Source organism: Actinomyces sp. 2119 (assembly GCF_003591215.1).
GTDB classification, from domain to species: domain Bacteria; phylum Actinomycetota; class Actinomycetes; order Actinomycetales; family Actinomycetaceae; genus Actinomyces; species Actinomyces lilanjuaniae.
Window position 1 is genome coordinate 115,343 of record NZ_QYRR01000002.1, and the last position, 115,343, is coordinate 230,685.

Genomic DNA, 115,343 nt, shown 5'->3' on the forward strand with positions numbered 1-115,343 from the left:
GACCGGGAGCCCAGGAGGCGACGGCGGTCGTCGTCGGGCAGGTGGTCACGCATCCAGCGACGGGTCTGGGCGGCTGCCCGGGTGGCTATGGCACCCGGGGTCCAGGGGACCGCCACCACCTCGTGGACCAGGTCCTCGTCAATGGCCCGGCCGATGTTACTCAGCTCGGTGCGCTCGGTAAGCAGCACCAGGCGCGCCGTCCTCAGGGAGGGGAAGCGCTCCACGGCAGCGGCGACGTCATCCAGGCTGCCGACCTCGTCGGTGGCGACGATGAGGGCCACGGTACCCAGGTCGTCGGCCTGGGCCAGCAGCGCCCCCAGGGAGCGCAGGCGCACGACGTCAGCGACCTTGGCGACTGCGCCCTCCACCTCGTGGGCGGCCTGGGCGCCCAAGGAGGCGGGGGAGACGACGGCGACCACCAGCCGCTGGGGGGAGGTAGTCACAGCAGCCCCATGAGCGACCAGAAGGTGGGCATGACCAGCACCAGGACGACGGTGCCCACGAGGCCCACGATGATGCCGGTCCTGGCCATGTCAGCGGTGGAGACCTCGCCGGTGGCGTAGGCGATGGCGTTGGGCGGGGTGGAGATCGGCAGGCTCATCCCCAGAGAGCAGGCCAGGGCCAGCACCACGGCGATGGTCACCGGGTCCAGGCCCCCGATACCGGTAGCCAGACCCATAGCCAGGGGGATGAGCAGGTTGGAGGCCGCGGAGTGGCTGATGACGTTGGACATGACCAGGCCCAGCAGGCCCATGACAATGAGCACCACCAGCGCCCCCATGGACTCCCAGCGGAACAGGCCAAGGATCCACGCGTCCAGGCCGGTGGAGCCCACACCGTCGCCCAGGGCGATGCCCCCGGCCACCAGCCACAGCACCGGCCAGGACAGGCGGCCCAGGTCCGAGCCGTCCATAACCTGGGTGACCAGGAGAGCCACTACCGCCAGGAAGCCGACCACGTTGGCGCTCAGCCCGTGGAGGTTCTCAGTCATCCACAAGATGATGGTCGCAGCAGCAATGGCGTAGAAGATGACAGCCTTGCGGTCGGTGTCCCAGGAGGCTGTCATGTCCAGGTCAATACCCAGGCCGCGGGGAATGAACAGGATGATGAGCAGCAGCCAGGCCGCCAGGAGGATGACGAGCATGAGGGGGACGGCCATGAGCATCCACTGCGCGAAGGAGATGTGGTAGCCCGCCTCCGCCAGGGCGCCCAGGGCGATAGCGTTGGGCGGGGTGCCCACCGGGGTGCCGATGCCCCCCACGTTGGCGGCCACGGGGATGGACAGGGCCACGCCGGCGCGGGGGCGCCCCTGCGGCAGGGCGCCGAGGATGGGGATGAGCACGGCGAACATGGTGGCCGTGGTGGCCGTGTTGGACATGAACATGCTCAGCAGGGCGGTGATGACCATCAGGCCCAGCACCGTGGTGCGAGCCGAGCCGGTGAAGGGGCGGATGAGGACGGCGGCGAGGTTGCGGTCCAGGTGGTACTTGGCGGCGCCGTCGGCGATGAGGAACCCGCCCAGGAACAGGATGATGACAGGGTTGGCCAGGGCCTCCAGAAAGCTGGAGTACTCCGGGGAGTCCTCTGGGACAGCCAGCAGGGCCTGGTCGGAGACCAGGAGGATCTCCAGGCCGATGACGAGCACCGCCGTGGCCACCAGGGGGATCGCCTCGGTCACCCACAGCACGATGGCCAGCAGGAAGACGGACAGCATGCGCTCACCCACCGGGTCCAGGTCCGGCACGTCCACCAGCAGCGGCGCCAGGAAGACGACGACGGCCAGGACCAGGCCGATGCGTTCCTTCTTGCCTAGGGGCGGGCGCCTGTCCTGGCGGGCTGGGCGTGCGGGCCGGGTGCGCACCTGCGGCATCTGGTCCTCCTCCTCGACTACCAGGTTGACTACCAAGTCGACTTCCAGGGCTAGCAGCGTTCCATGCTAGAGCACGGCTGCGAACCCAGGTAGGACCTCGGGTACAGGCTGCTCGGCCGGGCGACCCCCGGCCCCGCCAGCCACCGGCCCATACGCCCTTCGCGCGGACGCCCTGGGCACACGTGCTGTGGACCGGGGCCGCTGCCGGAGGAGCCTCCGTGCCACGGACTCTTCGCAGAGCCTTCGCACAAGTCCTAGGCTGGGAGCATGACCAGCGTGAGCGACCCGGCCGCCTCCTCAACCACGACCGCCACGACGTCCGCCTCCGAGCCCGCCGCGACCGGTGCCGCGCCCGTGTCCGCAGGCTCTGAGACCGCCTCCCGGACGACCCTCCGGATGAACGTGGAGTCCTTCAACCTGGACCACCGCGCCGTGTCCGCACCCTATGTGCGCGTCGCCGACCGCAAGGAGCTTCCCGGTGGGGACGTGCTGGTCAAGTACGACGTCCGCTTCTGCCAGCCCAACCGCGACCACCTGGAGATGGAGGCGGTTCACTCCGTGGAGCACCTGTGCGCCGAGCTTATGCGCAACCACACCGACCGGCTCATCGACTTCTCCCCCATGGGCTGCCAGACGGGCTTCTACGCCCTGACCTTGGGCCTGGAGCCGCGGGACTTCCTGACGGCGCTGGAGGCCACCTGCCGCGATATCCTGGAGGCCACCGAGGTGCCCGCCGCCAACGAGGTCCAGTGCGGCTGGGGCGCCCACCACTCGCTGCCCGCCGCCCAGGAGGCCGTACGCGCCTTCCTGGCCGCGCGCCAGGAGTGGGAGCAGGTCATGGCCTGATCGCACCGCCTGTGAGGCGCCACCACCGGGCGCAGCGCCTCGGCGTACATCTGCCGGGGCATCATGGCAGTGTTGAAGAACGTGTCCACCATGGCGGCGGCACGGGCGCGCCGCTGGCTGTCGCTGTATCGCCAGCCACCTGCCGGTCGGCCATGCTCATCATCCGTCACACAAAGCATTGTGTACACAGTGAGCACGACTGCTACTCTTGCTCCATGGATACATTGACCGACAAGGTCTCCACACGCGAGCTGCGCAGCCGCCTCTCCGAGGTACTGGGTCGGGCCATGTACGCGGGGGAGCGTATTGGCGTGACCCGCAACGGAAGGCTCGCGGCCGTCATGATCAGCCCGGCCGATCTTGAAATGCTTGAGGAACTGGAGATGGCTCAGGACGTTGCCGCCTACCGTGAGGCCAGGGCGAGCGACGACGGTACCCGGGTATCACTTGACGAACTGCGTGCCAGCCTGACCTCGTGAGCTACCGGGTCGAACTCACTGCGGCTGCGGCGCGTCAGGTAAGAAAGATTCGCCGTCCCGCGCGCGACCGGGTACTTAGCGCCATAGAGCAACTGGCTGACAATCCTCGGCCCGACGGCGCCAGAAAGCTGGTCGGAGAGCGCACGGCGTGGCGTATCCGGGCTGGTGACTACCGGCTCATCTACGACGTCGTCGACTCCGAGCTGCTCGTGTCCGTTGTTCGGACCGCCCACCGTCGCGAGGTCTACCAACGGTGAGCGTGCTCACGGGCACTCACAGGTACCTGCCAATGCGGCAGTGCCGCCACAGCACCCTGTAGCCGGGACCCCAGTGCCGCAGCACCTGTCATACTTCTCAGACAGAGCGAGACAACTATTCTGAGTACTTCTACCTCAGCAGGAACCGTGCGAAGTGGGCTGGCGCGAGTCGCGTCAGGATAGAGGGTGCTGACAGGAGCCTGTTTCATGCCAGCCTGTCTGGACACCTCGAGCACCACGGAACGTGAGCCGGAGTGCCACGGAGCGTGAGGCAGGCTCACGGCGCTCCACCTGTGCCAGACAGTCTTCACCTCGCCAGGATTCGCGCCAGGCAGGGTCACGCTACTCCCGCCCACCTGAAACGGCCCCAGCAGGTATATGCCCCGCGCTGCCGCAGCGTCCGAGTAGCCCCTGGACCACAGGTGCCAGCCAGAGCGCAGGACACCTTTGACCCGCCCGGCATGCCGCGCTGCCACGGCGTGGACGACGACGGCCGGCTCATCGGCCTGGGCAGTTGCAGGTTCACAGCACCCGGTTCGCTGGCAGGCGCAGCGACTGGTCCGCCGACGGGTACGGACACCGCACCACCGACCCCTTAGGCTTCTCCCATGACGTCAGCCGCGCCCCGTCCAGCTGCCGCGGTCATCTCGGTAGCGATGCCCGAGGAGTCCCAGCCCTTCCTGGACGCCCTGCCCAGGCTCGACGGCGCCGACCCTGTGCCGCTACTGGGCTCCGCCGAGGCCTGGAGCCTGGCACTGCCCTCGGACCCGGCCGCATCCCCTGCCGCCCCTGCCGCCTCCCGCGAGCTGGTCCTGGTGCGCTCGGGCATCGGCCTGGTCGCGGCGGCCTCCGCCCTGACCGCCGCCCTGACCCAGGTGCGCCCGCAGGTCGTCGTCTCCGCAGGCACGACCGGCGGGCTGGGGCCCCAGGTGGAAGTGGGCGACGTGTGTGTGTCCACCGCCCTGGCCTTTGCCGACGCCGACGCCACCGCCTTCGGCTACCTGCACGGCCAGACGCCCGGCCAGCCCGAGATCTTCCACGGGGCTCCCTCCCTGCTGGCCAGGCTGGGCCGGGTGGGTGAGCCCGCCCTACAGTCAGCCACACCCTCCTCCGGGCAGGCGCACATCCGTGTCGGTCAGATGCTGGCTGGCAACTCCTTTGTCACCGAGTCCAACGTGGCCAAGGTCCGCGAGATCTTCCCCTCCGCCATCAGCACAGACATGGAGTCCACCGCCCTGGCCCAGGTGGCCGCAAGCGCCAGCCTCCCCTTCTTGTCCGTGCGCGGGGTCTCCGACCTGTGCGGCCCCCAGGCGGGCCGGGACTTCCACATGGGGGCACAGGAGGCCGCAGCCCGCAGCGCCGCGGTCATCCTGGCCCTGCTGGGCTAGGCTGGGCCAAGGGCAGCGGAACTAGCCCTTGTAGTAACGGTAGTAACGGCGCCACCCGTCTCAGTAGTCCTCGCGACGGTAGCGCACGCCGGTCAGTGGCAGGTGCGGCGATGCGCTCATGGAGGAATGGAGGAGCTGCAGGCAAGGCTGGTGTTGGGCAGCCCCGCCCGGCACCTCTGTCTCACACCATGACACGCAGGGCGTGGTGAGTAGGGTCCCACGCCGTCAGGGACAGCAGTGCAGACAGCGCCAGCGAGACCCCGGTCAGCTCTAGGAGCTCCTCAGCCTGGGAGAAGGACCAGTACAGCAGTCCTGCAGTCCCCCCGTAGCCGTCCTTGAGCGCTCCGGCCAGGGTCTCCAGGACGACGGCCCCGGTAAGGAAGATCAGGCCCGCTACGACAAGGAGCCCTCGCGCCCCACCGGGTAGCGACAGAACGAGCCTTGCCAGCACCGCGACCACGACCACCGCGATGACCGCGCCCGGCAGCACCCACGTGTAGGAGACCTGGAAGGGCAGGTAAGGCTGCATGCGCTCCCCGACAGCACGAAGCCGCTCGTGCAGCTCGGCGTACTCGTCAAGCGAGGCCGCCAGGCCCACGGCAGCGAAGAAGCCCCAGGACAGGGAAAAACGCCGCGCGGCAAGGCTGTAGAACAGGGCGACCACCCCGATCACAGCCCACAGCAGAGAGGACAGCCATGTAGCGACACCCTGTTCGGCGTCAAGGGTCACCATCTCGTAGACCAGCCCCAGAAACTCCGACACGGCACCCTGGGTGTGATACCTCCCGTAGAAAGTAGTTGCCGAGGCCGCTGCGACGACAAGGTTGACCAGCATCAGGACCCGGAACACAGACCCGGCTCGCACCGCCCGGACGCCCCCGGACCCGGCAGCGGCGGCAGCCCTGCCCCCGGGTGCTGCGGCATGGTGCCCACGGCTGGCCGCTCTTGCGCGGGCCACCGGCGCACCGGCTCCGCCCTGGCCCTCTGTAGTCCTGTCATACGGTGCTGACACGACGCACCCCTTCCGCTGGTCCGTCACTACCCCGTGCCCACCCCGCGGAACAGGTCCCGGACGCACCCGGGTCTGTGGTGCATGGGGGTACGCCATCGAAGCACACCCAGACCTGCTGGGGCGTGATGCCAGGTACCGCCGGGCAAAGAGCTGGGAACACGGCGAGCAGCAGCAGTATAGGACCTCTGCGGCGCCTTCTCCTCCTGTCCCTTCTCTCGGCCCTTACTCTCTGCCCTTGACTTGTCTTCCGCAGCCGTGGTGCCACCGTGGGTACCACGACGCCCTCTTCCCCGAGGCCAGGTACAGGGATACCCTAGAGGAGCCGACCCTCCTGGGTCAGCCGAACCTGACGGACCACCAGACGGTCCGCTCCTGTTCCCGTTCCTGACACACCCGCCCGCACCCCACCACCCTCACCGTCGAGGAGTGACCCATGTCCCAGCAGGCCCCTGCACGACCCACCTACACGCCCGAGGAGGAGCGGCGCATCCTCCGCAACAAGGACGGCGTCCCCGTCGGGACGCTTCCGGACAACCGATGGACCCCCACCAGGATCGCCCTGTGGACCGTCATCACGGCCCTGGGCGTCCTGGGCTGGTGGATGCTGGCCGTGATCCGCGGGGAGAGCGTCAACACCATCTGGTTCGTCGTTACGGCAGTGTGCACCTACGCCATCGGGTACCGCTTCTACGCCCTCTACATCCAGCGCAGGATCATGCGCCCCGACGACACCAACGCCACCCCCGCCGAGCGCATCAACAACGGCCGGGACTTCGACCCCACCCACCGCGTCGTCCTCTACGGCCACCACTTTGCCGCCATCGCCGGGGCAGGGCCGCTGGTGGGACCGGTCCTGGCTGCCCAGATGGGCTACCTGCCAGGCACCCTGTGGATCATCGTCGGGGTGCTGGTCGCCGGGGCCGTCCAGGACATGCTGGTCCTGTTCTTCTCCATGCGCCGGGGCGGGAGGTCGCTCGGCCAGATGGCCACCGACGAGATCGGGCGCGTAGGTGGCGCCGTGGCTACCGTCGTCGTCTTCGTCATGCTCATGATCGTCCTGGCAGTCCTGGCTATGGTCTGCGTCAACGCCCTGGCGGAGTCCCCGTGGGGGGTGTTCTCCGTGGGATGCACCATCCCCATCGCCGTGGGGATGGGGCTGTGGCTGCGCTACGTGGCCCCCGGAAGGATCACCCAGGTGTCGGTAGCCGGGTTCGTCGTGCTCATCGCCGTCATCATCGGGGGGCGCTGGGTCGCCGAGTCCTCCCTGGGTGAGCACCTCCACCTGTCTCCCACCACGCTGGTGTGGGCGATGATCGTCTACGGCTTCCTGGCGGCCGTGCTGCCTGTGTGGGTGCTACTGACACCCAGGGACTACCTGTCCACCTTCATGAAGGTCGGAACCATCCTGGTCCTGGCTGTGGGTATCATCATCGTCCGTCCACGTGTCGAGGTCGCTGCGGTCTCCGAGTTTGCCTCCAACACGGAGGGACCCGTGTTCGCAGGCACACTCTTCCCCTTCCTGTTCATCACCATCGCCTGCGGGGCGCTGTCGGGTATGCACTCCATGGTCTCCTCCGGGACCAGCCCCAAGATGATCGAGAAGGAGAGCCAGACCCGCATGATCGGCTACGCGGGCATGCTCATGGAATCCTTCGTGGCGGTCATGGCCCTGGCCGCGGCGGTGTCGCTGAGCCCGGGCGTCTACTTCTCCATGAACACCTCTGAGGCGTCGCTGGACGCGCTGGCGGGGGAGGAGGTCGTCGCCACGGCCCAGTCCCGCGAAGAGGTAGCCAGCACCGCCGTGTCCAACCTTGACGTGACCGATGCCCGGGGGGACTCCCTCACGCCCACCTGGGACTCCTGGGACGAGGACGGCAACCCTGCCACCTACACCGGGACCGAGGCGCTGGAGCAGGTCGCCGCCGACATGGGGGAGCCCTCGGTGGTCTCACGCACCGGCGGGGCACCCACCCTGAGCGTGGGTATGGCCCACATCCTCCACCAGATCGGGGGAGGACGTACCATGATGGGCTTCTGGTACCACTTCGCCATTATGTTCGAAGCCCTGTTCATCCTCTCCGCTGTGGACGCGGTGACCCGCGTGGCCCGCTTCCAGCTCTCCGACGCCCTGGGTAACGTGTTCCCGCGCTTCAAGGATCCCTCCTGGCGGCTAGGGGCATGGGGGTCGACGGCGGTCGTCGTAGCCGCCTGGGGCTCACTGCTGCTCATGGGGGTGACCGACCCACGCGGCGGGATCCAGACCCTCTACCCGCTCTTCGGGATCGCCAACCAGCTGATCGCCGCCGTGGCCCTGCTGGTAGCCACTGTCATCGTGGTCCGCAAGGGCTACGTCAGGTGGGTGTGGATACCCCTGGTGCCGTTGGTCTTCGACACCGCGGTCACCTTCACCGCCTCCTGGCAGAAGATCTTCTCCACTGACCCCCGGGTCGGCTACTGGCAGCAGTGGCGTGACGCCCGAGAGCTTCTGCCCACCCTCACCGACCCGGAAGCGGTCGCCGAGCAGGAGGCCATCGTGCGCAACACCTTTATCCAGGGCACCCTGTCGGTCGTCTTCGTCCTCATGGTGGCCTTCACCATAGTCTGCGCCCTCGTTCGGGTAGTCAGGGTGCTGCGAACCGGTGACACCACGACGTCAGAGGACCCCTACCAGGAGTCGGCCTTCTACGCGCCTGACACCATGGTGGCCTCACCACTGGCCAGGAAAGTGGCCCAGGAGTACGAGCAGGTCGGGGACCCCGGGCTCGTCGCCAGACGTGCGGCCGACTCCGCCCAGCCCTCGGCCCCCAGTGGCAGCCGGTAAGGCGGGACTACTGTGCCGCGTCTGCATGAGGCCCTGTCCCGTGCCCGCCGCCTGTGGCGGGACATGACGGGAGAGTCCGCCTACGAGCGCTACCTTCAGCGACACTGTCACGAGCACCCGGACTGCGCACCGATGGGGGAGCACGAGTTCTGGCGTGCCCGTGCGCAGGCTGCGGAGGAGAAGGTCTCCACCGGCTGCTGCTAGATCTGGACGGCTCCAGACAGCCCTGGGCACCCCCGGCAGCCCAGGGCTGCTGCAGAAGTCCTCGCCACAGTGGCAGGGTGTGCCGCGACCGGCCGCAGCAGGCTCGGCGTCGGCCCCACGTACGCGCGAGTCAGCGGCCTGTGTGGCTGGGGCCCTCGGTGCCGCAGGCTCCCGGCGATCCTTTGGTGGTCTTTGTCATATCAGGGCGGTCCCGGCCATGGCGGCCCTCAGGGTGGTAGCCACCGAGGCCGCAATCAGTCAGGATGCAGTCAGTCAGGATCTCCAGGGACGTCATCTCCGGGTACGTCGCAGATGCTGTCACCATGACTGATCGGCCCCCTGGAGGCACTCGTGGCCTGGACCCCGAGACGCACAAAACCCAGGTCAGTACAACCTGGGCCTATACCGTGCGCGGGGGGGGACTCGAACCCCCATGATCGTAAGATCACACGGACCTGAACCGTGCGCGTCTACCAATTCCGCCACTCGCGCGAAGCGGGTACGAGAATAGCTGCCCCGGCCCGTCTTCGTCCAATCAGGACTTCGTGGACGAGCCGTGAGACCGCTCACGACAATTTGTTGTGACACCACTCCTGTCCCGTCTTCCCTGTCAGGGGGTCACTACGGTTACGATGGGCCAAGGCTGAGTCAGGGCACCGGCCTGCCGCAGGCCCAGGGAGACGGGGCAGTTCCGTCTCCCGGCCCCACGGGGCCGTCGCACACTACTCTGGGGAGGTAACGTCCATGGGTTTCCTGGACAAGTTCGAGAAAGGCGTCGAGAACGTCGCGAACCGCGCCATGTCACGCTTCTCGGACGACGTCGAGCCCATTGAGATCGCCTCGAAGCTGCGGGAGACCATGGACAAGCGGGCCGCGTCCTTCGCGCGCGACCGCTCTGTGGTACCCAACATCTTCCGCATCCACCTGGCACCCGCCAGCATCGAGCGCATCACCGCCTGGGGCCAGGACGAGATGGTCCGGCAGATGGAGGAGGTCGCTACCACGCACGCCGCAGAGCAAGGCTACTCTTTCGTCGGCCCGGTCGAGGTCACCTTCGTGGCCAACGACGCTCCCAACGCCCCCGCCGTGGAGATCGAGTCCTCCACACGCCGTGGCGCTGCGGCCCCGGCCGCAGCCGCAGCGGCCTCGCCGTCCCACCCCATCGTGGACATCAACGGTCAGCGCTACCTGCTCACCGGCCCCGTCACCATCATCGGCCGCGGCAGCGAGGCCGACATCATCGTCGACGACTCGGGGGTCTCCCGTCGGCACCTGGAGATCCGGCTGACACAGGGCAACACGATCGCCACGGACATGGGCTCGACCAACGGTACCTTCGTCGAGGGGCAGCGCGTGGACGCCGTCACCTTGGTGGACGGCAACACCCTGACCATCGGCCGCACCCAGATCATGTTCTGGGACGGCACCCAGTCAGCCGGGGCCAACGGGTGAACGAGCTCGTCTTCACCATCCTTCGGCTGGGCTACCTGGCCCTGCTGTGGGCGTTCCTGTTCCTCATCGTGCGCGCCCTGCGCCGGGACGTCACCGAGACACCGGGCACCTCCTCCTCGTCCCGGCGACGCTCCTCCCACACCTCAGAGCCCTCCCCCTCCCGCAGCAGACGACGCAGCCCCTCCCGACTCCTCATCACCGAGGGACCGCTCGCCGGTTCTACCGTCCCCCTGAGCCCCACCTCGATCATCATCGGCCGCTCACCCTCGTGCACGCTGGTCCTGGACGACTCCTACGCCTCCTCCCGGCACGCTCGCGTCTTTCCCAAGGAAGGTTCCTGGTGGCTTGAGGACCTCGGCTCGACCAACGGGACCACCATGAACGGGGCACCCGTGCACGGAGCCGTCGAACTGCCTGTGAACACCCCGGTCCGCATCGGGCAGACGACGTTGGAGCTGCGCTCATGACCATCTCCCTGCGCTTTGCCGCCAGGTCCGACGTCGGCCTCGTGCGCCAGTCCAACCAGGACGCCGGCTACGCCGGGCCGCACCTGTGCGTGCTGTGCGACGGCATGGGCGGCCCCGCCGGCGGCGACATCGCCTCAGCCGTGGCCGTCGAGCACCTGATGCCCCTGGACGCGGACTCCCACCAGGCCGGAGAGCTCCTCGGCCTCATGCGCGACGCCGTTCACGCCGCCCACGCGGAGCTCGTCTCCCTGTCCGCGCAGGACCCGGACCTGGCCGGGCTGGGGACCACGTGCATCGGCGTCATGCGCTCTGGCAACAAGCTGGCCATGATCCACGTGGGGGACTCGCGGGCCTACATGCTGCGTGACGGGACCCTGACACAGGTCACTACGGACCACACCTTCGTGGAGTACCTGGTGGAGACCGGGCGGCTGACACGCGACCAGGCCCGGCAGCACCCGCAGCGCTCGGTCCTGCTTCGCGTCCTGGGGGATGCCGAGGGCGACGTCCAGCTCGACGAGTCGATCCGCGAGGCGGTACCGGGTGACCGCTGGCTCCTGTGCTCCGACGGGCTGTCAGGCCCGGTCAGCGCGGAGACCATCGGGGAGGTGCTGGCCTCGGTCACTGACCCGGGCCAGGCCGCCGACCAGCTCATCGACCTGGCCCTGCGGGCGGGCGGGCCAGACAACGTGACCGCAGTGGTGTTCGACGTCGTCAGGAATGAGCCCGACCCGCAGAGCGACCCCCAGGTCGTCGGCAGCGCCGCCACCGAGCGCCTCGCTCAGGAGCGCGCCGCCGCCGCTGCCCGTTCCTCGAACCGGACAGGCGCTACCGCCAGCGATGTCAGGGAGCAGACCGGGCGCAACGACGAGCTGGACCACGCCGACTCCTCCCAGGAGCTCTCCCGCAGCGGCCCCTCAACACCGGCAGCCAAGGCTGCCGCGCTCATGGCCACGCTGGAGACCGACAACGGCACTACCGGTGGTGCTGCCGTGGATCACGAGGACGGGGATGCCGAAGAGGTCTGGGACGCGGTCGCAGCCGAGGCTGACGCCCAGCGTGCGGCACGACGTCACAGCCGCCGCAGGACCTTTGTCGGCTCCCTGGTCCTGCTGGCCGCTGTCCTGGGAGCAGGCTTCCTGTTCTACCGGTGGACCCAGGCCCACTACTACGTCTCCACCCTGGACGACCAGGTGGCTATCTACCGGGGGATCCCCCAGACTGTGGGTCCGCTAGAGCTCAGCCACGTGGTAGAGACCTACTCCGAGCCAGCCGTCGAAGACCTCGATGAGCGCATGCGGGACCTGCTGGACGACACGGTGTACCGCGACTCCCTGGCCTCAGCACGCCGCTATGTCGAGGTCACGGTGTCCAGCCACGCCAGGACCAGCCCTGAGACCGAGGCCACCAGCAGCGCCACGCCGACGGCACCAGGCTCCACGACCCCGTCAGCGACATCCCGGCCTCCCTCTCCCAGCAGCTCCCCGACCCCCACCCAGGAGAGCTGAGATGAGCGCCGCCCCTGCTCCCAGCACCCCTCCGGGCGTGGCCACGATCCACCCTGCCGGCTCCCCACGGCGGTCAGGCCGCTGGACGGAGGCAGCACTGCTTGGCATCGCCCTGGTCATCGGTCTGGGAGGCTTTGTCCTGACCGCCCTCAACCGCACCGGCGCCTCCCCGGCACAGACCCTCCAGCTCGGCGTCGCCCTGGCCGTTATCGCCCTGGTCGTCCACCTGTGGGTCCGTCGCACCGCCCCCTGGGCTGACCCTGTCATCCTGCCCACGGCAGTCGCCCTCAACGGCATCGGTCTGGCCATGATCCAGCGGCTGGACCAGGCCTACCTCAGCAACGACCAGCCGGAGTACTACGTCGGCAACAGGCAGCTGATCTGGACCGTCCTGGGCGTCCTCTGCTTCTGCGCAGTCCTGGTGGTCCGTGACCACCGGCACCTGCGGCGGTGGGACCGCTGGGCCATGTGGCTGGGACTCGTGTTTCTCGTGCTCCCCTTCCTGCCCCTCATCGGCCGGACGGTCAATGGCGCCCGCATCTGGATCATCATCGGTCCCATGTCCTTCCAGCCGGCAGAGCTGTCGAAGGTACTGCTGGCCGTCTTCTTCGCCTCCTTCCTCGTGGCTAACCGCGACAACCTGGCACTGGCAGGACGCCGTGTGCTGTGGATGAACCTGCCACGCGCCCGTCACCTGGGACCGCTGCTGGTGGTGTGGGGCGTGAGTATCGTCGTCCTGGTACTCCAGCGTGACCTGGGCTCCTCGGTGCTGCTGTTCGGCCTGTTCGTCGTGGTTCTCTACGTGGCTACAGACCGCCCCTCCTGGCTGCTCATCGGCGGGCTGCTGTTCCTGCCCGCCGCCTGGTTCGCCGCGACCCACCTCAGCCACGTCCAGCAGCGTATCAACGGCTGGCTCAACGCTATGGACCCCGAGGTGTACAACGGTATCGGCGGCTCCTGGCAGCTGGTGACCGCCCTGTTCGGCATGGCCTCAGGGGGGCTGGTGGGCTCAGGCTGGGGTGAGGGCTATCCCAGCCTGGTCACCTTCGCCAACTCTGACTTCATCATTGCCTCTCTGGGTGAGGAACTGGGCCTGACCGGGTCCCTGGCGATTATCCTGCTGTACCTCATCCTGGTCCAGCGGGGGCTGCACACCGCCATGGCCCTGCGGGACGGCTTTGGCAAGCTGCTGGCCACCGGACTGTCCTTCACTATCGGCCTGCAGGTCTTCGTGGTGGTTGGCGGAGTCACCCGGCTCATCCCGCTCACCGGTCTGACCACGCCCTTCCTGGCCTACGGTGGCTCCTCCCTCATCTCTAACTGGATCATCCTGGCGCTGCTGGTGAGGTTGTCCGACGCCGCCCGCCGCCCCTCCACCCAGGCACCTCAGATCATCGATACCGCCGAACTGCCGAGCTCGCTGCGCAGTCAGGTCCTGCACGCCCGCGACGACGGCACCATGGACGATGACGCCGTCCCGGACCCGCAGGCAACCCCCTTGGCCCCCGACGGGTACGGTGGCACCGTGGACGTCCCCGGATTCCTGGGCAGCGACGCGGAGACGACCACAATCACGACTGCGGGTGCGCACGAGGAACCTCAGTGGCCCGGCCCCTACCAGGGTCCACCCGCACACCAGGCGACGCTGCCACCGACCCCGGTTCGAGGGATCCAGCAGGCACCTCCTGGTAGCACAGGAGCAGAGGGGCAGGAGAGCACATGAACCGTCAGATCCGTCAGGTCACCATCCTGGTCCTGGTGATGTTCCTTGCCCTGTCCGCATCACTGACCAGCGTGCAGGGACTGGCGCGCCCCGCTCTGTGGGAGTCGGCCTCCCCCTACGGAACGCTTGTGACCGACTCGCGGAACTCACGCACGGTCTACGCGCAGTTCGGCACCGACAGAGGACCTATCTTCGTCGGTGACACCGCCGTGGCCGACACCGTGGAGTCGGACGACGCCTACACCTTCCAGCGCACCTACCCGGGGGGCGAGCTGTACGCGCCGATCACCGGGTACTTCGCCACCTCCTTCGCCTCTATGACCGCCATGGAGCGTGCCGGCAACTCAGTGCTCAACGGGGACGACCCCTCACTGTTCTCCTCTCGTGTCAGGTCACTCGTCACCGGGGGTGCCCAGCGCGGAGGCGCCCTGGAGCTGACGATCGACCCCCAGGCGCAGCAGGCGGCCTACGATGCCCTGGCGGGACGCCAGGGCGCTGTCGTCGCCCTGGACCCCTCAACGGGCGCGGTCCTGGCCATGGTCTCCACCCCCTCCTTCGACCCCAGCACGCTCGCCACCCACGACGGCAGCGCGGCCCAGGCCTCTCTCGAAGCCCTCAACGAGGACCCCGCCAAGCCCCTGACCAACCGTGCCATCGGTGGCGACCTGTACCCGCCGGGTTCTACCTTCAAGATCCTCACCACCGCTGCAGCCCTACGCCTGGGAACGGTCAGCACCGACTCCGAGGTCAGCGCCCCGGACACGATCACCCTGCCAGGGACCAGCCACTCACTGAGCAACTACGCGGGGGAGTCCTGCGGCAACGGCTCAGTCAGCTTTGCCTATGCCTTTATGGAGTCCTGCAACACTCCCTTCGCGCAGCTGGCCATCGACGTCGGAGAGGAGGAGCTGGCGGAGGAGGCCAGCGCCTGGGGCTTCGACAGCGACATGGCAATCCCCCTGACGGTCACGCCCTCGACCTACCCCGCAAACACCTCCGAGGCCCAGACGGCCATGGCTGGGATCGGCCAGGCGTCGGTACGGGCAACGCCGATGATGATGGCGATGGTCGCGGCTACCGTGGCCAACGGGGGTACCCAGATGTCCCCTTACCTGGTCTCGCGCACACTGGACGCCGACCTCAACGTCGTGGACACGGCCTCTCCGTCCGTGGCTCGTACCCCGATCGACGAGGACACAGCCGCCTCCCTGTCGCAGCTGATGCAGCAGACTGTTGCCGAGGGTACCGGCCGGACTGCGCAGGTAGCGGGCGTGACAGTGGCTGGCAAGACCGGCACCGCCGAGACCGGAGCGGACGAGGGCGGCCCGACGACGTGGTTCGTCGGCTTCGCCGGGACGGACATCGACAACCCCGACGTGGCAGTTGCCGTTGTGCTGGACGGCGGTGCCGACACCGACTCCACCGCTACGGGTGGCTCCCTGGCCGGCCCTATTGCCGCCACAGTGATTGACGCGGTGGTGGACCAGTGAGACCTCGTGTCGGCTTGGAGCTCCAGGGCCGCTACACCCTGGTGGAGCGTATCGCCCTGGGAGGTATGGGCGAGGTATGGCGGGCCACGGACCTGCGCTCGGGCCGGGCCGTTGCCGTCAAGATCCTGCGACCAGAGTTGGCTGGCGACGAGATCTTTCTGTCGCGTCTGCGTGCCGAGGCCACCAATTCCCGCGGCCTGCGCCACCCCAATCTTGCGGTAGTCCTGGACTCGGGGGAGAAAGAGGGCACAGGCTGGATCGTCATGGAGCTAGTCCAGGGCAGGGCGCTGTCCGACATCCTGACGGAGCGGGGCACCCTCCCCCCCTCGGAGATCCTGCCCGTCCTAGCCCAGGTTGCCCGCGCCCTCCAGGTCGTGCACGACTCTGGGGTCGTACACCGTGACGTCAAGCCCTCCAACATCCTCATCAACCGTGAGGGCCTGGCCAAGCTGACGGACTTCGGCATCTCCACCGGCTTGAACCAGCGGCCGATGACCGCCTCCGGCATGGTCATGGGCACAGCCCAGTACCTTGCCCCCGAGCAGGCCATGGGCAACATGGCCACTCCTGCCGGTGACCTCTACGGCCTGGGGATTATCGCCTATGAGGCACTGGCTGGACGGCGCCCATTCACTGGCGCCACCCAGGTAGACATCGCCTTCTCCCACGTCAACGACGACGTTCCTCCGCTTCCGGACACCCTGCCTCCCCAGGTCAGCGACGTCGTCCTAAGCCTGTTGGCAAAGAAGCCGAAGGACCGTCCTGCCTCGGCCCGGGAGGTAGCCCGCACCCTGGACCGTATCGTGGTCAACCTGCCACCTGAGCCCTGGACCTCCAGCGGGGCACTGGGCTGGGAAGCGACAGGCCGCCGCCAGGAGCCCGGACACGAGGCTCCTCAGCCCGAGGGCTCTACCAGGGACTCTGCGTTCTCGACCCATCCGACCCGGCCGAGACAGACAGCCCAGCCTGCGCACCCGCAGACCCCCGGTGCAGCCGCGACACCCAAGGCCGTCAGCCAGCCCGGAGGCGCCCGGAGCCAGCAGAACTCCGAGGACGCCCCGGAAGGCACTCCCAGGCACGCCTCCGGCCGCCGCTTTATGGGTATGCGCCTGCCGTCCCTGCGGTTCTTCGTCCTCGTTCTGGCTGTGAGCGCAGTCCTGGCAGGTCTAGGTACGCTTGACCCAGCTCCTGAGGCCTCGACGACAGCGACCTCGGGTGCCGGTTTCCCTGTCAAGGAGGTACTGTGACCAGTCAGTTCCCCCAGGTCCTCGCGGGCCGCTATGAGATCCGCGATCTCATTGGACGTGGAGGCATGGCCGAGGTGCACCTTGGCTACGACACCCGGCTGTCACGTTGGGTGGCCATCAAGCTGCTGCGCTCAGACATTGCTGGCGACCCCACCTTCCAGGAGCGATTCCGCCGTGAGGCACAATCCGCTGCCGCACTCAACCACCCCGCGGTCGTCGCCGTCTACGACTCCGGCGAGGAGGAGCTGCCACAGCACTCCGGCGCCGTCAGGCTGGTCCCCTATATCGTCATGGAGTATGTCGAGGGCCACTCTGTACGCGAGCTCCTTAGCGAGGGTGAGGCGGTCCCTATCACTGAGGCCGTAGAGATCGTCACCGGTGTCCTTGACGCCCTGGAGTATTCTCACCGCACAGGTATCGTCCACCGCGACATCAAGCCTGGCAATATCATGCTGACCTCGACCGGGTCGGTCAAGGTCATGGACTTCGGTATCGCCCGTGCCATTGAGGACTCGGCCTCCACCGTCACCCAGACCCACACGGTAGTCGGTACAGCCCAGTACCTGTCACCAGAGCAGGCCCGGGGAGAGAGCGTCGATGCCCGCTCCGACCTGTACTCCACCGGCTGCCTCCTCTACGAGCTGCTGACTGGTCAGCCGCCCTTCCAGGGCGACTCCGCTGTGGCCATCGCCTACCAGCATGTGCGTGAGATCCCCCGCCGCCCCTCCGCACTGGCGGCGGACGTGCCCGAGTCCTTGGACCGGGTCATTCTCAAGTCCCTGGCCAAGAGCCGCGAGGACCGCTACCAGGATGCCGCCCACATGCGTGCTGACCTGCAGGCGGCTGCCCAGGGACTGGCGGTGGCCGCACCCGCGGCAGACTCCTGGGCAGCCGCTGGAGCGGCGTCTGCGACTGCCCCCGCTGCCGCCCAGGCGGTCGGCTCCCAGGCTCCGGCACCGGCGGACTCCTCCGACAAGGCGCAGTCCGCGCCGTCACAGCGCAGAGGGCGCCTGTGGCTACGTGCGCTGCTGGTGGTCCTGCTCCTGGCTGCCGCAGTGGTCGCGGGACTGTACGCCTCCGGCCGTATCGGAGGTAGCCCTGCTCCTGAGCCCTCGGCCTCCCCGACCGAGGTCGCCGTCCCCGACATCGCTGAGATGACTGAGGACGAGGCACGCGAAGCCGTAGAGGCAGTTGGGCTGGTTTTCAGCCGAGGTGAGGACGTCTCGCACAACACGATCGACGAGGGTCTTGCCGTCTCATCCGACCCTGAGGCCGGTACCTCTGCCGTGACAGGCACCACCATTACCGTCTACTTCTCGGGGGGCTCAGCCATGGTTGACGTGCCCGACGTCTCCGGCAAGACCCAGGACGAGGCCCGCACCACCCTTGAGGAGGCCGGGCTGCAGGTCGGTAACGCCACGACGGAGGACTCGGGAACTGTCGCCAAGGACAGGGTTATCCGCACCGACCCTGTCGCTGGCAACCCAGTACAGCGCGGTTCGACCGTGTCTCTGGTCCTGTCCACCGGGGAGACCCAGGTCCCGGACCTGACCGGTATGACCCAGGCGGAGGCCCGTGAGGCACTGACATCTGTCGGCCTGAGTGTCGGTAACGTCAGCCAGGACTCTTCCAGCAGTGTCGCTGAGGGCACGGTGATCTCGTCTGACCCAGCAGCCGGCACCCAGGTCTCCCAGGGCACCGAGGTCAATATCGTGGTCTCCAGCGGTGCGGGCACCCCGACACCGACGGCCACGTCCCCAGCCACGTCAGCCTCTACAGCCGAGGCGGTTGTCGTGCCTGACGTGGCCGGTATGAGCCAGCAGGAAGCGGTGGCTACCCTGGAGGGTGCCGGGCTGAGCGTCGACGGCGAGGCTGATCTCGCCTCCTCTGACTCGGTTCCAGCAGGAGACGTCATCTCTGTCAGCCCGTCACCAGGCTCCGAGGTGGAACGTGGTACGCGAGTCAGGCTAACCGTCTCCGACGGTCCTCAGAACAACGGTGAGGAGGCTGCTGCCGACGACGAGGAGGACTCCCAGGATCAGGAGTAGACGTACGTCGCAGTGGGCGACGACATCTCTTCCTCTCTTCTATTTCTATACCGGTGCTTTGCTCCACCTACCGTTGAGGGGCTAGCACCGCCCTAGCCCACGTCGGCGTTTCCGGACAAGTTCCACGTCTCGTTCGCCCACGGGAAGACGACCTCCATAAGCAGGTAGACCACTGCCGCTGTCAGGAGGAGCGCCTGAAGTGCCCGCAGCCACCAGGGTCCGGGCAGATGTCTCCAGATCCAGCCGTACATCAGTTCACCTCCGGGTCGTTGAGAACTGATGCGGGACGCCCCTCAGAGCGATCCATCCAGTAGGAGAGCTCCGCGTGGACAATCCAGCGGCGGTCGTTGCCCCACTCCCCGGTCGTCTCCCCGTGACAGGTCGTCATCGTCAGCATGGCGGTGGTGGGCGTCGCTGTCGGTTCCCCGGGAACAGGAGCGAGGACTTCAACCTGGTCAGGCATGACAATCTCATGACTGGTGACCGTGTAGACATACCAGGTATCGGCAGTCGAGATAATCACCTCGTCACCCTCCTCCAGGAGGTCAATACGCCTGAAGGAGTTGCCGTAGGTACGACGGTGGGCGGCCACAGCAAAGTTCCCGACCTCACCAACCTGCTGGGTCTCCGGGTAGTGACCAGCAGCTGCCTGGTCCAGGACATCAGATCCCGTGCCCTCGATCACGGGCATGTTGTTGTTCGTGACACCGTACCACTTGGGCACGACAAGCATCCCGATCGTCTGTCCGTTCCCGACCGGGCGGACCGCAGGAGGGTCCTCATAGTGGCGGGTGCCCTCCACCTCAGGAGAGTCCACCTGGGTCTGCTCAAAGCTCGTCGTAGCAGCAGCGGCGCTTGCCGAGGCATCTATCCCCGTCCACCACAGCTGCCAGACCAGGAACAGGGCAACAACGAGTCCCGAGGTGATAAGAAGTTCTCCGACACCGGTGAGGATCGCGTTGACAAAACGTCTACCACGCTTGCGGTCACGAGCCTGCACCGGGGGGCGCACAGAATGGGTTCTGGACATCAGACCTCTTTCGGTGTGGGAGGCCCAGTCTGGTGGCAGACCAGGATAAGCGCAAGGTCTCCCGTGGTGGACGTATCACAGTACAGACGTCCAGGACGTCTCGCGCCATGCTCTAGGCTAGGGCGGAATACGTACTTGTGGCGGTCCCCAAACCGCCAACCGCCAGTGAGGAGACCCACGTGGCCCTGTGGAAGAAGTCTGGGAAGAACACCGAGCCGCGCCTGTCCGATACCGACCTGAGGCACGCACTACGGTCAGGTAACCCGGCAAAGCGCGCCAGGGCGCTGGAGGAGCAGTCCCGGGCGGCAGCCAACCGGGTCTCCCGTACTCCTACCAAGGTGAGAGACACCTCCTCCCCCCGCTGGTACGCCCCGACGATGGTGTCTCTCCTGGTTATCGGCCTGCTCTGGGTCGTGATCACCTACCTCTTCCAGGGACAGTACCCGATCCCGTACTTCCAGGAGAACCACGCCTCCGACTGGCTCCTCAACGGCAACCTCTACATCGGCTTTCTCATCATGATGGTGGGCTTCCTGGGGCTTCTTCGCTGGAGGTAACGCGGTACCCGCCCGTGAACAGGGGTACACAGCACTGGGAGCGTTTGTCCCCAGGTGAGTACACACATGTGGATAACTACAGCGATGTGATTCCACAGATGTGTCCACACCTGGGGACAACCACATCGGTGTCATTCAGTTATTGACTGGCCTCCATGGACACCAGCAGGGCATGACAGTCACCCAGGTCCTTGGACCAGCAGGCTGCGGACAAGCACCAGGGCCACCAGGACCACAGCAGCACCGACTGTCGCCACAACGCCGTACAGGCTGCGTCTGTCTCTGGGCGCCCACGCAAAAACCGCCGCCAGCAGGCCGCCGGTGAGCAGCCCCCCCAAGTGGCCTTGCCACGATATGTTGGCACCAAGGAGGGAGATCACGGCATTGAGGACCAGTAGCCCCACAATCTGAGAGGTGTCACGTCCGAGGCGTCGCTGTACCACAAACGTCGTGGCAAACAGGCCAAAGACCGCGCCTGAGGCGCCGACCGTCAAGGTGACCCAGTCCTGGGAGGCCGGGGAGGCCAGCAGGTAGATCATCACAGACCCGCCCAGGGCGCTCAGAAGGTAGACAGCGAGGAACCGCCAGCGTCCCAGCAGCGGTTCCAGGACAGAGCCCAGGACCCACAGCGCCCACATGTTGAATGCCAGGTGAAGCGGTGGCCCGTGGAGAAAAGCGGTACTCAGGAACCGCCACGGCTCCTCCAGGGCAGCAGCGGGGACGAATCCGAGCAGCCGGTCCAGGGGGATGGAGGCGGTCTGAAGGAGAAACTGGGCTATATACACCACGACGCAGGCCAGGATCAGCATGTTGGTTACAGCAGTTCCTGACGTCGGTCTGCCACCCAGGACAGTGCGCACACGCCGCCGACCTGCTTGCGAGGTACGTACGCAGTCCACACAGTGGACACCGACAGCGCTAGGAACCTGGCACTCAGGACACACCGGGCGACCACAACGCTGGCAACGCACGTAGGCAGCAGTCTGTGGGTGTCGAGGACAGACAGGAGGAGTGGAGACAGGCTGCTGACTCATCTATTTTTCCTGTGAAACCGTAGCGCGTCTCTCACTGCGTGCCAGTGCGGTCGAGGCTGGCCGTCGGGGCTGGCAAGGACGGAACCGGACAGGGACCAACCGCTTGCTGGGAGGGGCGCTCTCAGGCTGACAACCTGCACTGACGGGGCGGGGCTCACGGCATGATGGATACGGAGGTGATGACGACGTCCTCCACGGGGCGGTCTCGCTGGTCAGTGGCGACGCCGGCAATAGCGTCGACAACCTGCCTGGAGGCAGCGTCCGTCACCACACCAAAGATCGTGTGCTTTCCCTGGAGCCACTCAGTGGGTGCCGTGGTAATGAAGAACTGTGAGCCGTTGGTCCCTCTCCCCAGCCGCCTGCCGGCGTTGGCCATAGCCAGCACGTAGGGAGCAGCGAAGGTGAGGGAGGGGTCGATCTCGTCGTCGAACACGTACCCCGGACCACCGGTACCGGTCCCCAGGGGGTCGCCCCCCTGGATCATAAAGCCAGGGATCACCCGGTGGAAGATGACGTTGTCGTACAGCGGCGCGTTGGACTCTTCCCCTGTGCGCGGGTCAGTCCATGCCTTCTCACCTGTCGCCAGCCCCACGAAGTTGGAGACGGTCTTGGGGGCTTGCTCAGGATAGAGCTCGAGGCGGATGTCACCGTGGTTCGTGTGAAGAGTCGCTTCCATAGCAGCCATGGTTGCACGGCTTGGCCCTTGGGGCAGTAGCCGCCACCTTGACCGTTACGCTGTTCACCCCAGGCAAAACCCCGGTTCCTCCGTTGGGCACGATCACCGCGGCAGTGCGACCATAGTTTCTGTTCTACCTTCCGTCCCGAGCGAGGGAGCGACATCATGCTGTGCTGCAAGAAGACGTGCTGCAAGACCCACGCAAAAATTGACAGTGGTCAACTCCGCCAGGGGGCCGCCTCTCTTGCTGAGACGGTTGCTGACCGGGCTGCCCGCACTGCCGTATGGCTGGCGCCACGTGTCAGTAAAGCGCGTGCGGATGTTGCTCGTGCCGCTAAGGACACCCAGGTCCGACTGGAACCTGTGGTTGAGGAAGCCCGGCTACGCGTCGTGGAAGACTACGTGCCCCGCGCGCAACGTGCCGCTGTCGCCGCCCAGGCTGCTGCCCAGGCGGACGGCAACTTGACGGAACGCGCTCAGCGCGCGGCCGTCGCCGCAAAGTCCGCCGCATTGGAGGTTCCTGTGAAGAAGCAGAAGAAGCATCGCGTCCTCAAGACACTGGGTTGGCTGGCTCTCGCCGGTGCGACAGCCAGCGCTGCCTACGTCATGTGGCGTCGTAGCCAGCCGGTAGAGGACCCCTGGGCAGAAGAGTACTGGGCAGACTCCACTGATGCCCAGGACACTGGATACGGCATTACTCCCGCTGCGGCCACCCCTGACACTGCTCAGCAGGGCGACAGCACGGAACCGCCGACCGTCCCGCCAGCTCCTCCTGCCCCTGAGGCCTGAGCAGGATAGATCCTGCACGCGGCGGCTGTCCTAGCATCGTCTTCTCCCAGTCCGCAGCAGTTATGTATTGCTCTGGCTAGGCAGTCTTGAATCACGTAGACGGCGGTGGTGTACCTGCGGGTACGCCACCGCCGTTGCCGTGCGACCACAGCCTGCCTGTACCCGCACCCTGCTCCTGTGTACCCTGTCACCATGACCGGACTGCCAGCAGACCTCATCCCCCTGACTCACGGCATAAGTCCCGCTGGACCATCAACACCCCCGATGATCCCCCAACTGGGTCTCGGAACCTACAAAGTAGTTGATGACGACGCTGAGCACGTGGTCCTGGCGGCGCTCGAGCTAGGCTACCGACATATCGACACGGCTCAGATGTACGGCAACGAGGCAGGGGTGGGCCGCGCTCTCGCGGCCAGCAGGCTACAGCGCGAGGAGTTGTTTGTCACCTCCAAACTCGACAATCCCAACCACCGGCGGGACGATGCGCTGCGCAGCCTTGACGCCACTCTCGACGCCCTGGGGTTGGACTTCCTGGACCTGTTCCTGGTGCACTGGCCCCTGGCCATGTCTGCGGGAATTGACCTGGTGGATACCTGGCGCACCATGATCAAGATTCTTGACTCGGGTCGAGTCCGGGCGATCGGGGTATCGAACTACACTGCTGAGCACCTGCACCGTATCACTGAGGCCACCGGGGTGGTACCAGCCGTCAACCAGGTCGAGCTCCATCCGTGGCTGACTCAGGAGTCGCTGCGTAGCATCCATGAGCGGCTTGGTATCGTTACGCAGTCCTGGTCGCCGCTGGGCCGGGGACAGGTTCTTCAGGACCCAGTGGTCGTACAGATAGCCCAGGACCTGAAGGTAAGTCCGGCGCAGGTAGTCATCCGCTGGCATCTACAAAAAGGCTTCGTAGTCATCCCCAAATCGGTGCATTCTGATCGCATCAGGACCAACGGTGACGTCTTCGGCTTTACCTTGACCCAGGAGCAGGTGGCGGCGATCGATGCCTTGGACCGCGGCCAGCGTACGGGATCTCATCCCGACCGGGTCCAGGTATAAGTCGCACCGCCCGTCCAAGTTATGCCCGGTGCCTGTGGACACGGTAACCAGAACCAATAGTATTGTCCTGCACCAGTTCGGCAAAGGCGTCCGCCTGGGCAACATCGGTAGAAAAAACGTAGCCGGTCACGGTATCCACCCCGTGATCGAAGAGCACAGGATGCAAGGGGGTGGAAGGACCCACAAGTACCGTGTAGGCCTGCCGAGACAGGGCGATCAGGCGTGGCGTCGTCTTATTGACAAAGCTCGAGGAGGAGATGAACACATAATCACACTCAGGCAGGATGTACTCACAGGCACTGTCCGGATAGTCCCCAGGCTGCAGCACGCGTTCCAGGCAGCTGTACTCCGCGGCCCCAGCCAGTGCGGCCTGCGCGAAGGGGAAATGACCTACGACCGCCACCTTCTTCCCGGCGATATCGGCAGCAAAGGGGTCAAAGACCTGCCTCCAGGTAGTCCCTTCACCGGTAGGGACAAAGCCGTTGCCTTCAGCGGTGCCCGGTGCGGAGTACCAGGAGTTCACAGCAGCCAACCCAACGCTAGCTTCCGCCAGATTCCAGGAACGCACCAGTGCGGCAACGTCACGCAACGACTTACCAATCAGTGCGGAGTCCTCAACCAGAGCCGGTCGACTCCGTACATCCATGGTCCAGGCTGACCCCACCGATTCGGCTGAGTTAAGCACACGGGTCCACCGCGGTCCCTGACCGGTGCGTGTCACACGGATGTCAGCGGGAAGGCAGTCGATGAGAGCGTCGTAGATCTCCCACGGATTAGTCATGCTATGTCTCCGTTCCCCGTTCAGCTCACCGGCCCGAGTACCCAGGTCCGCTGCCTGGGCCAGGAGACCTGGATGCCACAGTAAGCCGACTTGGTTGACAAGGTGAAGCGCTCCTCACTCTACGCGGGCCGAGAACGAAAATCCAGGCACATCCTCTCCCTGGGAGCCGCACCCGGATACTACTCCTGACACCTGTTGAGGAGACCTTGACTGCGACCTCCAGCAACCTGGTGGTTGTAACGCCTAAGTAAGACTCCAATACACGCGCCCGGTAAAATAGCCTCCGTCAGAGTCTGACAGATCCCAAACTAAATAAGAAGCGCCCAGACAGCCACCTGCACTCCAACCATGCTGGCTTGCCAACGCCTTCTCCTTGGCCGCGGTCCAAGCGCCTCTAGGGTAATCCCCGCCTAGAACTACCAGAGGGGGAGTCAGTTTCCATCGCTAGGTGGAGCCAACGGGACTCGAACCCGTAACCCCCTGCTTGCAAAGCAGGTGCGCTACCAATTGCGCCATGGCCCCGGTACTGGACCTCAGTCCAGCGGGTCAGCTACCTCCACCCAGGTGGTCCGTTGCCGACAATCCGACTCTAACCTCAGCCACAAGACGTAGGTCCCAGTAGCCAAGGCGGTGAGAAGCATAATCGGGACAAAACCGCGACTACACATTTGGATCCCCTACCAACTTCGCTGAAGTGGGCCTAGCTGGACTCGAACCAGCGACCTCATCCTTATCAGGGATGCGCTCTAACCGACTGAGCTATAGGCCCGTGCCACTGGAACGAGGTTATCTCACTCGGCCCAGAACGGCCAAGTCAGTTACTCGTCAGCGAGCGTGAGATGAATCCCACCGACCAAGGTTGCAGTGATGTTGTACAGGAAAGCGCCCACCGTTGCTAAAGCAGTGATGAGAATCATATTGACAACTGCAACGATCGTTGCCATCGCAAGGGCACGTGGCAGCTGTAGATAGGTCATGAGGGCGGTGAAGGCGTTAGAGTCCTCGCCTGCGACTGTCCTGGCCAGGTCCTCAATCGTGGAGAAGACCTGCATTGCGTCGAGCATCAGCCAGGTAAAAGCAGTAGCCACAATGACCATGACCCCCGCCGCAAAGCTTAGCAGGAAGGAGGCCTTCATCACCGACCACGGGTCGATTCGGGTGAGTGCAAGCCGCACCCGCCGTGGACCGACGATCTTCTTCTTAGACTTTTTCTCTTCCGTGTTCGACCCGGAGGTCGTCGCCTCCACAACGGACACAGCGTCTCCCACAGGCTGGGGCGGCCCGCCACCAGGCGGAATGGATATCGGCTGGCTCATGCCTCTACCTCGCTCTCCTCATCAGGCAACGCTACCGCCTCACCCGTGGTGCTCGCATCCGTGACAGTCTGGGTATCCTGACTTGCTACCACACCAAGAAGCGCTGTGTCAGGCTGCTTCACCTGGTCTTCGGCTGCGTCTTCCCGTGGCTCCTTCCCAGACACCTCCGGGCTGTCAAGGTCCCGTTCAGCGTTACGAGCCACCGCGATGATGCGGTCACCCTCATCAGGCTTGGCAAAAGTCACACCTTGTGTCGTCCTTCCGGTGACTGAGACCTCGCAGACGGCAGAGCGCACAACCTTCCCGGACGCCATGATGCACATGACCTCGTCACTGGGCGCGGTCGTCAGCGCCCCCACCAGCTCGCCACGCTCCTCCACTAGGTTGGCTACCTTGACCCCGAGGCCGCCCCGCCCCTTGACTGGGTAGTCAGCCACGTTGGTGCGCTTAGCGTACCCTGCCTCAGTCACCACGAACAGATCCGCGTCCCTCCAGGAGGGGTCAATGACATCCATGGCGAGCAGCGAGTCACCCGGCCGGAAGCGCATACCGGTCACGCCACTCGTTGCACGTCCGGTCGGCCGTAGCGTGGCATCGTCCGCCTGAAAGCGAAGCGACTGACCGTGGTGGGAGACCAGCAGCAGGTCCTGGCCCTCGGAGACCAGGCGCGCAGAGACCAGCTCGTCGGCTCTTCCCTCCTCGTCCTGTCGCAGGTTGATGGCGATAACCCCTCCAGAGCGGTTAGAATTGTACTCTTGCAGCCTGGTCTTCTTCACCAGACCCCGGCGCGTAGCGAGCACAAGATAGTCCGCCTGTTCGTAGTCCGTGAGCTCCATGACCTGGGCGATCTCCTCCCCGGGCTGGAAGGCGAGGAGGTTTGCCACGTGCTGGCCCCTGGAGTCACGGCCTCCCTCAGGGAGCTCATAGCCCTTGGCCCGATAGACTCGCCCCAGGTTGGTGAAAAAAAGCAACCAGCGGTGAGTCGTGGTGACGAAGAAGTGGCTGACCACGTCGTCCTCCCGAAGGACCGCACCCCTGACGCCCTTACCTCCCCGGTGCTGAGACCGGTAGGCGTCAGTACGGGTCCGCTTGGCGTAACCGGAACGAGTAATCGTCACAACCACGTCCTCCTCGGGGATGAGGTCCTCCAGACTCATCTCGCCATCGAAAGGCACGATCGTCGTACGCCGCTCGTCTCCATACTTGTCCACGATCTCAGCCAACTCGGAGGAGACGATACCGCGCTGACGGTCAGGACTGGCAATAATGTCACGCAGATCAGCTACCCGGGTGGTAAGGTCGTCAGACTCCTGCTGGATCTTCAGGCGTTCCAGAGCAGCCAGACGACGCAACTGGAGGGAGAGAATAGCTTCAGCCTGGGCCTCGTCAACTCCCAGCAGCTCCATGAGCCCGCTCCTGGCCTCCTCGGTGGTGGGCGATCTACGGATAAGAGCGATCACCGCGTCCAGGGCGTCAATGGCAGCCAGAAGACCGCGCAGGATATGCAGCCTCTCCTCCGCCCTGCGCAGTCGGAAGCGTGACCGCCGCACAATGACGTCAATCTGGTGGGAGACCCAGTGACGCACAAACCCGTCCAGGCTCAGAGTGCGCGGCACACCATCAACCAGGGCCAGCATATTTGCGGCGAAGTTGTCCTGCAGCTGAGTCCGCTTATAGAGGTTGTTGAGTACCACCTTGGCGACAGCATCGCGCTTGAGGACGATCACCAGCCTCTGGCCGGTACGTCCCGAGGTCTCATCACGAATGTCGGCAATTCCTTGAACCTGGCCCTCACGCACCAGCTGGGCGATCTTGTCGGCCAGGTTGTCAGGATTGACTTGATAGGGCAACTCTGTGACCACAAGGCACTGGCGTCCCTGGATCTCCTCAACCTCCACCACTGCACGCTGGGTGATCGAGCCGCGACCGGTACGGTAGGCGTCCTCAATGCCGCGACGTCCCAGGATCGTGGCACCAGTGGGAAAGTCAGGGCCAGGAATCCGGGCGATGAGGGCCTCAAGAAGCTCTTCGCGGGACGCTTCAGGATGAGAGAGGAACCACTGGACACCACTGGCGACCTCACGCAGGTTGTGCGGAGGGATACGGGTGGCCATACCCACCGCGATCCCCTCCGATCCGTTAACCAACAGATTGGGGAACCGTGAAGGAAGAATCGCCGGCTCCTGATTACGCCCGTCGTAGTTGTCCTGGAAGTCGACGCTCTCCTCATCAATGTCTCGGACCATCTCCATGGCCAGAGGAGCCATCTTGCACTCGGTATAGCGAGGCGCGGCCGGTCCCAAGTTCCCAGGAGTACCGAAGTTACCCTGGCCGGCTACCAGAGGATAGCGTAGAGACCACCACTGCACCAGACGAGCCAAGGCGTCATAGATGGCACCGTCACCGTGGGGGTGATAGTTTCCCATCACTTCACCCACCACGCGGGAGGACTTGGAGAAGGATGAGGTGGGCCGATACCCGCCGTCGTACATAGCGTAGAGGACACGCCTGTGCACGGGCTTGAGTCCGTCACGCACGTCCGGCAGCGCCCGTCCGACAATGACGCTCATGGCGTAGTCAAGGTAGGAGCGCTGCATCTCCATCTGCAGGTCGACCGGCTGGATACGGTCCCGATCCGTCTCCTCGGTACCGTCGATGCTGGTGGTGTTCTCGTCGCTCACGGGTTTCCTTCGGTCTTGTGTTTCGGTATCCACCTGATCCATCTGGCACTTGGACAACCAGGGGCACGAGACGGCCCCGGCCCAGGACCAGCCAGCAGGCCATGAGCACCAGGGTGCTCAGATGTCAAGGAAGCGCACATCTGTTGCGTTGCGCTGGATGAATGAGCGGCGCTGTTCGACGTCGTCGCCCATGAGAATGGCAAAGGTTTCGTCGGCGTCAGCCGCCTCATCAAGGGTGACCTGCTTGAGAACCCGGTGCTGCGGATCCATCGTGGTTTCCCACAGTTCATGGTCGTTCATCTCGCCTAGACCCTTGTACCGCTGGATACCACCTTCCTTGGGCAGGCGCCGTCCGGCTGCCTGCCCAGTTTCGAGGAGCTGGTCACGCTCGGCATCCGAATAGGCGAACTCGTGGTCAGTACCGACCCACTTGATCCGGTACAGGGGGGGCATAGCAATATAAGCATGCCCATGCTCGATAAGAGGTCTCATATACCGGAACAGAAGCGTGAGAAGAAGGGTGGCAATATGCTGCCCGTCAACATCGGCGTCAGCCATGATGACAATCTTGCCGTAGCGCAGCCGGGAGATGTCGAAGTCCTCTCCGATACCTGTGCCAAAAGCCGTGATGAGGCTGCGGATTGTTTCCGAGGACAGCGCCCTGTCCAGCCTGGCCTTCTCCACGTTGAGGATCTTTCCCCGAATCGGCATGATCGCCTGATGCTCCGGATCACGTCCACCCACGGCAGATCCCCCAGCAGAGTCGCCCTCGACAATGAAGATCTCGCACTCCTCAGCCACACGGGAGGAGCAATCACGCAGCTTTCCCGGCATAGAGGCAGATTCCAGGACACCCTTACGTCGGGTAGCCTCTCGCGCCTTACGGGCGGCCAGTCGCGCGGTAGCGGCCTGAATAGCCTTGGTGACTACGGCCTTCGCCTCACCCGGGTGGGAGTCGAGCCAATCGCCGAGCTGGGAATAGACCGTCTGCTGGACGAAACTGCGGGCTTCAGTATTACCGAGCTTGGTCTTGGTCTGTCCCTCGAACTGTGGCTCTGAGAGCTTGACCGAGATCACTGCAGTCAGTCCTTCACGGACGTCATCGCCAGTGAGGTTGTCCTCCTTGTCCTTGAGCAGCCCCCTATCACGGGCGTACTTGTTAACCAGTGTCGTCAGCGCCGTACGGAAGCCTTCTTCATGGGTACCGCCCTCCGTTGTGTTGATAGTATTAGCATAGGTGTGCACGGACTCCGAGTACGCGCTTGTCCACTGCATGGCGATCTCCAGGCTGATAGACCGCCCGTCCTCCGTAACTTGCTCAGCCTCAAAGGCGATGATCTCAGGGTGAATCAGGTCCGTCTTCTTGGAGGTGTTGAGAAAGGCCACGTAGTCGCGCAGGCCGTGCTCGTAGCAGTAACTGACGCTGCGGTGCCCTACGACCGGGTCGTCAGCGGGCCCGGCCTCATCCCCAGTTATCTCGTCCCCCGAGTCCTGTACACCGGCGCGCTCGTCCGTCAGAGTAATACGCAGGCCCCTATTGAGGAAGGCCATCTGCTGAAACCGTCGGCGCAGGGTTTCATAGTCAAAACTGACCGTCTCAAAGACAGCAGGATCAGGGTAGAAGGTCTGAGTCGTCCCCGTGTCCTGTGTAGGTGCCTCCCGCACGAGGTCAGTCACCGGCTTGCCGCCCTCCGCAAAGGACATGCGCCACTTGTACCCCTGTCGACATACCTCCGTCTCGACACGAGTGGACAAAGCATTGACCACGGAGATTCCCACTCCGTGAAGACCGCCAGACACCGCGTAACCGCTGCCACCGAACTTTCCTCCAGCATGGAGAATTGTCATGACAACCTCCACAGTCGGTCGCTGCTCAGTGGGATGGTTGTCGACAGGGATACCCCGCCCGTTGTCCGTCACGCGTACACCGCCGTCGGCCAGGAGAGTAACCTCAATGTGGTCACAGTAGCCAGCGAGGGCCTCGTCCACCGAGTTATCTACTACCTCGTAGACTAGGTGATGCAGACCACGTTCACCGGTAGACCCGATGTACATGCCGGGACGCTTGCGAACTGCCTCCAGTCCCTCAAGGACGGTGATGTCCGAGGCCCCGTAGTCCCTACCCCCTGAAGCCGTCGGATCAAGGTCTCCCGAGAGCGCTGCCTCGGAAGTTGTCATGATGTCCTGGTCAGACACGTGTCAGTTGCTCCTCGTTCTGTGCGCAAAAGGGACCTGGGTGGTCCGAATGTCTCCGTCCCGCTCCCTCCTTGGGCCGATCCTGGTCTGGACACCGCGCTACAAGAGGTGCTTGTCATCTGGACGGTCATGGGCGCACCGTGGGCGCTCAGAGGCATTCTAGCCCAGGAGGGCACATGTCCCGGCGAGCACGAGCCCCTCACAGACGTGCCTGTGGTCACCTCAGTTACAAGAAAGTTACCCGTAGGTGTCGCGAGGACCACGCGCTCCGTGCAGCCCCACTCCGCGATGTCGCCAACTCGGTGCCGCGGGCCCGAGAATCCTTAGCGTCACAGGAGGACGGGGGCGGGTCTGCCCTGGATGGCTCCTTACATCCATCGTGCCCGCGGGCGCCGACTTCATCGTCTCGGCGACACGCGCCTCGATAGTAGGCTGAAGCAGCCGCAACTGCTGGGCCCAGCTAGAGGATGAGGCGCGCACGGTAACCTGATCGGCGTTAAAGGATTCTACGGTACAGTGCTGGGCAACCTGCTCCCCCACGATACCGGACCATTGAGACACGGTCCAAGCCACAGCAAGCCTGTCTACCCAGCCATGGCCCGTGACAATACGATGCAACTCCTCACGGCCCGTGCGAGGGTCGTAGGGAGTGGGACCAGGCCTGTCCCGTCCGCGCGCCAGTCCAGGTCCACGCTCATCCGGGTCCTCATCCAGTTGCAGGGCACGATCACGTTCACGTCGAAGGTCCCATGGCGCCACCTTCTTCTCATGGTCTGTAATCCACCCAGGAGCCTGCGTCTCTCCCGACTCCCAGGCACGGCGCCGCTGACGTACCAGGGCACGTTGGGCAAGGACGTCAACCGGCTCCTGACTGTCGCGACTAGGCTGCTGGGGAGAACCAGGTCCCTGCTCAGTCATTGGTCACCTTCCCTCCCAGGACATGAAAGCGTGCTCCGTTCAACTCTGCAGGAACGTCAGCGTCCACCGCCGCTGTCAGCAACACTTGCTGGGCATTCGCGACCATCTTAGCCAGGGCACGACGCCGCTGCTGGTCCAGTGAGGCGAATACATCATCAAGGATGAGGACGGGCTCGGAATCACCACCATAGGTGTCGGCGCTGTGCCGCAGCATCTCGTAAGAAGCCAGACGCAGGGCCAAGGCGAGGGACCACTGCTCCCCGTGAGAAGCAAACCCTCTGGCTGGCAGCCCCCCTAGGAACAGACTAAGGTCGTCACGGTGCGCGCCAACAAGGTTTGCTCCCCTGTCAATCTCCCGCTCGTGAAGCTGAGCCATCGCCGTCCTCAGCCGCACCGCGACCGCGGCCGGGTCCCGAAGCGCCTCCTCCGTCTCGTGCCAGGTCTCCTTGCGCTGTGGGTCAGGATCTCCGGTCCCTTCATGGGCGTCCAGGCTAGATCGATAGGCAGCATGGACGGAAGACCGTCCTACGGAGACAGTCTCATAGGAGGACTCCACCCAGGGACGCAACCGGCGTAGCACCTCAATCCTGGCCGCGATAAGACGGGAGGCGACATCAGCAAGCTGGGCGTCCCAGACCTCCAAGGTGGAGATCACCGATCTGGTGCCGGTCGCACTCGACCGTGCGGCACGCGCCGACTTCAGAAGGCTAGCTCGCTGAGCGAGGATCTTGGAGTGCTCGGCGAGCACACTTGCCAGCCCCGGTCGCAGTGCAACTGCCAAGTCGTCCAGGAGGCGGCGACGCAGCCCGGGTTCTTCACGCACCACGGCAAGATCCTCCGGAGCAAAGACGACGGCGCGCAGGATTCCCAGCAGGTCACGAGGACGGCAGTTTCCACGATTAATCCTAGCCCTGTTGGCTTTCCCCGCAATGATCTCGATCTCCAGGACAGTGGGACGATCTGTATGCACCACCTTTGCTCTCAAGACGGCTCCCTGAGGCTGGGAAGAACCAGGAGGGGCACGGCGTACCAGAGCCGTGTCCGCACCAACTCGGTGCGACGAGAGCGTCGCCATATAGGCAACAGCCTCTACCAGGTTGGTCTTTCCCTGGCCGTTGGGGCCTACGAAAGCGGTGGGCCCGGGGGACAGGGAGAGAACCAAGTCCTTGTAGGAACGGAAGTTGTCCAAGGAAAGGTCAGAGAGGTACACGTTGTTGCTGAGGTAGTCAGGCACCGAACCGAATCGGCATGATGAGATAGCGGAAGCCGGGATCCTCGTCACCACCGATAGAGTCCACGCCGGTAAGTACCGCGGGTTTGGAAGAGTGCGTGAAGTCAAGTCTGACATAAGGATGCTCCAGCGCACCTAAGCCGTCTAGCAGAAAAGCGGGGTTGAAGGCAGTCGTAATATCGTCGCCCTCAAGGTGGGACACAAGTTGCTCGGAGGCTTGCGCGTCGTCACTCTGGCCTGCATCAAGGGAGAGAGTACCCTGGGTGAAAGTCATGTGGACAGGTGTGGAGCGCTCAGCGACCAAGCTTACGCGCCGAACCGCAGCCATGAGTTCCTCGGTTCCAACGGTAGCATGGATGGTTGTTGTCTCCGGGAACAGCCGACGCACCGGCGGGTAGTCGCCATCGGTAAGCAAGGAGGTAGTTCGTCGACCGCCAGCCTCGAACCCGATGCGTCCGGACGAGGTGCTGTTGTCCGAGAGGGCAAGGGTGATCTCACCCGAGGAGGTCAGGGACTTGGCGACGTCAGACAAGGTTCGGGCCTTGAGCAACGCTGTCGTGGCGATCTCCACGTGCGACGGGTTCCATGTCATCTCACGTACCGCAAGCCTGTAACGATCAGTGGCCATCAGGACCAGCGACTCGCCCTTAACTTCTATCTGTACGCTGGTGAGCAGAGGAAGAGTGTCGTCGCGTGACGCGGCAGCAGAGACCTGGGCCACCGCCCGAGCCAGGTCATGAGCGTCTACTGTCCCCGCCACGGCGGGCATGGTGGGCAAGACAGGGTAGTCGTCTGCCGCCATGGCAGCCAAGGAGAAGCGGGACGACCCACAGGTGACAGTGACTTTAGTTCCTTCGACTTCAAGTTCTACAGGCTTGTTGGGCAGAGACTTGGCGATGTCGGCAAGCAGCCTTCCCGACACCAGGACAACGCCCTCCTCTTCTACCTCGGCAGCGACCTCACTACGTGCTGACACCTCATAGTCAAAGGACGCCAGAACCAAGGTCGCTCCTATGGCTTCCAGGCGTACCCCCGCCAGGACCGGTACCGGAGGCCGGGTCGGGACGGAACGAGCGGTCCAGGTCACAGCCTCAGCGAGGACGTCACGATCAACCCTGAGTTTCACGGTAGGTGCCTTCCTGTCGATGTTCCTGGTCCCTGGCTCCAGCAGGTCCCTGGCTGTGGAGCGGAGCGGGATCGTTGGCACGGCTGGTCCGTGACCGATCCGTACGGAGGAGTCTAGACGTCACCTCAACACTAGTCTGACAGCCTCGCCCCCGACCATACCTAGTACAGCAGCCTCGGCATGAGTCGGCCGTGAGGGTTCCCAGGCAGGTCCAGGGCGCTGAGGGAGCCTCGATGGCTGCGCTGTGCCGTTCATGTAAGAAGTTCCTGTTCTGTAGGTGTAGTAGCACATGTGAATCCTGGGGAGAACTGGCTCTTAGGCGGGAACCGCGCGGTGACCTCTGTGGAACCACAAAGGAGTGGTTCTGGTGATCGGACAGTAGGAGCGGTGGAGACAGGGAACTTACAGCAATGTGTTTCCACATGTAGCCTCTGGGTCTCCACACTGTGTCAGGTTGTCATCCACCTACTCTCCACAGAAGTATCCACACGGGTCGTACTGGCGGTGGTCGCACCATCTGGGTCACCATGGTGGCCCGGCATACGGAGTTTGTAGGGGACTACGGCCGCGCGGAGGAGGTCCCAGAACTCCAGTGTCAGGTTCCCAGGCGGGGTTGGTCAGTGTTGTGGGGACTGTGCAGCCTGCTTGATACGGCTGGTCAACTCTGTGACCTGGTTGAAAGTGGAGCGACGCTCAGCCATCAGTGTGCGGATCTTCTTGTCGGCACTCATGACTGTGGTGTGGTCGCGTCCTCCGAATTCGCGACCGATCTTGGGCAGTGACAGGTCTGTGAGTTCACGGCATAGATACATAGCAATGTGGCGCGCGGATACGATTGTGCGAGACCGGTTGGCGGAGCAAAGGTCCTCGATCGTGATACCGAAGTAGTCGGAGGTCTGCGCCATGATGAGTGAGGCGGTTATTTCCTGGCCCTCGGGGTCGGAGATAAGATCCTTGAGAACCATCTCTGCCAACGTGTGGTCTACCGGCTGTTTATTGAGGGAAGCGAAAGCGGTGACTCTGATAAGCGCTCCCTCGAGTTCACGGATGTTGGTCGTGACACGCGAAGCGATGTACTCCAGAACGTCCAGCGGCAGGTCGAGGCCTTCAGCAGATCCCTTGCGTGACAGTATCGCGATACGAGTCTCCAGGTCGGGGGGCTGGACGTCGGCTAGAAGACCCCATTCGAAGCGTGACCGCAGGCGCTCGTCGAGGCCTCCTAGTGCCTTGGGAGGCTGATCAGAGGTAAGAACTACTTGCTTTCCGGAAGAGTGCAGGGAGTTGAAGGTGTGGAAAAACTCTTCTAAAGTGGATTCTTTTCCTTGGAGGAACTGGATGTCATCGACGAGGAGGATATCTACCTCGCGGTAGCGCCGCTTGAAGCCTTCCATGCGACCGTCATCTTGATTGCCGTCGCGTACACAAGCGATGAAGTCGGAGACGAAGACTTCGGAGTTGACATACTTGACACGGATACCGGGATTAAGCGTTCGCGAGTAGTGCCCAATTGCATGGAGGAGATGTGTTTTTCCGAGACCTGATCCGCCATATATAAATAAAGGATTGTAAGCTCGGGCAGGTGCTTCGGCCACAGCGAGAGCAGTGGCGTGGGCGAACCGGTTGGAGGAACCCGTCACGTAGGTGTCAAAGGTGTAGCGTGGGTTGAGTTGGGAGATGTCGTCTGCGGCAGTGGGGGTCAGTAGGGAGGAGGGTGACTGGTTAACGGCGGAGAGGGACGCAGTGGAGCGGTAAGTGCTCTCGGCGGCTGACGAAGTGACAGACGAGGAGGCTGTCTCCTGAGGTTGAGTAGTAGTCCGACGGTCCGTACCGAGAGGGGACCCGCTCCCGATGGAGGTAGGTGCCGTGCCAGTTGTTACAGCGTATCCCCGGGCAGCCGGGGCCTCAGAGTAGATGTCAGTACCGTTGGCCGGGTGCTCGGTGCGGTTAGCGGCGTACGTAGGCATCTCGACGTGACCTGGAGTGGTGTCATGACTTAGGTGAGCTGTGGCGAGGTTCATCGGTTCTTGGGACCTGGGGGAGTTAGGTCTGCCAAGGCGAGTCCCTTCCGAAGATGTGTCGACAGTCACTTCAATAGGCACAGGATGGCCCCACACCTGAGCGACTGCAGCAGCGATCGGTGCCCGTGACTGCTCCACAACGTCCTTAGCGAAGGCGGACCCGACGACAAGGACTAGGGTTCCATCTACGTCGATGACGTGGGTCATACGGATCATGGACATCTTGCCTTGCCCCAGCTCCCCTGAGGTGGAGAGGACCTCCAGGGCGGAAAGCCACTGGGTGTTGGCTGTATCGGGCACGATAGACTCCTGACAGGCATGACTTCATGGTGTACCAGCCATACTGGCTGACGGAGGACATGATGCATGTTTATCCACAGACTTGTCCACATCTGGGGAGACAGGCGAGTTCTCGATCACATTAAGGTGTGTGGGCAGTGCGTGCTCATGCCGACAAGGATCTCTCCGTGGCGACGCAGCCTGTGGTTCGGGAGTGATGGCGTCCGTCAAGCATGGTATCCACAGTTCACACAGGGACTAGACGAAGTAGTGTCCACAAAGCACCTTGGGACAGTTGCGGTGGGGGTCGTGCTCTTGGTAACAGGGAAAAGTGATTAATTCTCGGAAACTTATCGGTGTCACCATTCAACGTGGAGCCAGGCGCATGATCTGGCTTCTGATGTCACACCACCCAAAGGGGCTAAGTGCCCCGGGTACCTGCGGGCTATGTGGGTGGCTCGCATGAGTGGATCCTCGGCCCTAGCAGGGAGTCACTGCGGTACCTAAAAGTTGTGGCTAGAGAAACATATAAATACTGTCTGCGTGACAGATGTTCCCTCGTTGCCTTGACGGCACGCGTTTGACCTTGGTTCGTATGATCCGTACTGTAGTGTCGCTACATGTGCGGTCTCCCGTCCCAACCCATGGGCCAACCGCACGTCGCAGCGTCGTAGCACACCGCGATGCTGCGGGAACATACCTCAACCAGGAGTCTAGCCGTGACCAAGCGGACCTATCAGCCCAGCAACCGTAGGCGTTCTAGAGTGCACGGTTTCCGCAAGCGTATGCGGACCCGAGCAGGTCGTGCGGTTCTTGCATCTCGTCGCCGTAAGGGACGTGCACGTCTCACTGTCTGAGGTGCTTGACGCAAGGAATCGTCTGGTCCGGGGCGATGACTTCTCCTCTGTGATACGAGGCGGCGTGCGCAGCGGTAGCCGGAATATGGTGCTTTACTTATACTTGGCTTCCAGTGGGGAAGACTCACCTACGCGTATCGGCTTGACAGTGTCCAAAAAGCAGATTCCTCTGGCGACACATCGTAACCGTGTCAAGCGTCGGCTCCGCGGTCTTCTATCCAGTCGCGTCGAGTTGATGCAGCCCGGATCAAGATTGATTGTTCGTGTTCTATCTAGTGCGGACGGTATCCCAAGTGCTGACCTCGGTAAAGAATTTGATGCGCTTCTTCGGAAGTGTCATCACTTGTATGAAAAGAGGCCGCGACAATGACTAGCTCAGTTCTGGTCGCAGTAGTTGCAATGAGTTATCGGGTGCGTCAGGTCGCTCGTGTTGTGGTGCTGTCCCTTCTGGCCTTTTATCAGAGATATATCTCTCCTGCATTTCCGGCTAGATGCCGTTATTATCCAAGCTGCTCTTCATATGCATTTGGAGCTGTTGAGGCTCATGGTATAATTAAAGGACTGGTACTTACAGTATGGCGATTACTGCGCTGCAACCCAATGACATTGGGTGGTGTCGACCATGTTCCTGACAAGGGTCGATGGCGCTATACTCTCCCCCGCGATGTTCCACGTTTTCCTTAAACAGTAACGCGCATTAACTTATCCATCTGGCTCGGAGAAGTTGCTGTGTCCAAATTTTATGGGAATCGCACAATCGCTGACATGCGGGCGGAGACGCAGGTGATCTGCCTAATGGTTTGGTAGTTTCTTGACGGCTAGGAGCATATCATGGACAGCATACTATGGCCCCTTAGTGTTGTAGTCGCGTGGGTCATGGTTCATATTCATGACCTTCTGGTCTTCCTAGGATTTCAGGACGGTCCAGGGATTGCTTGGGTCTTGTCGATCATCGGTCTTACCGTTGTCGTCCGCGTCCTAATTATGCCGTTAATGTTCAGGCAGATAAGATCGTCTCGTGGAATGCAGTTGATGCAACCCGAGATGCAAGCGCTTCGGGAAAAATATAAGGGTAAGAAAGACCCTGTGTCGCAGCAGCGCCAGCAGGAGGAGATGATGGCGCTGTACCGTAAGCATGGTACTAACCCACTTTCTTCCTGTCTGCCGCTTCTCGTGCAGATGCCGGTATTTATAGCATTGTTTCGGGTGCTTGCTTCACTACAGCGTGTCGCAGAAGGCTCATATAATGGTCGAAGTTCCATAGGTCCGTTGACCGCCGATATTGCGTCAGACATTCAAGCCTCCAACGTGTTCGGCGCACATCTCTCAGCTTCTTTCGTAAACACACCGGATGTGCAGGTAAGAGTTGTTACCGTCATCATGATTATTATTATGTCGGTGACGCAGTGGTACACTATGGCGCAGTTGAGCATGAAGAACATGCCAGAGTCCGCCAAGAATTCGGACAACCCCATGATCCGGTCTCAGAGGATAATGATCATGGTGATGCCGCTCATCTTTGCGGTTAGCGGGGTTCAGTTCCAGATCGGCGTCTTAGTATACTGGGTGACATCCAATATCTGGACACTGGGACAACAATTTTTTACGATTCGTAATATGCCTGCTCCGGGGTCGGAGGCGGAAAAGAAGTATCGCGCGCGCGTCAATGCTAAACGGGCTCGTAAAGGGCTCCCTTCACTGGAAGAAGAGGAGCGTGCTGAGGCCGCTGCCAAAGCCGGGGCCAATGCTCATTCGGGTGGACAGCGTCGCCAGCCGGTGCGTAAGGACAGGAAAAGGAGACCTGGCCGGGCTGCGCTAGCTCATGAGGCTCGTAGGGATGCTGTTCCAACAGGGGAGGAAGAGACTGACTCTTGGAGCCGGGATGACGACCATCGCGATAGCACAATCGCAACGACGTCATCCAGTTCTGGCGAACTAACTGATGAACAAATTGCTCGACGCCGCTATGAGAAACGTGCTCGTGCCCGTAGGCGGACAGCAGCGAAGCGCAAGAAGAGGCACCATCGATGAAAGTGATTTTGGCGTTGAGCCTGTACTTGACATGGTTTATGCTTCGAATTACTGTTTTAAAGTATCCACTACCTTAAAGAGAACGGATAGCAATGAGTGACAATGCGATGCCGATTGATATGGTATCCCATTTGGAGGAGGAAGGCGAGATAGGCGCGGACTATCTTGAAGAGTTTTTGGATATTGCTGATATTGGGGGTGATATTGACATTGATGTCGCTCACGGCCGGGCGTCGATTGCTGTTGTCGCCTCTGATGAAGGTGACGAGCGTGACTTGGCGGCTCTTGTGGGCGATAACGGCGAGATTCTGGAAGCGGTCCAAGATCTGACTCGTCTTGCCGTGCAGACACGTACTGGTAGTCGTTCGCGACTCATGCTTGATATCAATGAATATCGTGTCTCTCGTCGGCATGAGTTAGCCAAGGTTGCAGAAGAGGCTATTACAAAGGTTCTTCTCTCAGGCGAACCGGTTGCCTTGGCTCCAATGAATCCTTTTGAAAGGAAAATTTGTCATGACGTTGTAGCTTCCGCTGGATTAGTTTCGGGATCTGAAGGTGCTGAACCATATCGGCATGTTGTGGTTAGTCCTGCGAAAGATAATGCTGTGGATTATATTGCTAAGACAATATAGCGATCATAAGCAGGGAGGACGTGAGCAATTGACGGAGTGGCAATTTTTATGTGGACAGGTAAGACGGTAGAGGGATACTTGTAGCGAGGATGTTACATGACGGGGTATGACTCTCTGTCAATAAGAGATAGGTTTAGGTTTGGATTGTTGCCGAGTGGGCGGTAATGACTTCGTCCGTGGTTAGTAATGGTAACGCGCATTGCGGATAGGGCAGTTTGTTGTTTTAAAATATATGTATTTTGGAGGGGTATCAAATAGTCTTATAGATGTCAGTACAGCAGTTACTTTAAATGGGACCGGAATGGTTCAGGCAGCGGGTTTACGATGAATGCTGAAGTTGTTGATAATGAGATCGAATTTCCCCATGAAGAAGTGAGGGAATTTTTTGGCGATGCTTTTTCAGCGGCGGAGCATTTCGCTAATATGCTTAGTAGGCAAGGTCAGTTGAAAGGAATCATAGGACCTAATGAGCTTCCACGATTGTGGAGCCGACACCTTGTTAACTCCGCGGCGGTTGCACCTTTTCTTCCCAACAGCGGTCAGGTTGTCGATATTGGTTCAGGAGCAGGTTTCCCCGGCGTGGTGATTGCGTTACTTAGACCTGATCTCGACGTTGTCCTTGTTGATGCCATGGAACGTAGAGCACAGTGGCTTCGTGACGTGGTGGATGAACTGGGCTTGAGGCGAGTGACGGTGCTGCGTGAGCGTGCTGAACATATTCGTGAGCGGTACGATGTCGTTACTGCTCGGGCGGTTGCTAGTCTATCGAAATTGATTCAGTTGGCGGCTCCTCTTGTGCGGGACGATGGGTGTCTCATCGCTCTCAAAGGGGACAGGGTGGAGACAGAGATAAAAAAGGCAAGATCTGATATAGATAGGTTTAAGTTATCTATACCTGTCATTCATGAGGTGTCGCTGCCGGGTGATCGGTTTGCACGGGTTGTTGAACTTAGGCGTGTAGAGTATCCCATAAACACCCGTTGAAGTTCGGCGCGGTGGTCAGCTAGCTGCCGTACTCCTCGCGTAGACTGCCTAGTACCTGGTTAGCAGCAGCGACCGGGTTTGTCGTCCGAGGAGGACCAGGTTGTCGGGATCATCTATCTTCGATCAGCTCCAGGCAGATCGCGTCGCACTGGATGAGATGACCTTGGGGGGTTATCCTCGTCCTGAGAAGACGCGCATTGTGGCTGTCGCCAATCAGAAGGGTGGCGTGGGCAAAACCTCTACTGCAGTAAATCTAGCTGCAGCATTGGCGCAAGGCGGGCTGCATGTATTGCTCATTGATGCAGATTCACAGGGCAACGCTTCTACGGCTTTGGGGGTTGAACATGATGAGGATGTCCAGTCGATTTACGATGTACTGGTTGACGGAGTCCCGATAAAGGATGTTGTCGCGACAACTAGATTCAGCGACACTTTATTGTGTGTGCCGGCAACAATAGATGTTGCTGCTGTTGAGATTGAGTTAATTGAGACCTCGGAGAGAGAGTCTCGGCTAAGGACGGCGTTGACTGACTACCTGGAGTTTCGTGAGCAGGAAGATCAGCAGCATCTAGACTATGTCATTGTGGACTGTCCACCTAGCCTCGGTATAATGACTATCAATGCGTTTGTTGCAGCTCATGAAGTTCTTATTCCTATGCAAGCAGAGTATTATGCATTGGAAGGTCTGGCTCTTCTTACCAGATCTATCGATAGGATTGCTCAGGTGCATAACCCGGGACTTGGAGTGTCGATGATTGTGCTGACTATGTTTGACGGACGTACCACATTGTCACGTGAAGTTGAGTCCGAGGTTCGCACTTACTTTCCGGATGCAACCCTAGAGACTAAAATACCGCGTTCCATCAGGGTTGCCGAAGCGCCCTCGTTTGGTGCTCCTGTGGTGTTCTGGGATCCTCGGTCGACTGGAGCAATTGCTTATATGAAGATGGCACGCGAGGTTGCTTTTAGAGGATCCTCCGACAAGGAAGGTGGCGATTCCTGATGGCTCAAAAGAGGAGAGGTCTTGGACGTGGGCTCCAGGCGCTTATTCCCGATGCTCAAAAAGAAACGGTTAGTTCTAGTCGCCCGTCCGACGTATTTTTCCCAGATAGCAGGGAAGACAGTTTTGATTTGGTGGAAGGTTCTGCTGCTGGGAACACACATGCAATTACTACTGAGGCAGCGGACTCTGCTCGTAATGAATCTGCACAGTCCAAACGGGACGGTTCGATAGTATCGAAAGATGATACAGACGCAGGGCGGCCAGTGAAGCAGACTAAGCCATCTGAAAAAGAATCATCAGAGGAACGGCGGATTCCCCAATCGGATCGTGACATTCATGGAGGTTCAGGTGCTGATGTGCCTGAGAGTGGCGTGTCTGACGATTTTCCGTATGTTTCACGTGAAACGTCTTCAGTTAGCCGTCGCCATGATGTGGCGGCCCCGACTGGAGACCGCCGGGTGTCCGGGAAGCGTAGCAGCCGCAAGAGCGATCGCGAGGTGTCAAATGATACCTCCGCTCGCGATGGTCGAGGTCGTTCTGGGCGCCAGACAACTTTTGCCGGGAAAGCCCATCCTAGTCGGGCAGCTGCAGATGAGGGAGAGGAGCTTGTTCCAGTTCCTGGAGCGACGTTTGCTGAGATCCCAGTAGAACTTATTGATCCTAATCCACGGCAACCGCGTCAGGTCTTCGACGAAGAAGATATCTCCGAACTCGCTGCTTCTATTACAGAAGTGGGGCTATTGCAGCCTATTGTGGTGCGTCGCTCTGCCTCTCAGGGAGAACTGGAGGAGGAACGCTTTGAACTTATCTTAGGTGAACGTCGACTTCGCGCGGCAAAAGAAGCGTCACTGGATAACATTCCTGCGGTGGTTCGGGACACTGACGACGTTGATATGCTGCGCAACGCGTTGTTGGAAAATCTTCATCGCGTGCAGTTGAATCCCCTGGAAGAGGCTGCTGCTTACCAGCAGTTACTTGAGGATTTTGGTTGCACTCAGGCTGAACTGTCTGATAGGATATCGATATCGCGTTCACAGATTTCCAATACGCTGCGGCTTATGAAGCTTCCTCCACTGGTGCAGCGGAGGCTTGCCGCTGGCGTACTCTCGGCCGGACATGCTCGCGCTCTTCTGGGGCTTTCGCATGTTGATGCAATGGAGCGCATGGCGCAACGAGTTGTTGCAGAAGGCCTATCTGTTCGTGCCACTGAAGAGATGGTGGCTCTTCATGAAGAATCGGACTCTTCTCGACAGCAATCCAAGAGTCTCCGCACCCGTAGTACTCCTTTACCAGCACTGTCAACTCGCTTATCCGATGCATTTGATACTAGGGTTAAAGTGACGAAGGGCGCAAAAAAAGGCCGTATTACCATTGAGTTTGCTGGTGACGAAGACTTGGCCCGGATCGTGAGTGCATTGGCGCCGGGTACCTCACTTGACGAGGAGTAGTCGTTCGTCTCTGAGGCATGCGGGTATCGGCCTGTGCACATAGCTTCTCTATAGAGGTATCGTTGTGCGCTTCCGTGGATCTACTATATTGATGTGCTTCCTTTATTGGTTCGTTTTCGTGTATGTGCATGTGCTCCTTTGTGCGACTGTTTTACTGAGCGGCATATATTTATCATATTTTCTCTTGCCTTAATAGGTTATCGACGCTATGTGAGTAGTGTCTTGCAGTACTTTTTTGTCTGCATGACAAAGTTGTTCCGCGAATACAGTATGTGCTGCTGCTGTGGAGCGGTAGTGCGTGCTTGTGTCAATGAGACGGTGGACTCTATTATCCTTGAAGTATTACTTGGATTTGACTCTCGTATATTTTGTCGATTTTAGACGCGGCATGTTGTTGTCGATTGTTCATTAATGGATGTCTTGTTTGTATGTCGTTACTTAACGAGGCGATATAACTAGGCATGGACGCAAGGTGCCTTGCCTTTCAGAGGGCAGTATGAAGTGCGGTTCATGTCAAATGGCTTTCCATCGACTTATTCGAGCTTTTCAAGTTATTGTTCGGTTATGGTACTTCATGCTGCTCTGGCTGTTTTGACTTGCTATACTTAGTACTGTGTATCGGAAGTTGTGATTGCTAATAGTCGCTCTTGTTGCGTATGTAGGCTGCTTCGTTTGTCGTTCGGACGGACGTGTAATGTATGCAAACTAGACTGTTGATTTTTCGATAGCTGGGATAAGTTTGTCTTGATATTGTTTCTCGTCGCTTACTGCATGCGGTGCAGTAAACACATGCAGTTTTACATGTAACTGTTTCACGTGAAACATGGCGTGATGACTCAGTGTTGGGAACAAGTTGATCGCAGTATTAGTCTGCTGATACTTCGCATCAATGAAAATTGCGCATAGGTTTTAACACTGCAGACATATACACGGTGCCTGTACCAACTATAGTTGCTTGATATACATAGCAGTTTCTACATATAGGTGAGTGTGTTGTGTGTTAGATGCGTATAACTGTTTTGATGGCATGTAATTCCATACTCGATATGTCGATCGCGAACTATTAACTCGTTGCCTAGCAACTGGCGCTGGCGAAAGTGTCCGCAGAGATGTACGTGAAACGTGATCGTTAGACAACAGACAGGCTCATTTGCCCCCATTGGAGTACCGTGTTGTGAACTGATTCGCGATAATACCGGAGTGTTTTACATATTTCTGTACTTGGGATGTGCAGTAGGATCGTTAATTGCGTTTTTCGATGAATAGTACTTTACAGTACGAAGATATACTCACGATACTTTAGTTATTCGAAAGTATTGTTTACACATTAATACTCCAAAATGGTTATTAATTGCCTGATCACCACATTCTTCCTAGGTCGGATAGAGCCCGGGTGCAGACATGTGTCGATCTGTATAGACCTAACATTGACACTTCACGTGCAAGTGATTCGTCGCACCTACAGTATGGGAGCAGACGTCGGTGCATTAATCAGTCCCGTATACAAAGGTCCTAGCGTGGACACGGAAACATTCGCGCTGAGTATTCACGAGCAGGTGCTTCTGGTTGCAAGGAAGTGTTTCACGTGAAACATGCTTACTTGTCGCATGTAGCATGTGAAAATCATGTCGACTCATTAGAGATTTCTGTTACAAACTGGTTCCGCTAGCATACATACCGTGTGTTGTACAGACGCAAATGGGTTGTATCATTCATTATTACATGCACTGAGCCAAAGTAGTGTCTTGCGTGAATAAAATATAGTTCAAGGGCTGCGGCAGTTTAGGTGACGCTTGAACTAGGTAGACTACAGTTATTATTAAACCCCATGGGTGAGCGTATTTGTGGATAGGCACTATGATCAGGGCGCGCTATGGGTGATTATTCGCTACTGGACAGATAGTTGTACACTGGCTCGAGGTTAAGGCGATGTCTTAGGAATGTATATACCAAATGAAGCCCGGCACAGTCGCACACATATATATATGCTCAACGGGTCATGGGGAGTATAACTAGAGTACGATAATAGTAGTAATGTTGGGTGCTAAGGCTGCTCAGTACCAGAGGTGTGTGTAGATCACTAACAACACATAAAGGTATTTGTAGTGACATCTGGTGGCCATTATAGGTTACTGTGTTGACGGTAATTAACCGAACTCCTCAGTTAACATAACCGACGAGATATAGGGTGGTGTGCAGAATATAGGCAATAGTCCAATACGCCGTATTTACTGGTAGTTGCTGTGTGGACTATGGATACCAAGCGCCATACTGTATGGTACTTTAAAAAGTCGAGTTATGAAATATCCTGCTACAGGATGATGGTGGCGCTAAGCGAAAACTCTCACCACATAGGAGCGGGTCGATGAAAGCTATGTGCGCAGTAAATGACCCACTAGTGGACAATGTCTTTAACATGGCGTATGTGTGGTAAGACGGGGTGTCAATACCATTGTATGTACAAAATGATCTATATATAATATACGAATCGCTTTGTGGCCTAAAGGGTGGTGGGTTTGATCGTTATGTGCTGACACCTCAATGCAAAGGTCCACTGGGGGCAGAACGAATGGGTGGCGCAGTGAATGCGGACTCCGTTGCAGGAAGGCTACTTACAGGTAGTGCCAGCACAAACCGCTAATCCACTTCAATGAGTGAATAATGTTAATGCATTCTGCGGGTTATCATGCATGCGTGATTGCCTGTGGGAATCTACCTTCCACACATAGAATAGTTGAAGCTACCATATGTGAGTTATATAGCGACTTAGCGAGGTCTTGGTGTGCCTGCGCTAACTTCTCTGTCACCAAGTGTGTTGAAGTGTTGAAAGGTAATATTCGCCTAGTATTTGTTATGAATTTTAAACCAGGAAGTTGACATCCAGGCGAAACTATACCGATGTTACTATCAATGCAGCAGGTACTGGAACAGAAACGGGCATCCGCTAGAAACGGATATTGCTGTTATTGACAACCGTGGATATACGCGTCTGCAGTAGCAGAGCCGCACGTAAGACTATCAGAAAGAACTCTCCTGAGACGTCAGAGCCTATTGCTGGCGCTGTATATAGACATGACTACCCTCGTCACCTGCGGCGTAACTGGTAGAACGATAGTGAAGTATTAGGGCTGGACCAAAGGATTTCTCACCAAGGCATCATAGAGGTCCCCAAGTTCCTCATCTGCTTTGATGGCCATGGGTAGAAGTGAGTTTTCTGTCATTCCAGGGACTACATTGACGTCAATAAACCAGGGTGTGCCGTGGGCGTCAAGAATTAAGTCGGTCCGCGACAGATTACCAAGGCCTAGCGTGCGGTGAACCGCCAGAGCTGTCTCTTTGACCTTGTCTGCATCGTCACCGCTAAGTCTGGCTGGCACAAAGTATTCAGACCGACCAGGATTGTATCTCGCATCGAAGTCGTATTGACCTTGAGAAACTACTTCGACCGGGGGTAGTGCACGTGGTCCCGCTCCGGTATCGACAACAGACACCGCAATCTCTGTTCCTTCAACATACTTCTCAATAAGCGCACGGTCGTCATAGGAGAAGCAAGCAACCATTGCCGCCCGAAGTTCATCTGCGTTAAAGGCGACGGATACGCCAAGACCTGAACCGCCTTGATTTGGCTTGACGACAAGTGGAAACCCTAGGTGCCCAGCAACAACACCGAGAACGTCTTGAGCGCCTAACTGGCTAAAGTATGCGCGTGGCAGCGTGAGGGAATCCGGGGTAAGTACGCCGCCGGTTCGTACGGTAGCCTTAGCAGTCGGCTTGAAGGACGAACGCTGGCACCCATCCGAATGTGTGCCAACATAAGGAAGCCCCAGTGCGATAAGAGTGTTCTGAAGTCCACCGTCCTCACCGTGGCTTCCATGAACTAAGGGCCATACTACATCAGGGCCGAAAGCGCGTAGAGAACTAATCATACGGGCGTCGACGTCGAGGACGAGCACGGAATGCCCATCCTGCTTGAGAACCTGGGCTACACGGTTGCCTGAGCGTAGCGAAATATCCCGTTCGTGACTGAGGCCTCCTGCGAGTATAGCGATACGTAGCGGTTCTGACTGAGGAGTCTTGGTCATGATTCTCCTTAAACCTGATCTGGGCCTGGGGCAGTTATACCTAGTGAGTCACGGTACGAAGCAGGGCCAAACAATCTGTAGTTCTCCAGATCGCGACTAATAACTTGGGACAGTCTCCGGACTCCCTCCCTAATATCAACCGGCTCTGGGTAGCAGAAGGAAAGCCGAAGGTGGTCTTGGCCGGCTTTTCCTCCTGCGTAGAAGGCTGTGCCAGAGACATAGGCAACGAGATTTGTCACTGCACGGGGAAGCATTTCTCTAGCGTCAATACCTTCAGGGAGTCCAACCCACACATAGAAGCCGCCGTCCGGGACGTTCCAGCGGCACACCGGTAAGTACTCCTCTAAGGCTCCCACCATGGTATCTCGCCGTTCCCTGTACATGGTACGGAACTCCCCGATCTGCTTCTTCCAATCGAACTGCTCCAGGTACATCGAGATAGAGTACTGGCCAACAGAGGACGGACAAAGAATGGCGGCCTCGGAAGCGAGCTTCATCTTTTCCTTTACCGCTGGAGGAGCGACAGCCCAGCCCACACGGTACCCAGGCGCAAAGATCTTCGAGAAGGACCCAAGATAGATTACGTCATCCGGGGCGAGCGTCTTGAGTGCTGTGTAAGTCTGACCTTCAAAGCCAAGCAGTCCGTAGGGGTTGTCTTCAACGATAAGAATATGGTGTCGACGGCATATATCAATGACAAGCGGGCGACGTTCTTCGCTGAGAGTGACGCCAGCAGGGTTATGAAAGTTGGGCAAACAGTAAAAAAATTTAATAGTTCGACCCTCTCGTTTGGTCCTGAGGATCGCCTCCTCCAAGGCTTCGGGGATGACGCCGTGGGCATCAATGGCCACATGCTGTACATCAGCCTGGTAGGTGGAGAAGATCGATAGAGAACCAACATATGTTGGCGCCTCGGCAAGGATTACGTCGCCCGGGTCAATAAACAGTTCGGTAACTATATCGACGGCTTGCTGCGAGCCCGTGGTGATGATGACGTCGTCGGCTCCTGCGTCGATACCCTCGAGAGCCATAACTTCGGTGACGTGCTCACGAAGCCGCGGCAACCCCTGCCCGTTTCCGTACTGCAGTGCCTTACCTCCGTCCTTGCGGATCATTTCGGCAGTTGCGTCGGCGATGCGGTCAAGAGGTAGATCTTTGAGATTGGGCATTCCGCCCGCTAACGAGACCACCTCAGGACGCGAGGCGACTGCAAACAGGGAACGTGTCTCAGACGCCCTCAGGCCGTGGGCACGTGTGGCATAACTGTCTAGCCATGGGTCAAGTCGGTTTCCCTTGACCTGGCTCATCTCTTCCACGAGGAACTCCTTCCATGACGACCTCTGGTGCTACGGTCAGTGCCAAGTCTGACAAGGATAGATGGCAGGAAGGTTTCTTGGCCAGACTCAGGTCACTCCGGCTAGTCGGCTGGCAGCCAGCTGGTCACCGGCTGATCTGTGAAGAACGATCGTCGCAGCTGAGTTGTGGGGTTCGAGACCGCTCTCAGTACGAGGCCATATGTTACCGCTCCAATTCTGCCAGATAAAAGTAGCCCTCGCCTCTCTACCCCAACACACTTGCAGAGCCAGGATCCTTCTACCAGAGTGGCTACTGGAAGGTCGATGAGTTGGCTGTGACCGCGTTCGTAGCGATAATGGTTCTCAGTTCTTGCTCGTCGGCAGTAATTGTTGTCTTTCGCTGAGGAAGCGCCAGGAGTTTGCTGACGGTATTTGGGATCGGTTGGGGGAACCCAAGGGCCTCCCCAACGGTGCCGAGAAACTTTTCCGGTCTTGCAGTCTCCAATACCAGTGTCGGGAAACTGGGCTCCATAAGGTTCAGGGCCGTGGTGATACCGTCGGCGGTATGCGGGTCGACGGTGACACCGTGGCTACTCATAAAGCGAATTGTCTCTAGGCGTTTGGCGTGGGAGGAGGACATGGCAATGAAACCGAACTCTTCGCGTATGCGCTCTACCTGGTCCGACAGATCCAGTGAGCCGCAGTCCTCCAGTTCCCTCCAGGCGCGCGAGAACCGCTCCGGTCCCAGAAGAGACCAAAGGAACCGCTCCAGGTTAGAAGCCTTGGAGATATCCATGGAAGGACTAGACGTGGCGAGGGTAGCCTCTGCGCTTCGCGGCGTGTAGATTCCAGTAGAAAAAAATTCTTCCAGAACGTTGTTCTCGTTGGTTGCCACGATGAGTCTACGGATCGGCAGTCCCATGCTGCGCACTATATGACCTGCATAGACGTTGCCGAAATTGCCCGAGGGAACACATACGTCGACCTGGAAGTCAGAACGTCGCCGCTCTTCCACCCGGTCTGTGACACGCAACCACGCCCACACGTAGTAGACCGCCTGGGCCACGATTCGTCCGATGTTGATGGAGTTGACGGCTCCCAGCGAGTAACGTTCCTTGAAGGCGATGTCGTTGCTGAGGGTCTTGACCAGGTCCTGGCAGTCGTCGAACACGCCCTCAACGGCGATGTTGTGAATATTTGGATCGTGCAGAGAGTACATCTGCGCCCGCTGGACGGGACTCATCCGGCCTGCCGGTGAAAGCATGAAGACGTTCACTGCGTCCTGCCCCCGGAAGGCGTGCTCAGCAGCCGATCCAGTGTCTCCGGATGTTGCTCCTAGAATATTAAGCACCTGTCCCTGCTTGTCCAGGACATAGGGCACCGCTTGGCCCAGGAACTGCATCGCCAGGTCCTTAAAGGCCATGGTGGGGCCCTCAGACAAGCCCACGAGGTGCAGCCCTGCAACAACTGCGCTGTGATCGCGCACCGGTACCACAGGTGCTGGGAACCGCTGCGGCCCGTAGGCGACGGCAGTCATAGTCTGAAGATCGGCCTCAGGGACGTCGGTGGCGAACAGACCGATCACCTTGGAAGCCAGGGCTGCGTAGTCCAGGCATCTCCATGCCTCAAGGCAGTCTGCGCTGAGTGATGGTAGTGCAAGGGGGACTACCAGTCCCCCGTCTGGCGCCAAGCCGGACAACAGGACCTCGGTAAAACGGGCTGGACGCATCCCGCCTCGGGTAGAGATATAGTGCATGTACTGTCTTCTATCATGCCCGGGTGGTTGTGATGACTGTCATTCTAGGGGACCATCGGTGGTTTTCGGTGTGTACGTGTCCGCGACTGGGCACGTGCCGTTGGGTCAGGAACAGGCAGTCACATGAGGCGCGGTGTGCCGACCCAGCACCGGCTGGGCTGGCACACCCCCTACTTCGGACTCCAGATCTTCAATCCAGGACCTTCTCCACCTCGGCCTTGAACGAGGCCTTGGGGCGTGAGCCGGCGAACTGATGGAATGTCTCACCGTCACGGACGACCGCAAAGGTCGGAATAGACCGTATCCCAAAGGACCGCGCGGTGGCTGGGCTGTCGTCGACGTTGATCTTGACGAACTTCACCCGCTCTCCCAGCTCGGTCGCTACTTCGTCGACAATCGGTGCCATCTGGCGGCAAGGGCCGCACCAGTCGGCCCAGAAGTCGATGACAACGGGCTTGTCGGAGCCGAGAACCTCCTCGTTAAAGGTGGCATCGGTGACGTCAAGAGCAGCAGACATGGTGTTCTCCTAGGATGAGTCGTAGCCTGGTACGTCGGTATCGCTAGTAGGGGTGGTGTGTCTTTCCGACGCGACGCGCAGATATAGGTTGCGTTGGCGTCCGAGTTGCGCACTTATACGCAGTGGAGTTGATGACGGGTATCGTGCCTCCTTGTCTACCGTAGAGCGGGCCTGCTTCGAGCCACTACGCCCAGTCGCAGCTCCACCTCACAGCGTGGCCAAGTAGTGCTCTGCGTCTAGGGCCGCGCGGCAGCCCGACCCGGCTGCCGTGACAGCCTGCTGGTAGACCGGGTCAGCGACGTCGCCACAGGCGAAGACGCCTGGTAAGCGAGTGCGCTGCGACGGGGCCTCGACTTGGATGTATCCTGCCTCGTCCAGGTCCAGCACGTCTTTTACCAACTCACTACGGGGAATCTGACCAATTGCCACGAACAACCCGGTTGCGTCGAGCTGACGCCGCTTCCCGGTCACCGTGTCCTCAAGCGTCACGCTGGTCAGGGAGTCCTGACCGTGCAACTCAGCCACAGTGGAGTTCCAGGCGAAGGTGATCTTGGGGTCGTCGTGGGCACGCTGTGCCATAACTGCGGAGGCCCTCAGCTCGTCACGGCGGTGCACAACGGTCACTGACCTGGCGAACCGAGTCAGGAACGTGGCTTCCTCCATCGCGGAGTCACCCCCGCCGACCACGACGATATCCTGGTCCTTGAAGAAGAACCCGTCGCATGTCGCACAGTAGGACACCCCGTGGCCGGAAAGGCGGTCCTCAGCCTCTAGCCCCAGGTGCCTGTACTCTGAGCCGGTAGAGATTATCACTGTACGGGCTTCGTAGGTGCCCTCATCCGTGACGACACGCTTGGTCAGGCCTTCCAGCTCCAAGGCGGTGACGTCCTCGTAGCGGATCTCTGCTCCGAAGCGTTCTGCCTGCTCTTGCATCTGGGTCATCAGGGTGGGACCCATCACACCTTGGACAAATCCAGGGTAGTTCTCCACCTCCGTTGTGTTCATCAGTGCTCCCCCGGCTGTCACCGATCCTGCCAGCACGACGGGTGCCAACTGAGCGCGAGCAGCATAGATAGCGGCGGTGTAGCCCGCAGGGCCGGAGCCGACGATGATGACGTCGTGAATCATGATCCTCCTGGTGTGGGAGTAGCACACGGTGCACGCTGGCTGACAAGGACCAGTGTCACTAGAGCAAACTGAGGATGAAAAGCGATTGTTCCCAAGCAAGGACCTATCGGAGGGTGATCTCGGTGATAGTGGCCTTATTGGAGCCGTCAGCGGCTCTGGGAAGTTCCGTGATCCATACGACAACTGATGCCGTCTCCGTGGACTCGAAGTCGAATGAGGTGACTTGCGAGGTGAAGGGACCTTCAGCCAGCAGCTCGCCCCCTGTAGGGTCCTCGGGACTCGTGGCACGAACCTGGATCGATCCGCCCTCCCCGGTTCCGTGGATGTCGATACCAGAGACCTCGGCAGACTCCTCCAGAGTCACGACAACTCCCACCCCGCCCTTGCCATCCATACCGGGGTCGTTGTAGTACCGGGAGAACCACTCCTGGGAGGTGTCCCCGTCCACCAGGAGGTCAGCCAGCTCTGGGTGCTCGTTCCCGTCGCCGAAGGGGTCCAGGCTCTGTGCGCCGCTGACGGTGATAGGCGCGCTGTCCTCACTGTCCTCCTCGTCCCCGGACTGCTCACCCGCCTCATCGCCGTCGTCCTGGGCCGACTGCGCCGATGTCGCGGAGGGAACCGTGTCGGCGGCTGGTCCGTCGGGGTCGGTAAAGCGGATTCCCGCCAGCTGTTGCAGAATCAGCACGGCAATGACAACGCCGACAAGAGCTACGACAACCAGGGTGAGGATGATGCTGGTCGTGGTACGGTTGACAGACTGGGCTAGTTCCTCGTCAACCTCATCCTCTTCCTCGTCCTCAAGGTCGTCGAAGTTGACCTCAAAGCTGCCTGTGAAGGGCTCAGAGGGGACAGGAGCGGCGCCTGGAGCTGTCTCCGAGGCGTTGGTCAGCACGCTCGGCATCGGGTTGACCGGGCCGGTGACCTGGACGTAGCCGATTCCTGCCCGAGGAGTCGCCTCCTCCTCGGCACGCAGGTCGCCAGCGACCACGGTGTCCTCGTCCATCGCGTCGTAAGCGGGACCTTGCTGAGCAAAGGAGTCCGTTACGGCAGTCTGCGAGGCGTGAGCGGCAGTCGCTGAGGCGGTAGCCGAAGCACCGCTATCCGTGCTGCTAGAGCGACGCAGACGATCTAGTACTCCGCGGGCAGCACTAGCAACCCCGGTACCTGCTGTACGTGATGTGGAGCCTGGTCCGTTCTGCTGGGTGCTGGTTCTCATCACGGCCGGGTAGTCCCGAGCGGGGTCGACCACGTAGCCGCTGACAGGCTCCCAGCTTCCCAGCGCCCGCGCGACCTCGGCGGCTGAGATGGGAGGCTGCCCGTTCCATGTACGCACGCACAGGTCGTCCAGGACCGGGTCGATACCAGCTACCAGCGTGGACGGGACGACGGGCGCGCCACCCAGACGAGGTGCGGAGGGGATCCCGGGACGTTTCCCGGGCCAACGGCCGGTCAGCCCGTAGTAGAGGATCTCCACGAGGGCACGGGCGTCAGCACGGTCGGCGGCAAGAGGGTCGTTCTTGGCGACCTTGCTCTCCAGGTCCAGAGCGGCGGCCTCGATCCCCAGCCCGCTGATCTTGACCTCTCCCCCGGGGAGCACCCGAATGGACTCAGGGGACAGGTTGAGGTGGTGCAGACCTTTACGGGCCCCGGCGTCAAGCGCCTGGGCTGTCTCACCAATGATGGCTCTGACCTGCGCCGAGGTGATGCCGCGGGCCACCAGGGAACTGAGGGTGCGGCCCGCCAGGGGCTCAGTGATGATGATGGAGGGCTCGGAGCGCTCAACATCGTATACCCGCTGAAGGCGCTCGTCGTCCACCAGTACGGCGCGGCTTGCCGCGTCCATGACACTGTCGCGGTGGACCGAGGCGTCCGTGAGCACGAGGATGGTCACCTCGCGGTCGAGGATGGTGTCAACACCGCGGTGTCGAACGATTCGGGGCAGCGTGGTGGACAGGGTCCCCAGGAGTCCGTAGCGGCCACTGCCAATCGGCGTCGCCTCAGACATGCGTCTCCTTCCTCGGGGTGACTGTCCGTCAGATACTGATGGACCCATCGTAGCGGTCCGTGGGCTCTGTGCCTGCTCGGTGGTGTGACCTGACGGGAGCACGACGGTGGACGGCTCTATGCTGACAGGCAGGTTGGCGGACAGGGGGGAGCTGTCCGGAGGTGGCGCGGGAGCGGCGCCCCGGGGGGTGACCGCAGCGCCAGCAGGGTGGGCTGGTGGTGGAGGGGAGGTAAGGGGCGTCGCGCGTGTGACGGCCTCGGGCGGAGGCATAGTCGTAGCTGCCGGAGAGGTACGAGGGACCGGCGGGACCGATGGGGGTACTGTCGGCGGTACAGCAGGTACCACCGGGCGTCGTACAGGTGACCGCCCAGCGCGGTCGGCCGAGGAAGGGGCGTGAGGAAGAACGCTGGGAGGGTAGGAAGCCTGCGGCTGTCCGTGCGCCGACGCCCCCTGAGGGGCGGTGGTAGGCACAGGCGGGGGTGGTGGTGCCGGGGCAGGCTGTGGTGTGGTGGGGGGTGCAGTAGAAGCAGCCGGAGGTGGAGGTGCCGGGGCCGCCCGTGGTGGAGGCGGCGCTGAAGGAATGGTCCTGTTTGTGGGGGCGCCACTAGCAGGAGCCGTCGTCGGTGTCATCCACTCTGCCAGGCGCAGCACCGATCGACCTGCCGGACCCGGCAGGCGCTGGCCAATTTTGACCAGGACCCGTGACAGCGGGCGGAAGGCAACGACAATCTCCTCGACGTTGACTATCCGTCCCATGACGAGGTAGGTGAAGGACATGACCGAGGCCACGACGACGACCTGGGTCGAGGCGGCCAGGAGACGGCTCAGGGACGAGGCTCCGTCTACCTCTCCCATCAGCGCTACCAGGACCATGCCGATGAGTACCGCAGGTGCTGCGGCCAGGCACAGGCGCAGGTGGGTGGTGGCGACCCTGCGCCCGTCCAGGCTCGGCAGGTGGCGCCGCATCAGCGGGACGACGACGACGCATGCGGCAACCTGGCTGAGGGTGTTGGCAAAGGCCGCCCAGGCCATCCAGTGGTTGGCCGGTGCCAGGAGGTAGGCCAGGGCGCACAGGACCACGGGGAGCAGGCCCACCACAGCGTCGGCGATAAGAAGCCGTTTAGTGTCCTCGTAGGCCAGCATGACTCGCTGGGTGGTGAACCAGATCCCCTGCGGGACGATCCCCAGGGCCAGGAGGACAAGGACCGGTGCGGTAGCCTGGGCCACCCTCAGAGAGATCGACGGGGTGAAGACCTGGAGTGCAGGCACTGCCAGGACGCAGATGCCTGCGGTAGCCAGCACCGTGAACACCCCGGCAGAGCGCAGGCCCAGTGACAGGTCGTCGCGCACGCCCTCCCGGTCGCCTGAGGAGGCCTTCTCGCTCATACGGGTGAACAAGGCGGTAATGATGGAGGTCACCACCAGGGACTGGGGAAGGATGTAGACCAGGTAGGCGTTGGACCACATCGTCGTTGACGGCACCACAACGTCGGCGTACTCAGGGAGCTCAGAGGCCGTGACCGCGGCTGAGCCCAGGTTGGTGGTGGCCCAGGTGCTCAGGGAGATGATGGCGACGCCGAGCAGCGCCCACAGGGCGACCCTGGAGCTCTGCCCTAGTCCCAGGCCTCGTATGCCAAAGACGATGCGTGGTTGGAAGCCGGAACGCACTAGGGGTATGTAGAGGATCAGGGCCTGGGCGGCGATGCCCAGGGTGGTGGTTGCTCCGATCAAGGTGATGCGGCCCGCGTCCCACACCTCCGGCCCCTGCCCGTCGGTATAGGCCCCGTAGACCCGGATGTAGGCAATGATGGAGATGATGGAGATGATGTTGTTGAGCACCGGCGACCACATATAGGGGCCGAAGCTGGACCGGGCGTTGAGGACCTGGCCCCACAGGGCGTAGAGGCCGTAGAAGAAGATCTGCGGCATGAACCAGAAGGCGAAGGCATAGGAGACCGGCTGCCACCGGCCCGAGGCGAGGGAGGAGGCGTTGACGTAGAACACCAGGGGAGCCGCAGCGGTGATCACCACCGTGACAACGAGCATGAGGGTGGCCGCGGCGGTCAGGAGCCGGTTGACCAGCTCCTCGCCGTTGCGCTTGCGCAGTGCCCGGACGATCTGAGGTACCAGGATGGCGTTGAGGACGCCACCGATCATCATGTTGTACAGGTTTGTCGGCAGGTTGTTGGCGGTGTTGAAGGCGTCTGCCGCCCCTGAGCCGGTAGCCCCCAGAGCGATGACGATGAGGGCGTTGCGCACCAGCCCCAGTACACGGGAGACCAACGTTCCCGAGGCCATGATCGCTGAGGAACGGGCCAGTGAGGCCTGGGACCGGTGCGGGTTCGGGGAAAGGAAGGAGCGTCTGGGCCGGGCGTGCCGGGGCGGGGTCATGCCTTCTCCTGGGCTGGTGCCGGTATGGTCGGCGTGACGGTGCGGCGTCCTCTACGTACCGTACGCGTCACGCCGGAGACCAGGACAAGGGCCAGGACGCCACCGACCACCCAGGTGCCGACAGACTCCCACGCCGCTCGCACCTGCATGTGCACGGTGGTCGGGGTTCCCACAGCCGTACCGTCATCCGCAAGGACCTCGATCGTCAGGTCAACGTCACCGGAGCCTACTGCCGTGACCGGGACTGTCGTCGTGACCTGGCTGCGTGCAGGGACCGTGACAGTGACACTGTCAGGCATCTGGAGACGCTGGCTGTCTGAGACCAGACGTACCTGGAGAGTCGCCTCCTGGCTCAGGGTCGAGACGATCCTCACTGGCAGGTCAGCCTCCGAGCTGATGATGTTGATGGTGGAGGAGGGAGCAGCGCTCAGCGCGTCGACAACCGAGTCCCCTGCGGCAACGGCAGAGTCCAGGTACGCGCGGCGGGCCTGGGGGTCGGAGCGCCAGGACGCTGAGGAGACGATGCTCGCCAGGTCACTGGCTCGCCCCAGAGCTGCCCGGGGGTCGGAGAGCACCGAGGCGATCGAGTCCAGGCGGCCTCCCGACCGGTAGGCCTCCGACAGGATCCCAGAGGTGATCTCGTCGCTGTCACTGACTTGCTCCGGCGGGTCCGTGCGGGCCACGTCCCCGCTGTCCCTGCTACCTGATCCTGACGGGTCCGGGCTCGCGGAGCTCCTGGCACTCCCCGTTTCCCCAGTCCCTCCCTTTTCGACCGTCCGCGACCTCAGGGTCTCCAGGTCCTGGGCAGTGACCCAGGACGTGTCCCGCAGGGCTGCCAGCCGCTGCGCGAGCACCTCCGGTTCTACCGCTGCGGCCGAGGCCCGGTCCAAGGTGATGACCAGGTCGCGACCCACAGATGGTGCCTGGCGGGTGAAGATCGCGGTCCGTGCACGCAGCAGCTGGCGCGTGTCCAGGTCGCTGAGCTCTTGGTCGTCGAGAGGCTCGGGCAGCTGCCCAGCCAGGGTGAGCGAGGCGGGCTCGTCGGGTACCAGTATCGTGCGACTTCCGATCGTCGTCGTTCCGGAGGGCGTGTAGGTGAGATCCTGGGTCACGGGGACGGAGCCAACGGGAGCGACGATCGTCGTCACGGAGTCAGGCAAGGCCTCCAGGGTCTGGGCGTCCAGCTGGGACGAGACGGGCCAGGCCAGCGTGGGGTCCGCCCCGGCACCAGCCACGGCTGAGGACTGGGACCTCTGGACGGAGGTGGTCAGGAGGTTGGTCTCCCCCAGGTGGGACAGGGCTGCCGTATCGGCGTCGTCCCAAGGCAGGGTCGCGACGTCGCCGTTAGCGATGGCACGGGTCAGGGCCGCAGTCAGCGATGCCGGGGCAGTTGGGGCCGAGGAGGAGCCTGAGGGGGTGGCAGACGGATCTGCAGTGGGTGCTGCAGACGGGGAGGCGGCTGCGGGAGAGGGTCCGGAGGGCTGCCCCGTGTGGGGGGTGCTGGGTGCGGTGGCCGTGCCTGTGGTGTCGGGTGGGGTCGAGCTGGCCAGGTCCCCCTGGAAGGACCCGGCGTCAACACCGAGAGCCTCCAGGAGTGCCGGGTCCACTGCCAGGACCACGCCGTCACCCGCCAGCTCCAGCAGGGCCTGGACCCGCTGCTGGACCTCAGTCACGGTCACCTCTGCGGCCGAGGAGTCGTCGGCCGCAGAGGCCGGGAGGGTCAGGACCATCAGTTCCTCGGCAGAGGCTGTGACAGGGATGACGGTGGTGACACGGGCCGCGTCCACACTCGAGGAGCTGTCCCACACGATGATGCTGCGGTCCTCAGCGACAGTGGCCCCGCCGTCGGTAAGGGCGACTTGGACGCCACGAGGACCCCACTGGTCGCGAGCGGACAGCGGCAGGTTCTCAGAGCTGACCGTCACGGAGAAGGAGGAGGTCTGCCCGGGCTGGAGCTGTGGCAGCCGTGTGGTAGACGGTGACGACAGAGAAGTGTCTCGCTCGTTGGCCAGCCACAGGGACAGCGTCTCGAAGGTGACCTCCGTGCCCTCCTGGATCTGGACCACCAGGGAGCTGCCTGACAGCGTCTCGTCGGTACCGTTGGCGATGGTGCCGGTGACCAGGAGGTCCTCTCCGTCGTGGATCACCTCCGGCGCCAGGGCGTCGATGCTCAGTGTCACCTGGCCGGACACCAGCTCGACCTCGCTGGGCAGCGCAACGGAGGCAGCAGAGACAGGTGCCGGGGAGGTCGGGGCCGCTGCCGACAGGGCACTGGCCGGGGCCAGCACCAGGGTCAGCAGACTCAGCGCTGTCAGCGCGGTCACCAGCGCTGCCGGCAGGCGCGGTTCCACCTTCTGGGGGCGGCGGCCGCGCCGGTGAGGTGCCTTCCGGCCCCTCATGCGTCACCCACAAGGATCTTCCGGGCGGCCGCCACGATACGACGCTCGTTGGGGTAAGCCAGGCGGCGGGCCACGTCGTCCAGGGCCACCCACTCGACGTCCTCCGCCTCGTGGTCGGGGTCGTTGGCGGTGGTGAGGAACCCGTCGACAGCTTCCAGGAGGAAGTGGTGTACCACCTTGTGGACGCGGTGCGCGTCGCCAGCGAACCAGTAGTCGATCGTCGCCAGGTGGCGCAGCACCTGGCCGGTGATACCGGTCTCCTCGGCGATCTCTCGCACGGCGGCCTCCTCCGGTGTCTCTGTTCCTTCCAGGTGCCCCTTGGGCAGGCACCACTCCAGCCGCCCACCACGGTTACGGCGCGCGATGACCGCGGTGAAGGCCTGACCAGCCTGGACGTCAACAACCAGGCCGCCGGCGCTTGTCTCGTCGACGACGGGGAGGCTGCGCGCACCCGCCCGGCGAGCCGCCGAGGCGGCGCGGGGCGTGCGGGTGCGACGGGAGGACATAGGGATACTCTAGGTCCAACAGCGGTGTCAATGGATGTGGACGAGACCTCCGCGTGGGTCGATGAGGACTGTCACGGCCAGAGCCGACCGGGTGCTGACAGGGACGCCGCTGCCGACGGCTCCCGACGTGGCAGGCTTGGCCTGATGACTGCGCAGACCCGTCCCCCCTCCCACGCCCCGCTCTCCGAGGAGCCAGATGCCTGCGGCCTGACCCCGACAGCACGCTGCGCGCTCTTTGCCCTACCGGTGCCCCTGGCTGCTCTGGCCCACACCTTTGCCCGGGCAGGCCACGAGATCGCCCTGGTGGGCGGGCCGGTACGTGACGCCTTCATGGGAACCACTCCCCACGACCTGGACCTGACCACCTCGGCCCGCCCGGAGCAGACGGAGGTACTGCTGCGTGCCTGGGGGGACGCCTGCTGGGACGTCGGACGCGACTTTGGCACGATCGGTGCCCGCAAGGGAGAAGTGGTCGTGGAGGTGACGACCTACCGCACCGAGGACTACGAGGTTGGCTCGCGCAAGCCGACCGTCTCCTACGGCGACACCCTGGAGGGGGACCTCACCCGCCGGGACTTCACCGTCAACGCCATGGCCCTGCGCCTGCCCGACCTGGAGCTTGTCGACCCCCACCACGGGCTGGCGGACCTGAGGGCAGGGGTCCTGCGCACCCCGGTCTCCCCTGTCCAGTCCTTTGACGACGATCCCCTGCGCATCATGCGGGCCGCGCGCTTTGCCGCCCAGCTGGGTCTGGATGTTGAGCCCGACGTGGTAAGCGCTATGTCCCAGATGGCGTCGCGGCTGAGCATCGTCTCTGCCGAGCGCGTGCGTGCCGAGCTGGAGAGGCTGCTGACCAGCCCCTGGCCCCGGCGCGGCCTGGAGCTTCTGGTGCACACCGGGGTGGCCGACGTCGTCCTGCCGGAGGTGTCGGCCCTGCGCGAGACCGTGGACGAGCACCGCCGCCACAAGGACGTCTACGAGCACACCCTGACGGTCCTGGACCAGGCCATCGACCTGGAGACCGGCCCGCAGGGGCCTGTGCCCGGACCCGACCTGGTGCTGCGCCTGGCCGCGCTCCTCCACGACATCGGCAAACCCGCCACCCGCCGCTTTCTGCCGGGCGGGACGGTGACCTTCCACGGGCACGACCACGTGGGGGCGCGCCTGGCCGCCAAGCGCCTGCGCGCCCTGCGCTTTGACAAGCAGACTGTCAAAGACGTGGCGCGACTGGTCGAGCTGCACCTGCGCTTCCACGGCTACGCCGACGCCGGGTGGTCGGACTCGGCGGTGCGCCGCTACGTCACCGACGCCGGTCCCCTGCTGGAGCGCCTCCACCGGCTCACGCGTGCCGACGTCACCACCCGCAACCGGCGCAAGGCCGCCATGCTGGACCACGCCTACGACGACCTGGAGGCACGTATCGACCAGCTGCGCAAGGCCGAGGAGCTGGCCGCGATCCGTCCCGACCTGGACGGCAGCCAGATTATGGCCGAGCTGGGGGTCGCCCCCGGACCGGTTGTGGGCCAGGCCTACCGCTTCCTGCTGGACCTACGCATGGAGAAAGGTCCCCTGGGTGAGGAGCTGGCTCGTCAGGCGCTGCGCTCCTGGTGGGCTGCCCGGCAGGACCAGGAGTAAGGGGCGGGGCTGGACGGGATGCGCGGGCGCGGCCTGCGCTAGGAGGCGTGCAGGCGCACGGCGCCCCGGCGGCGCAGACGGGAGCTCAGCCCGACGGCCAGCAGGCAGACCCCCATCCAGAGGATGTTGAGGACCAGGCTGAGCACGTAGGGTCCTGTCGAGTCGGTGGTGAACGGTGTTCCCAGGCAGACGCCTAGAGGCCCGTAGTACACCGGGTACCCCGTGTAGGAGGTGGACGCGCCTACCGCCCACCCGGTGCCCTCCAGCCCGGCCGTGCTCCACACCGCGGCGGCCTGCAGGCCGACCAGCACGACGAGTCCGCCGGCGTAGACCAGGAGCCGCAGGTAGAACCCCCTGAGGCCTGCGGCGGCGAGCCCCAGGAGCCATGCCAGGGACACCAGGGCTGCGCACGAGGCGAGCTTGGCGCAGACTGCGTAGGCTACCGCCCCTGCTCTGCCCTGCTCCGGCCACGTCGTGGCGTAGGCCAGCAGGGTGATGAGACCGGTGGCGCAGAAGCCGGTAGCGAGCGGGAGCGTCTTGACCAGGAGCTTTCTCAGGGGCGAGTGGGTGGAGAGCTGGAGGAGGATGTCTCCTTTGAGCACCAGAAAGATGAAGACGTGCGCCCCCACGTAAAAAGTGGTGGCTGCCGACACGAGGATGACGGCAAAGACCCAGACCACCTCGGTCACAGATCTGTAGGACTCCAGGAGTTCCCTGAGGAGGAGGGTGGCGGCGAGCACGACGGCGCACACCGAGAAGAAGCCCAGGTGCTTGCGCGCCTCGGTACGGATGTCACGCACGCTGCATCGCCTCCTTGATCCGTGCCTCCAGGCTCTGCCCGGACGATGCCTGCGAGGCCTGCGTGCGCAGCAGCATCCTGCCGTCGTGGAGCACGACGCACTCGTCGAAAAGAGGCTCCAGGCCAGCGATGAGGTGTGTGCTGACGATGATGAGGGCGTCGGCGGGCCTGTGCTGCCCTATGAGCTCCAGCATCCGGTCGCGTGTCACGGGGTCCACTGCTGCCAGGGGCTCGTCAAGGAGGTAGACCGACGACCTCCTGGCCAGCGTCATGCCGAGGTTGAGCTGCTCCTCCATGCCCTTCGACAGGTCGCCCACCTTCTTGGAGGTGTCCAGTGAGAGGCTGTTGATGATGGACCGGGCGCGGTCGCGGTCAAAGTCCTCGAAGTAGTCCCCCAGGACGTCGGGGACCGAGCCGACCCTCAAGAAGGTGTAGAGGAACGGGGAGTCTGGCAGGAGGGTCGGCAGTGCCGCGCCCGGGGTTTTCACCGAGCCCGACCGGAGGGGCAGCAGCCCGGCCAGGGCTTTGAGCAGGGTCGTCTTCCCGGCCCCGTTGTGACCAAAGAGACCCACGACACCAGGGGTGTCGAAGCGGATGGTCAGTGGGGCGAGGCGGAACCTTCTCCCTCGGGAGACGACGAGATCCTCCAGCTCGAGCAGTGCAGTCATAGGCTTAACCGTGGTGTTCGACAAGGGGTTAACTACAGGTGCAGGTGACGGCGTTGTCCAGGTCAGTCTCGGGATAGAAGAGACGGAAGAACCTTCGGGATGAAGGCTACAGCAGACCTGTCCTGGCGTGAGGGTGCGGACGCAGACGTGCCCGGGTCTGTGCCAGGATGGGACGGGGAGCAAGCGCTGGTGAGGAGGCGACCGTGACAGAGCTGAGGGTCGGCGTGGTGGGGGTCGGCGCGCGCAGTCCTCTGGCTGTCCTGGCCGAGTCCTCCCCTGTGCCTGCCCGACTGGTGGCAGCAGCAGATCCCGCGAACGACCGGCACCAGCGTGCCCGGCGGTTCCTGCCCGCAGGGGTCGAGGTGGTCTCCGACTACCGTGAGCTGGCCGAGGCGGGGCGCTCCGGGCTGGACGCCGTGGTCGTGACCACTCCGGACGACACCCATGAGGAGGTGGCCTGCGCCTTCCTGCGCGCCGGTGTGCCCGTCTACCTGGAGAAGCCGCTGGCGGTCAGCCTCAAGGGGGCGGACCGGGTGCTGGAGGTGGCGCGGCGCAGCGGGACCAGGCTGTACGTGGGCCACAACATGCGGCACATGGCCGTGGTCAGGCTGCTCAAGGACGTGGTGGACCGCGGCGAGATCGGTGAGCCCAAGGCGGTGTGGTGCCGACACTTTGTGGGCAACGGAGGTGACTACTACTTCCGGGACTGGCACGCTGAGCGGGCCAGGACCACCGGGCTGCTCCTGCAGAAGGCCGCCCACGACATCGACGTCATCCACTGGATCGCCGGGTCCACGACCCGCAGGGTGGTGGGGATGGGTGACCTCATGGTCTACGGCGCCGGGGAACGGCGCCCCCACGGGGCCAGCCCCGGCACCGTCATGGGCGACTGGTTCAGCCACGACCACTGGCCGCCCGATGCGCTGACCGGGCTCAACCCGGTGATCGACGTCGAGGACCTGTCTATGGTCCTCATGACCCTGCGCAACGGGGTCATGGCCAGCTACCAGCAGTGCCACTTCACCCCCGACTACTGGCGCAGCTACACGGTGATCGGGACGCGGGGCCGGGCGGAGAACTTCGGCGACGGCGCGGGGGGCGTGGTCCGGGTGTGGACACGACGCTCGGGCTACAGCGAGCACGGCAGCGCCGAGTACCCCATCACGGAGGAGGGGACCGGGCACGACAGCGCCGACCAGCGCACCATGGATGAGTTCCTGCGCTTCGTGCGTGACGGCGGGTCCACGCAGACCTCCCCCGTGGGCGCTCGCGACGCCGTGGCCACGGGCGCCCTGGCCACCGAGTCCCTGCGCTCGGGGTCGGTGCCCCGCGACGTCCCCCGGGTGGAGGAGCGCGTGGCCGCCTACTTCGAGGGCGGCCAGAGGCGGGGCTGATTCGGGGACGTTCAGGGCGGGGACTGGACCCAGACAGTAGCGGTGCGTGTCACGGTGCTGCGGGGTGTCGCTGCGTGCGGGTCGGTTCTCACCATCCGAGGCTCCCGACGACGATCAGGCTGTCCACAGGATGCCCCGGGAGCCTGTCGCCTGGCCGTGGGACCCGGTAGGTTGGCGGTGTAGGCGGACAGCAGAGGGTCCATAAGGACTAGAGGACTACGAAGACACCAGCAGGCAGGAGAGGACCCGTGATCCACCAGATTGACCTAGGCGGCCGGAGCATCGCCCTGGCCACCGACGGCGACGTCACCCGCAGGGACGGGAAGGTCTACGTGTGCGCGGCACACCTGAGTCTTCTCCACGACATGCGTGGCGGTGAGGTCTACCGCACCGGCCAGACGTCGTGGTCCCCCTCGGGGTGGCAACGGCTGGCGGATCCGCCCCTGCGAGTAGCCAACCCGGTTCGCCGCCGCACCGCTGACGACGACCTCTGGGACGACCCCACCCGTCACCACTCCTCCTGGGTGGCCGTGGTCGAGGACGCCGGACCCGTCGGAGAGAAGCCTGCCGGGGAGGTGGTACCGGACCGGCCCAGTGCCGTTCTCGTGGGCTGCCTGGAGGGCGAGACCCCCCGGGTACGCGTGGACGAGGCCGCCCTGGAGGCCTTCACCGAGACCGGGCGGCCCGGACGCTGGGTCATCCTGGTCGGATCCGCCACCCAGGTCATGACCGCCTACGCCCGGCAGCTAGGGGCGTACCAGGGGCGCCGTGAGATCAGGCCGCAGAGCGTGTGGTGCTCCTGGTACTCCTACTACGAGGGGGTCTCCGAGGAGGCCGTCGCGGCGGAGATCCCTGAAGTGGCCCGGTGCGGGTTCTCCACCCTGCAGATCGACGACGGCTGGCAGGCTGGGGTCGGGGACTGGCACGCGGGGCCACGCTTCCCCTCTGGCATGAAGGCGGTCGCCGACGCCGTCTGGGAGGCGGATATGACCCCCGGCCTGTGGGTGGCTCCCTTCATCGCCCTGCCCGGGTCCCGGGCAGTGCGGGAGCATCCTGAGGCCTTTGTTCGCGCTGCCGACGGCTCGCTGGCTGTGGCCGGGTCCAACTGGGGCTCCCACTACCACGCCCTGGACATGACCCACCCGCGTGCCCAGGACCTGGTATACGAGGTCACCGACCGGGTGGTCCACGAGTGGGGGTTCTCCTACCTCAAGCTCGACTTCCTCAATGCCGCGGCGGTCCCCGGGGTCCGGGCACAAGACACCGACCGTGAGCAGGCCTACCGTGAGGGCCTGCGCTTAGTTCGTCAGGCGGCGGGGGAGGACGTGTTCCTGCTCGGCTCGGGTGCCCTGCTCATGCCCTCCGTCGGTGTCCTCGACGCGGTGAGGGTTGGACCGGACGTGGCCCCCATGTGGGACAACTACGCTACCGACGACCCCAGTGACGCCACGGCCCGCAACGCGCTGCGAGCCAGTGCGAGTCGGCTATGGCTGGGAGAGGTCATCGGGGTTGACCCGGACGTGGCCTTCTTCCGGCACCGTCGCAACCTCCTGGACGACACCCAGATGCTCTGGCTGCGCGAGCTGGCTGCCGCCTGCCGCTTCCGGTGCGTCTCAGACCGGACGGCCTGGCTGGAGGAGGCGGAGAAGAAGGCGCTGCGGACGTGGGTCACCCGGGAGGAGGAGGTCGAGCTCCTGGGCCGCTACCGCTTCCGCGTGGGTGGCCGGGAGGTTGACCTCACCGAGGCCGTCGAGGGCTCGGCATCCCCCTACCCGCTGTGACAGGGCCGGTCTCCTGGGATCCCAGGGCTGACAGGGGGCAGGTGACGGTGCCGTCGTCCATGGTCAGGAGGCGCCCGGCCCGATGACCACCAGCCTGAGGGGCGGCTCCCCCCGGGTGCTGGTGTCAACCTGATCGACCCCCTGACCAGGCAGGACGCCCCCGCTGTCGCCTGCAGACCGCCCAGCCTGACCCCGACCGCGGCCCACCGGCCGTCCGGGAGCGTGAGATGGACGGCATGCCGTGACTTGCCGGGACATGCTGGGACACAGAGTCAGAACGACCTGGCCCGCCCCTCGGGAGAACCCCCTACCCCCTCGGGGAGCCTGAGCCCGTTGGCCCCAGGCGGCCCAGGGTTAGGTAACCCTCCAGGTCCTGGTCCTGGCCCGCGTTAGCCAGCCGCAGCGGCGCACCGCCCTCCAGCGGGTTGACGACCCGCAGCAGCACCGTTGCCTGCTCCTCGGGCACGTCCAGCGTGCCGGAGAAGGTGACCGCCGTGCCGGGCAGAACCTGGCGTAGGTCGCCGTTTAGAGCTGTGCGTTCCACCACGGTGCCTCCGGAGTCCAGGACGACGACCTCCACCTGCCAGCTGTAGTAGAAGGGAGCCACTCCGTCGTTGACGATCTCCACCTCCACCTCGCTGCCGCGCGCACGCCACCGCGTCGCCGCCAGCTCGTAGCCGGTGGACGCGCTCGACTCGGCGGCGAGCCTGCGCTCCTGCTCCCCCATGTCCCCGGTGAAGACCCAGTCGTCGAGCAGCCAGGTAGCGTGAGTGGCCTGGATGGAGGCGGTCAGGTCGATGTCGCGCCCGGCCGCCACGTCCTGGGCGGAGCCGCAGTCGTCAGGGTCGGTCAGCACACAGTCCTGGATGCCCGGGTACACCTCCCCGCCGATCGGACTGGTCTGCCAGGCCTGCGTGGCCCCGGCCGTGCGCATGAGCGCCATGAAGTGCCAGTCTGTCGTATCCAGGGTGGCGTAGCCAAAGGAGTCGTCGTGGTAGCCCACGTCGTGGGAGGCTGACCACGACGTGGGGTAGCGCATCTGGGTCGGGGTGGTGTCAAAGGCCTCGTCCCAGGCCTCCACCAGTGCCTTCTGGTTGGCCTCGCTGGCCATCCAGTCCTCGCCCCGGGGATTGTCCGAGGAGACAGTGCCGTCCATGGGCCAGGTGTGCCCCTCCCCCCAGAAGCCCACCAGGCCCTGGGTGACGAAGCCTAGGCGGGGGTCACCGTCGTAGCGTTCCCCGAAGGCGGAGACGAAGCCGGTGAGCATCGTCATCGTGTCCGGGTCGTTGTAGTCCGGGCTCACCGAGGCGGCTGAGCCCTGTACCCCGTTGTGGTAGAAGCTGTAGGAGCGGGTGGTGACCAGGCCGTCCTCCACCAGGTAGGGGGGGACGCCGCTGGGACGACCGGGAAAGTCCATGTAGAAGCGCAGGACCGTGTGGTGCCCGCGAGCAGCGATCGCCTCCAGGTGGGACTCCAGGACTGTCCAGTCGTAGGCGTCAGGTCCTGTGACCACGTCGCTGAGGGGCAGGTAGAGCCACTCCATCGTGTGGGGCAGGGCGGAGTCGGAGAGGTCGGGGTCGGCCTGCGGGTCCTCAGGAGCATAGGGGAGCATGCCCTTGAGCGGGTTGGCTACGGGAGCGACGGTCCGGGGCAGCTCCTCCCACGCCCCCAGAGGCAGACAGGCACGTAGGCCCGCAGCCAGGAGGACAGCCACGATCACGATGCCCACGATGCTGACGACGGCTCGTCGCCTTCCCCTACGGCCGCCCCACCCGGCCGCGACCCGGTCCCAGACGGCCCCGACACGGCGCGAGCCGGGGCTACCCGGCGCGTCGCCGGGGTCCTCGGCAGGTACCTGCGCAGGTACGCCGTCGATCGGGAGGTGGGTCATTCTCGCCGCCTTGCTGGGAGGTGCTGGGTCGGTGCCCCAGGCTGCAGGGTCCAGGGCCGGTCCGGGGGACGGTAGGCCGATACGCGAGACCGACCGCGGTCCTAGTGGGCTGCCGCTGTCCCCGTGCTCGCAGGCTACCTGCCCGGAGCGGGCAGGACCGGTAGCAGGTCCCGGTAGGCACAAGCCGTTGCACCCCGGGCGCGACTGCCCCTGGGGTGGTCAGTGGCCTCGACCGTCTGCCACGAGCCCCTGTGCCCCGGGTAGGGCTGACGGCTCCCGGGCCGCCCGGTGGAGCACTACCTCACACTGGAGGCTTCCTGCACCACGCCACGGGTGCACGAGATTGCCGCCCCTGGCCCAAGTGGACACAATGTGCCCGTGCGCGTCTACAACTTCTCCGCCGGTCCCGCCCAGCTGCCTCTGCCCGTGCTGGAGCGTGCCGCCTCCGAGCTGACCGACTGGTCCGGGTCGGGGATGTCCGTCCTGGAGGTCTCCCACCGTGGCAAGGACTTCGTGGCATGCGCTGCTGACGCCGAGGCCACCCTGCGCCGTGTCATGGGCGTGCCCGAGGACTACCGGGTCCTCTTCCTCCAGGGTGGGGCCACAGCCCAGTTCGCGGGTATCCCCCTTAACCTCACCGCACCCGGTGACACGGTTGCCTACCTCAACACCGGCCAGTGGTCAGCCAAGGCTGTCGAGCAGGCCCGCGCCTACGACCTGGACGTCGTCGTCGTCGCGGACGAGGCCGCCTCCTCCTACACCACCACCCCGGAGGAGGGCTCCTTCTCCGTCCCCCAGGACGCCCGCTACCTGCACTACACCCCCAACGAGACCATTGGCGGCGTCGAGTTCGGCTACGTCCCTGACGCGGGCGACGTCGCCCTGGTGGCCGACGCCTCCTCCACCATCCTGTCCCGTCCCCTGGACGTCAGCCGCTACGGGCTCATCTACGCCGGGGCGCAGAAGAACATGGGCCCCTCCGGGCTGTGCGTGGTCATCGTTCGTGAGGACCTCCTGGGGCGCGCTCGCACCACGACCCCCGTTGTCCTGGACTACACCAGGATGTCCGCCGCCGACTCCATGCTCAACACCCCGCCCACCTTTGCCGTCTACCTCCTGGGGCTCATCGCTCACTGGCTGGAGGATAACGGTGGCCTGGAAGCCATGGGCGAGCGCAACCGTGCCAAGGCCGAGCTGCTCTACGGTGCCGTCGACGCCTCAGACTTCTATACCAACCCTGTCCAGGAGCGCTCCCGGTCCTGGATGAACGTTCCCTTCACTCTGGCTGACCCGGCTCTGGACGCCGACTTCCTCCTCGGCGCCCAGGCTGCGGGCCTGACCAATCTCAAGGGCCACCGCTCCGTGGGAGGGATGCGGGCCTCCATCTACAATGCCATGCCCATTGAGGGCGTCCAGGCGCTGGTGGACTACATGACCGACTTCGAGGCGACCAGGGCTTGAGCCCAGGGCCAGGGCCAGACCTGGGGTCAGGCCTGCCAGACACAGGGAAGAGACTGCACAGATGACTGACAAGACCTACCGTATCCAGACACTCAACGGCATCTCCGGGGCTGGCCTGTCGCGCTTCCCCGACGAGCTCTACGAGGTCGGTGGTGGTGTGGAGGAGCCCCACGCCCTGCTGGTGCGCTCGGCCTCCCTTCACGACACCCCCATCGGAGACTCCGTCATGGCGGTGGCCCGCGCCGGGGCCGGAACCAACAATATTCCGGTGGCGGCGCTGACCGAGCGGGGCGTGCCGGTGTTCAACACTCCCGGAGCCAACGCCAATGCCGTCAAGGAGCTGGTGCTGGCAGGGCTGTTCATCGCCTCGCGTCACCTCATCCCCGCCGCCCGCTTCGCCCACGAGCTGTCGGGCGACGACGCGCAGATCGCCAAGGCGGTCGAGGCGGGAAAGAAGCAGTTCGTGGGCTTTGAGCTGCCCGGACGCACCCTGGGTATCATCGGCCTGGGGGCGATCGGGGTCCAGGTCGCCAACGCGGCACTAGGGCTGGGGCTGAGTGTCGTCGGTTTCGACCCGGGGATCTCGGTGGAGCACGCCTGGCACCTGAGCGCGGAGGTGGAGCGGGCTGACTCGATCGAGGAGGTGTTCCGGCGCGCCGACATCCTCACGGTGCACGTCCCCCTCATTCCCGCCACCCGGGGCCTGGTGAGCACCCAGCGTCTGGCTCTCATGAAGGACACTGCCGTGCTGCTCAACTTCGCCCGGGCGGAGATCGTCGACACCGACGCTGTCGTCACTGCCCTGGACGAGGACCAGCTGGGCGGATACGTGTGTGACTTCCCCTCCACGGCCGTCCACAAGCATCCCAAGTGCATCTCCCTGCCGCACCTGGGCGCCTCCACCAAGGAGGCGGAGCGCAACTGCGCCATCATGGCGGCGGAGTCCCTACGCGGCTTCCTGGAGGACGGTCAGGTCCACAACGCCGTCAACTTCCCTGAGGCTGTCATGGCCCGCGCGGAGGGTACCCACCGCCTGGTCATCGTCAACCGAAACGTCCCTAACATGGTGGGGCAGGTCTCCACGATCGTGGCTCAGCACGGGCAGAACATCGCCAACCTGCTCAACAAGTCCCGCGACGACCTGGCGGTGACCCTGGTTGATATCGAGGGTGAGCGCCTCCCCGAGGTCCTTGCCGAGGTGCGCGCGATCGACGGGGTGCTGTCGGCACGCTGCATCTGAGCGTGGTACCGCGATACCACGTGCTATGCAGGGCACACGCCCGGGTATTGGCCAGGCCTTAGCCGGGCAGCCGCGACCTCAGTCCTGCGGGCTGCGCCCCTGGGTCGTGTCCTGGCGCCTCAGGCTCCTGCCTGCGGCCAGCAGCCGACGCTGGAGCCTGTACACCTCGCCGTCGGCGGTGCCGTCAGGACGGGGGCCGCGTGGGTCGCCGTAGGCGCGCCCCAGGCCGCGCTCGTCCCAGGCGGTCCACCCCGGGTCCCCGGTGGTGATGAACCGTACCCAGTCGCCGTGCACAGCGTCAGCCAGTGACTGCGGCGGTCTGCCCTGCAGGGTGTGGTCGCAGTAGGGGTGGGCCAGGCAGTCGAAGGCGAAGGGCACCTCGAAGCAGTGGGTGGACCAGCCGGTGGCGGGCGACTCCCAGGCGAAGCGGCTGATCCACGTACCTGCGTTGCTGTCATGGGTGCTGCGGTGACAGCGGCGGGCCTCGGCCCAGGCCACCAGCGGCAGGTGGAACATGGCGTCAGACAAGACGTTGCCGAGAAGCAGGTGCTGCCTGTCCGTGTGCTCGGGGTGCCCGGCCACGTAGTCGCGCGCCAGCCCGGCGTCCAGCCCCGCTTCGGTCAGCACCTCTGCGGCACTGCGCCCCTCCATCTCATCAGCCAGCTCCGACGTCGCGGTGAGGAACTCGTGCGTCGTGCTGATGGCCAGGAGCGGGACCGCGGCACTGTGGCCCCGGGCGATCGCCTCGTGCACGCCCAGAGACAGGACGTCACCGTCCACAGTGGGGCCGTAGGTGATGGTGGTGTCCTCGCCGGGCACCAGGGCGGCTCGGACCCTGTGGGCCAGCGGCGGCGCGTGCGTCGCGGCCAGCTCGGTGCGATGGGCCTCAAAGTCCATGGTGGTGGCGAAGAGCTGGTCGTAGTCCAGGGTGTGCCACCCCTCCAGGGTGGGGGTGACCCCGGCAAGCTCAGCCATCTGCCGGGCCGTGTCCCGAGCCCAGTCGGCAGGGATGTCAGTGACAGCCGCCGACTCGATGATGCCGCGGCAGAACAGGCCCTCAGCCCGGGGTGCTGTCATCAGGGTGAGCACGTTGCCCCCGCCAGCACTCTGCCCTCCGACGGTGACGTTGGTGGGGTCGCCACCAAAGGCGGCGATGTTGTCGCGTACCCACTCCAGGGCAAGGACCTGGTCGAGTACACCGCGGTTGAGCGGGGCGTCGGACCCGTCCACCCAGCCGTAGCCGTCAAAGCCGAGCCGGTAGGACGGGACGACAGTCACCACGCCGTCGCGGTTGAAGGCGGCGCCGTCGTACCAGGGGCTGGCCTGGCACCCGGAGGACCAGCCGCCGCCGTGGATCCACACGTAGACCGGCAGCCCGGCTTTCGCCTGCCCGGGCACCGGGGTGAAGACGTTGAGGTTGAGCATGTCCTCGCCGGGGACGGAGGGCTCTGGAATGGCGGGGTCCTCAAAGACCGAGCCCCGTTGCGGCGTCGGCCCGGGAAGGAGGGCCGCGCGCTCCTCCTGCCAGCGGGCGCGCGGGACGGGCGCCATGAAGCGAAACCGACCTACCGGTGCCTCGGCGTAGGGGATGTTGTAGAACGCGGCGGAGCGTCCGTAGCCAGTCAGCTGTCTGGTGAGGTCGGGGGCGCGGCAGACAGGTGTGGTAGCAGGAGCGTCAGCCAGGGTGCCGGGCGGGACGATGGTACGCCACCGGCCGCGCACCGGACCGCACGGCGCCCGGACCAGGGGTCCGCTCCCCGCAACAGGGACGGCGATCGGGGTGGAGGATACGTGCTCGGCGGAGAGCGTGGTGTCAGTCGTGGTTCTATCGCTCATACCTTTATTGTCCCGTCATCTGCTCCGCCGCGCAGAGGGTGTGCCGTGGCCTGCTGGACCTGAGTCCCTGAGCCGGGAACCATAGCGCCCATGCAGCTGACGACCGACCTCAAGGGCCTTGCCTCCGTCCGGGCGTTCCGGACCCTGCTGGTAGTCCGGCTGCTGTCCCAGACCGGGGACGGGATGGTCCAGGTGGGGCTGGCCACCCTCTTCTTCTTCCAGGCCCACAGCATGGCCACAGCCAGCGGGGTCGCCACCGCCTTGGTGGTCATGCTCCTGCCCTTCAGCGTCGTGGGTCCCTTGACTGGTCCCCTCATCGACCGGTGGCGGCGGCGCCAGACCCTCCTGTACGGCAACCTGGCCCGGGCAGGCCTGATCGCTGCTACCGCTGTCGTCCTGCGGGTTCTTGGTAGGGGGCCGCTCCTCTACGTGCTCGTACTTGTGGCCCTGGGTACGAGCAGGTTCCTGCTCAGCGTGCTCAGTGCCGGGCTGCCTCAGGTCGTGGCTCGCGAGCGTCTCCTGGTGGCCAACTCCGTCGTACCCACCCTGGGTGGGGCGGCCACCGCGCTGGGTGCCGTCATCGGGGTGCTGCTGCGGCTCCTACTCCCCGAGGGCAGTCCGCAGGAGACGGCCAGCCTGGTGACGGCGGTCCTTCTCTACTGCGGCGCTGCCCTGGTGGTGACCCGGTTGCGGCCTGACCAGCTGGGGCCTGACGGCCGGGAGGGCAACGGGGGTACCGGTCTGGGCGCCGGGCTCGTGGCTGCTGCGGCTGACCTGGTCGACGCTGTGGTCTACCTGGTGCGTCGCGGCACCCCGGGTCTGGCGCTGACCACGATGGCGCTGCACCGGTTTGTCTACGGCATGGAGGTCGTCACCGTCATCCTGGTGGCGCGCAACCTGCTAGCTGCCCCCCAGGACGCCGACCGGGGCCTGGCGTTGTTCGGTGTCCTCATGGGGGCGATGGTGGCGGGTCACGGGGTGGCCGTGGTCCTGACTCCTCTTGCCCATGAACGGGTCTCGCCGTCAGCATGGGTGGTGGCCTGCCTGGTGGGGGGCAGTGCGGGCCAGCTGGTACTTGTAGCGACCTACGACCAGTACTGGATGACCGGAGGTCTCCTCGTGTTCGGTACAGGTGTGCAGGGAGCCAAGATTGCTGTGGACACGATAGTCCAGAGCGACACGGCCGACTTCTACCGGGGTCGTGCCTTCAGCATCTACGACGTCCTGTTCAACACTGCTGAGTGCGTGGCGGCAGGAGCTGCGGTCCTGGTGCTTCCTGGTACCGGCTGGTCGGTACCGGTGCAGGCAGCGCTGGTCGTGCTCGTGTGGGTGGTTGCGGCTGCCTACTGGTGGTTGGTGCGTGCCCTGGGCGGGGTGCCCAGGGCGGTGGCGGCAGAGGCCGAGACCGGGTCGCGGCAGCAGCGGGCGGAGCCGCTGGGCGGCTCCGCAGCGCGCTGAAGAGCGTACTGCTCAGGGTGGAGGGTAGGCTGCGAGCGATAGTACTGGATGTCGGTCAGGCCCCTTCGTGCGCGGTCGTCCAGCTACGCTGCCACATCCTGGGAGCCTGTGCGTGAGGAGTCTGCGTGGCCAATGACATGGTGGCAGGGGCCGTTGAGAAGGTTCTCGACGCGGTCGCCAACGGAATCTTCGTGGAGGACGAGCCGCTTCCCGCCGAGGCCGAGCTGGCCCGGTTCCTTCGGGTCTCGCGGCCAACAATGCGTGAGGCGGTGAGGAACCTCTCTATGGGCGGGGTCCTCAATGTGGTGCACGGGAGGGGCACGTTTCTCCTGCCGCGGTTCCGGTGGCGCGAGCTGCGCTACCTCATGTACGTGGCCGCGCACGAGGGGCGTGTGCTGGAGGTGGAGCTCGACGTCCTGGGGGTTCAGGAGATGCTGGAGGTCGGTGCCGTCCGGCTGGCTGCTGCTCACCGCGCGGACAGTCATCTGGCGGAGATGTCGCGGTGCGTGGAGGAGTACGAGGTGGCCGCGAGAACCGACGACGTCCAGGCGGTGGTCGGGCTGGACAACGCCTTTCACGACGCCGTTCTCAGCGCTGCCGGCAACCAGTTCGTCCCCGCTGCGGTGCACCCCTACCGTGACGCCCTGCTCGGTGCCAGGTTCAGAGCCGCAGAGGCTCAGGGCGTGCGGACGCGTGTGGCTGAGCAGCACCGTGCTATCCAGGAGGCGGTCGCTGTCGGCGACGCCGCCCGGGCCGCTGAGCTGATGCGTGAGCACATGGCGCAGACGCGGGCCGACATCCTGGCAGCACGTGACCGCCAGGGCGGGGAGCTGTCTGACGGCCTCTGAGGACCTATGGGCAGCCAGGGAGGGGCCGCGCCGATCCCAGGTCAGGTTGTGAGGAGCCCTAGGACCTGAGCGGTGAGAGGCATCTGACAATGCTCAGTGCTCTGAGGTGGTTTATGCTCGCTTGGATTGTCGAGACGTACAAGGCTGTGCGGGAGCACGGCTCTCACGCGCTCCCGCCCATGCCAGAGAGCAGGAGCCATGTCAGCAACAACCGCATCTATCAGTCCTTCCGCCGTCGAGGCGGTGGGGATCCCGCAGCCCCGGGAGGCCAGCCAGACGGAGGGCGCCGCAGTCAGCACGGCTGACGTGGAGGCCGTGGTAACCACGGTGACTGTGGTGCTGGCGCTGCTGGCGGTGCTGGGGATGTTCATCATCTTTGCTGCGGCCGCAGGATCCCTGCCTACGGTGCTTGCCTGCGCCTTTGTGTCTGTCGTGATCTGTGTGGCGACTGCCTTTCGACTACTTCACCGCTCCGGAATGTGATAGTCGCCATATTTGCGCATCTGTGAATAGGCGCGCCGCAGGGGGAGGGTCTTGCGGAAGAGAGCGAGGAGGACGGCTGCGTCGGTGGCCGTCCTCCTTGACGTTTCTGGCCACCGCCAGGACCGACGCTGGAGAGACGGCCAGGAGAACCCTCTCAGGGGCGGCTGCCAGGTAAGGGGGCGCCTACGGTTCTTGACAGGTCGGGCCGGAGGTGGGGGCAGTGGTCGGTCCCTGAGGTCGTGGTTGGGGCCGGAGCGGGTCAGGGCCGGGGTTGCCAAGGTTCGCGGTCGGTGGTGTAATGGATGTACAAGACCTCAGAGCACTGAGTTCTTAGGTATCCAGTGCGGGTGAGTTGCTCGCCGTGGATCCGCAGTGTGGGTGTGCTACGGCGTCATCCCGCTGCAAGCCCCGGGCTGTCCAGGACCCCAGCAGCCCGGAACCTGAGAGCCCAGGTGCCGATACGCAAACCGTCGAACCTCCTGAGAGCGCGGAACAATGAAGATCCTCGCCGTCAACGTCAACACCACCTCCTCCATGACCGACAGCATCTGCCAGGCTGCCGCCGCAGTGGCCCGCAGCGGCACGAACGTCGTGGGCCTGACCCCCGCCGTTGGCGCGGACTCCGTAGAGGGGGGCTTTGAGTCCTATCTTGCTGCCGCTGCCGTCATGGACGCGGTGGTCACCTACCAGGGCGGTGCTGACGCTGTGATCCTGGTCGGCTTCGGTGACCACGGCAAGGAGGGCCTCATGGAGCTCTTAGAGGTGCCGGTTGTTGACATCACTGAGGCGGCCGTGCACACAGCGATGCTGCTGGGCCGCCGCTTCTCGGTGGTCACCACCCTGGACCGCACCGTCCCCCACATTGAGGACCGCCTCCTGTGCTTCGGCCTGCTGAGCCACTGCACCTCCGTACGGGCGACCGGTCTTGGCGTGCTGGAGCTCGAGGACACCACCCGGGCGCGGGAGGCAATTGCCCACCAGGCCCGCCTGGCTGTGGAGCAGGACCTCGCCGAGGTCGTCGTCCTGGGCTGTGGCGGTATGGCGGGACTGGATGCCGTGCTCGCCGAGGAGCTGGGAGTCCCGGTGGTCGAGGGGGTGGCTGCTGCGGTCAAGACCGCGGAGCTCCTGGTGGACCTGGGGCTGCGTACCTCCAAGGTCCGCACCTATGCCGAGCCTCGTCCCAAGCGGCTCAGTGGCTGGCCCCTGTCCGCTGAGGTCGTGGAGGTCACCTGACCGCGCGCACCCGGTCGGGCAACGGCGCCTGAAGCGGGTGGAGTGGAGCTCACAAGACTGAAAGGACGCTGCGGTGGAACACGACACACTAGTCGGGCACCCGACCGAGTCGACCGCGTCGGTCGATCCCCGCCTGATCAATGACGACCTGGCGCCGGCCAGGAGCCGGGACTGGGGATTCTTCTCCCTCTTCGCCATGTGGATGTCAGACATTCACTCCATCGGTGGCTACACCTTTGCCGCTGGTCTCTTCGCCCTGGGCATCGGTGCCGTCTCCGTGTTCGCCTCGCTGACCGTAGGCATCATCGTGGTCTTCCTCCTCATGAACCTCGTGGGATTTGCTGGGCAGAGGACGGGCCTGTGCTATCCCGTCCTGGCGCGGATCACCTTCGGCACGCTGGGCTCCAACCTGCCCGCACTGCTGCGAGGATTCGTGGCGATCTGCTGGTACGGCATCCAGACCTGGCTAGCCTCTAGGGCCGTCATCGTGCTGGTCGGGGGCATATGGCCCGGTATCACCGAGGTCGGGCAGGCCAGGTTCCTGGGTGAGAGCCTCCTGGGCTGGGCCGCCTTCCTTTTCATGTGGGCACTCCAGCTGCTGCTGCTGCGCAACGGCATGGATACCATCCGCCGGTTCCAGGACTGGGCCGGTCCTGCGGTGTGGGTCGTCATGCTCGTCCTGACCGTCTACATCCTTATGCGTGCGGACTGGCACATCTCGCTCAACCTTGCCACGTCCCCAGCCCGCTGGGGAACTGCTCACGCCGTGGGAGCCGCTGTGGCCCTGACGGTGTCCTACTTCTCCACCCTCCTGCTGAACTTCTGCGACTTCTCCCGGTTCTCTCCGACACGCCGGGCCGTGTGGATGGCGAACCTGTGGGGCCTGCCCGTCAACTTCATCGCCTTCTCCGTGGTCTCTGTACTGGTCACCGCGGGCTCCCTGAGGATCTACGGGGACTACATCTTTGACCCCATCGAGCTCGTCGCGCGGATCGAGCACCCGGTAGCCATCATCCTGGGTGCGGTGACCTTCACGGTGGCGACGCTAGGGATCAACGTGGTGGCGAACTTCGTCTCCCCTGCCTACGACCTGGCCAATGCCTGGCCAGAGAGGATCACCTTTGTCCGGGGAGGTGTCATCTCGGCCTGCATCGCCCTGGTGATCACCCCGTGGAACCTTTACAGCAACCCGGTCATCATCAACGTGTTCCTGGCTGCCCTGGGTGCCGTCCTGGGGCCGCTGTTCGGCATCATCATCGCCGACTACTACATCCTGCGCCGGGAGAAGGTTCAGGTCTCCGAGCTGTTCCGCGCTGACGGCCTCCACTCCTTCACCCGGGGGTGGAACCTCAGGGCGGTGTGGGCCTTCGTCGTCGCCAGCGCTCCCTCGGTAGCCGTGGCGGTGGTACCGACCGACCCCTGCAGGTTCCTCAGCCCCTTCTCCTGGTTCATCGGCGCCGCGCTGGGGCTGAGTGTGCACCTTCTCCTGTCCCGACACGACCCCTATGTGCTGCGTGCGGTCCGCCAGGCGGAGTCCGTGGACCTGGAGGCAGATCGGGACTCTGTCTCCCGCTGACGCGCAGGACAGGTGCCGCCCGAACCTGCTGACGCCCGTCACCAGCCGCGAGGCACCGGCGGCCCCGGACAGTACCGGGCGGCACTGGTGGGTATCCGGGATCACAGAACACACCAGACCACACCCACAGGCCACACAGACAAGACAGACCAGACACGGAGACCCGCCATGGAGACCACCGCCCCTGCCACCCTGCCAGGCACGTCCGCCACGCCGTCGCACCACGACCTGGTCGTCCGCTCCCGCCAGGTCGTCCTGCCGGGGGGCACCCGCCCGGCCGCCGTTGTCGTCGACGGGGAGAGCATCACCGCAGTGACGGGTATCGACGCCCCTGTCAGTGCTGACGCGGAGGTGAGCATACCTGGCACCTGTGTCCTCATGCCCGGCCTGGTGGATACCCACGTCCACGTCAACGAGCCGGGCCGCACCAGCTGGGAGGGCTACGAGAGCGCCACCCGGGCGGCTCTGGCCGCGGGTGTGACGACGATCATCGACATGCCGCTCAACTCCTCTCCTCCTACCACGACAGTGGAGGCGCTGGAGGCCAAAGAGGCGGCCGCCCGCGGCAGGCTCTCAGTGGACGTCGGCCTGTGGGCAGGGGCGGTCCCGGGCGGCACCGCCCAGCTGGCGCCCCTGTGGCAACGCGGGGTCTTTGGCTTCAAGTGCTTCACCTCCTTCTCCGGTATCACCGAGTACGGCCACCTGAGCTACACGGAGCTGGACCGGGTGGCCGCCGAGGTGGCCGAGCTGGGAGCGGTCCTACTCGTCCACGCCGAGGACCCTCAGGTGCTGGCGGCTGCACCCCAGAACGTGGGGCGGGAGTACGCCGACTACCTGGCCTCGCGACCGTCCCAGGCGGAGGTTCAGGCTATCGACCGGGTCCTCCAGGCAGCCCGTGCCACGGGGGCGCGGGTGCATATCCTCCACCTGTCCTCCGCCCGGGCGCTGCCTGCGATCCGCCGGGCCAAGGATGACGGCGTCCCGGTCACCGCGGAGACCTGCCCCCACTACCTGACCTTTGCGGCGCACACGGTGCCTGACGGTGCCACTGAGTACAAGTGCGCCCCGCCGCTGCGGGAGGAGACCAACCGGCAGGCGCTGTGGGAGGGGCTGCTCGACGGCACTATCGACCACGTCGCCTCAGACCACTCTCCCTGCACCGAGGACCTCAAGAACCGGCAGACCGGAGATTTTGCCACGGCGTGGGGCGGTGTCTCCTCCGTGCAGGTGGGGCCCGCGGCCGTGCTGACGGCTGGTGAGGAGCACGGCGTGGGCCCGCAGGACCTTGCCCGCTGGATGGCTACTGCTCCCTGCCAGGCCTTCAGCATCCCGGGCAAGGGTGCCATCGCTGCAGGCTGCGACGCCGACCTGGTGGTGATGGACCCCCGGGAGACCTTCGTCGTCGATGCCCAGCGGCTGGAGCACAGGAACAAGCTCACCCCTTACCACGGGCGGAGGCTGCGCGGGGTGGTGCACCGCACCTTCCTTCGTGGCCGCCTGGTGGACCGCGAGTCCATGGGCGGTCGCGTGATCAGGCGCTGCTGAGCCCTACCGCGCCGATGGCCGAGCGATGTGGGCGGCAGGTAGTTCCAACTCGTGACAGCCCACGGACACAGCCACTACCTCGACAGGAACCCGATAGGGACCAGACAAGGGCCAGACAAGGACCCGACAAGGGCCAGACAAGGAGGACACAATGCCCCAGTACATGCGCTCGATCGAGGAGCTCGTCAGCGCCGTCGACCATGTTGGCAAGAGCTTTGTCTCCATCAACGACATGGCTGACGACCAGCTCTACAACCTCTTCGAGCTGGGACGGGTCCTGGAGCTGTTCAACCGCTCCAGGATCGACCTGCTGCCGGACAAGGTGCTCGCCCTGCTGTTCTTCCAGCCCTCGACCCGGACCCGGATGAGCTTTCAGACCGCCATGCAGCGCCTGGGCGGCCACACGATCGTCGAGGCGAACCCCGGTGTCACCTCCTCGGTGGCCAAGGAGGAGTCCATTGAGGACACCATGCGCTGTATATCCCAGTACGCCAACCTGGTGGTTCTGCGCCACCACGACGAGGACGAGGCCAGGAGAGGGGCGCAGGCCGCGACCTGTCCCGTGATCAACGGTGGCTGGGGCCACTGGGAGCACCCCACTCAGGCGCTCCTGGACCTCTACACCATGTGGCGCCGCTTCGGGCGGGTCGAGGGCCTTCGCGTCGCGGTGGTCTCCCCTGACATGGTGGAGGCCCGCACCGGGCACTCCATGGCCTACGGCCTGGCACGCCTGGGGGCGGAGGTGACGATCTGCTCGGACTCCGACCGCCGCGCCCCTGAGGAGGTCACCAGCCTCATCCGCTCCACCCTCCACGGTGGACTGCGCGAGGAGACTGACTTTGACCAGGACCGCTTCAACGACTTCGTCCGCACCCAGGACCTCATCTACCTGCCCGGGTGCTCCGCTCCGGCGGGAGCCAAGGCGGAGGAGTTCAAGACGCTGATGGACCGCTACCTCGTGCGCTACGAGACATTGGCTGAGGAGGCGGAGAAGGGTCACCAGATCTACGTCACCCACACTCTCCCCCGTCGGGCGGGGGAGATGGACCTGCGTATCGACGACAGCCCCCACCAGCTCTACTTCCGGGCCATCCTCCAGTCCGTGTCGATTCGGATGGCCCTGTTGACCGCGATCCTGGGGCTGTGAGCGTGGGCCTGCTCGGTGAGGGACCGGATGCGTGGCCGCGAACGCGGGAGCCTCCTGCCAGCGTGACCTGTCGTTACGGGGCCGGGGGCTGCCGTGAGCGCCAGGAGCAGCAGGACCAACCACCGAGAAGGCCGGTCAGGAGCAGTGGCCGGGAGCACCACCAACTACGAGAAAGGCAGTCATCATGACAGGGCTTGAGATCACCGTCGGCGGCTTCAGCCTGCGTGCACGTTACGAGGAGGAGGCTGCTCCCCGGACCGTGGCGGCGCTGCGGGACAGGCTTCTGCCGCTGGAGTCCCAGATCATCCACGTGCGCTGGTCCGGGCAGGCAGGGTGGATTCCCTTCGGGGACCTGGACCTGGGGCTGGAGGCCGAGAACGGGACCTGCTATCCGCACCCGGGCGAGATCGTCATCTACCCCGGTGGCGTCTCCGAGACCGAGCTGCTCATCGCCTACGGCTACGTCAGCTTCGCCTCCAAGGCAGGACAGCTGGCTGGGAACCACTTCGCCACCGTCGTCGAGGGTGGGCAGCACCTGCCGGCCCTGGGTGAGAGGCTCCTCTGGGAGGGAGCCCAGGACATCTCGTTACGGGAGGTGTGAGCAGGACCGGCAACGAGGCCTTGGGCCCGTCGCGGGGCTCGGAGGACAGGACCTGGTGCACGCAGCGTCGGACCAAAAGGAGAGAAGTATGCTCAACGACCAGGAGCTGGAGGAGATGCTCCGGGTGGCACGCCAGTGCCGACGTGACATCGTCCTTATGACGCACAAGGCCGGCAGCGGGCACCCGGGAGGGTCGCTGTCAGCCATCGACGTGCTGGTGGTGCTCTACCTGCGGCACATGCGGATCCGCCCCGAGGAGCCGTTGTGGCGCGAGCGGGACATGTTCTTCCTGTCCAAGGGGCACTGCACACCCGCCTACTACGCGGTCATGGCCGCCAGGGGCCTCATTGCCCACGAGGAGCTCATGACCTTCCGGGCCATGCCTACCAGGCTCCAGGGCCACCCCTCCAACACCCACCTGCCCTGGGTCGACTCCTCCTCGGGGTCCCTGGGCCAGGGGCTCTCGGTGGCCAACGGTGCCGCCCTGGCCGCCCGTCACGACGGCGTCACGGCGCGCTACTACGTCATGCTCGGCGACGGGGAGATTCAGGAGGGGCAGGTCTGGGAGGCCGCCATGACGGCGGCGGCGCACCACCTGGACACCGTGTGCGCCGTCCTGGACGCCAACGGGATCCAGCTGGACGGGGCCGTCGAGGGGGTCAAGTCCGTCGGCGACGTCTGCGCGAAGTGGAGGGCCTTCGGCTGGAACGTCATTGAGGTGGACGGCCACGACCTGCGTGCGGTGGACACCGCGCTGGAGACGGCCGCCCAGGCACGGGGGGTGCCCACCATCATCATTGCCCGCACAGTCAAGGGGAAGGGAGTCTCCTTCATGGAGAACACCTCGGCCTTTCACGGGAAGGCACCCAGTGACGAGGAGCTGCGCCAGGCTCTGGAGGAGCTGGAGGAACCGGTATGACACCCGCAGGAACGCAGATGGAGCCCCAGGACAGTGCCCAGGGTCCCCCGGGCGGGCAGCAGGAGGAGCCGCAGGAGCGTGCGCCCCGCAGAGAGCCCCGAGACGGGTACGCGCAGGGTCTGCTGGATGTCGGTAGTCGCCACGAGGAGGTGTTCGTCCTGGACGGCGACTGCTCCAAGGCCAGCTACACCAGCAGGTTCCAGGAGGCCTTTCCCGACCGCTTCCTCAACATCGGAATCGCCGAGTGCGACATCGTGGGAACCGCTGCCGGGCTCTCGCTGCTGGGCAAGGTGCCCTTCGCCAACGCCTACGCCAACTTCCTCACCGGCCGCGGCTTCGACCAGATCCGCGTGAGCGTGGCCTACTCCGGGCGCAACGTCAAGATCGTGGGGCACAACGCGGGCACTAGTGCGGCGCAGGAGGGCGCGACCCACCTGCCCCTGGAGGATGTCAGCCTCATGCGCTCCCTGCCGGAGATGACGGTGGTCTGTCCGTGCGACGCGGTCGAGACGCGCAAGGCCGTGGCTGCAGCCTACGAGCTGGACGGGCCTGTCTACCTGCGGGTCGCCAAGCTGGCGGTGGACGTGGTCACCCGGGAGGACACCCCCTTTGACATCGGCAGGGCTCTGCGCCTGCGCGAGGGCTGCGACGTCACCCTGGTCTCGACAGGCTGCATGCTCAGCGAGGTGCTGGGAGCCGCCCGTCGGCTCCACGCCCAGGGGGTCGAGGCCGAGGTCCTCCACGTCCACACCGTCAAGCCTCTGGACGCCCAGACCCTGCTCGACTCTGTGGAGCGGACCGGGTGCGTGGTCACAGCGGAGGAGCACTCCGTGATCGGTGGCCTGGGCTCTGCCGTTGCCGAGCTGGTGGTGGAGAACCGTCCAGTCCCCATGGAGAGGGTCGGTACCCGTGACGTCTTCGGCCTGTCCGGGACCATGGACGAGCTCTTTGACTACTTCGGCCTGCGGGCTCGGGACATTGCCCAGGCGGCGCTCAGGGCGGTGGGGCGTCGCAGCGGCTAGGACCTGGCACGCCCGGTCGAGACCAGGCGTCCCAGGTCCCGGGCACGACGGGGTGCCGCCACAGCCTGCTTCCTGCGCGCAGCGCGGTCAGGCAGCAGGCCAGACAGGAAGACAGAAGAGAAAACAGGGAAAGAGACACGGAAAAGAGGTGCATGATCGTGAAGGAGTCGCTGCACGACTACATGAAGGTCGGGATCGTCCACTTCATGGCCTACCCCTTTGCCGCGGGCGGGGACCAGCCCGTAGCCGCCTCCGTCGCCGAGGTCGTCGAGGACGACTTCTTTGAGGAGATCGAGATCACCCGCATCAATGACCAGAAGGAGCGCGACGCCGTCACGGGTCTGCTGCGCACCTCCGGCGTGGACGTCGGGTTCGGTGCCCAGCCCTGGCTCCTCAAGGGCGGGTACGACCTCAACTCCTTTGACGAGGACCGGCGCGCCCAGGCCGTGGCGGCCATGAAGGCAGCCGTGGACCAGGCCTACGAGGTGGGGGCGCGCAAGATCGGGTTCCTCTCCGGACCCAGGCCGGCGCAGCGCCGCGACGAGGCCCTGGCGCTACTGGTCGACTCCGTCGTCCAGGTCGGCCGCTACGCCAGGTCCCAGGGAGACGGGGGGCTGGTACTGTCCCTGGAGACCTTTGACGACTCCACGGACAAGTGCGCCCTGGTGGGCGCCAACCGGCTGGCCTGCGAGGTCGCCTACGAGGTGCGCAAGGCTGTCCCGGACTTCGGCCTCATGGTGGACCTCTCCCACCTGCCGATGCAGGGGGAGACACCGCGCCAGGCCCTGTCCGCCACTCGGGACTTCATCAACCACGCCCACATCGGCACCTGCGTCATCCGCGACCTGGACGACCCCGCCTACGGGGACCTGCACCCCTACTTCGGCCACCCCAAGGGTGAGAGTGGTGTCCCCGAGGTGCGGGAGTTCCTGCGCTGCCTGCTGGACATCGGCTACCTGCGTGAGGACGCCCCTGAGCGCGCTGTCGTCGCCTTCGAGGTCCAGCCCCTGGGCGCGCAGCGCTCGCGCGCCGTGGTCGCTGACGCCAAGCGGGTGCTGCGCGAGGCCTGGCGCACGCTGTGAGCAGTGCCGTGAACAGAAAGGAGCGCAAGACATGACACGAATGCGAGCAGTGGACGCCATCGCCCTCATCCTGGCCAAGGAGGGGGCCACCCAGGCCTTCGGGGTTCCAGGCGCTGCCATCAACCCGCTGTACTCGGCCATGAGGGCGCACGGGGGCATCCGCCACGTCCTGGCCCGCCACGTGGAGGCCGCCTCCCACATGGCCGAGGGGTTCTCCCGTGTGGGGGGAGGTCGTATCGGGGTGTGCATCGGCACCTCCGGTCCCGGGGGGACCGACATGGTCACCGGGATGTACTCCGCGTCGGCGGACTCCGTGCCCATCCTGTGCCTGACCGGCCAGGCTGCCGTCCCCATGCTGCACAAGGAGGAGTTCCAGGCTGTCGACATTGCTGCGGTTGCCGCGCCGGTCACCAAGATGGCGGTCACCGTCCTGGAGGCCGCCCAGGTTCCCGGGACCATGGCCAAGGCTTTCCAGCTCATGCGCTCTGGCCGTCCGGGTCCCGTCCTTGTCGACCTGCCCCTTGACGTTCAGGTCACCGTGATCGAGTTCGACATCGACGCCTACCAGCCGCTTCCGGTGGAGCGTCCCGCCATGTCCGCCTACCAGGCAGAGCGGATCCTCGACATGCTCGACGCCTCCAGGCACCCGCTGCTTATCTGTGGCGGAGGGGTGATCAGCGCCGAGGCCGCCGACGACATGGTTGCCCTGGCGGAGTACCTGGGTGTTCCGGTGGTCTCCACCCTCATGGGGTGGGGAGCCGTCCCTGACGACCACCGGCTGGCCCAGGGCCTGGTAGGTATCCAGACCTCCCAGCGCTACGCCAACGCGACCTTCCTGGAGTCCGACCTGGTGATCGGGATCGGCAACCGCTGGGCGAGCCGTCACACGGGAGACCTGGACACCTACCGGGGACAGCGCCGGTTCGTCCACGTGGACATCGAGCCCACGCAGGTCGGGCGGGTCTTCCCACCCGACTTCTGGTCCGTCAGCGACGCGGGCGCCGCCCTGCGCACCCTGCTCCAGGCGGCTTGTCAGCGCTACTCTGCCCCGCTGGAGCGCTACGGCTCCTGGGTGCAGGAGTGCCAGGAGCGCAAGCGCACCCTGCTGCGCAGGACCCACTTTGACGAGGTGCCCATGAAGCCCCAGCGGGTCTATGAGGAGATGTGCCGGGCCTTCGGGCCCGAGACCCGCTACGTCACCACGATCGGCCTGTCCCAGATTGCCGCGGCCCAGATGCTGCACGTCTACCGCCCCCGGCACTGGGTCAACGCCAGCCAGGCGTCACCACTGGGGTGGACGCTTCCGGCGGCGATCGGCGCCAGCGTGGCGGACCCGAGTACCCCGGTGGTGGCGCTGTCCGGGGACTACGACTTCCAGTTCCTCATTGAGGAGCTGGCGGTGGCCGCCCAGCTCCAGATCCCCTACGTGCACGTGGTAGTCAACAATGCCTACCTGGGCCTGATCCGGCAGGCGCAACGCGCTTTTGACATGGACTACCAGGTCCAGCTGTCCTTCGTCAATATCAACGCCCCCCAGACCCGGGGCTACGGGGTGGACCACGTGGGCGTGGTGGAGGCGCTGGGGTGCCGGGCCGTGCGGGCGCACACGCCCGAGGAGCTGGCACAGGCGCTGTCCAGCGCGCGCCAGACCGCGCTGCGTGACCAGGTGCCGGTGGTGGTTGAGGCGGTCCTGGAGCGTGTCACCAACGTCTCGATGGGGACCTCCCTGGACGCCGTCAACGAGTTCGAGCCGCTGGCGCACGACCCTGCTGCTGACGCCCCCCTGGCCGTGGCCCTGGGCCCGGAGCCGGGCGCGGTGTCCCAGACCTGAGGAGAGGGTCAGCCATGGAAGCTGTGGAGGTTGACCGCGACGAGCTGCGTCGTGGTGACACGGACGGGCGGCTGTTCAACGACGACCTCGCCCCGGCGACGGCGCAGGAGCGCACCTGGGGCGGCTACGCCCTGTTCTCCCTGTGGATGAACGACGCGCACAACGCCTCGAACTACACCTTCGCCGCCGCCCTGTTCATCGGGACGGGGACGCTGACGGGGATGACGCCGCTGGGCATCGTCATCGGCGTGCTCCTCGCCACGCTGATCATCTTCGTGGCGTGCTGCGTCTCCGGGCTCATGGGTTACGAGACGGGAGCCCCCTACCCGGTGATATCCCGGGTGACCTGGGGCGTGTGGGGTGCCAACTTCCCGGCCGTGATCCGCGGGATCGTGGCGATCGCCTGGTACGGGATCCAGACCTACCTGGCCTCGGTCTCCCTGGAGCTGTTGATGATACGGGTGCTGCCCCTCGTGGGGGAGCTGGACGCCCCCGTCCTGGGGCTGCGTGTCTCAGGGTGGGTGGCCTTCCTTGTCCTGTCCGCTGTCCAGCTGGTCATCGTGTGGCGCGGCATGGACGCCGTGCGTCACTTCCAGGGACTGGCCGGGCCGGTCATCTGGGTGATCATGATCGGCCTGGGTGCCTGGATGCTGTGGCAGGCGGGGTGGGAGTTCGACTGGACGGCCAACGCCGAGAGCCGCACGCCCGGAATCGGCTACCAGGTGTACCAGGTCATGGTAGCCGTGGGGCTGACGGTGGGAACCCTGGCCACCCTGATGCTGAACTTCTCTGACTTCGCCCGCTACGCGCCCAGCGCCCGCTCCATGGTGCTGGGCAACGTGCTGGGGCTGCCTCTGAACTGGACCGCCTTCGCCATGACCTCGGTGCTGTGCTCGGCCGCGGCCATCAAGGTCTACGGCGAGGCGTTCCACGACCCGGGCGACCTGCTGTCGCGTATCGACAACGACCTGGTGTTCTACGTGGTGAGCCTGGGGTTTATCGTGGCCACCATCGGTGTCAACATTGTCGCCAACTTTGTCTCGGCGGCCTTCGACCTGTCCAACGTGAGCCCGCGGAGGCTGTCGTTCCGCGTGGGCGGGATCGTCGCGGTCCTCGCCTCGATCGCTGTCACCCCGTGGAACCTGTACGGAAGCCCTGTGGCCATCACCTACTTCCTGGGGTCGCTGGGGGCGCTGCTGGGGCCGTTCTTCGGGATCCTGGTCATCGACTACTTCTACTACAAGCGCTCCCGGGTGGACCTGCGTGACCTGTACTCCCCGGCTAGGAACGGGCGCTACTACTACCAGCGCGGGGTCAACTTGAACGCGCTGGCGGCCTTCGTCCCCGCAGCGGTGGCTGCGTTGTGCATCGCGCTGCTGCCACTGCGCCTGTGCCAGGTACTGGCCCCGTTCTCCTGGTTCATTGCCGCGCCCCTGGGCGCCCTGTGCTACTGGGTGGTCATGACGGTGCGCGGCCAGGCCCCAGGTCCCGACGTCGGCACTGACTCTGGTCCTGGTGCCGAGACCGGTCCCGCCCCGGCCTCACAGCCTGTGGGCTGAGCGCCCAGCCGTCAGCCACGGTACTCCTGGTGGTACTGGCTGACGGCCGGGTCGGCGCCGCCGCGCGCGGCCTGCTCAGAGCTCGTTGACCCAGGCGGCGCGGTCGGTGAACAGGGTCAGGACCGGGTCGTAGATGACCACGTACTGGCCGCCTGCGGAGATATCGACGTCGAAGCACACGTCGCCGCTGACGCTCCCCTGCGGGACCAGGGTGCTGGAGGTCAGGTGGGTGTCCGTTCCGCTGAAGCCCGGGTCGGTGATGGCGCCCTCGGGGTTCAAGAGCGTGAAGTCGAAGGCGTTGACGTCCACCGGGTCCGTGGAGCCGTTGACGACGGTAACCGTGGTGCAGGCCGTCGGCCCGAGGGTGGCGTCCCCGGCGGTCACCGGTGTGGTGGTGATGCTCACGTCCTTGCTTGTCAGGGTGTCGCCCGTGCGACCGACGATGTCGTCGTCGGCCATGCCGGGGAAGGTGAGACCGGACGGCGGCTGGCTGTCCTCGGGCTGGCTGCCCTCGGCAGGAGCCTGCGCGGTGTCGGCGCTGTCCCCAGAGCCTGCGGCGGCCTGGTCCGTCTCGGCTGCGTCGGCTGCTGCGCTGGGTGCCGTGGTCGCGCCTGCGGAGGAGCCCTCACCCCCACCGAGGGCGGAGGCCAGGGCGGACACGAGGACGAGGGCGCCCAGGCCGGTGAGAACCTTGTGCCTGGCGAACCACGAGCGCTTGGGTCCAGAGGGCACAGGAGCGTCGGGCACGGGGACGGGAGGCACCTGTCCCCCAGGTCCGGGGTAGGGAGCGGAGGGCTGGGGCGGTGTGGGCTGAGGCGGTGTGCCAGGTGTGGTGGTCATGGTCGGGTCCTTCCTGTCAGGATCTGTGCCAGGTCTGCGTCATGTCTGCTCCAGCAGAGGTGCGCCCGGGACCGGTAAGGGCCTTGCTGTCTGGCGGCAGGCTGCCCGGGGCGGTGGCGTCCAGCGCTGGTTGATGACAGGGTCAAGGCTGCGCCGCAGGGGCGTGCGGCCACATCGACCGATCGGTCTGAGCAGCTGTCTGTTCGGACAGGGCTTCTGGATGCCCACGCCTGCCGCCGCAGTCAGCCTTGTGGGCAGCCCCGTGCGGGTCGTCCTGCCGACAGGTCCGTGGCCAGGTGGCTGCCTCATCGGTGGAGGTCGGCGGCCGGTGCAGGCTCTACAGTGTCCGCATGACCTCACCCGGCTTCATCCCCGGGCACGGCGCCTACCCCCTCCAGGGGAGTGCACCTGCCTACCCGGCCCGGGCGGGTGTGCCTGCCTCCCCGGTCCCGGCAGCCCCGCCTGCCTACCCGATCCCCGATGCTTCTGCGACGGCCCCGCCCTGTGCGGCTGCCCCTGGTACGGGTGCGCTGGCAGGGTCCCCCTACCCCGCCTACCACCTCCCTGCCCCGGCCCCCCGGCCTCGGCTCGCAGCCGTCGTGGGCAGGGTGGCGCGGGAGACCGGGCTGCTCCTCCTGTGCTTGTTCGCCAGCCTGATAAGCCTGGGATCCATCATGTCCCACGAGGAGGTGCTCACTGGCCGCCCGATGCGGGCACTGCCCGGCCTGGGGCTCATAGGCCTCGCCCTGGTGCTCCTGGCGGCCTTGTTCGCGCGTCACAGGTGGCCCGTCGCCGTCACCGTGGTCTCCTCTGTCGCTGGCCTGCTCACCGGGTTGGATACGACGGTAGGGCTGGTCGCCATGACCACCGTCGTACGGCGGGCCGCCTCCGTGCGCGACCCGGCTCCCTGGGTGGTCGGCCTCGTGCTGGGTGCCGGGACCTGGCGGGCCATCGGCCGCGACACGGTGCAGGCAGTCACCGGCAACTCCGTGGTGGGGATCTTGGCCTTTGACCAGAGCAACGGTGTGGGAACCCTCCACGGGAGCACCGCCCCCGCCCTGACCCTGCTCGTCATGGCCCTGCCCGTGGTCACCGGGCTGTTGCTGCGCGCCCGCGACGGCGAGCGGAGTGCCCGCCAGCGCGCCCGGGCCGCCGCTGCCGCCTCCGCCCAGGCCGCGCGCACCGCCCAGGAGCAGGCCAGGGTCTCTACCCACCTGGCTGAGCGCGTGGACCTGCAGGAGGAGCGGGAGCGCGTGGCCCGGGAGGTGCACGACGGGCTGGGGCACCGCCTGTCCCTGCTCGCCCTGCACGCCGCAGTCCTTGAGGCCGCAGCCCAGCCCAGTGAGCCGCAGGAGGAGGCCGACGGCCAGGTGGGGGCGGGTGGCTCGCAGGAGGCGGACGTCCTGGCCCGGGCCGTGGGTCCGGACCAGGACGTGCCCACGGACCACGCGCGGGAGGCGGCCCGACTGGTCCGTGAGGAGGCGGAGACCGCTATGCGGGACCTGCGCTCGCTCCTGACGGTGCTGCGTGAGCCTGTGGGCGCTGCCGAGCCTGCGCCGCGCCTGGCGGACCTGGCTGGCATGGTGGACGACGTCCTGGCTGCCCGGCAGCCTGTCACCTCCTCGATCTTCCTTGACCGCGCTGACCAGGCCGACGACGTCTTGTCCCGGGCCGTCTACCGGATCGTGCAGGAGTGCCTGACCAACGCCCGCAGGCACGCCCCGGGGCGCACCGTGAGGCTGCGGGTGGAGGGAGGGCCGACCACTGGCATTGACATCACCTGCTCCAACCCGGTGGACGTCGGGGCGCAGGCAGTCGGTGAGGCTGCAGGGGAGGCTGAGGCTGTGGGCGGGGCACGGGGAACGGGTGCGGGCGCAGGCAGCGGGACGGGGCTGCGCGGGATGGCCAAGCGTGCCGAGATCTGCGGGGGCACTTTCCAGGCCGGTCCGGACGGCCAGGGCAGCTTTGTGGTGCGCAGCCACCTGCCGTGGCGGCCCGCCCCGACGTGAGAATGGGTGCGGGCTGCCTTGCTGGTACGTAGACTGGGCAGGTGCACACAACGGAGCCCGGTGCGACCACCTCGGGGCCTGTCCGGATCATCGTCGTTGACGACGACCCGCTGACCCGATCGGCCATCCTGCCTCTCCTGCGCCCCCGGGAGGAGTTTGAGGTCGTGGCGCAGGCCGACGACGGTCAGGAGGCGGTCCATGCCGTCGCCCACCACCGCGCAGACGTGGTGCTCATGGACCTGGGGATGCCGGTCATGGACGGTATCGAGGCCACCCGGCGCATCTGTGCGGCCGCGGGCCACCCCCACGTGGTTGCCCTGACCACGTGGGACGTGGACGACGCGGTGGTGCGTGCCATCGAGGCCGGGGCCGAGGGCTACCTGCTCAAGGTCTCTGCCCCCAAGGAGCTGGTGCCCGGCCTGCGACGGGTCGTGGCTGGAGACAGCCCCCTGTCGCCCGGGGCCATGCGCACGCTCCTGGCACACGTGCGCTCCCGGGGGCAGGCGGTGGCCTCAGGCGGGGTAGGCAGGGCCGCTGCCGGGCCTGGGAGCCTGGCGGAGGCCGGGAGCCCCTGCGCCGGGCTGCCTGGTACCGGGCAGGCGGGTGCCGGGGTGCCCCGCACTCGGCTGTCGTGGTCTGGGGGGACCGTGCCGTCCGGTGAGGGCGGGGCCAGGCTGACTGACCGGGAGCGTGAGGTGGTCCAGGCGGCTGCGGAGGGCCTGACCACCGAGCAGATCGCGGCCCGGCTCTACGTCTCCGCCTCCACGGTCAAGACCCACCTGCGCAGCGCCCAGGAGCGGATGGGCGCCAGCAACCGTGTCCAGCTCGCCGTCCTGGCGGAGCGGGCCGGGCTGCTGGGGCAGGTCCTCGGGTAGCCGCCGGGGCTGGCAGGCCGCCTGCCGAGGTAGGGGCGGGTGAGCGGGTCTCCCGGCCCGGCTGCCGGGAGCCGTCCGCGCCTCAGCCCTGTGAGGCCACTGTCCAGCGGATACCGCGGTGGGCGTCGGACTCGGCCTCGTCAACCAGCGCCACGGCCATGTCCTCTGCGGAGACCCGGGGACCGGCGGGGCTGTCCGTGGCCTGGGTGTAGGTCCCGGTGCGCTGCCCGGGCTCGATCGTCGGGGCCGGGGCCACGACAGACCAGGCAAAGGCAGAGCCCGCGCCCCGGTAGAGCTCCAGGACCTGGGCGTAGGCGTTGGCCTCGGGGTAGACCTCCGCCGGGAAGTCGGGCGTGTCCTTGATGAGCTGGCCGGAGCCGGGCTCAGTCTCCAGCGCTCCTGCGCCGCCGACCACGACCAGTCGTCCGAGCGGCTCGGCGGTCAGGGACTCCACCAGCGCCCGGTGCTCGTCGATCGTGGGCTGGACCGGTCCGCCGGTGCGGTCAGGTGAGGTCGTGATGATGACGACGTCGTTGTCGGCCAGCAGACGGCGCACGGCCTCAACGTCGGAGAGCCGGGTGACGATGTCTGTCGTGGCGTCGGCGGCAGGCCTGCCCGAGCGGGTGGCGCTGGTGACCTCGTGTCCGCGAGAGGCCGCCTCGGTGACGGTGCGCGACCCGACCATCCCGGTTCCGCCGATGACTGCGATCTTCATGGTTCCTCCTAAAGGTGTGGCGGCTGTCCTGTCCCGCCTCTGCTGGCGGCAGGTGCTGTGATGGTATGTTCTAGATACTAGATACCTCAAGGAAACTACGAGAAGCTCCGAGGCTTTTATGACTGATACAACGTCTTACGTCACTGAGGACCGTCGTGCTGGTCCACTTATCGACTATGACGTCATGTCTCCGCGCTGTCCCTCGCGCACGGTCTTGCGCCACGTCGTGAACCGCTGGTCTCCCCTGGTGATCATGGCCCTGCACGACGGCCCCCTGCGCTTCTCCGACCTGCGCTGTCGCGTTGGTGGGGTGACCCCCAAGGTCCTGACCCAGACGCTGCGCTCCATGGAGCGTGACGGTCTGCTGGAGCGCACCGAGACCAGTGGCGTGCCGCCGCGCGTGGACTACGGGCTGACCCCTCTGGGTGCCACGCTGCGCGGGCCGATGACGACACTGCGGACTTGGGCGCAGGACCACGCCGACCAGGTCCTGGCCGCCCGGGAGGCCTACGACGCGGCGGGTGCTCCATGAGGGAGGCCAGAGGGCAGCATGTCGAGGACTACGGGACGCTTGTGGCCCAGACGCTGGCCTGGGCCGTTGACGACGCCAGGCGCTATCTCTCCGACTCCGAGCTCGGACGGCTTACCCCCACCGGGCGGGTCGAGGCGGACCGTCGGCTGCTGGACACCCTGCTGACCCTGCGCGAGCCTGGCACCGTGCCGTCGCAGGCCGCTGACGCCATCGGTGCCCTCCTGGACGCCGAGGCCCGGGACAGGGGCGTGGTTGACGTCGCCACCCTGCCGCGGGTGGCCAGCAGCGGGCCGCTGTCTGCGATGGCTCTGTGGCAGGGCGACATCACGCGCCTACGTGTGGGCGCTGTCGTCAACGCTGCCAACAGCGCTCTGCTGGGCTGCCGGGTCCCTGGCCACGCCTGCATCGACAACGCCATCCACGCCGCCGCCGGGCCGTGGCTGCGCAACGCCTGCGCTGAGCACGTACGTGCCCAGGGGGCGCCTGAGCCCACTGGTACCGCCGTCCTCACCCCTGGCTTCAGCCTGCCCGCCCAGGCCGTTATCCACACGGTTGGCCCGGTCGTCTCCGGCGGTGAGCCTACAGAGGAGAACGCCCGCCTGCTGGCCTCCTGCTACCGCTCCTGCCTGGAGACGGCCTGGAGTGCCGGGCTGGACAGCATCGCCTTGTGCTCGGTGTCCACCGGAGCCTTCGGGTACCCGGTCGAGCAGGCCGCCAGGGTGGCGCTGACGGAGGTCCTTGACTGGCTGGGCGAGCACGGGGATAGCGCAGGAGCGGCGGAGGCCTCTGGTCCTGCGGTGGGGGGCGGTCAGGGCATGCTCGTCGTCATCGACACCTTCTCCCAGCGTGACACTCAGGTGTACCAGGGCCTTCTGGAGGAGTACCAGGGCCGCTAGCGGGGTGGTCCTGCCAGGAACGCAGGTGCCCGCTGCCAGCCGCCGGGTAGCCGCGCCTGTTACCCCCCCCGGGCTCGCCACCACTCGCACGGCCTTGCCGCAGAGGCGACCAAATCCTCAAGAGCAGCCGAATCCTCCTAGATGACTGACGTGCCGGTCGTTCTGTGAGGATTCTATGAGGATTCGCTACATCGCAGGGCTACCGAGGCGGCTCGAGCCGGTTCAGGGAGTTGGAGCCGTTCGGCGGTCTCCGAGCCTGCTGAGCCTGCGCCCAGACCTCCCCGCAGGCGGGACTGGTGCAATTCGTGATTGCCCTGTGGGGCAGCAATGAGCGTGCTTGGTGCCGTGGGCCACAACCAGGTGCCGGCTTCAAGACGTACAGCGTGGGGGCGCTGACGACGTGGTGGAGACTGAGGTGCTGGTGCTCCTGGTCAGGCCAGTACCCGTGCCACCACCTTGCGCAGCTCGTCGGCCCACAGCACCAGGGAGGCCATGGTCACCACGACTGCCCAGTGGGTCAGGTCCAGGGAACGGGTGGAGAAGGCCGTCTGGAGCAGGGGCACCTCCACCACGGCGACCTGGAGCAGCACGGCCAGGAGGACAGAGCCCCACAGCCACTTGTTGACAAAGAGGTGGCTGAAGGCGCTCACCCGCTCTGAGCGTGAGTTGAGGGTGTTGAACAGCTGGGCCAGCACAAGGGTGGTGAAGGCCGCCGTGCGGGCCGTGTCCAGGTCGTCGGTGGACAGGCTGGTCTGGATGAGCCCCCCGGGCAGGAAGAGGTCCAGGGTTCCCAGGGTGGCGGCAGCCATGACCGCTCCCACCAGTAGCACCCCGACCCACATAGTGCCATCTACCACACGGTCGTCAGGCTTGCGCGGCGGGCGTCCCATAACGTCCTCGACGCTGGGGTCCACCCCCATGGCTAGGGCCGGTCCTGAGTCGGTGACCAGGTTGATCCACAGAATCTGGGTGGCCAGCAGGGGCAGCACTACGTCAGTCCCTGAGTTCTGGGACAACCCGATGGCCCCGGCCAGCACCACGCCGCTGAAGACAGTGAGCACCTCCCCCATGTTGGAGGACAGCAGGAACCGCAGGAACTTCTTGATGTTGTCGAAGATGCGCCGCCCCTCGCGCACCGCGTCCACGATGGTGGCGAAGTTGTCGTCAGCCAGCACCATGGCGGCGGCCTCCTTGGTCACCTGAGTGCCGGTGATCCCCATAGCCACACCGATGTCGGCGGCTCGCAGGGCGGGAGCATCGTTGACGCCGTCGCCGGTCATGGACACCGTGTGGCCCTGGGAGCGCAGGGCGTGGACGATCCGCATCTTGTGCTCGGGCGCCACCCGGGCGTAGACGTTGGCCTCGGCGACGGCGGCGTCCAGCGCGTTCTCGTCCATCGTGCTCAGCTCGCGGCCGGTCACCACTCGCGCTCCGCGCTCGGCCAGACCCAGGTCGGCGGCGATGCGCCCGGCGGTGGCCGGGTGGTCCCCGGTAATCATGAGGACGCGTACCCCGGCGCGGTGGGCCTCGGCGACGGCGGTGGCTGCCTCGGGGCGGGGCGGGTCGATGATGCCCACGACGCCGGCCATGACCAGGTCGTGCTCCAGGTCGGAGAGGTCAGAGCGCTCTGCAGGGGCATCTGCAGGGACGGCGGCCGTGACGGAGGGGCTGTGCGCGGAGCCTGTGGTCTGCGGGGAGCCTGGGGCTTCAGCCGCAGCGGTTGTGCCGCCTGCTCCCGTCCCGTGCGAGATCGCGCTCACACGCTCAGCCTCCTCCTGGCTGAGCACCCGGTAGGCCACTGCCAGGGTGCGCAGGGCCCGGCCGGACATGTCCGTGACGTGATTGGTGAGGCGGGTGGCCAGCTTCTCATCCAGGACGGTGGCGGTACCGTCCACGCGGACCCGTGTACAGCGTTCCAGGAGTACGTCGGGTGCTCCCTTGGACACGAGGATGGTGCCGTGCCTGGCGTCGCTGTACAGCACGGACATCATCTTGCGCTCGGAGGTGAAGGGGATCTCGCCCACGCGGGTGAAGCGTCCCTGGCGGCTCCCGTCGGTGCCGAGCTTTCTCTCCGCCACGAGGAAGGCGCCTTCGGTGGGGTCGCCGATGACGCTCCACACCTCGTCGGTCACGCTCAGCTCAGCGTCTGAGGCCATCGCCCCGCCGGAGAGCACCACCGTGACCTCGTCGGCCAGCGCACCTGCCAGGGGCTCAGGGTCGGGACGGCCGTCGCGGTCGGCGTCGGGGGCTACCTGGCCGGTAGGGGCGTAGCCGGTCCCGGTGACTACAGCGGTTCCCGAGGCGGTGACCACCTCCTGGACGGTCATCTGCGAGCGAGTGAGCGTGCCGGTCTTGTCCGAGCAGATGACCGAAGCCGACCCGAGGGTCTCCACGCTGGTCAGCTTCTTGACCACCGCCCGGTGCAGGGCCAGGCGCTGGACTCCCAGTGCCAGGACCACTGACAGGATGGCGGGCAGCCCCTCAGGTACTGCGGCCACCGCCAGGGACACGCCCAGCAGCAGGGCCTGGATGACAGTCTCGGCGCTGCGGTCGCTGGCCAGGGCCAAGAGGGTGCTCACCACGACCACCGCGATAACGACGACGATGACTCCCAGCATCCTGGAGATCTGGTGGATCTCCTTCTGTAGCGGGGTCGGCTCCTCCTCGACGGACTCCAGCATCTGGGCGATGGCGCCCATCTCCGTGTCGGCCCCGGTGGCCACGACGACGGCCCGGCCGGTGCCCTGGGCCACAGCAGTGCCGCGGTAGACCATGCAGGTGCGGTCGGCCAGGTCCGTGTCGGGACCGACCGGGTCTGGTGTCTTGGTGACGGCCTCGGCCTCGCCAGTCAGGGAGGACTCCACCACGCGCAGGGTGGCTGTCTCCAGCAGGCGGGCGTCGGCTCCCACCTGGTCCCCCTCGGACAGGAGCAGGACGTCCCCGACGACGAGCTCGGAGGAGGGCACGACGAGCCGTGATCCGTCACGTAGGACGGTTGAGGTGGCCCGGGTCATTTCTGACAGGGCTGCGACAGCGTCAGCGGCCTTGCTCTCCTGGACGAGGCCGATCACGGCGTTGAGGATGACAACGGCCAGGATGACGAGCGAGTCGACCGGGACCCCGTGAGATCCCTCCAGGGCCCAGGCGGCGGCGGAGATGACCACAGCGACCAGCAGCAGGTGGATGAGCGGGTCGTTGAGCTGGGACAGGAGGCGCCTCCACGCAGGTACGGCAGGTGCGGACGGCAGGTCGTTGGGGCCGTCGGCGGCCAGGCGCCGGGACGCCTCGGTGGCGGTCAGCCCTGTAGTGGTCGTTGTGCCCAGGTCTGAGACCACCGAGGAGGCGAGGCGGGAGAAAGGCACGGCAGTACCGGTGTCCTGAACTGTCCTGGAAGTCATGAGCCCGCATCCCAGCAGGAGTAGTTTCTCCTGGCAAGCCTGACACTGTGGGCAGGGGAAAGATAGGAGGGGTGTCACAAGTGCTGACGACGGTGCGCAGAACCTGGAAGCGCCCGGGAGTGGATGCCGCCGGGAGAGTCCTGACGCTGTCTGGGCTGTCGGCCCCCGTGGGCAGCCATCGCACATGCCGTCCACGGGAGCCGACGTTCTCCGGGCGCCCGCGCAAAAGACTATCGCGGACCAGGTAGGCCTTTTGTCATGAGTCTCCTAGTGCGGGTGAGCTTTTTGTCATCACCCACGTCCTGGTCCTGTCTCAGCCGCAGCCCGGTCCTGCCGGTGCGCCTGTGCCGTGCGCCGCTGCACCGGTGAGAGCCTAGACTGCTCGTGTGTCCTTGGTCGCGTAGAGAGCCCGGGCTGGTGGGAGTGCCCGGGCTCGGGCCCACGCAGCTCGGTGTCGGCCCGGACTGGCCTTGAGGGCAGCTGACGCGCGGGAGCGGCTGGCAGGCCCGGTACGGCGGGGTAGTTCAGGGCGGGCGTGGTGAGCGTCCTGGGACAGTCCTGCCCACTCTTCTGGCGTGCCGGGTCGAGGTGTCCGGGTGTACCTCACAGCGCGAGTAACAGGCAAGGCTACTATCCTCGTACGAACGGGCTCCGTGCAGGAGGTCCGTCGGGCAGGCGTCGCCTACCGTCTGCTGGTACCGGCAGGTGCTGAGGCGGTGTCAGTCGAGACCGACCGAAACCGGTTGGTGTCAACCGATGTCATGGCCGTCAACTGAAGCGAGGAGCGCGTGGCAGACAACATGAACCCGGGTGGCTCTCGTCCTAGCGGCAAGAAGCTGGCTCAGGTGGCGAGCGCTGAGCGCGAGGGGACTGACTCCTCTGCGGCATCCACCCGTACGTTTCCCCGTCTTCCTTGGGCCCGCAGGTCTGCGGACCGGGCCCGCCGGGGGGCGGGTACGGCTGTGTCGGCTGCGGCTGGTAGCGTCGCAGCCTCAGGAGCCAAGGCACGACGTCGTTTCCTCAACTACCCGCGCGCCGGAAAGGGGCCGGTCCGGCGCTGGCTTCCGAGCTGGCGCTTTGTCATGGGAAGCTTCCTCTTCCTGGTCCTGGCCGTGGTCGGCACCTTCGCCTACGCCTACGCCACCATCAGGGTCCCTGAGCCCAACGAGTTCGCCCTGGCGCAGGCCACGACCGTCTACTACTCCGACGGAACCACCGCGATGGGTAAGTTTGCCGAGCACAACCGGAAGGTGGTGGACGCTGACTCCCTGCCGGACTACGTGGGCAACGCCGTGGTGGCCTCTGAGGACCGCTCCTTCTACTCCAACAGCGGTGTGGACCCCAGGGGCATTGCCCGAGCCCTGTGGAACAACCTCCGTGGGGGCGAGACCCAGGGTGCGTCCACGTTGACGCAGCAGTACGTCAAGAACTACTACGTTGACACTACCAGCTCCTACTTCGGCAAGTTCCAGCAGGCCATCATGGCCATCAAGATCGACCAGCAGCAGTCGAAGGAGGAGATCCTGGGCGCCTACCTCAACACCGTCTACTACGGGAGGGGTGCCTACGGCATCGAGACTGCGGCTCAGGCGTTCTTCGACAAGTCTGCGGCGGACCTGACCGTCTCGGAGGCAGCCCTGCTGGCCGGTGTCCTACCCTCTCCCAGCTCCTGGGACCCTGCGGTGGACCCGGACCAGGCTGAGGTCCGGTGGGAACGGGTCATGGACTACATGCTCGAGGATGACTACATCACCCAGGAGGAGTACGACTCCGCGGCCTTCCCGGAGACGGTTACGCCGAGTACAGAGCAGGTCTACGCCGGCACCAACGGCTACCTGCTGCAGATGGTGCGCGCCGAGCTCCAGGAGAAGGCCGGCCTGAGCGAGGAGGAGATCGACACCGGTGGCTTCCAGATTGTCACCACGATCGACAAGACCGACCAGGACGCGGCCGTCGCTTCTGCCCAGGGTCTGCCGGAGGGGCACTCGGAGAACCTGCACGTGGCCCTGGTCTCCGTCGATGCCTCAACCGGGGGAATCCTGTCCCTGTACGGGGGGGAGGACTACCTGACGAACCAGGTCAACACCGCGACCGACGCCATGGCCCAGGCTGGGTCCACCTACAAGCCCTTCGCGCTGGTGGCGGCGCTGGAGAACGGGGCGACCCTGGCTAACGGATACGTGGGTGACTCGCCCATGACCATTGCGGGCCACCAGTTCCAGAACTACCAGAACGCCTCCTACGGCTGGTCGGACCTGGTGAAGTCCACTGCCCACTCGATCAACACTCCCTACCTCCAGCTCAACCAGGACGTGGGGCCTGAGCTGACGAACGAGGCGGCCGTCCGCGCCGGCTACCCGGAGGACACCCAGGGGATGAACGACTATATCCAGAACGTGCTGGGCTCGGCCTCTCCGCACACGATCGACATCGCCGGGGCCTACTCCACCTTTGCAGCCCAAGGGGTCAAGCGCGACACCCACATTGTGGACACCGTAAAGAACTCGGAGGACGCGGTCGCCTACGCGGCCCCCACGGAGGGCTCCCAGGAGTTTGATGAGGGGGTCATGGCGGACGCGGACTACGCCCTCCAGCAGGTGGTCAACGAGGGGAGCGCGACCAAGGCGCTCGCCCTGGGGCGCCCTATCGCAGCCAAGACCGGCTCCTCCTCGGACAACAAGTCCGCCCAGTTCGTCGGCTTCACCCCGCAGGTGGTGACTGCCGTGACCCTCTACCAGTCGGGTGAGGACGGGACGGAGGAGTCGATCACTCCCTGGGGCGAGTACAGCGAGATTACCGGCTCCACCTACCCGGCTGACATCTTTGTGGACTACATGTCGGTGGCCCTGGAGGATGTTCCTGTCGAGGCCTTCCCCGAGCGCACGGCTGGTTCCTACACCCGCGGTGCGATTCACGGGGAGGCGGGCGAGGTTGCCGAGGACTACCAGCAGCCCTCCACCGACTCCGGGTCTCAGGACCAGGCGCCTGTAGAGGAGGCGCCTGTAGAGGAGGCCCCTGTAGAGGAGCCTGCTACCGAGGCGCCTGCTACCGAGGCACCTGCTACCGAAGCACCTGCTACCGAGGCACCTGCTCAGCCGACGGTTGAGGTCCCAGTCACTCAGGAACCTGTGCAGCCGCCGGTGGAGCAGGAGGATCCGGGCGGTTCCGGGGGCGATGGCACTGACCCGGGCGATGGCACTGACCCGGGCGGTGGCACTGACCCGGGCGGTAACTCTGGTGGTGGAGGGGGTGCTGAGCTGCCGGACAGTCCGCCCGAGACGGAGTAATTTTAGGGCGGCGACTGACCACTAATCCCTGCGCCCTGGGGGCACTCCCCCGGCTCTGCCGTCTTCCGGCTCAGTTGCTGGGCCGTGCTCAGGCTCCCGGCCGCTGGCACGGGGCCGTGGGGCGGGCACTGAGGGGTGCTAGACGCTGTTGACGTGTGGCACGGCACGTCACACCGGCCTGCCGGGTCTTCTCGGCCCTGCCTGGTCTCCGGTAGTCTGGGCCACTGGCTGCGCCGGTCTGCGTCAGCGGGCCTGTACCAGGTCCCCTGCCGCACGGTGCGCCGTACGCATCACCCTCCTGTCACGGAAGGACCGTGACCGCTGAAGACCAGAGGAGGTGGGTACTAAGCATGCGTCACTACGAGATCATGATCATCCTTGACCCTGCTACGGATGAGCGCACTGTCGGCTCCGTGCTGGAGAAGATGCTGCAGGTTGTCCCCAGCAGCGGGGGCACTGTGGACAAGGTCGATATCTGGGGCAAGCGCCGCCTGGCCTACGAGATCAACAAGAAGTCCGAGGGCATCTACGCCGTCGTGGACATGACAGCGACCCCTGAGACCGCTCAGGAGCTCGACCGCCAGCTCGGCCTCAACGAGACTGTCCTGCGTACCAAGCTGCTGCGCCCCGAGGCCTGAGCCCCTACCGGGAACGGAGAAACCTATGGCTGGAGACACTGTCATCACCGTCGTGGGGAACCTGACGGCGGACCCCGAGATGCGCTTCACCCCCTCCGGGGCTGCGGTCGCGTCGTTCACCGTGGCCTCCACGCCGCGTACCTTTGACCGCCAGGCCCAGGAGTGGCGTGACGGGGAGACCCTGTTCATGCGCTGCTCCATCTGGAGGGACGCCGCGGAGAACGTGGCGGAGTCCCTGACCAAGGGCACCCGCGTCATCGTCCAGGGGCGCCTGGTCCAGCGCTCCTTCACCACCCGTGAGGGCGAGAACCGCACCGTGGTGGAGATGCAGGTCGATGAGATCGGCCCTTCTCTGAGGTACGCCAAGGCCCAGGTCACCCGTAACCCCCGCGGTGGTGGCCAGCAGGGCGGCTTCGGTGGTCAGGGGGGTCCCCAGGGCGGTTTCGGCGGCCAGTCGCAGGGTGGTTTTGGCGGCCAGGGAGGCCAGCAGGGCGGCGGCTTTGGTGGCCAGCCCAGCTACAACGCTCCGGCTGGTGGCGCCCCCGACGACCCCTGGGCCACGGGCGGCTCCACGTCGTTCGGGGACGAGCCCCCGTTCTGACCGGCATCGCGTCCAGCGCGCTGCTCTCCGTGGACGTCACTGGCACTGTTGACGCTACTGGCCTCCTCCCCCGTCCCCACTCACCCGAAAAATCATCTCGTAGAGCGCCCAGGCGCTCAGACCAAGGAGTACCACTATGGCGAAGCCCCAACTTCGCAAGCCCAAGAAGAAGGTCAGCCCGGTTAAGACCGTCAAGGTCGGCAGGATCGACTACAAGGACACAGCAACCCTGCGCAAGTTCATCTCCGACCGTGGCAAGATTCGTGCCCGGCGTGTCACGGGCGTCTCTGTCCAGGACCAGCGCAAGATCGCCAAGGCTGTGAAGAACGCCCGGGAGATGGCGCTGCTTCCCTACTCGAGCTCGGCTCGCTGACAGGAGGCTGTTGAGATGACAACCAAGCTGATCCTCACCCATGACGTGGCCCACCTGGGTGCCGCAGGCGAGGTCGTAGAGGTTAAGGACGGATACGCCCGTAACTACCTGGTACCCCGCAAGTTGGCCACACTCTGGACCAAGGGTGCCCAACGCCAGATTGACCAGATGAACGAGGCGCGGCGTCGTCGGGCCATCCACTCCCTTGACCAGGCCCATGCGGCCCGCGACTGGCTCAATGGGAACGTCGTGACCGTGACGGCCCGGGCCGGCGCCGGCGGACGCCTCTTTGGCGCAGTGACCACGGCTGCGCTGGCCGAGGCAGTCAAGGAGGCAGGTGGTCCTGATGTCGACCGTCGCAAGATCGACATGACTCCTCCTATCAAGTCCACCGGCCGCCACAGCGGCTCAGTGCGCCTGCACGCTGACGTCGTCGCCCGTCTTGAGGTCAATGTCGTCGCAGCCCGCTAAGCGGGCGGGTGACTGACCAGCGACACGTGCCCCCACCGGGCCTGCTCTACCACCTGCCTGTGGCACGCAGGTGGTAGAGCAGGCCCGGTACTGCGTGATGGTAGGTCGGGCTGGAGGCCGGGCCTGAAGGCCTGGGGTGCGCATGGGCGTACCTGGGGATGCCTGCACCTGCCGGTCCGACTCGCGTGTTCCGGCTACCTTCGCCAGGCGCTCCCGCGTGTGCGTAGACCGGTGGTGACTGCTCTGGCACCCATGAACACCCACGCGAAGGCGACCCACAGCCACAGCAGGCCAGGGGCAGGCACACTGCTGCCGAGGTCGTCAGCAGGCCAGGTACGACTGACCACGATCGCCAGAGGCACGTAGGGCACCAGCGTCATCAGGCCAGCACGGGCGAGGTAACGGCCGTCCCCCGCCCCCATGAGGACGCCGTCGAACAGGTAGACGGCCCCGGCCAGGGGCATGGCAGAGGCGGCGACCAGAAGACTCGGCACCGCCGTGAGGACCACGGCCGACTCCGAGGTGAACAGGCGAGGAAGCCAGGGGCTGGACACGGCGACAACCATGCCGATACCGGTCCCGGTCACCACCCCCCACGCCAGTGTCCGGCGCAAGACGTCATCCACCTGCCAGATTGCCTCCTCCCGGCTGGTCTCTGCCCACCGCCCGTGCTGCGGGTCGGCCAGGGCCTCAGTACCGGCTCCTGGGCTGGGGCCCCTGGCCGGAGCGGGCTGGGAGGCTCGTGATGCCTCCGCCTGTCCCAGGGAGGTGCCCACCAGTGCCTGGGCGGCGATCGCCAGGGCATCCAGCGCAAAGGCGGCGAGGTTCCACACGGCGGTCACTACCTGGTGGGCGGCTAGTGCTGTGGGCCCCTGTGCCGTCGCGGCCCACACGGTGACCAGGATGGCGGTGCGCAGGCTGAGGGTGCGCACCAGGAGCGGCAGCCCGTTGCCCAGCGAGGCACGAAGACCCGCGCGCCGAGGCGCCACGGGAACACCCCGGGCACGAGCGGCTCTGACCAGGGGCCGTACCAGCGCCAGGGCCATCAGGGTCTGGGCCAGAGCTGTCCCTGCGCCGGAGCCGACGATCCCCAGGCCCAGGCCGTAGACCAGGGCGGCATTGAGGACGACGTTGAGCAGAGCCCCTGCTGCTGCTACGACAAAAGGTGTGCGGGTGTCCAACAGTCCTCGCAGCGTGCCGGTAGCCGCCAGGACCACAAGCATGCCCGGCAGACCGGGGGCAGAGGCCCACAGGTAGGAACGGGCTGCCTGAGCCACCTGCGCCTGGGCTCCCATCGCCTCGACGAGCCAGGGGGCGGTGGCAGCCAGGGCTACCGCGCCCGCTGCACCCAGGACCAGGCCGAGCCAGATGCCGTCAAGCCCGGCTCGCAGGCCGTCGGCCTGGCGCCCCGCTCCCAGGAGCCTGGCTGTGGTGGCTGTCGTCGCATAGGCGAGAAACACGAACAGGCCCACGGTGGTCGTCAGCACAGTCGAGGCCAGGGACAGCCCCGCCAGGCTGGCAGTCCCCAGGTGGCCCACCATGGCCGAGTCTATGAGGACGAAGACCGGCTCGGCGACGAGCGCTCCCAGCGCGGGTACCGCCAGGGACAAGATACGGCGGTTCAGGCTAGGGACGGTGGGAGCGGCGTGCACGGTGTCATTGTGTCCTACTGTGCCCACTGTGGTGGCGGCAGACATCGTCGCTCATAAGTGGGGATGACCTTGGGGAAAACTGTTGACAATCTGGTGATCGGAGGCTGCGCGGGGCTGTAGACCTCAACCTCGACGTGACCTTTGTCCACAGAGATTCCCACCTTTCCACAGACCCACATTGTGATCCGGTGGGAAGTTCCTATAGGTGTCCTGGGCTCACTTTTGCCTGCTATGACAAGGGTTTGATGGATGTGTTCCGATGGTCACCACCTCCGGTCCCCACGGCTGTCCCCATGACATCAGGGTGGCGTCCCCAAGCCTGTGGGTGGAGTCCACAGGTCTATGGGTGTTCTCCCCAGGATGTCCGGCCTGAGGGTTTGCGAGTGCGATCCATTGGCGCTATGGTCTCGCGCGCGCGAGGCTCGGCAGTGCTGGCAGCAGCAACGGCAGCAGCGCCGATAGCGGCGTCAGTACCGTTGCTGGAACCCGCGGTCAGGGGCTCGTGCGGGTGGGAGTCCGACGCTCGTCCCTCGGGGCTCCTACGGATCCACCCGTGCCGGGTGGCGCCGGGTCATGTCTAGGAGCGGGTTCACGCAGGGGCGCAGGAAGGCGGGTTCAGATGGACGGAACGGACGGGACGGAGCCTGCGGGGGAGACTGTCTCCTCCCGGGGGGACTCTGCATTCGACCGGCTCCCTCCCCAGGACCTTGACGCCGAGATGGCCACGCTGGGCGGGATGCTGCTGAGCAAGGAGGCCATCACCGACGTCATTGAGGTGCTGCGCGGCCCTGAGTTCTACCGCTCGGCCCACGAGCTGGTCTTTGATGCGATCGTCGAGATCTACAATCGGTCCGAGCCCGCCGACCCTCTCATCGTTGCCGACGAGCTGGCCAAGCGGGGCGAGCTGGAACGTGTCGGCGGCGCCTCCTACTTGGCCTCGCTCATGGCCACGGTCCCTACCGCCGCCAACGCCGCCTACTACGCACGCATCGTCAAGGAGAAGTTCCTCATGCGCGGCCTGGTCCAGGCCGGGACCCGCATCACCCAGCTCGGCTACTCTACGGACGCCGGTGACATCGATGAGCTGGTGACCCTGGCCGAGGCCGAGGTCTACGCCGTAGCCCACAACGAGGGTGAGCGGGAGGACTACGTCCCGGTGGCGGACCTCCTGGGGGAGGCCAACCTGGAGATCGAGGCCGCCCAGAACCGCGACAACGGGGTGCTCACCGGGGTACCCACCGGGTTCCTGGAGCTCGACGAGCTGACCGGGGGCCTCCATCCCGGCCAGATGGTCATCGTCGCCGCGCGCCCAGCCATGGGCAAGTCCACCCTGGCCGTGGACTTCTGCCGCAGCGCCTCCATCCACCACGGCATCACCAGCTGCTACTTCTCCCTGGAGATGGGGCGCATGGAGCTCATGATGCGCATCCTGGCCGCCGAGTCCGGGGTGGACATGAACAAGCTGCGTGGCTCGCGCCAGATGGAGGACCGGGACTGGACTGACGTGGCTGTGGCCTACAACCCGGTCTCCAACGCGCCGCTGTTCATCGACGACTCCCCCAACCTCACCATGCCCCAGATACGCTCCAAGGCTCTGCGGATGCGTCAGCAGCACAACCTGGGAGTCATGGTGGTTGACTACCTCCAGCTCATGAGCTCGGGCAAGCGGGTGGAGTCGCGCCAGCAGGAGGTCTCAGAGTTCTCCCGCTCGCTGAAGCTCCTGGCCAAGGAGCTGGAGATCCCCGTCATTGCCGTGGCCCAGCTCAACCGTGGTCCCGAGCAGCGCACCGGCAACAAGCCGCAGATGTCGGACCTGCGCGAGTCCGGATCCCTGGAGCAGGACGCCGACATCATCATGCTGCTGCACCGGCCCGAGTACTACAACCAGGAGGAGCGTCCCGGAGAGGCGGACATTATCGTCGCCAAGCACCGCAACGGGCAGACCCGCTCCATCCCGGTGGCCTTCCAGGGGCACCTGTCGAGGTTCGCCAACATGGCCCGCGATATCACTCCCGAGCCCGCCTACGTGTGAGGGCGGGGGCGGGCGGCGGCCTGCCGGGTGTGTCACCGCCTGCCTTGCCGGGTACCAGGCTGGAACCTCCGCAGAGGGAAGGGCTGGGACGACTCTCTACCTCATGGACTGACACGGGGACTGCGTGAGAGTAAAGTGCCGCAGCGTCAGGCCCGGTTTCCCCGGGAGCCGCTCCCCGGGACCTGCTCCGCCCCATACATGAGAGGACGTATAGCGTGGCCGCATCCTTTGAGGCGTCCCTTTCTGTCCTGGCAAAAGCCCGGTTCCCGATTATCTATGTCGAGACCTTTGAGGAGAGGCGGGCGCTTGCCGCAATCCGGGAGACGCTGGAGGCCGGGCCGGCGCTGGCGTCCTCGCGCCCGGTACACACCTGGAGCTGTACCGCAGGTCTTGTTGGCCCGGAAGGAAAGGTGGCACCTGGAACGACTGATCCCAGCAGGGCGCTTGATGCGGCAATGGAGACCCGGGAGTCTGCAACCTTTGTGTTCCTTGACCTGCACGCGCACCTGGGGGACGGGACTCGCCCGGCGGATGCAGGAGTTGTGCGAAAGCTGAGGGAGGCCGCGGCTGAGTTCCAGCGCGGGGAGCTGCGGCGCACGATTATCATCCTCGCTCCGATACGGCGGATTCCGGCCGAGCTGGAGAAAGACATTCACCTTCTCGACTTCCCGCTTCCGGACGAGGTTGAAATCCGTAGTATTCTTGACCAGCTCATCATGGACAACGCCGGGAACCGACGTCTCGAGATCGACCTGGCGGAGACGGACAAGGACCGCCTGGTGAGAGCGGCTGTCGGGCTCACGGAGACGGAGGCGGAAGGGGCGCTCGCCCTGGCGATGGCTGAGGACGGCCGACTTGACGCCAGTGACGTGGAGACCGTTCTTCAGGAGAAGAAGCAGGCGGTGCGCAAGAGCGGTCTGCTTGACTACATCGACACCGATATCGATCTTGACGGCGTGGGCGGCCTTGACAACCTTAAAAGATGGCTGAGCCGCAGGGACGGGTCGTGGCTGGCGGAAGCGCGCTACTACGGCGTTCCTGCCCCCCGTGGTGTCTTGATTACCGGGGTTCCTGGCTGTGGAAAGTCGTTGACAGCCAAGGCGGTGGCGTCGGCGTGGTGCCTCCCTCTGCTGCGGCTCGACGTCGGCAAGATGTTCTCGGGGCTTGTCGGCTCCAGCGAGTCGAACCTGCGCTCGGCAATTCGTTCTGCTGAGGCGGCTTCTCCCGCCGTGCTGTGGGTGGACGAGATAGAGAAGGGGTTCTCCGGGGTCGGCGGGAGCGGGGACTCCGGAACCTCCTCCCGCGTCTTCGGTGCCTTCCTCACGTGGATGCAGGAGAAGACGGCCCCGGTCTTCGTCATCGCGACGTCCAACAATGTCCGTGACCTGCCTCCAGAGCTCCTGCGCAAGGGGCGGTTTGACGAGATCTTCTTCGTGGACCTGCCTAACGAGGAGGAACGTGAGCAGATCTGGAGGCTCCATGTTGCCAAGCACGTCCAGGCTGCCGAGCGGCACAGCGACTTCGTGCTTGACAAGGTCTTGCTTGCGAACCTGGTGGCGACCTCTGAGGGATTCTCGGGAGCAGAGATTGAGCAGGCGGTCCTGGATGCCCTGTTCGACGCCTTCGCGAGCCGTCGTGCCCTGACGGGAGACGACCTGGTGAGCGCGGTGAACAGGTCTGTTCCTCTGAGCGTGACGCAGGCGGAGCAGCTAAGCGCTGTCCGGGCGTGGGCGAGTGAGCGCGCGGTGGCTGCGAGCGCGAGGCCGTCCTCCCTCTCCGGGTCCCTGCCTGCGTCTCCTCCTGGGGCCTTTCCCGGGGGGTCGGCTGGTACGTGGTCGGCTACGGCGCGGTCGGGGCCAGGAGGGCCTGGAGGCCTTGCCGGGGATATTGCCGCAGCTGGCCGCCGTGTCGAGTTCTGACCAGTCTGAGCGGAAGGATGAGCGGATGAGTCTTAGCATCACATTGGTCCCCCTGGCCCTGGCCGCTGTGACCGTGGGGCAGGCGTGGCAGGAGGGCAGCACCCCGTCGCACCCGAGGCGGACGGTCGGTGTGAGGTCACGTATGCGTGACGAGGGGCTGCTTGTTGACGCCCTGCATGACCTGGGTGTGTCAGTGCAGCGTACTGAGGAGGGGCGGCTTGCCGGTGCGACCTCCGTTGGTCCCCTTGTCCTGACCCGTGACAGCGACGGGCTGTGGACGATCCACTTTGCTGACCCGGACTCCCCGGATCTTGCGCGCAATTTTGTTGAGGATCTTGACCGCGCCTATGGTCTCAGGGTGCAGCAGGCCGTGGTCCAGCGACTGCGGGACCGTGCTCCTGCCGCTGGTATGCGTATCGAGTCCGAGACTGTTGATGACGACCGTGTTGTCACCTTGATGATGGAGGTAGGGGCGAGATGAGTGCGCGGAGGTACCTCAAGGTCTCAGTGGGGCCTGACGGCACGGTGGATGCCGAGACGATCGGCTTCGTCGGCTCTTCCTGTCTTCCGCAGGTCGGCGTTCTTGAGGATATCCTTGAGGCGGTCGCGACAGAGAGCGCGTTTACGGCTGACTACTACGCGGCCCAGGGCGTGAGCCAGCAGGATACTACTGAGGAGACCACTGTTGCCGGTCGACAGAATTGACGCCCTGCTGGCTCAGAAGCCCTTCGGGTGGAGGCTCAGGCACTCCGCCTGGATAGTTGTTGTTGCCGCCGGTCTGGGGATATTTTCCTTTCTTGGGTGGATCTGGGCCGGCATGATGGTGCAGTCCAGGCGGTTCTGGTGCGTTGTGGCCGTCTGGCTCGTTCTTACCACTGGCTTGTGGTTCTCCTCTGGCTATGACGACGTGCCGGAGTACGCCTCCCTCATGGAGAACATGTTCGGGGCGCTCATGTTTATCTGCTGGATCGGGGGGACCTCCCACGCACTCATCATGCGGCGTACAGTCCTTCGTGCCGTCATGAAGCGTGAGGACGCGCTTGCGCGGCTGGTTGAGCGTGACACTGGCCTAGGGTGGGGTGATCCCCTCTTCTCGGGTGGCAGAACGCCATCCGAGGCCCAGTGGTCCCGCTCCCAGGACCCTTATCGGGCTGGTGGAGGGTCTGCGGCGTCGCCTGCCGACCTGAGCCTCGGGTCGTCTGATCTTGGAATTGACATGTCGCGGTACTACGGGCACCGCGAGGCTTCGGCTGAATCGTCGGCTGACCCATTCAAGGAGGTCTCGGTTCCGGGCGCTGATGAACGCCGCTCCTCCCGACGGCAGGTAGACATTTCGACAGGCGTAGTTGACGCCAACGCCGCTGGGGCCTCGGAGCTGGAGACCATCGGCTCTCTTGACGCAGAGGCGATCAACAGGATCCTTGAAGCCCGCCAGCGGCTCGGGGGCTTTCGCGACCTTGACGACCTGGTGTCCGCGGCCGACCTCCAGCCTCACCAGGTCTTTCGGATGCGTGAGCGGGTCGTCTTCAGCGAGTTCTCGAAGAACGAGGAGGCCAGGAAGGGTGGTGAGCCCAGCAGGGGCAGTGAGTCCGGGAAGGACCGGGGCGGTCAGCGCGGTCGCCTGCTTGACCTGTGATGAGTGACCCTATTCTGCTCGCTCGTCTTCTTGAGCGGACGAGGGCCGAGGGGCCGGGGCTGCGTACCGCCTTGTGGGTGCAAGGCTGCACAATTCGGTGCAGAGGGTGCTTCAACCCCCACCTGTGGGGAAAGCGGGGCGGTACACCCGTCGAGCCCGACAGCCTCCTTCAACGGATTCCCGAGGATGTCGAGGGTGTTACCTTCCTTGGGGGCGAGCCCTTCGAGCAGCCAGAGGCTCTTGCGCGGCTTGCCTACCTTGTGCGGCGTCGCGGCCAGACGGTCATGACCTTTACCGGTTACTGGCTGGAGAGGCTCAGGTGCTCCCGCGCTCCCGGGGTCGCAGGGCTTCTGGCGAACACGGACCTTCTTGTTGACGGGCCCTTTGACATCGCGGTGCCTGACCACCGGCGCCCCTGGGTCGGGTCGGTCAACCAGCGGTTCCACGCTCTGACTCCACGATACGCCAGGCTCGTCTCACGCCTTGACTCTGTCCCGGACCGGCTTGAGGTGCGTGTTGACCCTACTGGCGCGGTCAGCGTCAACGGCTGGGCTAGCACCGACGCCCTTGACGCCCTTCTTGAAAGGCTCTAGCCAAGACTCCGCGCTCGGATCGCATCCGAGCGCGTGGTCAGGCCCTCGGTCTCGCAGCCGTGCCTCAATCTGCTGGTCGGAGACGGCTTGCTGCCAAGGTTGTGCTCGCCCACGCCCTGGTCCGCGATGACGGCCGAGACCCACACGGTGAAGCCGCCCAGGTCGGCAGCCGTGACCTGCCTGTGCGTGCGCTGCGCGGCTGCCCGCGCTAGCCCGGGCAGCACACCTGGGAGGGTGACGGCAGCCCGAACCGGATACGCCCAGGTGTCGGCCTCCCCTGCCTCGGTGCAGCCAGCCGCCTACCCCGGTTCCGCAGGCAGTGGCGGTGTCACTACGCGCAGTCGCAGCCTGCTCAGCACTGCGCTGAGCACCAGCAGGACGGCGGTGACGGCCACTGCGTGGCCCACGCCCCTGGCCAGGTAGTCGCCTGCCTGCGCTCCCAGGGGCTCCACGACGTAGCTGGCCAGCTCGCGGGCGGACCACAGGGGCAGGATCCGGGTCCACTCCTCCTCAGGGTCGACCAGCAGCTGGACAGCCATGACTGCGAGCAGGAGCATCGCCCCCTCCAGGTCCCGGGGGACTAGCGCCGCCACCAGTGAGCCCAGCGGCACGGCTGCGGTCGCGGTCAGCACCAGCATGACGACCACGGCGCCTGGGTGCTCCAGGTCGTCGCCCGCAGTACCCAGCACCAGGGCGGCGTAGACCACAGCCACCACCCACCCCAGCAGGAGGACGGCCAGGTGGCGCCCGGCCCACAGCGACTGTGGACGCGCCCCGGCCACCACCAGCCGCCGGTCGATGAGGCGTGAGGAGACCTGGGTGAACAGGGCCAGGGTCGCCACAGCCCACCCCAAGCCCATAGCCAGCAGGCGCAGCGCCGTCCAGTGGGTGTCCAGGCGGACCAGGTAGAAGGTCAGCGGCAGCAGCAGGGTCAGTGCGAGCGCTCCCCGGCGGCGAAACAGCTCGTGCACAGTGACCTGCGCGACCAGCCCGGCCATGGAGGGAGTCGTCGCTGGCGTTCTCATCGGTGTGCCTCCTGTGTCCTCTCGTCAAGGGCGGCCAGCTCGATGACCTGGTCCACCCGGTCGACGTCGCGCAGCAGGTGGGTGACCAGAAGGATGGCGGTGCCCGCCCGGCTCCAGGTCCTGATCAGCTCCCACAGGTCCTCGTAGGCTGTGGAGTCCAGGCCCTGGTAGGGCTCGTCAAGAAGAAGGAGGTGAGGGGCGTCGAGCTGGGCGAGGCTGAGGCTGACCTTCTGCTGGGTCCCGCCGGACAGCGTGCCCACAGTCTGGGCGCCCCGGGCGTTCCACCCCAGGGTGGAGAGGAGCCGGTATCCGGTGGCACGGGCTCGGGAGCCTGTGGCCCCGCGCGCGCACCCGAACAGGCTGAGGTGCTCGTCGACGGTAAGCAGCGGAGCCAGGGCGTCGCGCTGGGGAGCGTATCCGAAGCTTTGGCAGCGCTCCACCTGACCGCTGGTTGGCCTGAGGATCCCGGCACAGACCTGGAGCAGGGAGGACTTGCCGGCGCCGTTGGTCCCGACTACCGCCAGGACCTCCCCGCGACGCAGCTCCAGGCTTACCTGGTCCAGGACAGCCCGCCGCCCCCGACGTAGGCAGATGTCAGTCAGGCGGAGGACGACCTCCTGAGGCGGCATAGGGGGAAGCGGCTGCCGGGCAGGCTCGCTGCTGCGCAGGGCGGCAGCAAGCTCGCGGGCGTAGAGGGCGGCCGGTCCGTACATCTCTGCTGGTGGCAGGTCTGCCGCCTCGACCTCCAGCCGAGTGTCCGTCTCCAGCTGCTCGCGCTGCTGGGCGGTTACGCCCAGGGAGGTCAGCTCGGTGGTGAAGGAGCGCAGCCAGTCGGAGGAGGCTGGGTGGTCCCGGGAGGTCTTGGGGCGTAGCCACGGGTTGTTGAGGGGCACCGTTGTATCAGCCTCTCGTCTCGGCTTCGTCTGCGCTGGTATGTGTCTCCTGTGCGTTTCCCTCGATGACGCCTCCCAGTGCTGCCGACAGCCGCCGCCACTCCCGGCGACGTTCTGCGAGCTCGGAGGTACCCAGCGGGGTCAGCTCGAAGTACTTGCGAGCAGGTCCGGAGGGGGACGGCCTCCAGGAGGTGGTGACCAGGCCGCGTCGGTCCAGGCGGAGCAGCGCCGGATAGAGGGTGCCGCCGGGTACCGGGCCGATGCCGCTGGTCTCCAGGCGCTGGCTGAGGGACAGTCCGTAGTCCGGGCCGGCTTCCAGCAGGGAGAGCAGGCAGGGTTCCAGGAGCCCGCGTACGAGGTTCGTTGAGACGGGTGGGGTCGCCATGGTAGGTAGGTTACCTAGTAACCAGACAGCCTGTCTACCGGGGCGGCGCCCACCAGCGCAGTGAGTGCGCGGCCGTTGGAGGCGGCTGCCTCACACGGCCCGGTAGGTGGCTGGCCTTGTTGAGCGTCGGTGTGCGTCCGCTCCGGTGTCAGGCTGTGTAGGCCCCCTGGTAGACGCAGTCGAAGGGCGCGTTGCCGTGCATCCTGTTCTCGATGGCACTGACGACGACGTCCTTGGCGGTACGGGCAGCCTCCAACGGCGTAGCGCCCTTGGCGAGCTCGGCAGTGATCGCTGCCGCCAGGGTGCAGCCCGCGCCCGAGACGCGTTCCTGTCCCACGGCGGGCACCTCCAGGACCTCTAGGTCGCTGCCGTTGTAGTAGACGTCCAGCGCCGTGCCCGTACCCAGCAGGGTGCCGGCCTTGGCGACGACGTGGGGGGCGCCGGCGTCGTGGATGCGCCTGGCGGCGTCCTTGAGCTGGTCAACCGTGGTGATCTCCTCGACGCCGGCCAGGACCTGGCTCTCAAAGAGGTTAGGGGTGACGACGTCAGCCAGGGGGAGGACCTTTTGGCGCAGCGCGTTGTCCACGTCGAGAGCGGCCCCGGGCTCCTGGCCCTTGCAGATGAGGACCGGGTCCACGACCACGTGGGGGAAGCGGTGCTGCTCCAGGGCCTCAGCCACGACGTCGATCGTGGCAGGTGTGCCCAGCATGCCGATCTTGACGGCGTCGATGCGGCCGTGTACTGCCGTGGCGGCCTCGATCTGGTCGTGGATGACCTGCGGGTCCACGGGGACAAAACGGTGCGCCCAGTCGTTGGCGGGGTCGAAGGATACGATGCAGGTCAGTGAGGTGCAGCCGAAGACTCCCAACTGGTGGAAGGTCTTGAGGTCAGTCTGCGCCCCGGCGCCGCCGGAGGCCTCCGAGCCGGCGATGGCCAGGGCGATGGGGGGAGTGGTGATGCGGTCCGTCAGAGCTGTCGGGGCCGTCGTGGGTGTCTGGGTCATGGCACTAGCCTGCACCCGGACAGGTGCCCAGGCCAACAAAAGACGGCTGCCGGGGGTGGGGGTGGCGGCGTGCGCCCGGACGGTGGCAGGCACTGTGCCGACCAGCCGCTCGACGCGTGAGTCCGGTACCTGGACGCTTGGTATGCCAGAATGACGCGCGAACTGGAGGCAGGGTCCGTGCCTGCTCCGGAGGTGCCTGGGGATACCGGGGACACTGGAGACGGCCCAGGCACGGTCCGGAGACGACACAGGAGTGCCTCATGCCCATGGTGTACCCCGACCCTCCTCGTCCGTACCGCCCTCGTGCTGCCACGACGCAGACCCCGGACGGCCCCTTCACGATTGTCGTGGGCCGGGAGGTTCTGGCATCGGGGTGGACTACCGACCCGGCTGACCTGCTGGCTCTTATCCACCCCAGCCTGCGACCGGGTGCCAAGGACCTGGAGCTGGTCTGTGCTGACCTGCTTCCGACCGACGAGGGCGCGCGTCCAGGTGCAGAGAGCCTGTCCCCGGGGCTGGAGGGATCTTCCGCGGCCGCCAGCGGGTCGTGTCCACCCGGTCCGCAGATCGGCGACTCCGACCCGCTCAGCCAGGCACTGGCTGCCGTGGAGTCCTACTACTCCGGTGAGCTGGAGGCGCCCGGCCGGGTGCCGGTGGTCCAGCGCTCAGGTCCCTTTCGTGAGGCGGCCTGGGAGGTTCTGCGCGGGATCCCGCCGGGGGCTGTGCTGAGCTATGCCGATTACGCCGCCCGCTGCGGACGTCCCCGTGCCGTGCGCGCGGCGGCCGGGGCGTGCGCCTTCAATGCTGCTGCGCTCTTTGTTCCCTGCCACAGGGTGGTGCGTACCGACGGCTCCCTCGGCGGCTTCCGCTACGGGGTGGGCGTCAAGACGAGCCTGATTGCACGTGAGGCCAGGCCCTAGCGGGAATGGAGCACGACCTCCCTGGTGTCCGCCCGTGCGCTTTCCTTCGGGCCGTCCGCAGTGGAAGATAGGTCCATGAGCAGCGCCGCCCCCGTCCCCGAGACCCTCTACGATCTCGTCTTTCACGCTCTTGACCCGCTTGAGGCCGCAGAGAGAGACATCTTTCTCACGCGCGTCGAGCGCTGGTATCCGGACCTGCTTGACGGTCTGACGACCCTCTACGGTGATGCCGGGGCGGATACCGCGCTCACGCTGGTAGAGCAGGCGGCGCACGCCTACGCCGACCGTGACCCCGAGCTGCGTCGGCTGGACCTGGCCCGCACACTGGACCCCTCCTGGGTCCAGGACCCCAGCCGCATCGGCTACGCAGCTTATACCGAGCGTTTTGCCGGGACGCTTCGAGGCGTAGAGGAGCGTATCGACTACCTGCGTGAGCTGGGCGTCACCTACCTCCACCTCATGCCGCTGCTCACTCCGCGGCCGGGCGACTCCGACGGCGGCTACGCCGTGGCCGACTACCGGTCCGTCCGCGAGGACCTGGGTACGATGGAGGACCTGGAGGACCTGACGGCGCATCTGCGTGAGGCCGGGATCTCCCTGGTCGTGGACCTGGTGCTCAACCACGTGGCCGCCGAGCACGAGTGGGCCGCGCGGGCGCGGGCCGGGGAGCAGCGCTACCGAGACTACTTCCTGGTCTATCCCGACCGCACCGAGCCTGACGCCTACGAGGAGACCCTCCCGGAGATCTTCCCGGACTTCGCGCCCGGCAGCTTCACCTGGGACGAGGACATGGCGGGGTGGGTGTGGACCACCTTCAACTCTTTCCAGTGGGACCTCAACTGGCGCAACCCCCGCGTCATGGAGGAGTTCGCCGACATCGTGCTGGACCTGGCTAACCGGGGGGTGGAGGTGCTGCGCCTGGACGCCATCGCCTTCACCATCAAGCGCAAGGGCACCGACTGCCAGGGCCAGCCTGAGGTCCACGCCGTCACCGCAGCCCTGCGGGCGCTGACCCGTATCGCCTGCCCGGCCCTCGACCTGAAGGCCGAGGCGATCGTGGCTCCTACCGAGCTGCTCCAGTACCTGGGGCAGGGCAGGTACACC

General features: G+C 65.0%; 94 protein-coding genes, 3 tRNA genes and 1 pseudogene (2 of these 98 running past the window's edge). 59 read left to right on the forward strand and 39 right to left on the reverse strand.

Going from position 1 to position 115,343, the window contains the following annotated elements; translation table 11 throughout:
* Together D4740_RS02345 and D4740_RS02350 are read right to left on the reverse strand one after the other, a co-directional pair.
* Nucleotides 1-443, reverse strand: the 5' portion of a protein-coding gene (locus D4740_RS02345) for a sensor histidine kinase (protein ID WP_119835347.1). It extends 1,642 nt beyond the left edge of the window; the window shows 443 of its 2,085 coding nt (coding positions 1-443); it begins with the start codon at nucleotides 441-443; its stop codon lies beyond the left edge, outside the window.
* Complete coding sequence (locus D4740_RS02350) at nucleotides 440-1,870, reverse strand: DASS family sodium-coupled anion symporter (protein ID WP_119835589.1); 1,431 nt, start codon at nucleotides 1,868-1,870, stop codon at nucleotides 440-442. Before D4740_RS02350 ends, D4740_RS02345 begins: the two co-directional genes overlap by 4 nt.
* Nucleotides 1,871-2,266: 396 nt before the next feature.
* Here D4740_RS02350 and D4740_RS02360 point away from each other — a divergent pair, with 396 nt between their 5' ends.
* The 4 genes from D4740_RS02360 (at nucleotide 2,267) to mtnN (ending at nucleotide 4,840) form a co-directional block, all read left to right on the forward strand.
* On the forward strand, nucleotides 2,267-2,716 hold the full coding sequence (locus tag D4740_RS02360) for an S-ribosylhomocysteine lyase (RefSeq protein ID WP_119835590.1): 450 nt from the start codon (nucleotides 2,267-2,269) through the stop codon (nucleotides 2,714-2,716).
* Nucleotides 2,717-2,931: 215 nt separating this feature from the next.
* A complete protein-coding gene (locus tag D4740_RS02365) occupies nucleotides 2,932-3,195 on the forward strand; it encodes a type II toxin-antitoxin system Phd/YefM family antitoxin (protein ID WP_119835348.1) in 264 nt (87 codons plus the stop codon).
* Nucleotides 3,192-3,452 (forward strand): type II toxin-antitoxin system RelE/ParE family toxin, encoded by a 261-nt coding sequence (locus tag D4740_RS02370; protein ID WP_119835349.1) that lies wholly within the window; start codon nucleotides 3,192-3,194, stop codon nucleotides 3,450-3,452. The genes D4740_RS02365 and D4740_RS02370 overlap by 4 nt, the downstream gene beginning before the upstream one ends.
* A 608-nt stretch (nucleotides 3,453-4,060) precedes the next feature.
* A complete protein-coding gene (mtnN, locus tag D4740_RS02375; protein WP_259390610.1) occupies nucleotides 4,061-4,840 on the forward strand; it encodes a 5'-methylthioadenosine/S-adenosylhomocysteine nucleosidase in 780 nt (259 codons plus the stop codon).
* A 181-nt stretch (nucleotides 4,841-5,021) separates the two neighbouring features.
* Here mtnN and D4740_RS02380 read toward each other — a convergent pair whose 3' ends face one another.
* A complete protein-coding gene (locus D4740_RS02380) occupies nucleotides 5,022-5,852 on the reverse strand; it encodes a hypothetical protein (protein ID WP_147392824.1) in 831 nt (276 codons plus the stop codon).
* Between the two features lie 433 nt (nucleotides 5,853-6,285).
* Between D4740_RS02380 and D4740_RS02385 the strand changes: the two genes are divergently transcribed.
* Together D4740_RS02385 and D4740_RS02390 are read left to right on the forward strand one after the other, a co-directional pair.
* Nucleotides 6,286-8,673: a carbon starvation CstA family protein gene (locus tag D4740_RS02385; protein WP_119835351.1), complete on the forward strand. Its 2,388-nt coding sequence runs from the start codon at nucleotides 6,286-6,288 to the stop codon at nucleotides 8,671-8,673.
* Between the two features lie 12 nt (nucleotides 8,674-8,685).
* Nucleotides 8,686-8,877 (forward strand): YbdD/YjiX family protein, encoded by a 192-nt coding sequence (locus tag D4740_RS02390; RefSeq protein WP_259390611.1) that lies wholly within the window; start codon nucleotides 8,686-8,688, stop codon nucleotides 8,875-8,877.
* Nucleotides 8,878-9,285: 408 nt separating this feature from the next.
* Here the strand turns inward: D4740_RS02390 and D4740_RS02395 are convergent.
* Nucleotides 9,286-9,369: transfer RNA gene (locus D4740_RS02395), tRNA-Leu, on the reverse strand.
* Nucleotides 9,370-9,621: 252 nt separating this feature from the next.
* On the opposite strand from D4740_RS02395, the gene D4740_RS02400 reads away from it, so the two are divergent.
* Genes D4740_RS02400 through pknB form a run of 7 tightly spaced genes read left to right on the forward strand, consistent with a single transcriptional unit; the run spans nucleotide 9,622 to nucleotide 18,812 of the window.
* On the forward strand, nucleotides 9,622-10,329 hold the full coding sequence (locus tag D4740_RS02400; RefSeq protein WP_119835352.1) for a DUF3662 and FHA domain-containing protein: 708 nt from the start codon (nucleotides 9,622-9,624) through the stop codon (nucleotides 10,327-10,329).
* Nucleotides 10,326-10,796, forward strand: a complete 471-nt coding sequence (locus D4740_RS02405; protein ID WP_119835353.1) for an FHA domain-containing protein — start codon at nucleotides 10,326-10,328, stop codon at nucleotides 10,794-10,796. The genes D4740_RS02400 and D4740_RS02405 overlap by 4 nt, the downstream gene beginning before the upstream one ends.
* Nucleotides 10,793-12,304 (forward strand): PP2C family serine/threonine-protein phosphatase, encoded by a 1,512-nt coding sequence (locus D4740_RS02410; protein WP_119835354.1) that lies wholly within the window; start codon nucleotides 10,793-10,795, stop codon nucleotides 12,302-12,304. Before D4740_RS02405 ends, D4740_RS02410 begins: the two co-directional genes overlap by 4 nt.
* 1 nt (nucleotide 12,305) lies before the next feature.
* Entirely contained in the window at nucleotides 12,306-14,027 is a 1,722-nt protein-coding gene (locus D4740_RS02415) for an FtsW/RodA/SpoVE family cell cycle protein (RefSeq protein ID WP_119835355.1), read from the forward strand.
* On the forward strand, nucleotides 14,024-15,517 hold the full coding sequence (locus D4740_RS02420) for a penicillin-binding protein 2 (protein ID WP_119835356.1): 1,494 nt from the start codon (nucleotides 14,024-14,026) through the stop codon (nucleotides 15,515-15,517). Before D4740_RS02415 ends, D4740_RS02420 begins: the two co-directional genes overlap by 4 nt.
* The gene (locus D4740_RS02425) at nucleotides 15,514-16,764 is read left to right on the forward strand and encodes a serine/threonine-protein kinase (protein ID WP_119835357.1); all 1,251 of its coding nucleotides are present in this window, start codon (nucleotides 15,514-15,516) and stop codon (nucleotides 16,762-16,764) included. The genes D4740_RS02420 and D4740_RS02425 overlap by 4 nt, the downstream gene beginning before the upstream one ends.
* On the forward strand, nucleotides 16,761-18,812 hold the full coding sequence (pknB, locus tag D4740_RS02430; RefSeq protein WP_119835358.1) for a Stk1 family PASTA domain-containing Ser/Thr kinase: 2,052 nt from the start codon (nucleotides 16,761-16,763) through the stop codon (nucleotides 18,810-18,812). The genes D4740_RS02425 and pknB overlap by 4 nt, the downstream gene beginning before the upstream one ends.
* A gap of 92 nt (nucleotides 18,813-18,904) precedes the next feature.
* On the opposite strand, the gene D4740_RS12810 is transcribed toward pknB, so the two are convergent.
* Nucleotides 18,905-19,063, reverse strand: coding sequence for a hypothetical protein (locus D4740_RS12810; RefSeq protein WP_162933729.1), 159 nt, complete (start codon nucleotides 19,061-19,063; stop codon nucleotides 18,905-18,907).
* Complete coding sequence (locus tag D4740_RS02435; protein WP_119835359.1) at nucleotides 19,063-19,842, reverse strand: class E sortase; 780 nt, start codon at nucleotides 19,840-19,842, stop codon at nucleotides 19,063-19,065. Before D4740_RS02435 ends, D4740_RS12810 begins: the two co-directional genes overlap by 1 nt.
* Nucleotides 19,843-20,021: 179 nt before the next feature.
* Here D4740_RS02435 and D4740_RS02440 point away from each other — a divergent pair, with 179 nt between their 5' ends.
* Nucleotides 20,022-20,399 carry a cell division protein CrgA gene (locus D4740_RS02440; RefSeq protein WP_243106827.1) on the forward strand — a complete coding sequence of 126 codons (378 nt, stop codon included), beginning with the start codon at nucleotides 20,022-20,024 and terminating at the stop codon, nucleotides 20,397-20,399.
* Between the two features lie 179 nt (nucleotides 20,400-20,578).
* On the opposite strand, the gene D4740_RS02445 is transcribed toward D4740_RS02440, so the two are convergent.
* From D4740_RS02445 to D4740_RS02450, 3 genes and pseudogenes are all read right to left on the reverse strand, one after another.
* Nucleotides 20,579-21,208 (reverse strand): rhomboid family intramembrane serine protease, encoded by a 630-nt coding sequence (locus D4740_RS02445; RefSeq protein WP_310732061.1) that lies wholly within the window; start codon nucleotides 21,206-21,208, stop codon nucleotides 20,579-20,581.
* Nucleotides 21,209-21,325: 117 nt separating this feature from the next.
* A pseudogene (locus D4740_RS13495) lies at nucleotides 21,326-21,433 on the reverse strand (B-box zinc finger protein); the annotation flags it as partial.
* A gap of 154 nt (nucleotides 21,434-21,587) precedes the next feature.
* Nucleotides 21,588-22,109 carry a peptidylprolyl isomerase gene (locus tag D4740_RS02450; protein ID WP_119835594.1) on the reverse strand — a complete coding sequence of 174 codons (522 nt, stop codon included), beginning with the start codon at nucleotides 22,107-22,109 and terminating at the stop codon, nucleotides 21,588-21,590.
* Between the two features lie 363 nt (nucleotides 22,110-22,472).
* On the opposite strand from D4740_RS02450, the gene D4740_RS13105 reads away from it, so the two are divergent.
* Nucleotides 22,473-22,898 carry a hypothetical protein gene (locus tag D4740_RS13105; protein ID WP_243106826.1) on the forward strand — a complete coding sequence of 142 codons (426 nt, stop codon included), beginning with the start codon at nucleotides 22,473-22,475 and terminating at the stop codon, nucleotides 22,896-22,898.
* A gap of 192 nt (nucleotides 22,899-23,090) precedes the next feature.
* Nucleotides 23,091-23,957, forward strand: coding sequence for an aldo/keto reductase (locus tag D4740_RS02460; RefSeq protein WP_119835595.1), 867 nt, complete (start codon nucleotides 23,091-23,093; stop codon nucleotides 23,955-23,957).
* Nucleotides 23,958-23,976: 19 nt separating this feature from the next.
* On the opposite strand, the gene D4740_RS02465 is transcribed toward D4740_RS02460, so the two are convergent.
* The 10 genes from D4740_RS02465 to dnaA form a co-directional block, all read right to left on the reverse strand.
* A complete protein-coding gene (locus D4740_RS02465; protein ID WP_119835361.1) occupies nucleotides 23,977-24,738 on the reverse strand; it encodes a Rossmann-like domain-containing protein in 762 nt (253 codons plus the stop codon).
* 449 nt (nucleotides 24,739-25,187) lie between these two features.
* A tRNA-Ala gene (locus tag D4740_RS02470) sits at nucleotides 25,188-25,260 on the reverse strand.
* A 173-nt stretch (nucleotides 25,261-25,433) separates the two neighbouring features.
* Nucleotides 25,434-25,507, reverse strand: a tRNA-Ile gene (locus D4740_RS02475).
* A 49-nt stretch (nucleotides 25,508-25,556) separates the two neighbouring features.
* Complete coding sequence (locus tag D4740_RS02480; protein WP_119835362.1) at nucleotides 25,557-26,054, reverse strand: DUF3566 domain-containing protein; 498 nt, start codon at nucleotides 26,052-26,054, stop codon at nucleotides 25,557-25,559.
* Nucleotides 26,051-28,735, reverse strand: a complete 2,685-nt coding sequence (gyrA, locus tag D4740_RS02485) for a DNA gyrase subunit A (protein ID WP_119835363.1) — start codon at nucleotides 28,733-28,735, stop codon at nucleotides 26,051-26,053. The genes D4740_RS02480 and gyrA overlap by 4 nt, the downstream gene beginning before the upstream one ends.
* Nucleotides 28,736-28,852: 117 nt before the next feature.
* A complete protein-coding gene (gyrB, locus tag D4740_RS02490; protein WP_119835596.1) occupies nucleotides 28,853-30,913 on the reverse strand; it encodes a DNA topoisomerase (ATP-hydrolyzing) subunit B in 2,061 nt (686 codons plus the stop codon).
* A 255-nt stretch (nucleotides 30,914-31,168) separates the two neighbouring features.
* A complete protein-coding gene (locus D4740_RS02495; RefSeq protein ID WP_119835364.1) occupies nucleotides 31,169-31,849 on the reverse strand; it encodes a DUF721 domain-containing protein in 681 nt (226 codons plus the stop codon).
* Nucleotides 31,842-33,059, reverse strand: coding sequence for a DNA replication/repair protein RecF (gene recF / locus D4740_RS02500; RefSeq protein WP_119835597.1), 1,218 nt, complete (start codon nucleotides 33,057-33,059; stop codon nucleotides 31,842-31,844). Before recF ends, D4740_RS02495 begins: the two co-directional genes overlap by 8 nt.
* Before the next feature lie 16 nt (nucleotides 33,060-33,075).
* Nucleotides 33,076-34,206: a DNA polymerase III subunit beta gene (dnaN, locus tag D4740_RS02505; RefSeq protein ID WP_119835598.1), complete on the reverse strand. Its 1,131-nt coding sequence runs from the start codon at nucleotides 34,204-34,206 to the stop codon at nucleotides 33,076-33,078.
* A gap of 617 nt (nucleotides 34,207-34,823) precedes the next feature.
* A complete protein-coding gene (dnaA, locus tag D4740_RS02510; protein ID WP_119835365.1) occupies nucleotides 34,824-36,524 on the reverse strand; it encodes a chromosomal replication initiator protein DnaA in 1,701 nt (566 codons plus the stop codon).
* 698 nt (nucleotides 36,525-37,222) lie between these two features.
* Between dnaA and rpmH the strand changes: the two genes are divergently transcribed.
* The 8 genes from rpmH to D4740_RS02550 all read left to right on the forward strand — a co-directional run bounded on the left by rpmH (nucleotide 37,223) and on the right by D4740_RS02550 (nucleotide 43,458).
* Nucleotides 37,223-37,360, forward strand: coding sequence for a 50S ribosomal protein L34 (rpmH, locus tag D4740_RS02515; protein WP_119835366.1), 138 nt, complete (start codon nucleotides 37,223-37,225; stop codon nucleotides 37,358-37,360).
* Between the two features lies 1 nt (nucleotide 37,361).
* Nucleotides 37,362-37,730, forward strand: coding sequence for a ribonuclease P protein component (gene rnpA, locus D4740_RS02520; protein WP_119835367.1), 369 nt, complete (start codon nucleotides 37,362-37,364; stop codon nucleotides 37,728-37,730).
* 29 nt (nucleotides 37,731-37,759) lie between these two features.
* On the forward strand, nucleotides 37,760-38,044 hold the full coding sequence (gene yidD / locus D4740_RS02525) for a membrane protein insertion efficiency factor YidD (protein ID WP_119835368.1): 285 nt from the start codon (nucleotides 37,760-37,762) through the stop codon (nucleotides 38,042-38,044).
* Between the two features lie 147 nt (nucleotides 38,045-38,191).
* Entirely contained in the window at nucleotides 38,192-39,391 is a 1,200-nt protein-coding gene (yidC, locus tag D4740_RS02530) for a membrane protein insertase YidC (RefSeq protein ID WP_119835369.1), read from the forward strand.
* Nucleotides 39,392-39,483: 92 nt separating this feature from the next.
* Nucleotides 39,484-40,023 carry a R3H domain-containing nucleic acid-binding protein gene (locus D4740_RS02535; protein ID WP_119835370.1) on the forward strand — a complete coding sequence of 180 codons (540 nt, stop codon included), beginning with the start codon at nucleotides 39,484-39,486 and terminating at the stop codon, nucleotides 40,021-40,023.
* Nucleotides 40,024-40,347: 324 nt separating this feature from the next.
* Nucleotides 40,348-41,007: a 16S rRNA (guanine(527)-N(7))-methyltransferase RsmG gene (gene rsmG, locus D4740_RS02540; RefSeq protein WP_119835371.1), complete on the forward strand. Its 660-nt coding sequence runs from the start codon at nucleotides 40,348-40,350 to the stop codon at nucleotides 41,005-41,007.
* Between the two features lie 100 nt (nucleotides 41,008-41,107).
* Nucleotides 41,108-42,010, forward strand: a complete 903-nt coding sequence (locus D4740_RS02545) for a ParA family protein (protein ID WP_119835372.1) — start codon at nucleotides 41,108-41,110, stop codon at nucleotides 42,008-42,010.
* On the forward strand, nucleotides 42,010-43,458 hold the full coding sequence (locus D4740_RS02550) for a ParB/RepB/Spo0J family partition protein (protein ID WP_119835599.1): 1,449 nt from the start codon (nucleotides 42,010-42,012) through the stop codon (nucleotides 43,456-43,458). The genes D4740_RS02545 and D4740_RS02550 overlap by 1 nt, the downstream gene beginning before the upstream one ends.
* A 3,122-nt stretch (nucleotides 43,459-46,580) precedes the next feature.
* Here D4740_RS02550 and D4740_RS02555 read toward each other — a convergent pair.
* From D4740_RS02555 to D4740_RS02590, 8 genes are all read right to left on the reverse strand, one after another.
* On the reverse strand, nucleotides 46,581-47,540 hold the full coding sequence (locus D4740_RS02555; RefSeq protein WP_119835373.1) for an ATP-grasp domain-containing protein: 960 nt from the start codon (nucleotides 47,538-47,540) through the stop codon (nucleotides 46,581-46,583).
* A gap of 8 nt (nucleotides 47,541-47,548) precedes the next feature.
* Nucleotides 47,549-48,847, reverse strand: coding sequence for a PLP-dependent aminotransferase family protein (locus D4740_RS02560; RefSeq protein ID WP_182911333.1), 1,299 nt, complete (start codon nucleotides 48,845-48,847; stop codon nucleotides 47,549-47,551).
* A gap of 298 nt (nucleotides 48,848-49,145) precedes the next feature.
* Nucleotides 49,146-50,591 (reverse strand): threonine synthase, encoded by a 1,446-nt coding sequence (gene thrC / locus D4740_RS02565; RefSeq protein WP_119835375.1) that lies wholly within the window; start codon nucleotides 50,589-50,591, stop codon nucleotides 49,146-49,148.
* Between the two features lie 190 nt (nucleotides 50,592-50,781).
* On the reverse strand, nucleotides 50,782-51,108 hold the full coding sequence (gene trxA, locus D4740_RS02570) for a thioredoxin (RefSeq protein WP_119835376.1): 327 nt from the start codon (nucleotides 51,106-51,108) through the stop codon (nucleotides 50,782-50,784).
* A 207-nt stretch (nucleotides 51,109-51,315) separates the two neighbouring features.
* Entirely contained in the window at nucleotides 51,316-52,236 is a 921-nt protein-coding gene (gene trxB, locus D4740_RS02575; protein ID WP_119835377.1) for a thioredoxin-disulfide reductase, read from the reverse strand.
* 103 nt (nucleotides 52,237-52,339) lie between these two features.
* Nucleotides 52,340-56,632, reverse strand: coding sequence for a murein biosynthesis integral membrane protein MurJ (locus tag D4740_RS02580; protein WP_119835378.1), 4,293 nt, complete (start codon nucleotides 56,630-56,632; stop codon nucleotides 52,340-52,342).
* Nucleotides 56,629-59,031 (reverse strand): DUF6049 family protein, encoded by a 2,403-nt coding sequence (locus tag D4740_RS02585; protein WP_147392825.1) that lies wholly within the window; start codon nucleotides 59,029-59,031, stop codon nucleotides 56,629-56,631. The genes D4740_RS02580 and D4740_RS02585 overlap by 4 nt, the downstream gene beginning before the upstream one ends.
* Entirely contained in the window at nucleotides 59,028-59,537 is a 510-nt protein-coding gene (locus tag D4740_RS02590) for an NUDIX hydrolase (protein WP_119835380.1), read from the reverse strand. The genes D4740_RS02585 and D4740_RS02590 overlap by 4 nt, the downstream gene beginning before the upstream one ends.
* 144 nt (nucleotides 59,538-59,681) lie before the next feature.
* Between D4740_RS02590 and D4740_RS02595 the strand changes: the two genes are divergently transcribed.
* Complete coding sequence (locus tag D4740_RS02595; protein WP_119835600.1) at nucleotides 59,682-61,172, forward strand: CCA tRNA nucleotidyltransferase; 1,491 nt, start codon at nucleotides 59,682-59,684, stop codon at nucleotides 61,170-61,172.
* 38 nt (nucleotides 61,173-61,210) lie between these two features.
* Here D4740_RS02595 and D4740_RS02600 read toward each other — a convergent pair whose 3' ends face one another.
* Nucleotides 61,211-61,972 carry a hypothetical protein gene (locus D4740_RS02600; RefSeq protein WP_119835381.1) on the reverse strand — a complete coding sequence of 254 codons (762 nt, stop codon included), beginning with the start codon at nucleotides 61,970-61,972 and terminating at the stop codon, nucleotides 61,211-61,213.
* Entirely contained in the window at nucleotides 61,965-62,639 is a 675-nt protein-coding gene (locus tag D4740_RS02605) for an ATP-binding cassette domain-containing protein (RefSeq protein WP_119835382.1), read from the reverse strand. Before D4740_RS02605 ends, D4740_RS02600 begins: the two co-directional genes overlap by 8 nt.
* Before the next feature lie 167 nt (nucleotides 62,640-62,806).
* On the opposite strand from D4740_RS02605, the gene D4740_RS02610 reads away from it, so the two are divergent.
* Together D4740_RS02610 and D4740_RS02615 are read left to right on the forward strand one after the other, a co-directional pair.
* Nucleotides 62,807-64,033, forward strand: a complete 1,227-nt coding sequence (locus D4740_RS02610; RefSeq protein ID WP_119835383.1) for a Gfo/Idh/MocA family protein — start codon at nucleotides 62,807-62,809, stop codon at nucleotides 64,031-64,033.
* Nucleotides 64,034-64,281: 248 nt separating this feature from the next.
* Nucleotides 64,282-65,814, forward strand: a complete 1,533-nt coding sequence (locus D4740_RS02615) for a glycoside hydrolase family 36 protein (protein ID WP_119835384.1) — start codon at nucleotides 64,282-64,284, stop codon at nucleotides 65,812-65,814.
* A 307-nt stretch (nucleotides 65,815-66,121) separates the two neighbouring features.
* Here D4740_RS02615 and D4740_RS02620 read toward each other — a convergent pair whose 3' ends face one another.
* The gene (locus tag D4740_RS02620; protein WP_119835385.1) at nucleotides 66,122-67,705 is read right to left on the reverse strand and encodes a DUF4832 domain-containing protein; all 1,584 of its coding nucleotides are present in this window, start codon (nucleotides 67,703-67,705) and stop codon (nucleotides 66,122-66,124) included.
* Nucleotides 67,706-68,083: 378 nt separating this feature from the next.
* Between D4740_RS02620 and serC the strand changes: the two genes are divergently transcribed.
* Nucleotides 68,084-69,166: a 3-phosphoserine/phosphohydroxythreonine transaminase gene (serC, locus tag D4740_RS02625; RefSeq protein ID WP_119835386.1), complete on the forward strand. Its 1,083-nt coding sequence runs from the start codon at nucleotides 68,084-68,086 to the stop codon at nucleotides 69,164-69,166.
* A 61-nt stretch (nucleotides 69,167-69,227) separates the two neighbouring features.
* Entirely contained in the window at nucleotides 69,228-70,406 is a 1,179-nt protein-coding gene (locus tag D4740_RS02630; protein WP_119835387.1) for a phosphoglycerate dehydrogenase, read from the forward strand.
* A 78-nt stretch (nucleotides 70,407-70,484) separates the two neighbouring features.
* Here D4740_RS02630 and D4740_RS02635 read toward each other — a convergent pair whose 3' ends face one another.
* Nucleotides 70,485-72,242: a carboxylesterase/lipase family protein gene (locus D4740_RS02635; protein ID WP_119835388.1), complete on the reverse strand. Its 1,758-nt coding sequence runs from the start codon at nucleotides 72,240-72,242 to the stop codon at nucleotides 70,485-70,487.
* 90 nt (nucleotides 72,243-72,332) lie between these two features.
* Between D4740_RS02635 and D4740_RS02640 the strand changes: the two genes are divergently transcribed.
* From D4740_RS02640 to D4740_RS02700, 13 genes are all read left to right on the forward strand, one after another.
* Nucleotides 72,333-73,700 carry an MFS transporter gene (locus D4740_RS02640; RefSeq protein WP_119835389.1) on the forward strand — a complete coding sequence of 456 codons (1,368 nt, stop codon included), beginning with the start codon at nucleotides 72,333-72,335 and terminating at the stop codon, nucleotides 73,698-73,700.
* 125 nt (nucleotides 73,701-73,825) lie between these two features.
* The gene (locus D4740_RS02645; protein ID WP_119835390.1) at nucleotides 73,826-74,548 is read left to right on the forward strand and encodes a FadR/GntR family transcriptional regulator; all 723 of its coding nucleotides are present in this window, start codon (nucleotides 73,826-73,828) and stop codon (nucleotides 74,546-74,548) included.
* A gap of 198 nt (nucleotides 74,549-74,746) precedes the next feature.
* Nucleotides 74,747-75,031, forward strand: a complete 285-nt coding sequence (locus D4740_RS02650) for a hypothetical protein (protein ID WP_119835391.1) — start codon at nucleotides 74,747-74,749, stop codon at nucleotides 75,029-75,031.
* A gap of 495 nt (nucleotides 75,032-75,526) precedes the next feature.
* Complete coding sequence (locus D4740_RS02655) at nucleotides 75,527-76,264, forward strand: aspartate/glutamate racemase family protein (RefSeq protein WP_119835392.1); 738 nt, start codon at nucleotides 75,527-75,529, stop codon at nucleotides 76,262-76,264.
* Between the two features lie 73 nt (nucleotides 76,265-76,337).
* Nucleotides 76,338-77,840 carry an NCS1 family nucleobase:cation symporter-1 gene (locus tag D4740_RS02660; protein ID WP_119835393.1) on the forward strand — a complete coding sequence of 501 codons (1,503 nt, stop codon included), beginning with the start codon at nucleotides 76,338-76,340 and terminating at the stop codon, nucleotides 77,838-77,840.
* Nucleotides 77,841-78,008: 168 nt separating this feature from the next.
* Nucleotides 78,009-79,385, forward strand: coding sequence for an allantoinase AllB (gene allB, locus D4740_RS02665; protein ID WP_119835394.1), 1,377 nt, complete (start codon nucleotides 78,009-78,011; stop codon nucleotides 79,383-79,385).
* Nucleotides 79,386-79,536: 151 nt separating this feature from the next.
* Nucleotides 79,537-80,532: an aspartate carbamoyltransferase gene (locus D4740_RS02670; RefSeq protein WP_119835395.1), complete on the forward strand. Its 996-nt coding sequence runs from the start codon at nucleotides 79,537-79,539 to the stop codon at nucleotides 80,530-80,532.
* Between the two features lie 184 nt (nucleotides 80,533-80,716).
* Nucleotides 80,717-81,133: a DUF3830 family protein gene (locus tag D4740_RS02675; RefSeq protein ID WP_119835396.1), complete on the forward strand. Its 417-nt coding sequence runs from the start codon at nucleotides 80,717-80,719 to the stop codon at nucleotides 81,131-81,133.
* A gap of 88 nt (nucleotides 81,134-81,221) precedes the next feature.
* A complete protein-coding gene (locus tag D4740_RS02680) occupies nucleotides 81,222-82,052 on the forward strand; it encodes a transketolase (protein WP_119835397.1) in 831 nt (276 codons plus the stop codon).
* A complete protein-coding gene (locus tag D4740_RS02685) occupies nucleotides 82,049-83,074 on the forward strand; it encodes a transketolase family protein (protein ID WP_243106823.1) in 1,026 nt (341 codons plus the stop codon). The genes D4740_RS02680 and D4740_RS02685 overlap by 4 nt, the downstream gene beginning before the upstream one ends.
* Nucleotides 83,075-83,226: 152 nt before the next feature.
* A complete protein-coding gene (locus D4740_RS02690; protein ID WP_259390612.1) occupies nucleotides 83,227-84,156 on the forward strand; it encodes a sugar phosphate isomerase/epimerase in 930 nt (309 codons plus the stop codon).
* A gap of 31 nt (nucleotides 84,157-84,187) precedes the next feature.
* A complete protein-coding gene (gene gcl / locus D4740_RS02695; RefSeq protein ID WP_119835399.1) occupies nucleotides 84,188-85,987 on the forward strand; it encodes a glyoxylate carboligase in 1,800 nt (599 codons plus the stop codon).
* A 14-nt stretch (nucleotides 85,988-86,001) separates the two neighbouring features.
* Nucleotides 86,002-87,546, forward strand: coding sequence for an NCS1 family nucleobase:cation symporter-1 (locus D4740_RS02700; RefSeq protein WP_119835400.1), 1,545 nt, complete (start codon nucleotides 86,002-86,004; stop codon nucleotides 87,544-87,546).
* A 75-nt stretch (nucleotides 87,547-87,621) separates the two neighbouring features.
* Here the strand turns inward: D4740_RS02700 and D4740_RS02705 are convergent, their stop codons facing one another.
* Entirely contained in the window at nucleotides 87,622-88,386 is a 765-nt protein-coding gene (locus tag D4740_RS02705) for a DUF4352 domain-containing protein (RefSeq protein ID WP_119835401.1), read from the reverse strand.
* Between the two features lie 350 nt (nucleotides 88,387-88,736).
* Between D4740_RS02705 and D4740_RS02710 the strand changes: the two genes are divergently transcribed.
* Both D4740_RS02710 and D4740_RS02715 read left to right on the forward strand, forming a co-directional pair.
* Nucleotides 88,737-90,395, forward strand: a complete 1,659-nt coding sequence (locus tag D4740_RS02710; protein ID WP_259390613.1) for a sensor histidine kinase — start codon at nucleotides 88,737-88,739, stop codon at nucleotides 90,393-90,395.
* A gap of 41 nt (nucleotides 90,396-90,436) precedes the next feature.
* Nucleotides 90,437-91,270 carry a response regulator transcription factor gene (locus tag D4740_RS02715; RefSeq protein ID WP_119835402.1) on the forward strand — a complete coding sequence of 278 codons (834 nt, stop codon included), beginning with the start codon at nucleotides 90,437-90,439 and terminating at the stop codon, nucleotides 91,268-91,270.
* Nucleotides 91,271-91,352: 82 nt separating this feature from the next.
* Here D4740_RS02715 and D4740_RS02720 read toward each other — a convergent pair whose 3' ends face one another.
* Nucleotides 91,353-91,985 carry an NAD(P)-dependent oxidoreductase gene (locus tag D4740_RS02720; RefSeq protein ID WP_119835403.1) on the reverse strand — a complete coding sequence of 211 codons (633 nt, stop codon included), beginning with the start codon at nucleotides 91,983-91,985 and terminating at the stop codon, nucleotides 91,353-91,355.
* 118 nt (nucleotides 91,986-92,103) lie between these two features.
* Between D4740_RS02720 and D4740_RS02725 the strand changes: the two genes are divergently transcribed.
* On the forward strand, nucleotides 92,104-92,517 hold the full coding sequence (locus tag D4740_RS02725; protein WP_119835404.1) for a helix-turn-helix domain-containing protein: 414 nt from the start codon (nucleotides 92,104-92,106) through the stop codon (nucleotides 92,515-92,517).
* Nucleotides 92,514-93,413 carry a macro domain-containing protein gene (locus D4740_RS02730; protein WP_259390614.1) on the forward strand — a complete coding sequence of 300 codons (900 nt, stop codon included), beginning with the start codon at nucleotides 92,514-92,516 and terminating at the stop codon, nucleotides 93,411-93,413. The genes D4740_RS02725 and D4740_RS02730 overlap by 4 nt, the downstream gene beginning before the upstream one ends.
* A gap of 431 nt (nucleotides 93,414-93,844) precedes the next feature.
* On the opposite strand, the gene D4740_RS02735 is transcribed toward D4740_RS02730, so the two are convergent.
* Nucleotides 93,845-96,811, reverse strand: a complete 2,967-nt coding sequence (locus D4740_RS02735) for a cation-translocating P-type ATPase (protein WP_119835405.1) — start codon at nucleotides 96,809-96,811, stop codon at nucleotides 93,845-93,847.
* A 788-nt stretch (nucleotides 96,812-97,599) separates the two neighbouring features.
* Between D4740_RS02735 and D4740_RS02745 the strand changes: the two genes are divergently transcribed.
* From D4740_RS02745 to rplI, 5 genes are all read left to right on the forward strand, one after another.
* Entirely contained in the window at nucleotides 97,600-100,098 is a 2,499-nt protein-coding gene (locus tag D4740_RS02745; RefSeq protein WP_119835407.1) for a transglycosylase domain-containing protein, read from the forward strand.
* A gap of 350 nt (nucleotides 100,099-100,448) precedes the next feature.
* Nucleotides 100,449-100,736, forward strand: a complete 288-nt coding sequence (gene rpsF, locus D4740_RS02750) for a 30S ribosomal protein S6 (protein ID WP_119835408.1) — start codon at nucleotides 100,449-100,451, stop codon at nucleotides 100,734-100,736.
* Nucleotides 100,737-100,761: 25 nt separating this feature from the next.
* Nucleotides 100,762-101,337, forward strand: coding sequence for a single-stranded DNA-binding protein (locus D4740_RS02755; protein ID WP_119835409.1), 576 nt, complete (start codon nucleotides 100,762-100,764; stop codon nucleotides 101,335-101,337).
* A gap of 136 nt (nucleotides 101,338-101,473) precedes the next feature.
* Nucleotides 101,474-101,710, forward strand: coding sequence for a 30S ribosomal protein S18 (gene rpsR / locus D4740_RS02760; protein ID WP_119835410.1), 237 nt, complete (start codon nucleotides 101,474-101,476; stop codon nucleotides 101,708-101,710).
* Between the two features lie 15 nt (nucleotides 101,711-101,725).
* Nucleotides 101,726-102,181 carry a 50S ribosomal protein L9 gene (rplI, locus tag D4740_RS02765; protein ID WP_119835411.1) on the forward strand — a complete coding sequence of 152 codons (456 nt, stop codon included), beginning with the start codon at nucleotides 101,726-101,728 and terminating at the stop codon, nucleotides 102,179-102,181.
* Nucleotides 102,182-102,375: 194 nt separating this feature from the next.
* Here rplI and D4740_RS02770 read toward each other — a convergent pair whose 3' ends face one another.
* Entirely contained in the window at nucleotides 102,376-103,878 is a 1,503-nt protein-coding gene (locus tag D4740_RS02770; RefSeq protein ID WP_119835412.1) for an MATE family efflux transporter, read from the reverse strand.
* Between the two features lie 574 nt (nucleotides 103,879-104,452).
* Between D4740_RS02770 and dnaB the strand changes: the two genes are divergently transcribed.
* From dnaB to D4740_RS02800, 6 genes are all read left to right on the forward strand, one after another.
* Nucleotides 104,453-105,865, forward strand: a complete 1,413-nt coding sequence (gene dnaB, locus D4740_RS02775; protein ID WP_119835413.1) for a replicative DNA helicase — start codon at nucleotides 104,453-104,455, stop codon at nucleotides 105,863-105,865.
* A gap of 215 nt (nucleotides 105,866-106,080) precedes the next feature.
* Nucleotides 106,081-107,784, forward strand: a complete 1,704-nt coding sequence (locus tag D4740_RS02780; RefSeq protein WP_205570061.1) for an AAA family ATPase — start codon at nucleotides 106,081-106,083, stop codon at nucleotides 107,782-107,784.
* Nucleotides 107,785-107,809: 25 nt separating this feature from the next.
* Nucleotides 107,810-108,265: a hypothetical protein gene (locus D4740_RS02785; RefSeq protein WP_119835414.1), complete on the forward strand. Its 456-nt coding sequence runs from the start codon at nucleotides 107,810-107,812 to the stop codon at nucleotides 108,263-108,265.
* Nucleotides 108,262-108,489 (forward strand): DUF2997 domain-containing protein, encoded by a 228-nt coding sequence (locus D4740_RS02790; RefSeq protein WP_119835415.1) that lies wholly within the window; start codon nucleotides 108,262-108,264, stop codon nucleotides 108,487-108,489. The genes D4740_RS02785 and D4740_RS02790 overlap by 4 nt, the downstream gene beginning before the upstream one ends.
* The gene (locus tag D4740_RS02795) at nucleotides 108,470-109,420 is read left to right on the forward strand and encodes a helix-hairpin-helix domain-containing protein (protein ID WP_147392826.1); all 951 of its coding nucleotides are present in this window, start codon (nucleotides 108,470-108,472) and stop codon (nucleotides 109,418-109,420) included. Before D4740_RS02790 ends, D4740_RS02795 begins: the two co-directional genes overlap by 20 nt.
* Nucleotides 109,420-110,013 carry a 4Fe-4S single cluster domain-containing protein gene (locus tag D4740_RS02800; RefSeq protein ID WP_119835604.1) on the forward strand — a complete coding sequence of 198 codons (594 nt, stop codon included), beginning with the start codon at nucleotides 109,420-109,422 and terminating at the stop codon, nucleotides 110,011-110,013. Before D4740_RS02795 ends, D4740_RS02800 begins: the two co-directional genes overlap by 1 nt.
* Nucleotides 110,014-110,312: 299 nt before the next feature.
* On the opposite strand, the gene D4740_RS02810 is transcribed toward D4740_RS02800, so the two are convergent.
* The 4 genes from D4740_RS02810 to D4740_RS02825 form a co-directional block, all read right to left on the reverse strand.
* Entirely contained in the window at nucleotides 110,313-111,038 is a 726-nt protein-coding gene (locus D4740_RS02810) for an ABC transporter permease (protein ID WP_259390616.1), read from the reverse strand.
* The gene (locus D4740_RS02815) at nucleotides 111,035-111,931 is read right to left on the reverse strand and encodes an ATP-binding cassette domain-containing protein (RefSeq protein ID WP_182911322.1); all 897 of its coding nucleotides are present in this window, start codon (nucleotides 111,929-111,931) and stop codon (nucleotides 111,035-111,037) included. The genes D4740_RS02810 and D4740_RS02815 overlap by 4 nt, the downstream gene beginning before the upstream one ends.
* A 7-nt stretch (nucleotides 111,932-111,938) precedes the next feature.
* Nucleotides 111,939-112,316 (reverse strand): PadR family transcriptional regulator, encoded by a 378-nt coding sequence (locus D4740_RS02820; protein ID WP_119835418.1) that lies wholly within the window; start codon nucleotides 112,314-112,316, stop codon nucleotides 111,939-111,941.
* A gap of 148 nt (nucleotides 112,317-112,464) precedes the next feature.
* Nucleotides 112,465-113,319, reverse strand: a complete 855-nt coding sequence (locus D4740_RS02825) for a hydroxymethylpyrimidine/phosphomethylpyrimidine kinase (protein WP_119835419.1) — start codon at nucleotides 113,317-113,319, stop codon at nucleotides 112,465-112,467.
* A gap of 260 nt (nucleotides 113,320-113,579) precedes the next feature.
* On the opposite strand from D4740_RS02825, the gene D4740_RS02830 reads away from it, so the two are divergent.
* Together D4740_RS02830 and D4740_RS02835 are read left to right on the forward strand one after the other, a co-directional pair.
* Nucleotides 113,580-114,239: a methylated-DNA--[protein]-cysteine S-methyltransferase gene (locus D4740_RS02830; protein WP_243106817.1), complete on the forward strand. Its 660-nt coding sequence runs from the start codon at nucleotides 113,580-113,582 to the stop codon at nucleotides 114,237-114,239.
* Between the two features lie 75 nt (nucleotides 114,240-114,314).
* A protein-coding gene (locus tag D4740_RS02835; protein WP_119835420.1) for an alpha-amylase family protein crosses the window boundary here: on the forward strand, nucleotides 114,315-115,343 show its 5' portion. Its footprint extends 975 nt past the window's final position; the window shows 1,029 of its 2,004 coding nt (coding positions 1-1,029); its start codon is at nucleotides 114,315-114,317; its stop codon lies beyond the right edge, outside the window.

What these genes read in the sequence shown, in the direction of transcription:
- D4740_RS02705 (WP_119835401.1), bottom strand. Translation starts at nt 88,386, where the DNA reads ATGACCACCACACCTGGCACACCGCCTCAGCCCACACCGCCCCAGCCC.
- gcl (WP_119835399.1), top strand. Translation starts at nt 84,188, where the DNA reads ATGACACGAATGCGAGCAGTGGACGCCATCGCCCTCATCCTGGCCAAG.
- gyrB (WP_119835596.1), bottom strand. Translation starts at nt 30,913, where the DNA reads ATGACAACTTCCGAGGCAGCGCTCTCGGGAGACCTTGATCCGACGGCT.
- rpsF (WP_119835408.1), top strand. Translation starts at nt 100,449, where the DNA reads ATGCGTCACTACGAGATCATGATCATCCTTGACCCTGCTACGGATGAG.
- D4740_RS02420 (WP_119835356.1), top strand. Translation starts at nt 14,024, where the DNA reads ATGAACCGTCAGATCCGTCAGGTCACCATCCTGGTCCTGGTGATGTTC.
- D4740_RS02685 (WP_243106823.1), top strand. Translation starts at nt 82,049, where the DNA reads ATGACACCCGCAGGAACGCAGATGGAGCCCCAGGACAGTGCCCAGGGT.
- D4740_RS02680 (WP_119835397.1), top strand. Translation starts at nt 81,222, where the DNA reads ATGCTCAACGACCAGGAGCTGGAGGAGATGCTCCGGGTGGCACGCCAG.
- D4740_RS02385 (WP_119835351.1), top strand. Translation starts at nt 6,286, where the DNA reads ATGTCCCAGCAGGCCCCTGCACGACCCACCTACACGCCCGAGGAGGAG.
- D4740_RS02400 (WP_119835352.1), top strand. Translation starts at nt 9,622, where the DNA reads ATGGGTTTCCTGGACAAGTTCGAGAAAGGCGTCGAGAACGTCGCGAAC.
- mtnN (WP_259390610.1), top strand. Translation starts at nt 4,061, where the DNA reads ATGACGTCAGCCGCGCCCCGTCCAGCTGCCGCGGTCATCTCGGTAGCG.
- D4740_RS02700 (WP_119835400.1), top strand. Translation starts at nt 86,002, where the DNA reads ATGGAAGCTGTGGAGGTTGACCGCGACGAGCTGCGTCGTGGTGACACG.
- D4740_RS02635 (WP_119835388.1), bottom strand. Translation starts at nt 72,242, where the DNA reads ATGAGCGATAGAACCACGACTGACACCACGCTCTCCGCCGAGCACGTA.
- yidC (WP_119835369.1), top strand. Translation starts at nt 38,192, where the DNA reads ATGGACAGCATACTATGGCCCCTTAGTGTTGTAGTCGCGTGGGTCATG.
- D4740_RS02595 (WP_119835600.1), top strand. Translation starts at nt 59,682, where the DNA reads ATGACTGCGCAGACCCGTCCCCCCTCCCACGCCCCGCTCTCCGAGGAG.
- D4740_RS02730 (WP_259390614.1), top strand. Translation starts at nt 92,514, where the DNA reads ATGAGGGAGGCCAGAGGGCAGCATGTCGAGGACTACGGGACGCTTGTG.
- yidD (WP_119835368.1), top strand. Translation starts at nt 37,760, where the DNA reads ATGAGTTATCGGGTGCGTCAGGTCGCTCGTGTTGTGGTGCTGTCCCTT.
- D4740_RS02630 (WP_119835387.1), top strand. Translation starts at nt 69,228, where the DNA reads ATGACTGACAAGACCTACCGTATCCAGACACTCAACGGCATCTCCGGG.
- trxA (WP_119835376.1), bottom strand. Translation starts at nt 51,108, where the DNA reads ATGTCTGCTGCTCTTGACGTCACCGATGCCACCTTTAACGAGGAGGTT.
- D4740_RS02590 (WP_119835380.1), bottom strand. Translation starts at nt 59,537, where the DNA reads ATGTCCTCCCGTCGCACCCGCACGCCCCGCGCCGCCTCGGCGGCTCGC.
- D4740_RS02810 (WP_259390616.1), bottom strand. Translation starts at nt 111,038, where the DNA reads ATGAGAACGCCAGCGACGACTCCCTCCATGGCCGGGCTGGTCGCGCAG.
- D4740_RS02735 (WP_119835405.1), bottom strand. Translation starts at nt 96,811, where the DNA reads ATGACTTCCAGGACAGTTCAGGACACCGGTACTGCCGTGCCTTTCTCC.
- D4740_RS02620 (WP_119835385.1), bottom strand. Translation starts at nt 67,705, where the DNA reads ATGACCCACCTCCCGATCGACGGCGTACCTGCGCAGGTACCTGCCGAG.
- D4740_RS02460 (WP_119835595.1), top strand. Translation starts at nt 23,091, where the DNA reads ATGACCGGACTGCCAGCAGACCTCATCCCCCTGACTCACGGCATAAGT.
- rpsR (WP_119835410.1), top strand. Translation starts at nt 101,474, where the DNA reads ATGGCGAAGCCCCAACTTCGCAAGCCCAAGAAGAAGGTCAGCCCGGTT.
- D4740_RS02710 (WP_259390613.1), top strand. Translation starts at nt 88,737, where the DNA reads ATGACCTCACCCGGCTTCATCCCCGGGCACGGCGCCTACCCCCTCCAG.
- D4740_RS12810 (WP_162933729.1), bottom strand. Translation starts at nt 19,063, where the DNA reads ATGTACGGCTGGATCTGGAGACATCTGCCCGGACCCTGGTGGCTGCGG.
- D4740_RS02755 (WP_119835409.1), top strand. Translation starts at nt 100,762, where the DNA reads ATGGCTGGAGACACTGTCATCACCGTCGTGGGGAACCTGACGGCGGAC.
- D4740_RS02790 (WP_119835415.1), top strand. Translation starts at nt 108,262, where the DNA reads ATGAGTGCGCGGAGGTACCTCAAGGTCTCAGTGGGGCCTGACGGCACG.
- D4740_RS02655 (WP_119835392.1), top strand. Translation starts at nt 75,527, where the DNA reads ATGAAGATCCTCGCCGTCAACGTCAACACCACCTCCTCCATGACCGAC.
- thrC (WP_119835375.1), bottom strand. Translation starts at nt 50,591, where the DNA reads ATGCACTATATCTCTACCCGAGGCGGGATGCGTCCAGCCCGTTTTACC.
- D4740_RS02360 (WP_119835590.1), top strand. Translation starts at nt 2,267, where the DNA reads ATGAACGTGGAGTCCTTCAACCTGGACCACCGCGCCGTGTCCGCACCC.
- D4740_RS02800 (WP_119835604.1), top strand. Translation starts at nt 109,420, where the DNA reads ATGAGTGACCCTATTCTGCTCGCTCGTCTTCTTGAGCGGACGAGGGCC.
- D4740_RS02580 (WP_119835378.1), bottom strand. Translation starts at nt 56,632, where the DNA reads ATGACCCCGCCCCGGCACGCCCGGCCCAGACGCTCCTTCCTTTCCCCG.
- D4740_RS02725 (WP_119835404.1), top strand. Translation starts at nt 92,104, where the DNA reads ATGACTGATACAACGTCTTACGTCACTGAGGACCGTCGTGCTGGTCCA.
- D4740_RS02830 (WP_243106817.1), top strand. Translation starts at nt 113,580, where the DNA reads ATGCCCATGGTGTACCCCGACCCTCCTCGTCCGTACCGCCCTCGTGCT.
- D4740_RS02465 (WP_119835361.1), bottom strand. Translation starts at nt 24,738, where the DNA reads ATGACTAATCCGTGGGAGATCTACGACGCTCTCATCGACTGCCTTCCC.
- D4740_RS02450 (WP_119835594.1), bottom strand. Translation starts at nt 22,109, where the DNA reads ATGGAAGCGACTCTTCACACGAACCACGGTGACATCCGCCTCGAGCTC.
- D4740_RS02820 (WP_119835418.1), bottom strand. Translation starts at nt 112,316, where the DNA reads ATGGCGACCCCACCCGTCTCAACGAACCTCGTACGCGGGCTCCTGGAA.
- dnaB (WP_119835413.1), top strand. Translation starts at nt 104,453, where the DNA reads ATGGACGGAACGGACGGGACGGAGCCTGCGGGGGAGACTGTCTCCTCC.
- D4740_RS02410 (WP_119835354.1), top strand. Translation starts at nt 10,793, where the DNA reads ATGACCATCTCCCTGCGCTTTGCCGCCAGGTCCGACGTCGGCCTCGTG.
- D4740_RS02690 (WP_259390612.1), top strand. Translation starts at nt 83,227, where the DNA reads ATGATCGTGAAGGAGTCGCTGCACGACTACATGAAGGTCGGGATCGTC.
- D4740_RS02350 (WP_119835589.1), bottom strand. Translation starts at nt 1,870, where the DNA reads ATGCCGCAGGTGCGCACCCGGCCCGCACGCCCAGCCCGCCAGGACAGG.
- D4740_RS02480 (WP_119835362.1), bottom strand. Translation starts at nt 26,054, where the DNA reads ATGAGCCAGCCGATATCCATTCCGCCTGGTGGCGGGCCGCCCCAGCCT.
- D4740_RS02610 (WP_119835383.1), top strand. Translation starts at nt 62,807, where the DNA reads ATGGGACGGGGAGCAAGCGCTGGTGAGGAGGCGACCGTGACAGAGCTG.
- D4740_RS02555 (WP_119835373.1), bottom strand. Translation starts at nt 47,540, where the DNA reads ATGACCAAGACTCCTCAGTCAGAACCGCTACGTATCGCTATACTCGCA.
- D4740_RS02675 (WP_119835396.1), top strand. Translation starts at nt 80,717, where the DNA reads ATGACAGGGCTTGAGATCACCGTCGGCGGCTTCAGCCTGCGTGCACGT.
- trxB (WP_119835377.1), bottom strand. Translation starts at nt 52,236, where the DNA reads ATGATTCACGACGTCATCATCGTCGGCTCCGGCCCTGCGGGCTACACC.
- rsmG (WP_119835371.1), top strand. Translation starts at nt 40,348, where the DNA reads ATGAATGCTGAAGTTGTTGATAATGAGATCGAATTTCCCCATGAAGAA.
- D4740_RS02825 (WP_119835419.1), bottom strand. Translation starts at nt 113,319, where the DNA reads ATGACCCAGACACCCACGACGGCCCCGACAGCTCTGACGGACCGCATC.
- D4740_RS02785 (WP_119835414.1), top strand. Translation starts at nt 107,810, where the DNA reads ATGAGTCTTAGCATCACATTGGTCCCCCTGGCCCTGGCCGCTGTGACC.
- D4740_RS02495 (WP_119835364.1), bottom strand. Translation starts at nt 31,849, where the DNA reads ATGACTGAGCAGGGACCTGGTTCTCCCCAGCAGCCTAGTCGCGACAGT.
- D4740_RS02770 (WP_119835412.1), bottom strand. Translation starts at nt 103,878, where the DNA reads ATGTCTGCCGCCACCACAGTGGGCACAGTAGGACACAATGACACCGTG.
- D4740_RS02605 (WP_119835382.1), bottom strand. Translation starts at nt 62,639, where the DNA reads ATGACTGCACTGCTCGAGCTGGAGGATCTCGTCGTCTCCCGAGGGAGA.
- D4740_RS02720 (WP_119835403.1), bottom strand. Translation starts at nt 91,985, where the DNA reads ATGAAGATCGCAGTCATCGGCGGAACCGGGATGGTCGGGTCGCGCACC.
- rplI (WP_119835411.1), top strand. Translation starts at nt 101,726, where the DNA reads ATGACAACCAAGCTGATCCTCACCCATGACGTGGCCCACCTGGGTGCC.
- allB (WP_119835394.1), top strand. Translation starts at nt 78,009, where the DNA reads ATGGAGACCACCGCCCCTGCCACCCTGCCAGGCACGTCCGCCACGCCG.
- D4740_RS02365 (WP_119835348.1), top strand. Translation starts at nt 2,932, where the DNA reads ATGGATACATTGACCGACAAGGTCTCCACACGCGAGCTGCGCAGCCGC.
- D4740_RS02650 (WP_119835391.1), top strand. Translation starts at nt 74,747, where the DNA reads ATGTCAGCAACAACCGCATCTATCAGTCCTTCCGCCGTCGAGGCGGTG.
- D4740_RS02560 (WP_182911333.1), bottom strand. Translation starts at nt 48,847, where the DNA reads ATGAGCCAGGTCAAGGGAAACCGACTTGACCCATGGCTAGACAGTTAT.
- D4740_RS02640 (WP_119835389.1), top strand. Translation starts at nt 72,333, where the DNA reads ATGCAGCTGACGACCGACCTCAAGGGCCTTGCCTCCGTCCGGGCGTTC.
- D4740_RS02535 (WP_119835370.1), top strand. Translation starts at nt 39,484, where the DNA reads ATGAGTGACAATGCGATGCCGATTGATATGGTATCCCATTTGGAGGAG.
- D4740_RS02550 (WP_119835599.1), top strand. Translation starts at nt 42,010, where the DNA reads ATGGCTCAAAAGAGGAGAGGTCTTGGACGTGGGCTCCAGGCGCTTATT.
- D4740_RS02435 (WP_119835359.1), bottom strand. Translation starts at nt 19,842, where the DNA reads ATGTCCAGAACCCATTCTGTGCGCCCCCCGGTGCAGGCTCGTGACCGC.
- D4740_RS02670 (WP_119835395.1), top strand. Translation starts at nt 79,537, where the DNA reads ATGCCCCAGTACATGCGCTCGATCGAGGAGCTCGTCAGCGCCGTCGAC.
- D4740_RS02585 (WP_147392825.1), bottom strand. Translation starts at nt 59,031, where the DNA reads ATGAGGGGCCGGAAGGCACCTCACCGGCGCGGCCGCCGCCCCCAGAAG.
- D4740_RS02415 (WP_119835355.1), top strand. Translation starts at nt 12,306, where the DNA reads ATGAGCGCCGCCCCTGCTCCCAGCACCCCTCCGGGCGTGGCCACGATC.
- D4740_RS02445 (WP_310732061.1), bottom strand. Translation starts at nt 21,208, where the DNA reads ATGCTGATCCTGGCCTGCGTCGTGGTGTATATAGCCCAGTTTCTCCTT.